Source organism: Enterobacter cloacae complex sp. 2024EL-00711, from assembly GCF_047529885.1.
GTDB classification, from domain to species: Bacteria; Pseudomonadota; Gammaproteobacteria; order Enterobacterales; family Enterobacteriaceae; genus Enterobacter; species Enterobacter ludwigii.
In genome coordinates, this window is record NZ_JBLIZC010000007.1 from 56,369 (window position 1) to 171,711 (window position 115,343).

Sequence of the window (115,343 nt, forward strand, 5' to 3'; positions counted from 1 at the left end):
GTGAGGTACTCGGCGAAGAGATAAGAGAAGCCGGCGCCATAAAGAAAGAAGCTCTCTTTCTGGCGCAGCAACGTCGAAAATTGCGCGCGCTTCTCCTGCGTTACCCACTGAAAGGTTTGCTGATAGTTCGCGATAAATTGACTGAAAAGCGCCGGCAGTTCGGGGCGCTGTTGTGCCTGCGCGGCGATATACGGCGTCTCGGTTAACAGCTGTTTGCAGTGCCAGATAAATTCGCTAAAACCGCTGAAGCCTAATTTCTGACACAGACGCATAATGGTAGCGGTTGAGACGAACGTCGCCTGCGCCAGTTCGCGCACCGTAATATTGCCCACCAGCAGAGGATGCTCTGTGAGGTGGGCCAGCACGCGATATTCCGCGCGGGTCAGTGACGCCCCGCGCGTTAACAGCGTGGCCAGACGGTTATCCATTATTTGGCCGGTTCAACGGGCAAATCGTCTCGTGCACCCCATTCACTCCAGGCGCCATCATAGAGCGTCACGTCGTTTACACCGAGTGTGGCGAGCGCCAGAATCACCACGCAGGCCGTGACGCCGGACCCGCAACTGGCAATAATGGGACGATGCAAATCCACGCCCTGACGATCAAAAATGGCGCGCAGCTCATCGGTCGTTTTTAATTCACCTTCAAACACCAGATCGCCCCACGGCACATTCAACGCGCCGGGAATATGGCCGCGCTTCAGCCCCGGACGCGGTTCATCCGCCTGGGCGTTAAAGCGCGCTGCAGGGCGGGCATCGACAATTTGCGCCGTTTTTTCATGGCTGACCACCAGCACGTCGGTCAGACGTTTTACCTGATGCGCATCAAACGTCGCGTCGAACTCGCCTTCCGGCAGCGTCACGTCGCCCTGCTGCAATGGCAGTTCATCACGCTTCCAGCCCGCGAGACCGCCCGCAAGAATTGAGACTTTCTCCACGCCAAAGTTTTTCAGCATCCACCAGGCGCGCGGTGCGGAGAAGAGGTTACCTTCATCGTAAACCACGAGGTGTTTGTCACGATTAACGCCAAGTTCGCGCATCGCCACGGAGAACGCTTCCGGGCGCGGCAGCATGTGCGGGAGAGGGGAGTTATGGTCGGACAGAGCTTCAATATCAAAAAATACCGCGCCCGGCAAATGCCCTGCGCGGTATTCTGCGACCATATCGCGAAGATGTTCCTGCCCGGCAGGTGCCATACGCGCGTCAATAATCTGTACTTCCGGATCGTCACCGTGCTCAATCAGCCAGTCGGCGGCGACAAAATATGAGGTGGACATGGGTTGCCTCCATTCTTTTCCGTAAAAAAGGATTGTCGGTGTTTTTTCTGACACCGACAAGCAAACCACGTTCAACTCGCGAGCACGACCCTATTTTTTCACCGCTTCACCGTTCTGCCAGGCTTTTTGCAGCACAGGCCAGTAGTCACGGTTGGCGTCAATCATGTCATCAAGAATCGCTTTTGCGTGCTCCATGGTGGGCACGGTGCGGTTCAGGGTGAACGCCTGTAGCGCTTTTTCGTAGCTGCCTTCAATGGTCGCTTCCACCAGCAGCTGTTCAGAGGCGAGCTGCTGCTGTAGCAGCGTCTGATGGAACAGCGGGACCCGACCCACGCGGATCGGCTCTGGCCCTTCAGAGGTGATGTAGGCCGGGACTTCCACCACCGCGTCGTACGGCAGATTGGTTATCGCCCCGCGGTTTTCCACCATTACCAGATGGCGCTGACGCAGGTTAAATGCCAGCGAGCAGGCGACATCGACAATAAACTCGCCGTGGACGCCCACGTGGAAGGCATCCGGTAAAATCCCGGTACGCTTATACTCTTCTGCGGCGGCAAACAGCTTTTTCTCACGCCCGTTCATCACTTCGTTCGCGCGGGTATAGTCCGGGTTCTGATGCTCCACAATCTGGTTTGGCATCAGGTAGTACTGCAGATAGGGGTTTGGCAGATATTCCGGGAAGTTATCCATGATGGGCTTGATGTTGCGCCAGGTTTTCACCCACGACGGATCCGAGTGCTGCGGATCCGTTTTGGCCGCATCTTCCGTCAGCAGGCCGAACCTCGCGATATGCCGACGCAGTTCCGGCAGCTTGTCCTCGCCGTCCACCCGCACGCGGGTAAACCAGCCGAAGTGGTTCAGACCAAAGTAGTCCACCTCCAGCTTGTGGCGGTCCACACCCAAAATGGCCCCCATGTTACGCATCGCGGCCACTGGCATATCGCAGATATTAAGCACGCGGGCGTCCGGTCGCAGGCGGCGCACCCCTTCCGCAACGATCGCGGCCGGGTTGGAATAGTTCACGATCCAGGCTTTTTCATGCGCGTAGCGATCCACCAGATCGATCAGCTCGACCATCGGCAGGATCGTGCGCAGGCCGTATGCCAGCCCGCCAGGACCGCAGGTTTCCTGGCCCACCACGCCGTGGCGCAGCGGGATCTTCTCATCCTGCTCACGCATTCTGTACTGGCCGACACGCATCTGGGCGAAGACAAAGTGCGCCCCGCTGAACGCGACTTCCGGGTCTGTGGTCACGGTGAAGGTAATGCTCTGGCTATGGTCGCGAATGACCTTCTCCACCACCGGTGCAATGGTGTTCTGGCGTGCTTCGTCGATATCGTAGAGGCGAATCTCGGCCAGCGGGAAGTCCTGCAGGCGTACCATCAGGCTTTTCACGATACCTGGCGTATAGGTGCTGCCGCCACCGGCAATTGACAGAATAAAAGGGGGTGTAAACATCTTTAGCTCCTCTCAGAGAAACGTCTCAACGGCTTCTCGCATTTTTTTGACATGCAGCCCGTAGACCACCTGAACGTTGTTACCTTGTTTGATAATCCCTTTCGCGCCGGTCGCTTTCAGGCGCGGCTCGTCGATGATGGAGACATCCTTCACCGTGACGCGTAAGCGGGTGTAGCAGTTATCCACTACCTCAATGTTTTCCCGGCCTCCCAGTCCCACCACGATGGATTCACCCAGCCCGTCATTGTTCCCCTTCGCCTGATACTCCTGTTTGCTGTACAGGCGCGTCTCCTGATCGTCATCCTCGCGTCCCGGCGTCTTCATGTTGAAGCGCAGGATCAGGAAGCGGAACACCACAAAATAGAGCGCGAACATGATGAGCCCGACCACGATGTACATCGGCCAGTTGGACTTCTCCGTGCCGAGCGGCAGGTTATAAAGAATAAAATCGATAATTCCGTTAGCGCCGATGGCATGAACACCGAACAGGGAGAAAAGCATCATGCCGATGCCGGTCAGCACCGCATGTACCACAAACAGCAGTGGAGCGACGAACAGGAACGAAAACTCAATCGGCTCGGTAACGCCCACCAGCAAAGAGGTTAATGCTGCCGGGATCAGGATGGCTTTGGCTGCCGCTTTGCGCTCCGGCCTGGCGGTCATGTACATCGCCAGCGCCGCCGCGGGCAGGCCAAACATTTTGCTGATGCCGCGCGCGTCCCACACTACCGTGCTGCTCAACTGCTTCACTTCCGGACAAGCCATTTCGGCGAAATAGATATTGCGTGCGCCCTGATAAACCGTGCCGCATACCTCTTGCGTCCCCCCAAGTTCGGTATACAGGAAGGGGGTATAGACCAGATGATGCAGGCCGGTCGGCACCAGAATACGTTCCAGGAAGCCGTAAATGGCCACCCCAACAGGCCCGGAACCTTTGATCGCCAGCGCCAGTGCGCTGATGCCATGCTGGGCAAATGGCCACAGTTCGCTCATCACGACGCCGAGCAGCATTGAGACAGGAAGCATGACGATGGCGACGAAACAGTGGCCGGAATAGATGGCCATCGCGCCGTTAAACTGTACGCCGGAGTATTTGTTGTACAGGTATCCGGACAGCGCCCCGGTCAGGATCCCGGCGAAAACGCCCATCTCCAGCACCTGCACGCCCAGCACCATACTTTGCCCGGCGGCTTTCATCTGGTCAGCGGGGGCCAGTTCGCCCTGGAGCTGCAGCGTAACGTTCATCGCGTTAATGAAAACAACAAAGGTCACCAGGCCGATCAGGGCCGCATAGCCTTTATCACGCGTGGCCAGGCCAATCGGTATCCCGACGGCAAACACCAGTGCCAGGTTAACCAGTACTGACACGGCCGATTTCGCGATAAGCTGACCAACATGCTGAATCAGCGGATGGCCGAGAAACGGCACATACTCTGCGAGGTTACCGTTCCCCAGGACGTTACCGAATGCGATAAACAGACCGACGATCGGTAAGATAAGTACCGGTCCGTACAACGATTTTCCGAAATTTTGTAGGGCGTTCACGGCTCGTTTCATGACTGTCTCTCTTAGTGAACCGCGCACTCGGGGTGCGTATTGAGCTTAAAGCTAGCAGGCTAAAGGCGAGGTAATCCAGCTATCTTCTTGTTTTAAAAACAAATGACGTAAAAGGTAACATGTGACGTTTGCGACTGTGATCGGCATAGCAGTGCCTGAGTAAAGGCGTCGTCGCTCTGCGAGGTGCTTTCCAGATTCTAAAATTAGACTTTTTGTATTAATGAAACTTGCGGATAATACTTATCCGGAAGACGACCAACAGGCTCCATGGGCCAGGGACAAAGGATGACACCGTTTCGCTTAGCCGCGATTTCTCTCGCGCTGCTTACCACATTTTCGCTTGTCGGCTGTGATAACAGCGACGATAACTCTCAGGCTGCGGCTCCCGCAGCATCCACAGCAACGACACCGAAAGCACCGGAAAAGCCGGACGCTGAAAAGCTGGCAACGCTGGCGGCACAGAGTCAGGGCAAAGCGCTCACCCTGCTGGATACTTCAGAGGTGCAGCTTGATGGCGCGGCCACGCTGGTGCTGACCTTCTCTGTTCCGCTTAATCCCGATCAGGATTTCGCCAAAACAGTGCATGTGGTGGATAAAAAAAGCGGCAAGGTTGACGGGGCGTGGGAACTCGCACCTAACCTGAAAGAGCTACGCCTGCGCCATCTGGAACCCAACCGCAATCTGGTTGTCACCGTTGAACGTGATCTGCAGGCGCTGAACAAAGCGACATTTGGTATCGATTACGAAAAAGCCCTGACTACCCGGGATGTTGAACCGACGGTCGGTTTTGCCAGCCGTGGCTCGCTGCTGCCGGGCAAGGTGGTGGAAGGTCTGCCGGTAATGGCGCTCAACGTCAACAATGTTGACGTGAATTTCTACCGCGTGAAGCCTGAATCCCTGGCCTCCTTTGTCAGCCAGTGGGAGTACCGTAACTCCCTGACCAACTGGGAGTCCGATAATCTGCTCAAAATGGCGGACCTGGTGTATACCGGCCGGTTTGACCTCAATCCGGCACGCAACACCCGTGAAAAACTGCTGTTGCCGCTGCGGGATATTAAGCCGCTCCAGCAGTCAGGCGTGTACATCGCGGTCATGAATCAGGCCGGGCACTATAACTACAGCAATGCCGCGACGCTCTTTACCTTAAGTGATATTGGGTTGTCCGCTCACCGTTATCATAACCGTCTGGATATTTTCACCCAGAGCCTGGAAGATGGCGCGGCGCAATCCGGCGTTACCGTCACCCTGTTGAATGATAAAGGGCAGACGCTTGCCGAAGCGAACAGCGATGCTGACGGCCACGCAAAACTTGAGACTGACAAAGAAGCCGCGCTGATTCTGGCCAGCAAAGACGGACAGACCACGCTGCTTGACCTCAAGCTTCCGGCCCTCGATCTGGCGGAGTTTGATATCGCAGGTAGCCCAGGCTACAGCAAGCAATTCTTTATGTTTGGCCCGCGCGATCTCTATCGCCCTGGCGAAACGGTGATCCTCAATGGTTTGCTGCGCGACAGCGACGGTAAACCGCTTCCTGCCCAGCCGGTTAAACTCGACGTACTGCGCCCGGACGGACAGGTGGCACGCACGGTTGTCGTCCAGCCTGAGAACGGCCTCTATCGCTTCAATTATTCCCTGGACGGCGGGGCGCAGACCGGTATGTGGCATATCCGCGCCAATACCGGCGATAACCAACAGCGCCTGTGGGATTTCCACGTTGAAGATTTTATGCCGGAGCGTATGGCGCTTAATCTGACGGGACAAAAAGCGCCGGTTTCCACCGAGGATAACGTCGACTTTAACATTGCGGGTTATTACCTGTATGGCGCACCTGCCAACGGAAATTCCCTGCAAGGCCAGCTTTTCCTGCGACCGCTGCGCGAAGCCGTCGCTGCACTACCGGGCTTCCAGTTCGGTGATATCGCCGAAGAGAACCTGAGCCGCAGCCTGGATGAAGTTCAGCTAACCCTTGATGAACAGGGGCGCGGACAGGTCTCGACCGAAAGCCAGTGGAAAGAGGCGCATTCACCGCTGCAGCTGATCCTGCAGGCCAGCCTTCTGGAATCGGGCGGTCGCCCGGTGACGCGCCGTGCTGAGCAGGCCATCTGGCCGTCGGCCGATCTGCCGGGTATCCGTCCTCAGTTTGCCAGTAAGGCCGTTTACGACTACCGCACTGACACTACCGTCAACCAGCCGATCGTGGATGAAAACGGCAATGCCAGCTTTGATATCGTCTATGCCGATGCCAGCGGGGCAAAAAAGGCGGTTTCCGGGTTACAGGTTCGCCTGATCCGTGAGCGCCGTGACTACTACTGGAACTGGTCAGAGAGCGATGGCTGGCAGTCACAGTTTGATCAGAAAGACCTGGTGGAGGGCGAGCAGGAGCTGACCCTCAAGGCCGATGAAACCGGTAAAGTGACCTTCCCGGTGGAGTGGGGCTCGTACCGTCTGGAGGTCAAAGCGCCGGACGACATGGTCAGCAGCGTGCGCTTCTGGGCCGGCTACAGCTGGCAGGATAATAGCGACGGCACCGGTGCCGCTCGCCCTGACCGTGTGACCATGAAACTGGACAAGCCTTCCTATCAGCCGGGAGATACCATCCAGCTGCATATCGCTGCTCCGGCGGCGGGTAAAGGCTATGCGATGATCGAGTCCAGCGAAGGGCCGCTGTGGTGGAAAGAGATCGACGTACCGGCCAACGGGCTCGATCTCTCAATCCCGGTGGATAAGGCCTGGAAACGTCACGATCTCTATCTCAGCACGCTGGTGGTACGCCCTGGCGATAAATCCAAATCAGCGACGCCGAAACGTGCCGTCGGGTTACTGCATCTGCCGATGGGCGATGAGAATCGCCGCCTGAATGTCGCGCTGGAAAATCCGCAGAAAATGCGGCCAAACCAGACGCTGTCCGTGAAGGTGAAGGCCAGCGTCAAAGAAGGCGCCGTTCCGCAGAAAGTGAATGTGCTGATCTCGGCAGTGGACAGCGGCGTGTTGAACATCACCGATTACGTTACTCCGGATCCGTGGGAAGCGTTCTTCGGTCAGAAGCGCTACGGCGCGGATATCTACGATATTTACGGTCAGGTCATTGAAGGGCAGGGCCGCATGGCTGCACTGCGCTTTGGTGGTGACGGCGATGAGCTTAAGCGCGGCGGTAAACCACCGGTGAACCACGTGACTATCATTGCCCAGCAGGCGCAGCCGGTCGAGCTCGATGCTAACGGTGAAGGGACCGTGACGCTGCCCATTGGAGACTTCAATGGCGAGCTGCGTCTGATGGCGCAGGCCTGGACGGAAGATGATTTCGGCAGCAGCGAGGGTAAAGTGATTGTCGCCGCCCCAATCATTACCGAACTGAACACGCCGCGTTTCCTGGCAAGTGGCGATACCTCACGCCTGACGCTGGATGTGACCAACCTGACGGACCAGCCGCAAACGCTGAACGTTGCCTTTACCGCTACCGGCAAGCTGTCGCTTGAAGGCGCACAGCCGCAGCCCGTGAAGTTACCGCCGGGCGCGCGCAGCACCCTGTTTATACCGGTACGTGCGCTGGATGGCTACGGTGATGGTGAAGTGACCGCTCAGGTGACCGGCCTGCAGCTGCCGGGCGAGACTTTCGCTGCACAACAGAAGAGCTGGAAAATCGGCGTTCGTCCGGCATTCCCGGCGCAGACCGTTAACACCGGTGCCATGCTGAATCCTGGTGAGTCGTGGAGTGCACCGGCGCAGCACCTTAATGGCTTCTCTCCGGCCACGCTACAGGGACAATTGCTGCTGAGCGGGAAACCGCCTCTGAATCTGGCGCGCTATATTCGTGAGCTGCAGGCATACCCGTATGGCTGTCTGGAGCAAACCACCAGTGGTCTGTTCCCGTCGCTCTACACCAACGCGGCGCAGTTGAACGCGCTTGGCATCAAAGGGGATACGGATGACAAGCGCCGTGCAGCCATTGATATCGGGATCTCCCGTCTGCTGCAAATGCAGCGTGATGACGGAGGTTTCGCGCTTTGGGATAAAAACGGTCCGGAGGAGTACTGGCTCACCGCCTATGTCACTGACTTCCTGGTTCGTGCAGGCGAGCAGGGCTACAGCGTGCCTGCTGAGGCGGTTAACAACGCCAACAGCCGCTTGCTGCGTTACCTGCAGGTCCCGGGCATGATGTCCATCCGCTACAGCGATGATACCCAGGCCAGTAAATTTGCGGTGCAGGCCTATGCCGCGCTGGTGCTGGCTCGTCAGCAAAAAGCCCCGCTTGGTGCGTTGCGTGAAATCTGGGAACGTCACGGACAGGCCGCTTCCGGGCTGCCGCTGATGCAGCTGGGGATGGCGCTTAAATTGATGGGCGACGCACCGCGCAGCCAGCAGGCGCTGGGTCTGGCCATCAAAACGCCGCGTAACGACAGCAAAAACTGGATGGCCGATTATGGCAGTGCGCTTCGTGATAATGCGCTGATGCTCTCTCTGCTTGAGGAGTACAAGCTTCTGCCGGATGCGCAAAATACGCTGCTGAACGCCTTGTCGGAACAAGCTTTCAGCCAGCGCTGGCTCTCGACCCAGGAGAGTAACGCCCTGTTCCTGGCCGGACGCTCGCTGCAAACTTTATCCGGCGCATGGCAGGCGCAAACGTCTCTGGCGAATACCGCATCAGGCGGTGATAAAGCTCTGGTACAGAACGTGAACGGCGACCAGCTTGGCGCGCTGCAGGTGGCCAATACCGGTAGCACACCGCTGTGGGTACGCCTTGATAGCACCGGTTATCCGGCATCTGCACCTCAGCCATCGTCTAACGTGCTGCAGATTGAGCGCCATATTCTGGCAACCGACGGCAGCACAAAGTCGCTCACGTCACTGAAGAGCGGCGATCTGGTGCTGGTATGGCTTGAAGTGAAGGCCAGCCAGAACGTGCCGGATGCGCTGGTTGTCGATCTCCTCCCGGCGGGACTGGAACTGGAAAACCAGAACCTGGCGAGCAGCAGCGCCAGCCTGCAGGACAGCGGCAGCGAAGTGCAGAACCTGCTCAGTCAGATGCAGCAGGCGGATATTCAGCATATGGAATTCCGCGACGATCGCTTTGTGGCGGCGGTGCCGGTTAACGAAGGGCAGCCGGTCACGCTGGTTTATCTGGCGCGCGCCGTGACGCCGGGAACCTATGAGGTGCCGGTCCCGATGGTGGAGTCCATGTATGTTCCGCAGTGGCGGGCAACAGGTGCGGCCAGTGGCCCGCTGATTGTTGTACCGTAATATGCGGCTTGTACGTCTGATACGCTCCCGCTGGCTGTGGCTGGCGGGAGCGCTTCTCGTTTTATGGGGGCTGATTCTGGCCGCTGATCGCCTGTGGCCGTTGCCTCTGAAAGAGGTCAACCCCGCACGGGTGGTGGTGGACGAAAAGGGCACACCGCTCTGGCGTTTTGCCGACAGCGAAGGGATCTGGCGCTATCCGGTCACTCTCGAAGAGGTTTCTCCCCGCTATCTTGAAGCCTTGATCCAGTATGAAGATCGCTGGTTCTGGGACCATCCAGGCGTGAATCCGTTCTCTGTGCTGCGCGCCGCCTGGCAGGATCTTACCTCCGGGAGGGTTGTCTCAGGCGGCAGCACGCTCACCATGCAGGTGGCGCGCCTGCTGGATCCGCATCCGCGCACTTTTGGTGGCAAAATTCGTCAGCTCTGGCGAGCCATGCAGCTTGAGTGGCACCTCTCTAAGCGCGACATCCTCACGCTTTATCTTAACCGTGCCCCGTTTGGCGGTACGCTGCAGGGGATTGGTGCGGCAAGCTGGACCTATCTCGGCAAACCACCTTCGCAGCTCAGCTATTCCGAAGCGGCGCTGCTCGCCGTATTGCCGCAGGCGCCAAGCCGGTTGCGTCCTGACCGCTGGCCGGAACGTGCAGAAGCGGCACGCAACAAAGTGCTCGACCGGATGGTGACGCAGGGCGTCTGGTCGGCAAGCCAGGTTAAGGAGTCCCGTGAAGAAGCGGTATGGCTGGCGCCCCGGCAAATGCCGCAGCTGGCACCGCTCTTTTCGCGCATGATGCTGAGCAAAAGTCGCGATACTAAAATTGTGACTACCCTGGATGCGTCCCTGCAGCGGCAGCTTGAAGAACTGGCGATGAACTGGAAATCTCGTCTGCCGGCTCGCAGTTCGCTGGCAATGATCGTCGTCGATCACACGGATATGAAAGTGCGTGGCTGGGTGGGATCGGTCGACATTAACGATGACACCCGGTTTAGCCATGTGGATATGGTGAATGCGATCCGATCGCCGGGATCGGTGCTCAAGCCCTTTATCTACGGTATGGCGCTGGACGACGGTTTGATCCACCCGGCATCGCTGCTCCAGGATGTTCCAAGAAAAACGGGGGATTATCGCCCGGGTAATTTCGACAGTGGGTTTCATGGGCCGGTGAGTATGAGTGAAGCGCTGGTACGTTCCCTTAATCTGCCCGCCGTGCAGGTGCTCGAGGCATACGGACCAAAACGTTTTGCTGCGATGTTGAGTAATGCAGGTTTGCCGCTGATTTTACCTGCTGGCGCACAGCCGAATTTATCGCTGATCCTGGGCGGGGCAGGGGCGCGGCTGGCCGATATCACCGCGGCCTACAGCGCGTTCGCCCGACACGGTAAAGCGGGCCGGCTGCGATTACAGCCAGGCGATCCCTTGTCAGAGCGGCCGTTGTTATCCCAGGGCTCGGCGTGGATCATTCGCCGTATTCTGGCCAATGAGGCGCAGCCGCTGCCGGACAATGCGCTGCCGCAGGTGGTACCTCTGGCATGGAAAACGGGAACCAGCTATGGCTACCGTGATGCATGGGCGGTAGGGCTGAATGCCCGTTACGTTATTGGGATCTGGACCGGACGACCGGACGGCACGCCTGTGGCGGGTCAGTTTGGGTTTGCGAGCGCGGTACCTCTGCTTAACCAGGTAAATAATGTTCTGCAGTCTGGTTCAACGCTCGATCAGGCGCGTCTGCCACGCGACCCGCGTCCTGACGGTGTGGGACGCGGCGTCATCTGTTGGCCGGGCGGCCAGTCGCTGCCGGAAGGGAGCGAAAATTGCCGTCGTCGTCTGGCGACCTGGCTGCTGGACGGCAGCGAGCCGCCGACATTGCTCTTACCGGAACAGGAAGGTATTCGCGGGATCCGTTTCCCGGTCTGGCTGGATAAAGAGGGCAAACGCGTGGCGGCAGACTGCCCGGATGCGACCGAGAAAGTTCTGGATGTCTGGCCGCTGCCGCTGGAACCCTGGCTGCCTGCAGCCGAGCGGCGCTCAGCACGGATCCCTTCGCCATCGGCTACCTGTCCGCCCTTGTCGCAGGACTCACCTGCACCGCTGATGTTGACTGGCGTGCGTGAAGGCGCGGTTATCAAGCGTCTGCCGGGGGAATCCCGCGTCTCGTTACCGCTACAGGCCACCGGCAATAGCGGTGAACGCTGGTGGTTTTTGAATGGCGAACCGCTGGCGGTGAAGAGCCGGGTTTACACCTTGCAGCTTGATAAATCAGGCGATTATCAGGTGCTGGTGATGGATGAAGCGGGGCAGGTGGCGACGGTGAATTTCACGCTGCAGTAGCGTTAAACGTCTCTTCTGCTGTGAGCTGTTGCTAATCTTCGTCTCATTTTAAAAAAATGTTACCTGAATCCATAGGCAATGGCGCTATTGCTCATTATAATCCGCGCCACACCATACTCAGGTATGAAAAACAACAGAACATTTACAGAGGTTATCATGGCTATTGAACGTACTTTTTCCATCATCAAACCAAACGCGGTGGCAAAAAACGTTATTGGCAGCATCTTTGCTCGCTTTGAATCAGCAGGGTTCAAAATCGTTGGCACCAAAATGCTGCACCTGACCGTTGAGCAGGCTCGCGGTTTCTACGCTGAGCACGAAGGTCGTCCATTCTTCGACGGTCTGGTTGAGTTCATGACTTCTGGCCCGATCGTTGTATCCGTACTGGAAGGCGAAAACGCAGTACAGCGTCACCGTGACCTGCTGGGTGCGACCAACCCGGATAACGCACTGGCTGGTACCCTGCGCGCTGACTATGCAGACAGCTTCACCGAGAACGGCACCCACGGTTCCGATTCTGTTGAATCTGCCGCTCGTGAAATCGCGTTCTTCTTCGCTGAAGGCGAAGTGTGTCCACGTACCCGTTAATTTAACGGTTTCGTTTACACATTATTTTCGTAAATGCCGAGTGCAGACGTGGCATCCCTGCGCCAGACTTTGTACAATGCAACGCCCCGGACGAGCAGACTGCTTTCCGGGGCGTTTCTTTTCAACCCTCCATGGGCCATAACGTGTAACAACGAGGCCGGAAAAAATTATGTCTGAATTAGTGAATACCTCCGAAGTCGCCATTCCTGCGGTTCCAAATAAAAATGGAAAAATTAACCTGCTGGATCTGAACCGTCAGCAGATGCGCGAGTTCTTTAAAGAGATGGGCGAGAAGCCGTTTCGTGCCGATCAGGTCATGAAATGGATGTACCACTATTGCAGCGACAACTTTGATGACATGACTGACATCAACAAAGTGCTGCGCAATAAGCTCAAAGAAGTGGCTGAAATCCGTGCACCAGAAGTGGTGGAGGAGCAGCGCTCTGCCGATGGCACCATCAAATGGGCGATTGCCGTTGGCGATCAGCGCGTTGAAACCGTCTACATCCCGGAAGAAGACCGCGCCACGCTGTGCGTCTCCTCTCAGGTAGGCTGTGCGCTGGAGTGCAAGTTCTGCTCAACCGCTCAACAGGGATTCAACCGTAACCTGCGCGTGTCTGAAATTATCGGCCAGGTGTGGCGTGCGGCGAAAATCGTCGGTGCGGCGAAAGTGACCGGGACCCGTCCAATCACCAACGTAGTGATGATGGGCATGGGCGAGCCACTGCTGAACCTGACCAACGTCGTTCCGGCGATGGAAATCATGCTGGATGACTTCGGCTTTGGTCTGTCCAAGCGTCGCGTAACGCTGTCGACGTCAGGCGTAGTGCCTGCACTGGACAAGCTGGGCGACATGATTGACGTTGCGCTGGCGATCTCCCTGCATGCACCGAACGACGAAATCCGTGACGAAATTGTACCCATCAACAAAAAGTACAATATCGAAACTTTCCTCGCCGCCGTGCGTCGCTACCTGGAGAAATCCAACGCGAACCAGGGCCGCGTGACGATCGAGTATGTCATGCTCGATCACGTAAACGACGGTACCGAGCATGCGCATCAGCTGGCTGAACTGCTGAAAGATACGCCGTGCAAAATCAACCTGATTCCATGGAACCCGTTCCCGGGTGCGCCTTATGGCCGTAGCTCGAACAGCCGTATCGACCGTTTCTCCAAGGTGCTGATGGAGTATGGTTTCACCACTATCGTGCGTAAAACCCGTGGTGATGATATCGATGCTGCATGCGGACAGCTGGCAGGTGATGTGATTGACCGTACCAAACGTACCCTGCGTAAACGTATGCAGGGCGAGACGATTGCGGTCAAAGCTGTTTGATTCTTATGCACTCACGGCGCATTATTTGCGCCGTGAAGCATAATCTTACTGAATAATCAGTCAGATTCGTGATGACTGATCAATAATTACGGTGCGTTTCATCCGACTTTCGGGCAGTATGTAACGACGTAACAACAGTTTATCCTGACGGGCAGGGCTGTGCTGTCATCTCCGGGCTGACAGACTTATACTGTCTGTTCAAGGTTAACTGATCAGAACTTTCGCGGTGCGGGTGGCATTGTGACTTACCGGCACCTGAACCCTTTTTTTTCACGTACCAGTAGTTGTAGCGAATGAATACTGAAGCCACTCACGACCAACATGAAGCACTCTCCACTGGCGTTCGTCTTCGCAACGCCCGTGAACAACTCGGACTCAGCCAGCAAGCCGTTGCAGAACGCTTATGTCTGAAGGTTTCCACGGTTCGCGATATTGAAGAAGATAAGGCTCCGGCCGATCTGGCTTCAACATTTCTGCGTGGTTACATCCGCTCTTATGCAAAACTGGTGCATATCCCTGAAGAAGAATTACTGCCAATGATGGAGAAGCAGGCACCGGTCCGCGCAGCAAAAGTTGCGCCGATGCAGACCTTCTCCCTGGGAAAACGTCGTAAAAAACGTGATGGCTGGCTGATGAGCTTTACCTGGCTGGTGCTGTTTGTGGTGATCGGCCTGACGGGCGCATGGTGGTGGCAAAACCACAAGGCGCAGCAGGAAGAGATCACCACCATGGCCGATCAATCCTCCGCCGAGCTCAATCAGTCCGGAAATGACAACGCTCAGAGCGTGCCGCTGAATACCGAAGGTGCTGCCACCTCCAGCGAGCCGCAGACTGCCGCGACCGATGCGCCTGCAACCGATGCCGGGCAGGCACCCGCCGCAACGGCTAATACCCCTGCGCCTCAGGCTCAGGATCCAAACGCGGTGGTTGCCCCTTCTCAGGCAAACGTGGATACCGCGACCAACGCGCCAGCGGCCACTCAGCCTGCGGACAACGGTGCTGCGTCACTGCCAACCAATCCGGCCGGAACGGCTGCGCCGGCGGCGGACCCAAATGCGCTGGTGATGAACTTCTCAGCTGACTGCTGGCTGGAAGTGACCGATGCAACAGGTAAAAAACTGTTCAGCGGTCTGCAGCGTAAAGATGGCACGTTAAACCTAACCGGCCAGGCACCGTATAAACTTAAAATCGGCGCTCCGGCAGCAGTACAGATCCAGTATCAAGGAAAACCTGTCGACCTGAGCCGCTTTATCAGAACTAACCAGGTTGCGCGTCTTACCGTTAATGCCGAACAATCAGCAGCACAGTAACAGACGGGCAACGCGGGAGATTTTTCATGCATAACCAGGCTCCGATTCAACGTAGAAAATCGAAACGGATTTACGTTGGTAATGTGCCAATCGGCGATGGGGCTCCTATCGCCGTCCAGTCGATGACCAACACGCGCACCACAGACGTGGAAGCGACGGTCAATCAGATCAAAGCGTTAGAGCGTGTAGGCGCGGACATTGTTCGCGTCTCCGTGCCGACAATGGATGCCGCTGAGGCGTTCAAACTGATCAAACAGCAGGTCAGCGTTCCGCTGGTTGCTGATATCCACTTCGATTACCGCATTGCGCTGAAAGTTGCTGAATATGGCGTCGACTGCCTGCGTATTAACCCGGGCAACATCGGTAACGAAGAGCGTATCCGCATGGTGGTGGATTGCGCCCGCGATAAAAATATTCCTATCCGTATCGGCGTTAACGCCGGTTCCCTGGAAAAAGATCTGCAGGAAAAATACGGTGAGCCAACGCCGCAGGCGCTGCTTGAATCCGCGATGCGTCACGTTGATCATCTTGATCGTCTGAACTTCAATCAGTTCAAAGTCAGCGTAAAAGCCTCAGATGTGTTCCTGGCAGTAGAGTCTTATCGCCTGCTGGCAAAACAGATCGATCAGCCTTTGCACCTCGGGATTACGGAAGCCGGTGGCCTTCGTAGCGGTTCCGTTAAATCGGCGATCGGTCTGGGGCTGCTGCTCTCGGAAGGGATCGGTGACACCCTGCGCGTTTCGCTGGCGGCCGATCCGGTAGAAGAGATCAAAGTCGGTTTCGATATCCTCAAATCACTGCGTATCCGCGCACGTGGGATCAACTTCATTGCCTGTCCAACCTGTTCACGTCAGGAATTTGACGTGATTGGCACGGTGAATGCGCTTGAGCAACGTCTGGAAGATATCATCACCCCGATGGACGTCTCCATCATCGGGTGCGTGGTGAACGGTCCGGGTGAAGCCCTGGTGTCAACGCTCGGCGTCACCGGCGGTAACAAGAAAAGTGGTCTCTATGAAGATGGCGTGCGTAAAGATCGTCTGGATAATAGTGATATGATCGACCAGCTTGAAGCCCGCATCCGTGCCAAAGCAACAATGATGGATGAAGCGCAGCGCATCAGCATTCAGCAGGTTGAAAAATAACGTGATGGGAAGCGTGGCGCTTCCCATGTATGATTGAACCCATTCTTTGGGTTCTTTTTTGTATATAGAAAGAGAATAAACGTGGCAAAAAACATTCAAGCCATCCGCGGCATGAACGATTATCTGCCTGGCGAAACCGCCATCTGGCAGCGCATTGAAGGCACACTCAAACAGGTGCTCGGCAGCTACGGTTACAGCGAAATCCGTTTGCCGATTGTAGAGCAGACCCCGTTATTCAAACGCGCGATCGGCGAAGTGACCGACGTGGTTGAAAAAGAGATGTACACCTTTGAGGACCGCAACGGCGACAGCCTGACACTGCGTCCGGAAGGTACGGCGGGCTGCGTACGCGCCGGCATCGAACATGGTCTCCTGTACAATCAGGAGCAGCGCCTGTGGTATATCGGCCCGATGTTCCGCCACGAACGTCCACAGAAAGGTCGTTATCGCCAGTTCAACCAACTGGGTGTGGAAGTCTTTGGCCTGCAGGGCCCGGACATTGACGCCGAACTGATTATGTTGACTGCCCGCTGGTGGCGTGCGCTCGGCATTGCTGAGCATGTCTCACTGGAACTGAACTCCATCGGTTCTCTGGAAGCACGTGCGAACTACCGTGACGCACTGGTTGCGTTCCTGGAGCAGCACAAAGAGAAGCTGGACGAAGACTGCAAACGTCGTATGTACAGCAACCCACTGCGTGTGCTGGATTCCAAAAATCCTGACGTACAGGCGCTGTTGAACGATGCACCTGCATTGGGCGACTACCTGGACGAAGCGTCACGTGAGCACTTTGCGGGTCTGTGCAAACTGCTGGAAGCCGCGGGCATTGCTTATACCGTGAACCAGCGTCTGGTGCGCGGTCTGGACTACTACAACCGCACCGTGTTCGAGTGGGTGACATCCAGCCTCGGTTCCCAGGGCACCGTGTGTGCCGGCGGTCGTTATGACGGTCTGGTTGAGCAGCTTGGTGGTCGTCCAGCCCCTGGCGTTGGCTTCGCCATGGGCCTTGAGCGACTTGTTTTGCTGGTTCAGGCAGTTAATCCGGAATTTAAAGCAGATTCCGTTGTCGATATATACCTGGTAGCCTCAGGCGCGGAAACGCAGCCTGCGGCAATGCAGCTTGCGGAACGTGTGCGTGATGCACTGCCGGACGTGAAGCTGATGACCAACCATGGCGGCGGCAACTTCAAAAAACAGTTTGCTCGTGCCGATAAATGGGGCGCAAGTATTGCACTGGTGCTGGGCGAGTCCGAAGTGGCTAACGGCGAAGTGGTTGTGAAAGACCTGCGCTCTGGTGAGCAGACAACGGTAACGCAGGACGGCGTTGCGGCGCACTTGCGCACTCTATTGGGCTAAGGAGAAGGACTGCGTGGAAATTTACGAGAACGAACACGATCAGGTCGACGCGATTAAACGCTTCTTTGTCGAAAACGGCAAGGCGCTGGTTGTTGGGGTTATTTTAGGTGTCGGTGCGCTGGTAGGCTGGCGTTACTGGAACAGTCATCAGGCGGACTCCGCGCGTGACGCGTCGCTGTCGTATGAAAATACCGTTAGCGCAATCCGTGCCGATCAGCCGCAAACGCTGACGGCGGCAGAGAAATTTGCCGCTGACAACAAAAACACCTACGGTGCGCTGGCCGCACTGGAAGTGGCGCAGCAGTACGTTGATAAGAACGAGCTGGATAAAGCCGCTAGCCTGCTGTCACAAGGGCTAACCGCCGCCAGTGATGAAAATCTGAAAGCGGTAATCAATCTGCGCCTGGCTCGTATTCAGGTTCAGCAGAAAAAAGCTGACGATGCGCTGAAAACGCTCGATACCATCAAAGGCGAAGGTTTTGCTGCCATTGTTGCCGATCTGCGCGGTGAAGCACTGCTGAGCAAAGGTGACAAAGCGGGCGCGCGTAAAGCGTGGCAAGCTGGCGTAGAGAGCAAAGCTTCACCTGCGCTGAGCGAAATGATGCAGATGAAAATAAATAATTTGTCCGTCTGAGAGGGACCCGATGCAATTGCGTAAATTACTTCTGCCAGGACTGCTTTCTGTTACGTTATTGAGTGGCTGTTCACTGTTCAGTGGCGAAGAAGACGTTGTGAAAATGTCCCCACTGCCGACTGTTGAAAACCAGTTTACCCCGTCCACCGCGTGGAGCACCTCCGTGGGCGATGGTATTGGTGATTTTTATTCCAACCTGCACCCGGCTTTTGCCGACAGCGTTATCTATGCGGCTGACCGCAAAGGTACCGTGAAGGCGGTTAACGCCGATGACGGGAAAGAAGTGTGGTCGGTTAACCTGGCGGAAAAAGATGGCTGGTTCTCTCGTAAACCGGCACTGCTTTCTGGCGGTCTGACCGTTGCCGGTGGGCATGTGTACGTGGGTAGCGAAAAAGCCCAGGTCTATGCTCTCAACACCAGCGATGGTTCTGTTGCATGGCAAACCTCCGTGGCCGGTGAGTCTCTGTCTCGTCCGGTCGTGAGCGACGGCATGGTACTGATCCACACCAGCAACGGCCAGCTGCAGGCGCTGAACGAAGCCGATGGTCTGGTGAAATGGACCGTGAACCTGGATATGCCTTCCTTGTCCCTGCGCGGTGAATCTGCGCCGGCTACCGCCTTTGGTGCTGCCATTGTTGGCGGTGACAACGGTCGTGTAAGCGCGGTATTGATGCAGCAAGGCCAGATGATCTGGCAGCAGCGTATTTCTCAGGCGACAGGCTCAACGGAAATCGATCGTCTGAGCGATGTCGACACGACCCCGGTTATCGTAGACGGTGTGGTTTACGCACTGGCCTATAACGGTAACCTGACCGCGCTGGATCTGCGCAGCGGCCAGGTCATGTGGAAACGTGAACTGGGCTCGGTAAATGATTTCGTGGTTGATGGCAACCGTATCTATATGGTCGATCAGAACGACCGTCTGCTGGCGCTCAGCACCGAAGGTGGTGTTACGCTGTGGACGCAAAGCGATCTGCTGCACCGTCTGCTGACCGCACCAGCACTGTATAACGGTAGCCTGGTGGTGGGTGATAGCGAAGGGTATATGCACTGGATTGACCCGGACAACGGTCGTTTTGTTGCTCAGCAAAAAGTCGACAGCTCAGGTTTCCTGACGGAACCGGTCGTGGCTGACGGCAAACTGTTGATTCAGGCAAAAGACGGCACGCTGTACGCGATCACGCGTTAATTACCCAGCGGTTGTAGTATACTAAACGGCTCCTGTTCACTCAGGAGCCGTTTTGACATTTTTAAAAACGCCGCAAATGCGACGTTTATTTGAATTTTATGAGGCTTCAAACATGGTACCTGTGGTCGCGCTTGTCGGGCGCCCTAACGTTGGAAAATCCACTCTTTTTAACCGTTTAACACGCACCCGTGATGCGCTGGTTGCGGATTTCCCGGGGCTGACGCGTGACCGTAAGTACGGTCGTGCAGAAGTAGAAGGACGCGAGTTCATCTGTATTGATACCGGTGGTATTGACGGGACAGAAGATGGTGTTGAAACCCGCATGGCGGAACAGTCGCTGCTGGCGATTGAAGAAGCTGACGTGGTTCTGTTTATGGTGGACGCTCGCGCAGGCCTGATGCCGGCGGACTCCGCTATTGCGAAACATCTGCGCTCGCGTGAAAAACCCACTTTCCTGGTGGCGAACAAAACTGACGGTATTGATGCAGACCAGGCGGTTGCGGATTTCTGGTCCTTAGGTCTGGGCGAAATCTACCCGATCGCGGCATCTCATGGTCGTGGCGTGACCAGCCTGCTGGAAACCGTTTTGCTGCCGTGGGTTGATGAAGTTAACCCGCCGGAAGAGATCGATGAAGACGCCGAATATTGGGCGCAGTTCGAAGACGGCGAAGCGGGCGAGGAAGAGCCTGAAGACGACTTCAACCCGCAGGATCTGCCGATCAAACTGGCTATCGTGGGCCGTCCAAACGTAGGTAAGTCTACACTTACTAACCGTATCCTCGGCGAAGAGCGTGTGGTCGTTTACGACATGCCGGGCACCACGCGCGACAGTATTTATATCCCGATGCAGCGCGATGAGCGTGAGTATGTACTCATTGATACTGCAGGCGTACGTAAGCGCGGGAAAATCACCGATGTGGTGGAAAAATTCTCCGTTATCAAAACCCTGCAGGCGATTGAAGATGCCAACGTGGTCATGCTGGTCATCGATGCGCGTGAAGGTATCTCCGATCAGGACCTTTCTCTGCTCGGCTTCATTCTGAATAGTGGGCGCTCACTCGTTATCGTGGTCAACAAATGGGACGGCCTGAGTAATGAGGTGAGAGAGCAGGTGAAAGAGACGCTCGACTTCCGTCTGGGCTTTATCGACTTTGCTCGCGTGCACTTTATCTCTGCGTTACACGGCAGCGGTGTAGGTAATCTGTTTGAGTCCGTGCGTGAAGCGTACGACAGCTCCACCCGTCGTCAGAGCACCGCCATGCTGACCCGTATCATGAACATGGCAGCAGAAGACCATCAGCCGCCGCTGGTGCGTGGTCGTCGCGTGAAGCTGAAATATGCTCACGCCGGTGGTTATAACCCACCGATCGTGGTGATTCACGGCAACCAGGTTAAAGACCTGCCGGATTCCTACAAGCGCTATCTGATGAACTACTTCCGTAAATCACTGGACGTCATGGGCACGCCAATCCGCATCCAGTTCAAGGAAGGGGAGAACCCGTTCGCCAACAAGCGCAATACCCTGACGCCAAACCAGATGCGTAAGCGTAAGCGTTTGATTAAGCACATTAAGAAAAGCAAATAAGCTTTCATCGTGAATTGCTAGCTATCATAAGCATCCTAAAGCCCGAATATTTCGGGCTTTTTTGTTTTTAGGGGCTATCATAAGAGTACAGGAAAGTGCATCCTTTAGGTGTACACAGAGGTGTACACAGAGGTGTACCCAGCATGCTGTTATGTCGTTTTGGGTACACCTTTACGCTTTTGGGTACACTTTTAGATGTACCAGTAGATTGCTAGGTATACGTGCATGCCAAAACTTACCGATATGCAGATCCGAGCGTGGATCAAGAGTGGCGAACGATTCGAGGGTAGGTCCGATGGCGAAGGACTTTATCTCCGCTTTCGCAAAGAAGACAAAACTCCATTTTGGCGTTTTCGATACAAACTTGCCGGCAAGCCCCGGACCTTAATGATTGGTTCTTATTCTGTTATCTCGCTTGCTAAAGCAAGGGAGATTGCTAAGGAACTTGCAGCCCGTGTTGCTCTTGGGCATGACGTGGCTGCAGAGAAGCAACAACGCAAGGCTGAAGCGATAGCGAAAATTGAAGCTGAAAAGAACGCTATCCACGTTTCTGAACTTGCAGCGGAGTATTACTCTCGTCAGATCGAGCCTACGTACAAGCATCCAGAGCTTTTCCTCGCTAGCCTGCAAAAGAATATTGTGGCCTTAATTGGAAAAATGAAGGTCGAAGAAGTTCGCCCACGCCACGTTGATAGTGTTCTTCAAGACGTTCTTAAGCGTGGGTCGCCCACAGTCGCTAATGACGTTCTCCGTATGCTCAAACGCCTGTTTGACTTCGCGGTCGTTCGAGGCATGATTGATGTTAATCCTGCTATATCATTCGGCTCAAAAGATGCTGGGGGAAAGGAGAGGGGAAGAAAGCGGGCATTGAGTCGTGATGAGCTAGTAATGTTCTTTAAAGCTCTGCGTAGTGGGCAAGGAATCAGCAGGGAAAATGAGCTAGTTTTTAAACTAATTTTGGCGCTGGGTGTGCGCAAAATGGAGTTATGTGCTGCTGAATGGACTGAGTTCGATCTTGAGAAGGGCGTCTGGCATCTTCCCGGCTCAAGAGCAAAGAATGGCGATGACATTGATATACCATTGGCGCAACCGGTGATCGAGTGGATAAAAGAAATAAGACTTTTTGCTGGAAACAGCCGTTGGTTTATACCCGGCAGGAGAGCCAGTAGCAGAACTCACATTAGCCGAGCAACTCTCAATATGGTCATGCCGTCTGTGTTGAGGGAAATGCATGGAATCGAGCCGTTCAGTATTCATGACTTGCGCCGTACTATGCGCACTCAAATGGCGGCTTTAGGCATTGATCCTTTGATAGCCGAGCGTTGCTTAAACCATAAAATCCCCGGCGTTGAAGGGATCTATAACCGGCACCAGTACTTCGAAGAGAGAAAAGCTGCATTATCGTGTTGGGCCGAATTAATGGTGACGTTGGAAAGAGGGGATAACTGAGGAGTTATGACATCTAAAGTGAAAGGGAGTAAAGCATGAAAGACATCTTGAGGAAATCACCAATTGAGAGGTTATGTGCTTCTGTATCCATCACGCCACAGGAAATGGCATTGGCACTCGCCGGTTTGAATCCACTAATGCGTCTCAGTGATGTACCACCTGAGCACTCTGACTATGTTGATCTTACTCGCAAATCAATTGCGAGGGCGCTAAAAGTTCACAGGGATAAAAAAATAACTACAGATGAAGCTTGTAACGCCTTAGACATTTTTTTAGCTGCTTTCCCGTTCGTTGAAGAAAGTACACCCGAAGTAATCGCTCAAAAAGTTAAAGAAGCTATTGATGATTTGCGCGGCACTAAAGGATGGGAAGAGAAGGCTCGTAATTTAGGTGGGCTGCAACTTATTAATTACATAAAAGAAACAAACAGAAGTGGACGTGGCCAGCACCGTAAACAAGATGAACACGAAGGAACGATGAAGATGATGGGGGTTCTCATTCATCTCTTAGTTAAAAAGTCCGGGGCATCCTCATATCTTAACTCGGGAAAGCCCAATATAAGTGCAATTTATAGTGACGTATTGGAATTGGTAGAATCTGAAGGTTTATCAACGAAAGGCATAAGCCGAGCAGCTTTTGCAGCAAAGGCAAAACAGGCGCTATTAGCGATGTATGCTGCAGAATAGAATTTAGTTTGAGTGCCCGTTGCGTACTTGTATGAAGACAAAATGGGCATCTTATCGGTTTTTATTACTCAATATTTATCCGCTTTACTTAGCTGTTCTGCATCAAAAAACCTAATTCATTTCCTGATCTCCTCCTTGATATCCACTTTCCCCTTTTATGTCATGGTTAGTCCCCTGTATTACTTGGAGCACTTTTACGCAGTTTCGCGCAGTTTTGTGCAGTTTTATGATGTTGTGGGTTATTGAATATTGTTGGATGACGTTGAGTGATGTTGAGTGATACGACGTTATGCATTGGTACGTTAAGTCTTCTCATATAACCTCACTGCAAGTCATAGCAGGGCATTAACGGCCAATAACGGCCAATAACAGTCATTAACAGTCAATGTAAGCCATTGAGTTACATGTGATGAGCATACATACAAAATGATACCTAGAGATACCTAGACCTACAAAAAGATGTAAAACGTTGATAACTCATCATGTTCGTAAGACTTGTAATGTCCTGTTTTATAAGAGTGATCAAATTTCCGGTGGTCACCTTGTTTTTCAAAAGATATTGATTATTTCAAAAGAAACCTAATTTCTTTCAAAAGAATCTATTTATGCTGGAAATGCTGCGTAAGGAATCATTAAACTTCATCTAACCTAACCAGCTATCACAGGAGCATAAAAATGTTGGAAAAACAGGAAGTTTACTCAGCTATTCCTACTGAAGGTTACATCCGTCGTTTCCGCATGCCTGCGTTGCTTGGGGTATCCATGCCCACAATTGATCGTTGGGTCAAAAAAGGAATCTTGCCACGTCCCGTCAAGTTGAGTGACAACGTGACTGCTTTTGATGCACTTGAGATTAATCGCTGGCTGGAAGAGCGGCGCAAAGCTAACTGAGTCAGATCTTCACTTCTGTAAATTAGATTCGAGGAACAGTATGAAATCAAATAATGGCCTTAATGGTCAGGGCTTCCCTCACCCTGAAAACTGTAGTGATGATATTTCCGTTATCAATTTTGAGGGGCTAAAAGTTCGCATTGTTAAGCTCAATGGCGAACCGTGGTTCGTTGCAAAGGATGTTTGCGCGGCGCTGGAATTATCCAATTCGCGTATGGCGTTGCAGGCTCTGGATGATGACGAGAGAAATACCGTAACTTTAACTTACGGTATTCGTGGAAACCCAAATCATAGTGCTGTCTCTGAATCTGGTTTTTACAAACTGATCGCCCGTAGCCGCAAAGCTACTACGGCAGGCACATTCGCCCATCGTTTCAGTAATTGGGTATTTCGCGAGGTGATTCCCTCAATCCGCAAAACTGGCTCTTATGGCGTGCCGTTCGTGTTTCTGAACGATTTTAGCCGGCGTATGGCAGCCTATAAGCATGAGGCCAGTAAACGCGGTTATAAGTTGCAGCAATGTAAGGGTGCTAAAGAGGCTCTTGAACGCGAGGAGATTCAACTATGGCGTAAGTATCAGCCTGAGCTGTTAGATGAAAATGTTCACGAGCCGTTCACTGAAGTTCGCTCAGCTCCGGTTGGAAACAAAAATCGAGTTCATGAATAACTTGCGTGCTCTTGCGATGTAGAGCACTCAAAATAAGTTTGTCGCGACAGCTCACTAAACAATTCGAAAAGGTTAATGCCATGAAGAACAATTATGCCCGTCTGGGGCAGGGCTTCGCTCACCCTAAAAACTCCTTGCCTTGTTATTCAACTGAAGGGTATGCTTTAAAAGCACCAGCAAAATCTGGTGTCGGGCGTGAGAACCCGGATAAGCAAAAGGCGATACCAGACGCCTATAGCGTCTTTTTTTGTGTCGTAAAGCCAGTACATCTTCATTCAGCGGGGAAGATCCGCATCGAATCTATGGTGGCGCTGGCGGGGCAGCCGAAAGGCTGGCCGGTATCCTTTTGCACCGGTATTCTCACCCCCGTCAGTGTCACCACCCTTTATGAGCGTGAGAACTCAGGTGGTGACTCCAGTAAGCAAAAGGAGGCTGCCACATGGCTACTACCCCAACCCAAAAACTGCCCAAATTCACCTGGCTTTTCCTCGGTACGCCGAAAGGCCGGACCTGCACTCCCGTTGTTATCCGCATCGTTGCCGACAGTGAGCAAGAAGCCCGCGAGTTTTATTCCCGCTGGGATCTTATCTTTGCCGCCAAAATTCGCTCTGAATGTTCGCTTTATCAATACAGCAGCGGCGCGTTTGAACTGGATGTTGCGAAATTGGGAGGTAGCCATGTTTAACCTCCAGACCCTGACAGCTAAAGCCCGCGAGCTGCGCGGCAACGTGGTAAAAGCCACTACTACGAAAGGTAGCCGCACCATGACCCCCGTTTACGAACGGGAAGAGCAGCGCAAACTGCGCGAACGCATCCAGCAGACTCAGCCGGACTGGGTTTTACTCTGGTGGGATATTGCGACCGTTACCGGCTGGCGTACCAGCGACGTGTGCAACTTCCGTTACTCATGCATCAACTGGGAAACCGGCATTGCCACAATCATCGTAGCGAAGCAGACCAAAGCAGCGGAAGCCAGAGCGACCCGTAAGGGGATCGAGATTGTTCGCCAGCAGCGTAAGGACGCTGCCCGGCTTGCTGGCGATCACATTGCCTACATGCACTGGGATAGCGTGAACTGCGACGAACTGGCCGCCGGCATGACGGAAGAAGAACAGGCGATCGTGTTTGAGCTGGTGGCAAAGGCTGAAGTTAAGCACGATACCAAACAGCTGCCGCCGGGCATTATCAAGCGGCTGCGTGAACGCATGGAGCGCAATCTTATCGGGGACGACCTGGTATTTTCCCGCAGCCAGATTGAAAGTAACCGTTGCCAGTCTCTGGAAGGTAGCGTGAGCCGCCAGACGATCTGGAAGAAACTGCACAACGTAATGGTGTGGTTTACCCGAGTGGTAAACACGCGTCTGCGCCTGAGTGCCTATTCCAGCCGCAAGATTGCCGCCTTTAATCTCATGTCCGCCGGGGGCGAACAGGGTTTGCTGGTCGCCTCTGAAATGCTCGGGCACAGTAACCCGGCAATCACCCGAACTTACCTCCAGTTAGGCAGTAAAGCCTCCGCCATTCAATCCCGTCTGGCCATGGAGGTATCTGTATGAAAATGGTTATCCAATTTTACCGTCTCGGCGTTTTTGCCGATCACGTATCTGAGCAATTAAATAGTGCGCGATATTGTTTTGCCAGCCAGTCATTAAGGGACGGGGAGGTGAAATTATGACTCCTGTTTACGATCTGGTTCGCCGGGCCGACGGCAAAAACGTTTTCAGTTTCCCGGCCGGCGGCCGCTATCTGGTGGACACGTCAAATGGTCTTCAGTCGATGCGCCCCCTTATGGACGACGAGATCATTTTTACGGTGGAGAGTGCCGCGCGCTTTCTGAGGAAAATTGGTTATCAGGTAATCCCGCCAGCGGCGTGAGGTAAAAAATATGACGATTAAAAATTCCGGCTTAGCTGCTGGTGGCCGCGCTCACCCTGAAATCAGGCCGGGCGATAAATGGAAGGACAGTCGGGGCAACATCGTAATTATCGAAAGTTACCGATTCGACAGAGTGACATATTGCCGCGAGGGGTACAGCTCACCGTGTTTTTGCACGCCAGAAAGACTGGCGCGGGAATTTGAATTTGTATCTTCCGCGCCGGTCGCAGGCGAACAAGATATCGATCGAATTATGCGGGTGCAGGGCATCGAACGAATTCGGGTTATGCGGGAAATCATCAGGGAGCGAGGGAACAGAAAATGAAGAATGCACCAAACCTTAAAAAGCAGCCGGCGGATCTCATGGAGGAGTCAATTATCTTTGCCGGCGCCGATGCCTGGACGTTCGCCAAAGCATGGCAGGAAATGAACCCGATCGGTGACACCGTGCCGCCGGTCGTGCTGGATAAAAAGCAGCTGGCGGAGCTGGAGAATATCCGGATTGTGGATGATGGCCGGCTCTATGCCCGGGTTTGCCGCAGCGGGCATCTGACCGAACGGCAGATAACCATTCTCGCCACAAAGCTGGCGGTAGCCGGCGTGGAGCGTGCGCAATTCTATTCTGAAGGTTATCAGCTTCTGGAGGACTGGACGCCGCAGCTGCCGCGCCTCAAAGCCGATGCGGAAGCCGGCAAAAGCATGGTGATCGGCAAACCCCTGACGGATGTAAACCTCCGCGACCTGGCTGATAACGAAAAGGCGCTCATACTGGCCGCGCGTTACACCGGCATTGCAATCAACGAAAACAGCGAGGGCGTGTACGTCTACCGCGCCGGCATCTGGGAGAAAACGTCTCTGCTCGAGCTGAGCCGCGAAATGGTGGCTATCTACAACGAGAACAAAACCAACTTCAGCAAGCGCGCGATCAACAACGTTATCGACGCCCTGAAAATTGTTATCCCGGTAATGGGGGAGCCGCGGCGCAGCCTGATCCCCTTTGCTAATGGCGTCTACGATATGGAAACCGGCGTTTTCTCCGAACACAGCCAGGATAACTGGCTGACCAACCATAACGGCGTGACCTACACGCCGGCGGTGCCGGGCGAAAACCTCCGCGACCACGCGCCGAACTTCCATAAGTGGCTAAGTTACGCATCAGATAGAGACGCAATTAAGATGCAGCGCATCGCTGCAGCGCTCTTTATGGTGCTGGCGAACCGGTACGACTGGCAGTTGTTCCTTGAGATAACCGGTGAGGGCGGCAGCGGGAAAAGTGTCTTTACCCATATCGCCACGATGCTGGCCGGCGCGCATAACACCGCCAGCGGGAACATGGCGGCGCTCGACAGCGCGCGTGGGCGGGCGCAGTTCGTCGGGAAAAGCATGATAACGCTTCCTGATCAGCCCAAATATTCTGGAGAGGGCACCGGGATAAAGGCAATCACCGGCGGGGATGCGGTGGAGATCGACCCGAAACACGAGCACCAGTACACCGCCGTTCTGCGGGCGGTGGTTGTGGCCACGAACAACACGCCGATGATTTTCACCGAACGTGCCGGCGGCGTTTCCCGGCGCCGCGTAATTTTCCAGTTTAACCGGCGCGTCAGCGAAGAGGATAAGGATCCCGACCTGGCAGAAAAGATATCCGCTGAAATTCCGGTGGTTGTTCGCCGGCTGCTGGCGAACTTTGCGGATCCGGAAAAAGCGCGGGCGCTGCTGCTGGAGCAACGGAACAGCGAAGAAGCACTGGAGGTAAAGCAGAAAACGGATCCGCTATATGCCTTCTGCGCGCATCTGGAGCGTCTGGCTGATTGTGTGGGAATGCTGGTGGGTAACCGTAACCCGCCTCATCGCCCCCGCATGTACCTCTATCACGCTTATCTGAAGTTTCTTGAGGCGAACGGTTTCGAGAAGCCGCTGACGCTGAATAAATTCTCTGAGGGAATGGAAAGCGCCATGCGGGAGTTTAATCACGAGTACCGCAAGGAGAGAAAGACCCGCGGCGTGGTGACGAACGTTGAACTTTCAGAGAGTGCGGAGGACTGGCTGCCGCAAGCGCACCCGTTAGCTGAGGAAAAAAGATGAATGTTTAGCTAAATATGGCGAAAGGTGTTCATAGTGTTCATTGATTGGTTAAAGTTCAATTAAATCAATAAGATTGACTATGAACACCTTTGTGTAAGGTATTCATAGGGTATTCATAGTGTTCATAGGTCACTTTAACTCTGTGCTCATAAAGTAAACAGAAATATGAACACCATGAACACTTATAACCCCTGTATGTAGACCGGTATTCATAGGTTAATTTATTGTTTTGTCTTTAATTTATCGCCTTTATGAACACCATGAACACCTTGAGGGCAAATTCTTTAAAACGCATCCGCTCTTTTCGCGTTGTACACCCCTGCAATTTCATTAACATCGTTTCATAAATCGCAATTGATTATTCGATTGTTGCGATTAATGGAATTTTAACGGTTGCTATTACAGGAGGCATCATGAGCAAGGTTAACGTTAAGCCCGTTCTGCTGAACGGTGAGCAGATTCAGGCCCTGAAAACCATTCAGGAGAGGGAACGCCAGAAGTCGGGCATGGGGATCGCGCCGTCAATCCATGCTGTTGCGCGCAAAGTATTTGATGCAGGGCTGTCAAAAATGGAGGCTGGCCAGTGAGCTACTCAATCAAAATAGGGAAACACAGTATCGAGCTGTCGGGTTATGCCGGTAAGGTTGTTGCGCCAAATACTAAGATGGCCGCTTTGTTCCGGGGCATGGCGGGTGAACTCACCAGCCTGAGGACAACGGCGCAGCAGGCCGAAGCTGAGGCGGATTTGCTGGACGTTATCCGCAACGATCCGGATCTGAACGAACAGGCAAAAAACCGCAGGGCAGGTGAAGCCCGGAACCCGGACACGCTCAAAGACTTTACCCGCGGCGTCGCAGCCGTAAGCGAGCAGGCCGCAAACATTCTCGATTACCTGAAGAACAAGCTCGCTCCGGTTAATCCACTGGCATCTGATGATGTTCAGGGATTCATGCGTGACAGTGAAATGCGCCAGGCATTCGCCCGACTGGATCGCCGCAGCCAGGAAAAAATGCTGCTGTCGATGCACAGTGGAAAGCATCAGGAGCTGGCGGACGCTTTACTAAGGGCGCACGCTGTGTGTTCTGGACTCGATACGGAACAGCTAAAACGTTTAGGCTTCTCCCGTATCGCATCGGAGAACGAGCAGGTGATTAGCGCGGTTGCCGAGCTGGTCGATGCGGTAAGGAAAGACGTCGCACAAATTACAGCTGTCCGAACCTGGTATAACAATCTCGTGTACGGGAAGAACGACGATCCCTCAGAAGTTCTGCCCCGCATGACCGGCCTTGATCAGTTAAGCGAACATGTCAGCGCGATGCTCAAAGGCAGCCAGCGGCAGACACATTCAGAAGAGAAGCAGGCCGCCTGAGGGCGGCTTTTTTCTGCCCGGAGGGAAACATCACGATGCTGTTAAGTAAATCAGCCTACGCCAGGCATATGGGCGTCAGCCGGCAAACTGTTTACGGCTGGATAGCCCGCGGTGAAATTGTAATTTCAGGCGATAAAGTGGATCTCGAAGCATCGCAGGCTAAACAAAATTCTGCTGGTGCTGGTGCTGGTGCTGGTGCTGGTGAGCATCACAATGCACTGACGTGGGCCCAGGCCGCAGCATGGGTATGGAAGCATGACGGTGGGAAAGAGCTACCGGCTGATATTGATGCTGCTCAGCGAATAGATGCCGCAGCCTCTGAGCTGGGTTTTGATGTTCAGCACGAGCCCGATGAACAATTGCTGATTCTCTTCCGGCCGGATGAAGAAACCCACAGCTTCTATAGCAAAGACCGTACAGCAGGCGCTTTACGGTTTCTTCGTTCTGAGCTGGCTTACGTTGCCACAATGCACCCCGATACGCTGGATGACTGGAACAAAAATGGTTTAATGTCACTCTGCCTGCTGGACGGCGAAAAACTGTAAACCCCCCAGCCCCTCAAACTTGACACTTTTTCGCGAGAAACTGGGAAAAGTGTCAACCCAACCTAACGGATCCTGACGCCTACGAACAGCAGCTACAGCAGAAGTGTAAAGGGCTGGCGTTGAGATTTGTTGAGCCTTGGCTGTTAGCTTTTGTTAATCCTGATGCGAAGCAGGGCAGGTGTCAGCCTGTTATGGTTTGTTATGCCTCACCAGGAAAGTGTCAGCCGCTGCCGCTTCAGAAAACTTCAGGTACACGAACTCGTGAAGGGGAGGTGTTAAGCACTCCCCCTTTGGATCCATCCTCGAGCCTCTTTCAGATCGCTGTTCTGGTTTGCCCGGACGCTGGCGTTCAGATTGAGTTGTCAAAAGTTGTCACCCACCGGCAGCGCCAAAGGGGATTTTTTAGCAGAACGCGCTCTAAGTTACAGTTGCTTCCTTCTGTCGCATTTGCTAAATAAGAAATTAATTAATGATTTAATGAGAACTAAAAAATGAGGAACTGTTTTTTAATAGACGGTAAGACAATAAATTCTGCGGATGATGTTTTTGCTGGTTTAACTATACAATCTAATTTAATAATATCTAATTGTAGAATATTGCTAGAGGAGTTGCATTTTCCTAGGCAGATAATGAATGTGTTTATTGTGGGATGTTCATGTAATAATGAGTTGCTTATGCAATCATATAATGAAAATACTGAATTGCGTTTTGAGTATGGTAACTCTTTTCAAAGTGTGAAAATTTCAGGAAGCTATGGTAGAGTCCTTTTTAATTCAGCACCTCTTTTCAGTCGTGTGCCATACCCTGAGACATTTCAACCAAGTAACTTTGGTGTAATTTATTTTCTAGCAGAAGCAAGGGCTAAACGGCTAGATTTTACTTGCATATCCGCAAACTCAATAAAATACAATGGCTTTGCGAGCGATGTTTTTATGGATGAAGTAAATGTTAGTGATGATGTTACTTTTATATCAAAGGAAGAAATTTCAATCTTCTTAATAAGGACGACGTGTAAAGACTTGAATTTTGATGGTAATTTTAAATTCATTAACCTTAACTCTGAATTTAAAATAGGTTCGCTTTACTTTAATGTCAGACAAAGTGTGATGAAAAATGTAAGTATAGACCTACAAAATTCATCTATATACGATAAGCTTATCTTTGCCAATGCATCTGATAATAAAAGCTCTCAATTTATATTGAAAAATGCTGAGTTTGCGTCGATAAAAAGCTTAGTGTTACATCAATCTCTTCTAAGTTGTTTTGTTATTTCTAATTGTGATCTTACCAAAACTGAAGTTAGTTTTATAAATTGTAGGTTAGATGACTTATTAACAGAAGGAGTGAGTTGGCCGTTTGATATAGAAGTTAATCATTCAAGTGCTCGAAAAACACCTTATTTAGAACAGGATCAAAAGCAAGCCATTTATAGACAGTTAAAGAGCATAAGTCAAAAAAACAAAGATACTGATAATTTTTACTTTTTCAGGAGAAAAGAATACGATACTACTCTGTCGATACTGAGTTGCAAGTTGGTGTTATTCTTAAATTATTTTCTAACTGTGTTGTGTGACCTTATAGGTGTCGCAAGGGAGAGGCATTTGCCAATTATAGATAAATTGAACTATAAAAATAAATTCTCCGGTTTTGTTGCTACATTATCGAACTGGCTTGTACTTAAACTATCTTCGCTAATATCCTTGCATGGCACAAGTTTATTTAGGCCGCTATTGATACTTGTAATTGGGATTCCTTTTTCTTTATACTTTTTAGGTTATTATGAGTCCATTGAACAATTAATGGCTCTTAGTGCATATGTTATTGATCCAACGCACAAGCTTGAAGCATCAATCATGGGTAAAACCATCATTTTAAATCCTATGCATAGTTTGTTTTTTAAGGTTTTTTCATCAACTATTTTATTTAAAATTGTCATGGTTTTTCGTAAGTATAGTGTGTCAGTTTGATAACTTGATTGCAGTAATTATCGGGCATTCCATTTATTGAATGCCCATTATATGAACAACATATTATTTTTATTGGTAAATCCCTGAGCAATTATAACCTATCACTTTTAAGAGAGGTTCAAAAGGAAGCGACTCTTCACTTATAACCTTCTCCCAATTATGTCTTATGTTATGAGGGTTAAGCCCACCTAGTGTAAAAGCATTAGCTACAACATTCCCTGTGTTTACATCTTGCAATCCATGAATATCTTCTATTGGTAAATGCCCTAAATATAAAGCTTTACTGACTGCTAAATTAAGGTCGATTGCCACTTCTACTTTTTCGCCGTATCCATTATTAATTCTAATTCGCTCATTCTTGAAAATATCTAGACCTCGATGTTCTCCTGGCTCGCTTGGTAAATATCCATTATTCCAATGCTCTAATGCTATTTCAATTAGCGTTCCTAATGGCTCGTCTTTAGAATTAAATATCTCAATGTTCTGTAGTTGCTCACTTATACGGAACGGTTTTGGTGAAGTGTATTTTAATCTGAAACTCATAAATGTGTCTCTGAAATCACATATTATGGGTGCGGTAACTTCAGCTTTCCATTTATGATCTCCTGTGGAGACTGGGCGATATAAGTCAATTTGAAGTTTTTGAGCACATTTTAGGGCTGCTTTCGTAAATCCTGCAGGGCAAACTAATGCACCTTTATGTGCATTTACATCAAGCATCAACCCATGAAATTCTTCGACTCCTTTTATATCTATTGGATGTGCCCAATCTTTGCAATCAATTATAATACGCATCTTATACTGACCAATGCTTTGTTCAACAAGAACATCTATCTGCCTTTTGACTTCGCTTCTATAGCCATCGAGCATAACGTTGTGTTTCACGACGGCTCCTGGCGAAAGTTGCTTCTGTATCATGACAACAAGTTGTTCAAGGGCTTTCCAGTCGGGGATTTTTTCTTTAGTAGCCATTGCAGACAGCTCCGTTCTGTTTAGATGCTCAACAATATCATTTAGTATTTTTATAAGTATTTTTTTATTGAGGCTTTGTGGGCATGGTTCAGTTCATGTTTTCGGTCAATTAGATCTCAATAAAGCTGCCGGGTGTAATTTTTGTGTACCCAAGGGTGTACACATACGTGAGTCTTGTTATAAAAATACATTTAATAACAGTATATTATGGTTAGAATGACCTTTCACATTAAGAAAAGCAAATAAGCTTTGCCGTTCTTTCTGAAGCCCGCGTTGATCGCGGGCTTTTTTTCGCCCGCTCATACCGCCAGTCCTCTCTGTGTGATGTCAATCACTATTCACTTTTAACCAAGTTTAAATCTAAGAAAGTAGACAATCATCGAATTTTCATCTTAAAGTCCAGGGTCCGGTACTAGACAAAACTAGCGACTGGTTATCAAATGGTTAACTAACTTTTCGCCGCATGTAAAAAATCGGTCAGATACGTAACTGGCCGGCGTACATGCTGGTGTTTACAAGCACGACACATACCTTCCTGGGAGAATTATGCAATCCTCTGTTAATCAAAAAGAAAGCCGAACGTTCTTCGGCCACCCTTATCCGCTCGGTTCGCTGTTCTTTACCGAGATGTGGGAACGTTTCTCGTTTTACGGCATTCGCCCATTACTGATCCTGTTTATGGCCGCCACCGTGTATGACGGCGGGATGGGGCTGGCACGTGAAAACGCGTCGGCAATTGTGGGCATCTTTGCCGGCACCATGTACCTGGCCGCACTGCCGGGTGGCTGGCTGGCGGATAACTGGCTCGGCCAGCAGAAAGCCGTCTGGTACGGATCCATCCTGATTGCGCTCGGCCACCTGTCGATTGCGCTCTCGGCCATCATGGGCGATAACCTGTTCTTTATCGGCCTGATGTTCATCGTGCTCGGTTCTGGTCTGTTTAAGACCTGTATCTCGGTCATGGTGGGGACGCTGTATAAAAAAGGCGATGCGCGTCGTGACGGCGGTTTCTCGCTGTTCTACATGGGCATCAACATGGGCTCGTTTATCGCGCCGCTGATTTCTGGCTGGCTGATTAAATCTCACGGCTGGCACTGGGGCTTCGGCATTGGTGGCATCGGGATGCTGGTTGCCCTGATCATCTTCCGCGTGTTTGCCGTTCCGGCAATGAAACGCTATGACAGCGAAGTGGGGCTGGACTCGACCTGGAACAGCCCGGTGGTGAAAAGAAACGGCGTGGGCGCATGGTTGCTGGCGCTGGCTGTGGGTGTGGCGGTTATCGTTACGCTGATCGCGCAGGGTGTGATTGTGATTAACCCGGTTGCGGTAGCCAGCGTGCTGGTTTACGTGATTGCGGCGTCCGTTGCCTTCTACTTTATCTACCTGTTCCTTTTTGCGGGCCTGAATCGTAAAGAGCGTGCCAGACTTCTGGTCTGTTTTATTCTGCTGGTCTCCGCCGCGTTCTTCTGGTCCGCCTTCGAGCAGAAGCCAACGTCATTCAACCTCTTTGCCAACGACTACACTAACCGCATGATCGGTGATTTCGAAATCCCGGCAGTATGGTTCCAGTCGATTAACGCCCTGTTCATCATCCTGCTGGCACCGGTATTCAGCTGGGCCTGGCCGAAACTTGCCAGCATGAACATTCGTCCGAGCAGTATCACCAAGTTTGTTATTGGTATTTTGTGTGCCGCCGCAGGCTTTGGTCTGATGATGCTGGCTGCGCAGAACGTACTGAATAACGGTGGCGCGGGCGTGTCGCCATTCTGGCTGGTGGGCAGCATTCTGATGCTGACGCTGGGGGAACTGTGCCTGAGCCCGATTGGTCTGGCGACCATGACGCTGCTGGCACCGGAAAGAATGCGTGGGCAGATGATGGGCCTGTGGTTCTGCGCAAGTGCGCTGGGCAACCTGGCGGCAGGTCTGATTGGCGGTCACGTTAAGGCCGACCAGCTGGATATGCTGCCGGATCTCTTCGCACGTTGCTCCATCGCGCTGCTGATTTGTGCCGCGGTGCTGATCGTCCTCATTGTTCCGGTACGTCGCATGCTGGAAAATGCGCAGACTAAACCGGCCGCTAACGCCTGATAACGCCTCGCTCGTCAATACCGGGGCAGGCGTTTGCCCCGGTAATTTACTCGACGAGGTAGAATATGCTGTTAGGGTTTGTTGGTCTTGGCGCGGTGGTGGAAACCGCGTACTTACCCGCACTACACAATCTGTATGGCGATTCACTGCACTGCCTGGGGTTTGATGTTCAGCCTGGCAGACACCCTGAAGGCGTGACGCGCTGCGCCTCTCTCACCGAACTTCTCTCGCATCCTCTTGATACCCTGTTTATTACCACGGCTTCTCTGCAGCATCTTGAGGTGCTGGAGCACGCCCTGGCGTCTCCTGCGGCGCGGATCGTGGTTGAAAAACCCATCGTCGCCACGCTCGCGCAGCTCGAAAAACTGAACAGGCTGCTGGCGTTGCCCGGTGCGGCGTTCCGTGTGCTCGCACTTGACCACTGGATGGCGCGCCTCGCAACGGTTCAGCTTGGGCTGATCGGGACTTTTGCAGATATCGCCAAAATTGACGGTTTTTTGCAGGAACCGAGCGGGTTTAACGCAAAAGGAGAACCTGTCGCGCTTAACTTCGCCACGGGTGAAGTGGACACCCGCACGCTTCGCCATCCTGACGGCGTTATCCTGGACATCGGCACGCATGTGCTGGCGATGCTGCGTGAAACGGTGCGTTATCTGGGGGGCGGGGATGATATGACGCTGCAGGTGGTGGCCGCTACTGACCGGCTTGGGCGTGAGATCAAACAGGGCGATCTCACCACGGCAGAGGGCAGCGTTCATCTTCGCGGGCAGCTTAGTGGCATTCCGGTGGAGATTTGGCTCAACAAATATGCGGGACCGTCAGGCGGGCAAAAAGGGTTACGGCTGTATCTGCATGACGGGCGCGTCATAAGCCACGATCGTCACGGAGCAGAAGATGTGCTCGTGCTGACGGACGGCGATCGGGTTCAGCGCTGGCATATTCCAGGCACGATTTATATGCACTGCCTGGCAGAGCGCATTCTGGGGCAGAAAAGTCTGTTCGAATGTGACCCGGAAGAAGTGAGCCGGACGACACGCCGTCGAATGGCGGAAGTAGAACTGCTGCTGACCTTACAGCAACAGCTGCGTGGCCCGCACTGAGTGCTGCGTGTTAATATCAACGTATTACAGAATGCCCAGCAAAGGAGTCATCATGTCGATTACCTGCCCGGATTGCCACGCAGAGCTTGAAGTGCAAAATGGCGTCGCCCACTGTGAGCACTGCGATAAGGATATCGCGCTCGAAGCCCGCTGCCCGGAGTGTCATCAGCCACTCCAGGTCTTAAAAGCCTGCGGTGCGGTGGATTACTTCTGCCAGAACGGCCACGGCCTGATTTCGAAAAAGCGCGTGGAGTTTGTCCCGGCTGAAGCTTAATCACACACGCAGCCTTCGCCTTTCTGCCACAGCTCGACCAGCGACTCAGGGGCTTCCTGCTCAGGCACCAGCACAATCATATCGGTGTACTGGGCCTGATTGTGCTGAGTCCAGATTATCTGGATACGAAAATAACGCTGATCGCCACTCCCCGGCGAGGAGGGTTCACCCGGCGGCTGGCCGCGTGGAATTGCCTGCTCCAGGATGCTTACCACGCGCTGACGCTGGGCCTCATTGAGTGACGAAAGCGTAATGGTGCGTTGGCCGCTTAGCTTAGGGATAAAAGCGACGCCGCCTTCCCGGGCCAGCTCAACGACGGCGTCGTCTGTGAGTTCCGGAACCTGCATTTACAGCACTCCCACCTGTTCCCAGGCTTGTTTTATCGCAGCCGCCACGTCGCCACCGGACCGTTTCTCGCCGTGGGCAACCGTCAGTTTTGCGAAGGCCTCAAAATCGGCATCTTGCGCCAGGTGACGGTCGCAAACTGTGTCGTACCAGGCATATCCCGCTTTTTCCCAGGCATAACCCCCAATCGCCTTCGCGGCCAGATAAAACGCCCGGTTGGGAATACCTGAATTCAGGTGTACGCCGCCGTTGTCTTCGCGCGTTTTGATAAAGTCTTTCATGTGCCCAGGCTGCGGGTCTTTACCGAGCAGAGGATCGTCATAGGCGGTGCCGGGCGCTGACATGGAGCGCAGCCCTTTGCCGTTAATACCGTCTGCCAGCAGCCCCTCACCAATCAGCCAGTCGGCTTCATCGGCGGTCTGTTTGAGGTGGTACTGTTTGACCAGCGAGCCAAACACATCTGACAATGATTCATTCAGCGCGCCAGACTGCTCAAAATAGATAAGCCCGGCTTCGGTCTCGGTGACACCGTGGCTTAGCTCGTGGGCCACGACGTCAATGGCAATGGTAAAGCGGTTAAATATTTCGCCGTCGCCATCACCAAAGACCATCTGCTGACCATTCCAGAAGGCGTTCTGATATTCCCGGCCATAGTGCACGGTACCGGTCAGGATGAGGCCTTTATTATCAAGCGAATCGCGCTGATACATTTTCCAGAAGAAATCATGGGTGACCCCCAAATAATTGTAGGCTTCATCAACCGCCACATCGCCATTTGACGGCTGGCCCTCATAACGCACCTGAGTACCCGGCAGCTCCTGCGTCTGTCTGGCATCGTAAATATCACGCTCCAGTTGACCGGCTTTATTGACGTGCGGCGCGGCGGGTTTGCCCGGCATATGCGCCATGAGCGTTTGCACATGCGTTAACGTCTGACGGGCGCAGCGCTGCTGCGGCTCAGAACCACTTTCGATAATGCGACGAAGAATATAGGGGGGAATGACGCTGTGAAGATAAGACATGCTGCTCTCCTTAGTTCGGGCAAGGCCAGATAAAAGGGAATAGCAGCAGTATAGTTTGTAACCGACGAAGAATTATCCGGTTTTTCGCTGGCGCGTTTTTTTCACCGGTTTAATCTCTTTCACTTCGCTCTCCACCCAGCCGTCTGACAGACGGGTGGTGAGAACATCTCCGGCTTTCACCTGCTTCGTTTGCTTCAGCACTTTACCGTCGGTGGCGGTCGTTACGCTATAGCCTCGTGCCAGCGTCGAGAGCGGGCTGACCGCCTCGAGGTGGGTGACCGCGTTGCCAAAGCGTTCACGTGTGGTGCTAAGACGTGCGCGGATAGTGTCTGCCAGTCGATACTCAAGCTGTTGGATACGCGTTTGCGCGCGATAAATCTTCGGCTGTGGGTTCTGCTGGTTCAGGCGCTGAGTAATACGCTGCTGGCGCGAGACCGCGCGCTTGAGCTGAATATCCAGCGCGACGTTCATTCGCTGACGCAGACGCTCCAGCACGGTTTGCTGACGGGCCAGCCGCAATTGCGGGTGCTGCTGTTGCAGGCGATGATGAAGCTGGGTAAACCGGCGCGTCCGATTGGCCAGGAAATAGTCCATCGCCATTTCCAGACGCTGCTGACCATTCTGCAGCTGACGCAACAGCTCCAGCTGATTGCGGCTCACCACTTCCGCGGCTGCGGAGGGCGTTGGCGCGCGTAAATCCGCCACAAAATCAGCTATCGTTACGTCCGTTTCGTGGCCGACGGCGCTGACGACTGGGATCTGGCTTGCGAAAATGGCCCGTGCCACACGTTCGTCGTTAAAGCTCCACAGGTCTTCCAGCGAACCGCCGCCACGCCCGACAATCAGCACGTCGCACTCCTGACGTGCGTTTGCAAGTTCAATGGCGCGGACAATCTGACCCGGTGCGTCATCACCCTGAACAGCGGTCGGGTAGATGATAACGGGCAGGGACGGGTCGCGGCGTTTGAGGACATGAAGAATATCGTGCAGTGCCGCCCCGGTTTTTGACGTAATCACCCCAACGCAGTGGGCAGGTGAGGGGAGCGGTTTTTTGAACTGCTGATCGAACAGACCCTCTTGCGAGAGTTTGTCTTTTAGCTGCTCGTACTTCTGCTGCAACACACCTTCGCCCGCAGGCTGCATACTTTCGACGATGATTTGATAATCGCCGCGCGGCTCATACAGGGTGATATTGGCGCGAACCAGAACCTGCTGACCATGCTGAGGGCGAAACGTCACGCGGCGGTTGCTGTTGCGGAACATTGCACAGCGCACCTGAGCGGTGTCGTCTTTTAATGTGAAGTACCAGTGACCAGATGAAGGCTGCGTGAAGTTAGAAATTTCACCGCTGATCCAGACCTGCCCCATTTCCTGCTCAAGCAGCAAACGAACCGTCTGATTAAGGCGGCTGACAGTAAAAATTGAGGGGGATTGAGTGGATAACATGTGAGCGGGATCAAATTCTAAATCAGCAAGTTATTCAGTCGATAGTAACCTGCTGAGAGGGGAGTGCAAGGTTTTTTTATAAAAAAGTGTGGATGCAATCGGTTACGCTCTGTATAATGCCACGGCAATATTTAACCACCCACCAGGTCAGAGATATTGCCCATGCTACGTATCGCTAAAGAAGCACTGACGTTTGACGACGTCCTCCTCGTTCCCGCTCATTCCACCGTTCTGCCGAATACTGCCGATCTCAGCACGCAGTTGACGAAAACGATTCGCCTGAACATTCCTATGCTCTCTGCGGCAATGGACACCGTGACTGAAGCGCGCCTGGCTATCGCCCTGGCACAGGAAGGTGGCATCGGCTTTATTCATAAAAACATGTCTATCGAGCGTCAGGCTGAAGAAGTTCGCCGCGTGAAGAAACATGAATCCGGCATCGTGTCTGACCCACAGACCGTTCTGCCAACCACCACCCTGCACGAAGTGAAAGCCCTGACCGAACGTAACGGTTTCGCCGGTTACCCGGTTGTCACCGAAGATAACGAACTGGTGGGCATCATCACCGGCCGTGACGTGCGTTTCGTGACTGACCTGAACCAGCCTGTCAGCGTATACATGACCCCGAAAGAGCGTCTGGTAACCGTCCGTGAAGGCGAAACCCGTGACGTCGTGCTGGCTAAAATGCACGAGAAGCGCGTTGAGAAAGCACTGGTTGTGGACGCGAACTTCCACCTGCTGGGCATGATCACCGTTAAAGATTTCCAGAAAGCAGAACGTAAACCTAACGCCTGTAAAGACGAGCATGGCCGTCTGCGCGTAGGTGCTGCCGTTGGCGCGGGTGCAGGTAACGAAGAGCGTGTTGACGCGCTGGTAGCTGCGGGTGTTGACGTACTGCTGATTGACTCCTCTCACGGCCACTCCGAAGGCGTTCTGCAACGTATTCGTGAAACCCGTGCGAAATACCCAGACCTGCAGATCATCGGCGGTAACGTTGCAACGGGTGCAGGCGCTCGCGCACTGGCTGAAGCAGGCTGCAGCGCGGTGAAAGTCGGTATCGGTCCTGGCTCTATTTGTACCACCCGTATCGTGACTGGCGTAGGCGTTCCGCAGATCACCGCGGTATCCGACGCGGTTGAAGCGCTGGAAGGCACCGGTATTCCGGTTATCGCTGACGGCGGTATCCGCTTCTCTGGCGACATCGCGAAAGCGATCGCTGCAGGTGCTGCAGCCGTCATGGTTGGCTCCATGCTGGCCGGTACTGAAGAATCTCCGGGCGAAATCGAACTCTACCAGGGCCGTTCTTACAAATCATACCGTGGTATGGGCTCCCTGGGCGCGATGTCCAAAGGCTCTTCCGACCGTTACTTCCAGAGCGATAACGCCGCTGACAAACTGGTACCGGAAGGTATTGAAGGCCGCGTTGCCTATAAAGGCCGCCTGAAAGAGATCATTCACCAGCAGATGGGCGGCCTGCGCTCCTGTATGGGTCTGACCGGCTGTGGTACCATCGACCTGCTGCGTACTAAAGCGGAATTCGTACGCATCAGCGGTGCGGGTATCCAGGAGAGCCACGTTCACGACGTGACGATCACCAAAGAGTCCCCGAACTACCGTCTGGGCTCCTGATAAATTTCCGCGCCCGGCTCATGCCGGGCGCTCTGTATTTGTTTCACTTGCCTCGGAATTAGCGTCAATGACGGAAAACATTCATAAACATCGCATTCTCATCCTGGACTTTGGTTCTCAGTACACTCAACTGGTTGCACGTCGCGTGCGTGAACTGGGCGTTTACTGTGAACTGTGGGCATGGGATGTCACGGAAGCACAGATTCGCGAATTCAATCCAAGCGGCATCATCCTGTCCGGCGGCCCGGAAAGCACCACCGAAGAGAACAGCCCACGCGCACCGCAGTACGTGTTTGAAGCGGGCGTGCCGGTATTCGGCGTTTGCTACGGTATGCAGACCATGGCCATGCAGCTGGGCGGCCACGTAGAAGGGTCTAACGAGCGTGAGTTTGGCTACGCGCAGGTTGAAGTCGTCACCGACAGCGCGCTGGTTCGCGGTATCGAAGACTCCCTGACCGCAGACGGCAAACCGCTGCTGGACGTGTGGATGAGCCACGGCGACAAAGTCACCGCCATCCCGTCTGACTTTGTGACCGTTGCCAGCACCGATAACTGCCCGTTTGCGATTATGGCGAACGAAGAAAAACGCTTCTACGGTGTGCAGTTCCACCCGGAAGTGACCCACACCCGTCAGGGTATGCGCATGCTGGAACGCTTCGTGCGTGATATTTGCCAGTGTGAAGCACTGTGGACGCCAGCAAAAATCATCGACGACGCCGTTGAGCGTATCCGCCAGCAGGTTGGCAATGACAAAGTGATCCTCGGCCTGTCCGGCGGTGTTGACTCCTCTGTCACCGCGATGCTGCTGCACCGCGCAATCGGCAAAAACCTGACCTGTGTATTCGTGGACAACGGTCTGCTGCGTCTGAACGAAGCGCAGCAGGTTATGGATATGTTCGGCGACCACTTCGGTCTGAACATCATTCACGTGGAAGGCGAGAAGCGCTTCCTCGACGCGCTGGCCGGCGAGAACGATCCGGAAGCGAAACGTAAAATCATCGGTCGCGTCTTCGTTGAAGTGTTCGACGAAGAAGCGCTGAAGCTGGAAGACGTTAAATGGCTGGCGCAGGGCACCATCTACCCTGACGTGATTGAATCTGCGGCTTCCGCAACCGGTAAAGCACACGTCATCAAATCTCACCACAACGTGGGCGGCCTGCCGAAAGAGATGAAGATGAGCCTGGTTGAACCGCTGCGTGAGCTGTTCAAAGATGAAGTACGTAAGATCGGCCTGGAACTGGGTCTGCCATACGACATGCTCTACCGTCACCCGTTCCCGGGTCCAGGTCTGGGCGTGCGTGTGCTGGGCGAAGTGAAGAAAGAGTACTGCGACCTGCTGCGTCGCGCGGACGCTATCTTCATTGAAGAGCTGCACAAAGCTGACCTGTACAACAAAGTGAGCCAGGCGTTCACCGTGTTCCTGCCGGTGCGCTCTGTCGGCGTGATGGGCGATGGCCGTAAGTACGACTGGGTTGTTTCCCTGCGTGCGGTGGAAACCATCGACTTCATGACCGCGCACTGGGCGCACCTGCCGTACGACTTCCTGGGCCGCGTCTCTAACCGCATTATCAACGAAGTGAACGGTATCTCCCGCGTGGTGTATGACATCAGCGGTAAGCCACCGGCTACAATTGAGTGGGAATGATTTTCCCCTGATATCACCCCAAACCCTCTGCTTGCGCAGGGGGTTTTTTTATTCTCCGTTACTTCCCACTGCCCAGCCGATATGCCAGCGCTACCACCAGCGACTGCACGAGGCACAGCGTCGCCGACTGCGAGCGAAACGCATCTACCTGCGCCTCTTTCACCACAAAACAGAGATCGCTGAAGGTGGCCAGCGGGCTTATCTGGCTGTCGGTGATCACAATCTGCCGCGCGCCGACGCTGGCGGCGGTTTCGCTGACCATCACCGTCTCTTCCGCATACGGCGAGAAGCTGATCGATACCACAATATCCTGCGCCTTGATGCGGTTGATCTGCTCACGCAGCATCCCCCCCATACCGTCGAGCAGAATAGGGCGGCACTCCAGGTGGCTCAGGGCGTAGGTCAGATAGGCGGCGACGCTAAACGAGCGGCGTAACCCGGCGATATAGATTGTGTCGGCTTCGGCCAGCAACTGCACGGCGCGCTCCAGCATCTCCGGCTCGGCGCGGGCAGCCAGCTGCTGGAGGGCCTGCGCATTTGAACGGGCGAACTCCTGCAAAATATCAAGCGGAGTTTCCGGGACGGCCTGACTTTCCATTTCGCGAAACAGCCGGGCGCGGTCACTGTAGCTGGCGGTCTCTTCCACCAGGTTCATGCGAAACAGCTGTTTCATCTCGTTGAAGCCGGTGAAGTCAAAAGCATTGGCAAAACGGATCAGCGTTGACGGCGGCACATCGGCACGCTCGGCAATGACGGCGACCGTATCAAAGGCCACGCTGTTGGTATTATCCAGCACATAGCGGGAGACCTGCTGCAGCCTCTTGCTCAGGCTATCGTAGCGATCGCGGATTTGCTGCTGCAGCTCATTCAGGCTGGTTGCTGTGGTCATTTTACCCCCTATGCATAGTTTTATGATTCTAAACGCAAAACCGCGTCTTTTAAATGCCGGCCGTCCATCTGGCCTCGAAAATGAAACAGAAGCTTCACGCTTTTCAACGCCTGAAATGCCTTAATAGCGCTGGCTGCACCGGTGATGGTGGCTGTTAACATAAAAATCCATCCTTGATCACAATAATCATCATTTATTTTATTTCAACTTAAAATGGAATATTTGTTTCATATATAGTGTTCAGGTAACAGTCACGTATCAACAGCGAGAGGTTAAGGATGGAGACGGTAGCGAATTTTATTCACGGCGAGTGTGTCACCGGTTCAGGCCAGCGCGTTCAGGCAATCTTCAACCCGGCCACCGGAGAGCAGATCCGCCAGGTGGTGATGAGTACGGCACAGGAAACCGAACAGGCGATTGCCGCAGCACAGCAGGCTTTTCCTGGCTGGGCGCGCCATTCTCCACTTAAACGCGCACGCGTGATGTTCCGCTTCAAAGCGCTGCTGGAAGAGAACATGGAGCGCCTGGCCCGCATCATCAGCGAAGAGCATGGCAAAGTCTTCTCCGACGCGGTGGGCGAGCTGACCCGCGGCCTGGAAGTGGTGGAGTTTGCCTGTGGCATCCCGCATCTGCAAAAAGGTGAGCACTCCGCTAACGTCGGCACCGGTGTCGACAGCCACTCGTTGATGCAGCCGCTCGGCGTATGTGCCGGGATCACGCCGTTTAATTTCCCGGCAATGGTGCCGATGTGGATGTTCCCGATTGCGCTGGCCACCGGCAACACGTTCGTGCTGAAACCGTCGGAAAAAGATCCCTCTCTGGCGCTCGCGCTGGCAAAACTGCTGAAAGACGCCGGCCTGCCAGACGGCGTGTTTAACGTGGTGCAGGGCGATAAAGAGTCGGTTGACGTGCTGCTGACTGACCCGCGCGTGCAGGCTGTGAGCTTTGTCGGTTCAACGCCGATCGCCCAATACATTTACGAGACCGCCTCCGCCCACGGTAAACGCTGTCAGGCACTGGGCGGGGCAAAAAACCACTGCATCTTAATGCCGGATGCCGATATGGATATGGCGACGAACGCGATTATGGGCGCTGCCTTCGGCGCGGCGGGAGAACGTTGCATGGCGCTGTCGGTGGTGCTGGCGGTGGGGGATAACACTGCTGATGAACTCTGTTCCCGGCTGGAAAAACAGATTGCCGCGCTGCGCGTCGGACCGGGTCTGGACCAGACGCCAGAGAACGAAATGGGGCCGCTTATCTCCTCGGCACACCGTAACAAAGTGCTGGGCTATATCGACAGCGGGGAAAGTCAGGGAGCCCGCCTGCGCGTGGATGGCCGTGGGTTCAGCGTGAAAGGCCACGAGCAGGGCTATTTTGTCGGACCAACGCTGTTCGATAACGTCACGCCGGAGATGACCATTTATAAAGAAGAGATTTTCGGGCCGGTACTTTCTGTGGTGCGTGTTGCAGATTACAGCAGCGCGGTGGACCTGATTAACCGGCATGAATATGGTAATGGCTCGGCAATATTTACCCGTGACGGTGGCTGCGCGCGCCGCTTCTGCGAAGAGGTGCAGGCGGGGATGGTTGGGGTGAACGTGCCGATCCCGGTGCCGATGGCGTTCCACAGTTTTGGTGGCTGGAAGCGTTCGATCTTTGGTGCGCTGAATGTCCACGGCAACGACGGCGTGCGTTTCTACACCCGAATGAAAACCATCACCGCACGCTGGCCGGAAATGCAGCAGGAGACTGGCGCTGCGTTCTCCATGCCGACGCTGGGCTGACAGGAGGTTTTATGCAAACCGAACGTATGACCATGGCTCAGGCCCTGGTCAGATTCCTTAATCAACAGTATGTCTCCATTGATGGACACGAAACGCCCTTCGTGGAGGGCGTGGCGACCATTTTTGGTCACGGCAACGTGCTGGGTATCGGCCAGGCACTGGAGCAGGATCCTGGCCACCTGCAGGTGATGCAGGGGTGTAACGAACAGGGCATCGCCCATATGGCGACCGGATTCGCCAAACAGCATCGCCGTCGGCGCATTTTTGCCGTCACCTCATCCGTCGGGCCCGGCGCGGCGAATATGGTGACGGCCGCGGCGACCGCCACCGCGAACCGCATTCCGCTCCTGCTGTTACCGGGGGATATCTATGCCAGCCGCCAGCCCGATCCGGTTTTGCAGCAAATCGAGCAGTACCACGATCTCAGTATCAGCACCAACGACTGCTTCCGTCCCGTTTCACGCTACTGGGACCGCATTAACCGTCCGGAACAGTTAATGAGCGCGATGTTAAATGCGATGCGAACGCTTACTGACCCCGCAGCGACGGGGGCAGTGACCATTTGCCTGCCGCAGGACGTACAGGGCGAAGCCTGGGATTATCCCCTGAGCTTCTTTGCGCGTCGCGTGCATCACATTGAACGCCGTCCGCCTGACCCCCAGCGTCTGGCCCAGGCACAGGCGTTGATTGCCCGTAAATGCCGTCCGCTGGTGGTGTGTGGCGGGGGCGTGCGTTATTCCGGCGCGCATGAGGCATTTCGGGAATTTGTTGAGACGCTGCAACTGCCGTTTGCCGAAACCCAGGCCGGAAAGGGGGCGCTGGTAAGCGATCACCCCCTTAATCTGGGAGGGATCGGTGTGACGGGCGGAATGGCCGCTAACCAGCTTGCACCCAGGGCGGATTTGGTGATTGGCATCGGCACGCGCCTGACGGACTTTACCACCGGCTCCAAAGCGCTCTTTTCCCATCCGGACGTCGAGTTCCTGCTTTTAAACGTCGCCGAGTTTGATGCCGTGAAACTGGATGCCACGGCGCTGATTGCCGATGCGCAAACCGGGCTGCACGCGTTAACGCAGGCGCTCCCGGCGTACCGAAGCCACTGGGGAGAGGAGATTGCTCAGGCGAAATCTGCCTGGCATGCGGAGTGCCAGCGCTTATGGGGCCGTCAGTGGCATCCCGACGATGCGCCTGAAGTGGCAGGGCACCTTGATGCGCAGCTGGCGGAATACGGTGAGGCGCTCAACACCCGTCTGACCCAGACGCGGGTGCTGGGGCTTATCAATCAACATATCGAAGATAACGCCATCGTTGTGGGCGCAGCCGGATCGCTGCCCGGAGATTTACAGCGCCTCTGGCAGGTGAAGACGCCGGACGGTTATCACCTGGAGTACGGCTACTCCTGCATGGGGTATGAGATTGCGGCGGCGATAGGCGCGAAGCTTGCCAGCCCGCATCAGCCGGTTTACGCCATGGTGGGGGATGGCTCCTACATGATGCTGCACTCCGAGCTACAAACCGCGGTGCAGGAGGGGATCAACGTCACCGTTTTGCTGTTTGATAATGCCAGCTTCGGCTGCATTAATAACCTGCAGATGGGGCACGGGATGGGGAGCTTCGGTACGGAAAACCGTCATCGAAATCCAGATTCAGGCCGGCTTGACGGGCCGCTGGTAAAAGTCGATTTCGCCCAGAACGCGGAAAGCTATGGCTGCCGCGCGTGGCGGGTCCACGACGAGCAGAGTCTGCTGGCGGCGCTGGCGGCGTCGCGGGCGCATCCTGGCCCAACGCTGCTGGATATCAAAGTGCTGCCAAAAACCATGACCCATGATTACGCGTCATGGTGGCGAACCGGTGATGCGCAGGTCGCGGGATCGTCTGCGGTGCGCAAAGCCGCCGAGCAAACCCAGGCGCAGCTGAAAAAAGCACGCCAGTATTAAGTATTTCCCGCCATAACGAAATTTTCATTTCATTTTTCACTGCCTTCATTCTCACCCTCTCCCGCCACGGGAGAGGGCACACCTGTCGCCATTTTGTCTCCTGTGTTCCTGTGGCAAGTGCATCACGGAGCGGCTGCAATGTTGTGATATTGATAACAAAATTTATCTCAATCATCTCAAAAGTGTTAACCCGCACTCAAAAATATAATTTTCACTATTTATAAAAATGAAATAAATGTTTTATTTAAGGGGTCGTTAGTTCACAGCATTCACCAACACCGGGAGCCGTTATGTTTAACATTGCTTTACTGGGCGCTGGCCGAATTGGCCAGGTACATGCAGCTAACATCGCCAGCCACAGTGAGACCACGCTCTGGTCTGTGGTCGACCCGAATCAGGAATTTGCCACCCGCCTCGCCACGCAATATCAGGCTCGTCTGCAGAGTCTGGAGGACGCGATGAGCGACCCAAACGTTCATGCCGTGCTGATCGCGTCTGCGACGGATACCCACGCGGATCTGATTGAGATGGCCGCCCGCCACGGCAAAGCGATTTTCTGTGAAAAGCCGGTACACCTGGATCTTGCCCGCGTGCGCGACTGCCTGAAAGTGGTTAACGAGTACAACGTACCGCTGTTTATCGGTTTTAACCGCCGCTTTGACCCGCAGTTTCGCCGGGTCAAAACCGAGGTGCAGGCCGGGCGGATCGGTAAGCCCGAATCGCTGCTGATTATCTCCCGCGACCCGTCCCCGCCACCGGCGCAATATGTGCGCGTTTCCGGCGGTATGTTCCGCGACATGACCATTCACGATTTTGATATGGCGCGCTTCATCATGGGCGAAGAGCCGGTGTCGGTGTATGCCCAGGGCAGCAATCTGGTGGATCCGGCAATTGGCGAGGCGGGGGATATCGATACCGCGTTTATCGTACTGAAGTATGCCTCCGGCGCGATGGCGACCATCGTCAACAGCCGCCGCTCTTCTTATGGCTACGACCAGCGCCTGGAACTGCACGGCTCAGAAGGCCTGCTGTGCGCGGGCAATATTCTTGAAAATCAGGTGCAGCACTACGGCAAACAGGGCTGCACCGGCGCGCTGCCGGAACATTTCTTCCTGCAGCGCTACAAATCCGCTTACGCCGCGGAGTGGGAACACTTTGTTGCGGTGCTGCGCGGCGAAGCGACGCCTGACTGTAGCGGCGACGATGGTGAACGTGCGCTGTACCTGGCGGATAAAGCGCTGGAATCCCTGCGTAGCCAGCGTGAGATCGTCCTCTAAACACAACCACCCTACACAGAGAGACATAATAATGAAAAAACTGATCTTAGCCGCCCTCATCGCCATGACCGCCGGGGCAGCAATGGCCGAAAACGAGCAAATTGTTTTCAGTACACCAAACCTGGCGATGCCGTTTGAAGTTCACATGCAGCGTACCGCGGTAAAAGCCGCAAAAGAGATGGGCGTAAAGCTTCAGGTACTGGACGGGCAGGGCAGCTCGCCGAAACAGGTCGCTGACCTGGAAAACGCCATCACCCGTGGTGCGCAGGGGTTCATCGTCTCCCCGAATGACGTCAATGCCGTCTCCAGCGCGGTGGATGAAATTCAGGATGCGAATCTGCCCGTTGTGACGCTTGACCGCTCCGTCGACAGCCAGAAGAAGGTGCCGCATTTTGGTGCCAACAACTACAAAGGCGGGCAGGCGATTGGCGACTTCGTTAAAAGCAAATTCCCCAACGGGGCAGACATTATTCTGCTCACCGGCCAGCCAGGTTCCTCCTCCAACATTGAACGTACCAAAGGGATCCGCGACAGCCTGAAGGCGGGCGGGGACAAGTACAAGATCGTTGCCGATCAGACCGGCAACTGGATGCGTTCTGAAGGGATGCGCATTGTGGAAAGCGTTCTGCCGTCACTGCCGAAACGCCCACAGGTGATCCTCTCCGCCAATGACGACATGGCACTGGGCGCAATTGAAGCGCTGCAGGGCCAGGGCGTGAAACCAGGCGAAATTCTGGTGACCGGATTTGACGCGGTCCCTGAGGCGCTGGCGCGCGTGCGCGACGGCTGGCTGGCGGTCACGGCGGATCAGCGCCCGGGCTTCGCGGTACAAACGGCGATGAGCCAGCTGGTGGCCAACGTGCGTGAGAAGAAAGCCATCACCGGCGCGGACTACCCGCCAACGCTTATCACCAAAGAAAATCTGCAGCAGGCTGAGCGCATCAGTGAGGCCGGTAACTGATTTATCCTGAGCCGCCGCGCAGGTGGCGGCTCACTATTAAGGAGGAGCAGACCGATGTCGCAACCCTTACTGAAAGTGACCGACCTGGCAAAAAGCTTTTCTGGCGTCTGGGCGCTGAGCAGCGCACAGCTCACCGTCGGTGCCGGGGAGATCCACGCGCTGCTGGGTGAGAACGGAGCGGGGAAATCCACGCTGCTGAAAGCCCTGGCGGGCGCACAGCCGCAAACGCGCGGGGATATCTGGTTCAACGGCGACACGCTGCCGGTGGACGATTCACCGGTTGAGCGGCAGAACAAGGGCATTATCACTATCTATCAGGAATTTAACCTGCTGCCCAATATGACCGTCGCGGAAAACATGTTTCTCGGGCGTGAGCCGCGTAAACGTAACCTGATTGTCGACGAAAAAGCGGTGAACCAGGAGGCGCAGGTGATCCTCGATTATCTGCAGCTGAACGTTGCGCCAACCACGCCTGTTGCCCGTCTGAGCGTAGCCCAGCAGCAGATGGTCGAGATTGCCCGGGCGCTGACGCTGAACGCCAGGCTGATCATCATGGATGAACCCTCCGCGGCGCTGAGCGACAGCGAGGTGGAAAGCCTGCACCGCGTGGTGCGCGAGCTGAAAAACCGGGGGGTGAGCATTATTTACGTTACCCACCGACTGCACGAAGTTTTCCAGCTTTGCGATCGCTTTACCGTTTTCCAGGACGGCCGTTTCACCGGCAGTGGCGCCGTGGCGCAAACCAATGTCGAGCAGCTGATCCGTCTGATGGTGGGGCGTGACGTGGCGTTTAATCGTCGTCCCGCCAGCGAAACCCATCATGAAAACAAGCCGGTCCGCCTGGCAGTAAAAGGGCTGAGCCGCGAAAAACCGCCGCTGGATCCGCACGGCATTGCCCTGCATGACATTAGCTTCCATGTCCACGCCGGAGAAGTACTGGGCATTGCCGGCCTGGTGGGGGCAGGGCGCACCGAAGTGGCGCGCTGCCTGTTCGGGGCGGATGCCTTTACCTCGGGCAGCTTTGAGCTGGACGGCGTCCCGTATCAACCGCGCGACCCGATGTACGCTCTCGATCAGGGCATCGCGCTGGTCCCGGAAGATCGCAAGAAAGAGGGGGCGGTGCTGGGGTTATCGATTCGCGACAACCTGTCGCTCTCCAGTCTCTCTTCTCTGATGCAGTGGCGCTGGTTTGTGAATACCCGCAAAGAGGACGATCTGATTGAGTCCTACCGCAAGGCGCTGCAGATCAAAATGGTCAACAGCGCGCAGGAGGTGCGCAAGCTCTCCGGCGGTAACCAGCAGAAAGTTATCCTGGCGCGCTGCATGGCGCTGAACCCTCGGGTGCTGATTGTCGATGAGCCGACGCGCGGTATCGACGTGGGCACCAAGTCGGAAGTGCACCAGGTGCTGTTTGATATGGCCAAACAGGGCGTGGCGGTGATCGTGATCTCCTCCGATCTGCCTGAAGTGATGGCGGTATCCGATCGGATCATCACGCTCAGTGAAGGCCGGGTGACCGGTGAGATCCACGGCGACGACGCTAACGAAGAGCGGCTGATGACGATGATGGCCATCAACCACAACGCCCTCAACGCGGCATAACGGAGTTTTCCATGACGCAGATGATTTCTAAAACGCAGGTTCCGGTGAAACGCAGCGGACGCCTCGATCCTATCGCCTTCTTCGAGCGCTTCGGGGTACTGATTTTCATGATCCTGCTGCTGATTTTCTTTCAGTCGCAGAACAGCAATTTTTTCTCTGAACGCAATATTTTCAACATCCTGACCGAGGTGTCCATCTACGGGATCATGGCCGTGGGGATGACCTTCGTCATTTTGACTGCCGGTATCGATCTTTCTGTCGGCTCCATCCTGGCGGTCTGCGCCATGACCGCCGCATACGTGATTAAGGGCGACAACTTCACCACCGTTGATCCGAACGCCTGGGGCGGCATGAGCTGGCTGATTGGGCTGGGGATTTGTCTGGCGATGGGCACGGCGATTGGCTTCCTGCACGGCCTGGGCGTAACCCGCCTGCGCCTGCCGCCGTTTATCGTCACCCTCGGCGGGATGACCATCTGGCGTGGCCTGACGCTGGTGATTAACGACGGCGCGCCCATTGCAGGTTTCGACCCGGGTTACCGCTGGTGGGGACGCGGGGAGCTGCTTGGCATCTCCATTCCAATCTGGATTTTCGCTATCGTGGCGCTTGGCGGGTACCTGGCGCTGCATAAAACCCGCTGGGGACGCTTCGTCTATGCCATCGGCGGTAACCCGGAGGCAGCGCGCCTGGCGGGGGTCAACGTGAAGCGCGTGCTGGTGAGTGTCTATGTGCTGATTGGCTGTCTGGCGGGACTGGCGGGCTTCATTCTCAGCGCTCGTCTTGGCAGCGCGGAAGCTGTCGCCGGGATCTCCTTTGAACTGCGCGTTATCGCCTCGGTGGTCATCGGCGGCACCTCGCTGATGGGCGGCTATGGACGCATCGGCGGCACCATCATCGGCTCCATCATTATGGGGATCCTGATTAACGGTCTGGTGCTGATGAACGTCTCAGCCTATTACCAGCAAATAATCACCGGATTAATTATCGTTCTGGCGGTGGCATTCGACACCTATGCCAAGAGCCGTCGCGGCGCATTGTGAGGATCAGGATGAAAGAGGTTCGTATTGGATTGATTGGCACCGGGTATATCGGCAAGGCGCATGCCATCGCCTATGCCCAGGCGCCGACGGTATTTACCCTGCGCGGCAAACTGGTGCGCGAGATGGTGGCGGAAGTGACGCCCGCGCTGGCGGCAGAGCGGGCGCAGGCCTTTGGCTTCAACCGCTCAACCGGCGACTGGCGGGCACTGGTGGCTGACCCGGCGATTGATGTCGTGGATATATGCTCGCCCAACCATCTGCATAAAGAGATGGCGCTGGAGGCCATTCGTCACGGTAAGCATGTCTACTCGGAAAAGCCGCTGGCGCTGAATGCCCATGACGCACGTGAAATGGTGGACGCCGCGAAGCGGGCAGGGGTGAAAACGCTGGTGGGTTTTAACTACATGAAAAACCCGACGGCACAGCTGGCGAAAGAGATCATCGCCCGCGGCGAGATTGGTGAGGTGATCCACTTCTACGGTACCCACAACGAAGATTATATGGCCGACCCGCTTTCTCCCATTCACTGGCACTGTTTTAAAGAGACCGCCGGACTGGGTGCACTGGGGGACCTGGCGGCGCATATCGTCAACATGGCGCAGTATCTGGTCGGGGACATTCAGCAGGTCTGCGGTGATTTAAAAATTGTTGTGCCTGAACGCCCGGCGCAGGCCGGTTCGTCGCAAAACGTTGCGGTTGAAAACGAAGATCAGGCGCACGCGATGGTCCGTTTCGCCGGCGGAGCACAAGGGGTGATTGAAACGTCCCGCGTCGCCTGCGGGCGCAAGATGGGACTGTCGTATGTGATAACCGGCACCAAAGGGGCCATCAGTTTTACCCAGGAGCGGATGGCGGAACTGAAGCTCTATCTGCATGACGACCCGGTAAACCGCCAGGGATTCCGCACGCTGCTTGTGGGTCCGTCACATCCGGACTATGGCGCGTTTTGCATGGGAGCGGGCCATGGTATCGGCTTTAACGATCAAAAAACGGTGGAAGTACGCGACCTGGTCGACGGTATTGCCGCTGATGTGCCGATGTGGCCGGACTTTGAAGAGGGCTGGAAGGTTTCGCGGGTGCTGGACGCCATCGCACTCTCACACCAGGAAGGCCGCTGGCTGAACGTGAACGACATTGTCTGATGAGGTATCAACGTGGAAAAGCAGTTTGATGTGATATGCATGGGCCGCGTGGCGGTAGACCTCTACAGTCAGCAAATTGGTGCCCGTCTTGAGGATGTGTCGAGCTTCGCGAAATATCTCGGCGGCTCGTCCGGCAACGTGGCCTACGGGACGGCGCGTCAGGGGCTGCGCTCATCGATGCTGGCACGCGTCGGTGATGAACATATGGGACGCTTCCTGCGAGAAGAATTACACCAGGTGGGCTGCGATACCAGCCATCTGATCACCGACAAAGAACGCCTGACGGCGCTGGTGCTCCTCGGCATTAAAGACCGGGACACCTTTCCACTGATTTTTTATCGCGATAACTGCGCGGATATGGCCATCACGGCCAGCGATGTGGACGAACGCTACATAGCCTCCGCACGGTGCCTTGCCATCACCGGGACCCATCTCTCGCACCCTCAGACCCGTGACGCGGTGCTGACGGCGCTTAACTATGCCCGCCGTCACGGTGTTCGCACGGTGCTGGATATCGACTACCGTCCGGTACTGTGGGGGCTGACCTCATTAGGGGACGGGGAGACGCGCTTTATTGCCGCGGAAAACGTGACCCGTGAACTGCAGGAGGTGCTGCACCTTTTCGACGTCATTGTCGGCACCGAAGAAGAGTTCCACATTGCAGGTGGCAGTACCGATACCCTGCAGGCGCTGGGTCGCGTGCGCGCCGTGAGTAACGCTACGCTGGTTTGCAAGCGTGGAGCGCTTGGCTGTTCGGTGTATACCGACGCTATACCGCCCCGGCTGGATGAGGGTCTGACGGTGACCGGCGTGCGCGTTGAGGTGCTGAACGTGCTCGGTGCGGGCGACGCGTTTATGTCCGGCCTGCTGCGCGGCTACCTTAACGACGAAGGCTGGGAGCAGGCCTGCCGCTATGCCAACGCGTGTGGTGCGCTGGTGGTGTCCCGCCACGGCTGTGCCCCGGCGATGCCGAGCAAGGCTGAGCTGGACGACTACCTGTCGCGTGCGGCGTCGGTGCCGCGTCCCGATCTTGACGCGCGCCTGAACCATCTGCACCGCGTCACCACCCGCCGCCGTGAGTGGCCGGAGCTGTGCGTGATGGCCTTCGATCATCGCAGCCAGCTGGAAGATATGGCGTTGCAGTGCGGGGCATCCCTGAAGCGCATCCCAGCGCTGAAGCAGCTTATTCTGCAGGCCAGCCGTGAGGCGGCCAGCAGCGCAGGGCTTGAGGGCAAAGCCGGCCTGCTGTGTGACGGCACTTTTGGTCAGGACGCCCTGAACGCGATTACCGGCGAAGGGTGGTGGATAGGCCGCCCTATTGAGCTGCCGGGCTCCCGGCCGCTGGAGATGGAGCACGGTAACATCGGCACGCAACTCATCAGCTGGCCGCAGGAACATGTGGTGAAATGCCTGGTCTTTTTCCATCCGGAAGATGCGCACGGCCTGCGTCTGGAGCAGGAGCAGAAAATCGCAGAGGTCTACCACGCCTGCTGCCAGTCCGGTCATGAACTGCTGCTGGAGGTGATCCTGCCTGCCAGCATGCCGCGCAGCGATGAGCTTTACCTGCGCGCCATCTCGCGTTTTTACAACCTGGGGATTTGTCCCGACTGGTGGAAACTGCCGCCGCTCTCTGCCGATGGCTGGACGGCGCTGAGCGAGATTATTGAACGTCGGGATCCACACTGTCGTGGCGTGGTGATCCTCGGGCTGGACGCCCCGGCTGAGCAGCTTCGTGCTGATTTTAAAGCCGCCTCGGGACACGCGCTGGTGAAGGGCTTTGCCGTAGGACGCACGCTGTTTGGCGATGCGTCCCGTGCATGGCTGAAACACGATATTGACGATGCGCAGCTGGTGGCACGCATCCGGGACAATTACCTGCAGCTTATCGCCTGGTGGCGCGAGCGCGGACACGCATAATTCAGGAGACGACAATGAGTGTGCAATTAGGCATTAACCCGCTGACATGGACGAACGACGATCTGCCTTCACTCGGCGCGGAGACGCCGCTGGATACCTGTCTGAGCGAAGGGAAAGAGGCCGGTTTTGCCGGTTTCGAACTGGGCAATAAATTCCCGCGTGAGGCGCGTCTGCTTGGCCTCATTTTGCAGCGCCACGATCTGCAGCTGGTCTCCGGCTGGTATTCAGGGCGTCTGCTGGAGCGTAGCGTGGAGGAGGAGATTGCCGCCGTGCAGTCCCACCTGACGCTGCTGCGCGAACTGGGGGCAAAGGTGCTGGTATTCGCCGAAGTGAGCGGCTGTATTCACGGCGAGCAACAGACGCCGGTTCATCTTCGCCCGCGCTTCCCGCACGCGCGCTGGCAAGAGTACGGTGAGAAGCTGACCGCTTTCGCCCGCTACACGCAGCAGCAGGGGGTGCAGATTGCCTACCATCACCATATGGGAACGGTCATTGAGTCCGCTGAAGATGTCGATAACCTGATGACCCATACCGGTGAAGAGGTGGGCCTGCTGCTGGACACGGGCCATCTGACCTTTGCCGGGGCTGATCCGCTGGCGGTGGCCCAGCGCTGGGCATCGCGCATTAACCATGTTCACTGCAAAGACGTGCGCGCCGACGTGCTGGCGGACGTCAAAAACCGCAAAACCAGCTTCCTTGATGCGGTGCTGAGTGGGGTCTTCACCGTACCGGGTGACGGCTGCGTGGACTATCCGCCCATCATGCGGCTGCTGAAGGCGCAGGATTATCACGGCTGGCTGGTGGTGGAGGCGGAGCAGGATCCTGCTATCGCTCACCCGCTGACCTACGCCCGTCTGGGGTATAACAACCTGAGCCGCATGGCGCGCGACGCCGGGCTTATCTGAGGAGGTGACATGTCACGTCTGTTATCACGCTGGCAACCGCCGAGTGCGGAGGGCCGCACCCAGTCCGTCACGCCGGAACGCGCGGGCTGGGGATACGTTGGCTTTGAAGCGTATGAACTGCAGGAGGGGCAGACGCTGACGCTGCCCGCCGTCAGCGAAGAGCGCTGTCTGGTGCTGGTGGCCGGACGGGCCTCTATCAGCACACCTACCGCGCAGTTTACTGACATCGGCGAGCGGATGAGTCCGTTTGAGCGCATAAAACCCTGGGCGGTCTACGTCACGCCGCAGGAGACGGTGCAGATTAAGGCGCTGACGACGCTGGAGCTGGCGGTCTGTGCCGCACCCGGCAAAGGGTCCTTCCCGACACGGCTTATCGCTCCGCAGGATATCGACGCACAGGCGCGTGGCAAAGGCCATAACCAGCGCTACGTGCACAATATTCTGCCGGAAGATCAACCCGCCGACAGCCTGCTGGTGGTTGAGGTCTGGACCCACGAAGGCTGTACCAGTTCATACCCGAGCCATAAGCATGATACGGATAATCCACCGCAGGAAACCTACCTGGAGGAGACCTACTATCATCGCCTCAATCCCGGGCAGGGGTTCTGCATGCAGCGGGTCTATACCGACGACAGGTCGCTGGATGAGTGTATGGCCGTTTATAACCGCGATGTGGTGATGGTGCCGAAGGGGTACCATCCGGTGGCGACGCTGGCTGGTTATGACAGCTACTATCTCAACGTGATGGCCGGTCCGGTGCGAAAATGGATGTTCACCTGGGAAGACGATCACGCTTGGATCAACCGCGACTATCCACGTTGACGTTGCAGAAGCCCGCACCCCGCGGGCTTTTTTATCACCCTTATCCTGTTTTGCGCGTTACCCACCAGAACACCAGCGCCACCAGGCTCACCGCTGCGCCAGTCAGGCAGACGCCCTGCCAGCCCGCAATGGCATACGTCATCGTGGTGCTCAGCGCGCCCAGACCGCTGCCGACAGCATAAAACAGCATGTAAAGCCCGACCAGCCGGCTATGCGCCTCGGGGCGGGCGCGAAAGATCAGGCTCTGGTTGGTGACATGCAGCGCCTGCCCGCCCAAATCGAGCAGCACGATGCCAATGAGCAAAATACCGAGCGAACGATCCATCAGTGAAATCGGCCACCACGCCAGGAGTAACACGACCAGTGCAGCCGCGCTGGTGCGCCGGGCATATCCTCGATCGGCCCACTCTCCGGCCCGGGTTGCCGCTAACGCGCCTGCCATTCCGGCCAGGCCAAAAGCACCAATGGCGGTATGCGATAAGTTATAGGGTGGGGCACTTAACGGCAGCACCAGAGCGCTCCAGAAAATATTGAACGCAGCGAACATCAGTAAAGCCAGTACGCCGCGCACCTGCAGAACTTTTTCTTCCCGCAGCAGGATCAGCATTGAGTGAATCAGGCGCGGATAACTCATCGTTTCAGGCACCGCAGGCAAGCGGGGCAGCCTCCACCACAGCGGAAACGCAATAATGACCATCAGCCCGGCGGCAGAGAGATACACGCCGCGCCAGCCCGCGATATCACTGATGCCTCCGGAGACGACGCGGGCCACTAACAGGCCCATAAATACCCCGCCTTGTGCCGCACCAATAACGCGGCCTTGCTCATGCGGCGACGCGGCGTTGGCGGCATAGGCGATAAGCCCTTGCGTCATGGCCGTTCCTGCCAAGCCAGTGGCGAGCATACCCGCCAGCAGCATCGTTGACGTCTGCGCCATGCCGACCGCGACCAGAGCGGCCACCAGTACGACAAGCTGTAGAGCCATCAGACGTCGGCGATCCACTTTATCCCCCAGAGGAACCACGAACAGCAGAGCCAGAGCACAGCCAATCTGCGTGGCGGTGACCACGCCGCCAATGGCACCATGGCTGATGCCAAAGTCTCTGGACAACGCGTCAAGCAACGGCTGTGCGTAATAGACGTTGGCCACGCTTAAGCCGCTGGCGAGGGCGAACAGCCACACCAGGCTACGCGGCATGTCGCCTGAGCGGACGTGCCCGGTTTTTCGATCTGACGGTAGTGGTGACGCGTGTGACATGTTCAAATCCTCGCCCTGGGTAATGTGGTTTTAAAAAGAAACCAGTTGAAGGCTAGGCTATGCAGTTTTAAAATGCAACCAGTTATTATTGACTGACCTGCCGAGGTAACGCTGTGCCGTCTCGTAAACCGATTGAACTGGAATTTTGTCCCGTTGCCCGCAGCGTCGATCTGATTGGCGATCGCTGGTCGCTTCTGATTGTGCGTAATGCTTTTGACGGCATGCGCCGTTTCGGGGATTTTCAGCGGGATCTCGGGGTTGCGCGTAACATTCTGGCTGACCGGCTGCGCAAGCTGGTCGACGCGGGCATTCTCGCGATGCAGGGGGCGTCGGACGGTACGTCGTATCAGGAATATGTCCTGACGGACAAAGGCGAAAGCCTGTTTCCCATCGTCGTTGCGCTTCGCCAGTGGGGAGAGCAGCATCTGTTTGAACGCGGGGAGCGCCACTCGCTGTTGATCGACAGGCGTACCGGCAAGCCGGTTCCCCTGATGGCGCCAGCAGCGCAGGATGGAACGGCGCTGAAGGCGCAAGATACTGACGTGCAGAAAGTGAAGTAACCCGACGCTCTGCTAGCCCGCGCTACGCGGGCTGTTGTGTCATTCTTAATGGTTTGTGATTGCCTGCTCAATCGTGCGGGCAATATCATCCGGCTGACTCACCATCGACACGTGGCTTGCTGCCACTTCCGTGGTTTTCGCGTGGATCGTTTTCGCCATCGCACGTTCAAGCTCCGGGTTAATCATCCGGTCATTTTTGCTGACCACAAACCAGCTTGGCTTTTCATGCCAGGCCGCATGGCTCACTTTTTCCGCAAACGCATCGGCCTTGATTGGCCCCTGAGTAGCTTCAATGGTCTGCTGTTCAACGGCGCCTGCATCCGGTGCGAAGTCTTTCATCACGGCTTCTGGCGGGAGATACAAATACCCGTCTGCCGTTTTTGCGATATCCGCACTCCCCGCTGGCGGTGGGTAACTTCCCGCCAGGTCCGCCGTCGACTGGCCGGAATCAGGCGCAAAGGCCGCTACGTACACCAGGGATTTTACCCGTGCATCGTTGCCCGCTTCGCTGATCACCGTTCCGCCCCAGGAATGACCTACCAGCACCACATCGCCATGCGCCCGTGCAATGGCGCGCCGGGTGGCGGCAACGTCATCTTTAAGCGACGTGAGCGGCAGCTGGACGGCGATCACCTCGGTATGCTGTTTTTGCAGCCGGGTAATGACCTTGTTCCAGCTGCTGCCATCGGCAAACGCGCCATGGACCAGCACCACGCTGGTTTTGCTCTCAGCAAAGGCGCTGGCTGAAAGCGCCAGCAGACCCGCCGTCAGTACAGTGCGTGCTTTCATTGTCTGGCTCCTTAAAAATGATGGACCGTTGCGTGAGGCGGTACGGTGAATTCAATGGTTTTATGGTCGATGGGTTTATGCGTGGGGTCGGCCAGAATTATGGTCACTTTATGCTTCCCGGCGGGTAACCCAACCAGAATGATTGGCTCTCCGCTGGTATCGGCCCAGTGCCAGGGGGCGTCATCCACCACGACATGGATATGGCCGATACGTGGTGTGACCTTCAGCGCATCGGGCCCGAATACCGGCTCGATGCGCAGGTTTTCAGCCCGGTATTGAATAAAGACCGCCCCCTTGCTCAGCGGGCCGGCAAGCGGTGGATCGACAATCAGCTTAGCGGCCGGCTGTGGACGTTCCAGCGGGGCAACCGCGGCAGGGCCGTTGACGTCGGCAGCGCTGAGGTTATCCAGCGGTGCGGCCCAGGAGCAGGTTGCTGACGCCAGAACAAGTGCAGGGAGCAGTAAATAACGACGGATCATCTGAGTCTTTCCTCAATCGGTTTCAAATTCGGTTTCAAACAATGACAGACACAGAAAACCATTTTTATGTATCCGGGATGTTTGCGGGGAACGGCGTTTTGTACCGGCTTGTCAGCGTGGCGCTCCGGATACAGTGGGATACATTTCATCATTCCGCGCGGGGTTGGCACTGCGCACAATCGCTATCGCCAGCCCGGCAATCACCAGCGTCAGCGCGGTGGAAACCCACATTGCGCCGGCGATCCCCAGCGTTTTGTTTAGCCACGCATAGGCAAACGGCGATGCCGCGGCCATAAGCTGTGCGGGAATGAGCAGCATGCCGGTGCGGCGGGCATAGCTTTCGGCGCTGAAAAGCGTCAGCGGCAGGGTGGCTTTTACTATCGTCATCAGCCCGTTGATGGCGCCGTAGCCCAGCACAAAACCGGCGGCACACCCGACAAACAGCGAGCTGCTTAACCCGATAACAAAGCAGAGCGGCATGGCGAGGGCGGTCAGGAGCGTGAGGTTGAGCGGGGTTAAGCGTGCACCCGCCAGCACCTCCGTGGCGCGTGCGCCCGTCTGGCCAACTCCCCACAGCATGCCGATGGCGACCGGCAGGCCAAAACTGGCAATAAACTCTGGCAGATGGGTGGACGTGCCGTTAGAGACAAAGGTCATGAGGGCAATAAACGTGGCATACCGCCAGCCGTTACGCCGTTCCTCGCGCACGGGCGGCGCGGTAACGTGCGGGGGGGCCGCCAGCTGCTGGTGGGGAAGCGTGCGAATCAGCACCGCACTCAGCAGGCCAAAGAGGGCGTAGATCTGCAATGCGTGTTGCCAGCTCATCACTTTCAGCAGCCCATCACCCAGCGGCCAAAAAACCGCTGATGCCAGACCGCCAGCGAGCGTGATGCGCGAGATCGTTCTGCGTGCCTGCTGGCCGTACAGGTTCACCAGCGCGGCGAACAGCGCATCATACAGCGACAGCCGCATCCCGATACCGGCAACCAGCCAGGCACCGTACCAGCCGAACAGCGTCTGCGTATATGCCATGCCCGCGCAGCTTGCGGCAATCAGTAACGTTCCGCTCATCACCACGTTCTGCCCGCCAGCGTACGCCAACAGTCGGGCGACAAAAGGGGAGACCATCGCCATTACCAGCATCGCCAGCGTCAGGCCGAGGTAGAGCTGCGGTGATGACCACCCCCGGTCGACCACAATCGCCTGGGCAAAGGTCCCGGGCATATAAAACGAGATCCCCCAGTTGATAAGCTGATGACAACCTGCCCGGAGGGCGAGGTGACGGGGAAGGACACGTGTTTTCATTGTTTTTCATTCCGTTATGCAGTTGTCCTGAGCATAGCGAGCGCGCTATTGTGCTGGCAGGTCAGCCACCTTATGCGCTGTATAAGAGAAACTTTGAATGACAACGCTCAACCTGGGCTATCTCGCGACGTTCCGTCTGGTTATCCAGCGCGGCAGTTTTTCCGCGGCGGCGGACCTGCTGGGCATTTCCCAGCCGGCCGTCAGCCTGCAAATCCGCCAGCTGGAGCAGTTTCTGCAAACCCGGCTGGTAGAGCGTACCGGGCGGGGTATCAAACCCACGGCTGCCGGGCAGGCGTTGCTGGTGCACGGGGAGCGTATTCAGCAGGCGGTGGATGAAGCCATTCGGTCCGTGAGTGAGTTCAGCCACGACGTGAGTGGCACCATTACGCTTGGCACGGGCGCAACGGCCTGCATTCATCTTCTGCCGCCGCTGTTGCAGCAGCTCGGGCGTGACTATCCGCTTCTCAGAGTGGGCGTGACGACCGGCAATACGCTCGACATCGTCCGGGCAATTGAAGAAAACCGACTTGATATGGGGCTGGTGACGTTACCGGTGAGCGGAAGAGCGCTCGACGTTACGCCGGTGATGGACGAAGAGTTTGTTTTTATCGCGTCGCTGGACCAGCAGGACGGTTTTCAGTCGTTGACGCCGGCTGCGTTGCACGCGCAGCCATTCATTGCTTTTGAATCAGGCAGCGGCACCCGGGCGCTGATCGACGGCTGGTTTGCTGCCGAGGGGCGAATCCTCACGCCGGTGATGCAACTGGGCAGCATCGAGGCGATCAAGCGGATGGTACGTGCGGGGCTTGGCTACAGTATCGTGCCGCGTATGGCCGTAGACCTGGCGGCTGACCGCGAAGGGCTATGCATGATGTCGCTCACGCCCGTGCTGCAGCGACAGCTGGCTGTGGTGATGCGCCAGGATAAAATCCTGAGCAAAGGAATAGCAGGGATAATTCGGATATTACAAAATCCTTCGACGCGTTAGCGATCGGCTGAATCAACGGTCAGGCTGGATTGCTGTGACTGGGCCTTGTCCTGATGGTGATACCAGGCGCCAATAGAGGAGTAAACGAAGCGGCCGAAGAAAAACAGGAAGCTGATAAGCAGTATGATGCGGGTCATCCGGGTGTTGAACTGATGTCGTTTTCGCATACGCGTGGCCTGACTCACTGTGTTTTTCCTGGGCATGCCCTTTTGGGCGACAGGGATATTAAGGCACAGCGGGAAGAGAGGGTCAATTCGCAAATGTGTAAATAACCGTCAATAGTTACATTAATTAATGTTATTGAAATTAATAATTGCATTTACCATATTGATAATATGAAGAAAACTATTTCAAAAAAAATGTAAGAAAGGATCGTTTGAGTAAATTAGTTTGATTTAAGTCAACGGTTTCCCTGGCCTGGTATTTAAAATCCCACCTCCATACTGTTCGCCCCGCACGTTGTCGGGCGGCAGGTACGTCAGGTTGGATGCCTGTCTTCATTTCCCTCTGGAGCGAAAGGGGTTTAAACGGGCATCTATGAACATTATTTCTTTCCTGAAAAACAATAAAGACCGCTGGTGGGCTTTACCGCTTATTTTACCGGTGGGTTTACTGCCTGTATTAAGCGTTGCCAATACCTTTACCCGATTGGGCGATGGTCTGGTGGCACTCTATTATTTACCTCTCTCCTTTCTGCTTTCGGTGATGATGTTTTTTGGTCTGGAAGCGCTGCCCGGCATCGTATTGTCACTGTTCATCCGCTACTACCCGTCGGTTGGGTTGTTCGAAACCATCGCCGGCATTTTTCATTTTATTGTCCCCGTTGTGCTCAGCTGGGGGGGTTATCGGGTGTTTGCGCCCAGACGCAGCATGACGGCTTACGGGGATGTCAGACTGATGGCGCAGCGTATCTTCTGGCAGGCCTTTTGCCCCGCGACGCTGTTTCTGGTGCTGTTCCAGTTTGCCCTCTATCTGGGTGTGTATGAGAGCCGTCAGAGCCTCGAGGGGTTGACCCCGCTTAATATTCGTACGCTGATTAACTATCAGGCGCTGCTGGTCAGTGGGCTGACGGGCGTGCCGTTAAGCTATTTACTGATCCGTCTGATTCGCCATCCGCGGTATATCAGAAGTCTTGTCTCGCAGGTGCGAATGCAGATAGACAAAAAGGTGACGGTCATTGAATTTCTGCTGTGGGCCATTGCGCTTGGCGGGCTGCTTACCCTGCTGCTGCTCCCGATGAACGAAAACAGCTCGATTTTCACCACCAACTACACCCTGTCGTTGCTGATGCCGGTGATGTTGTGGGGAGCGATGCGGTTTGGCTATAAACTGATGTCGCTTATCTGGACCCCGGTGCTGCTGGTGTCTATCCACTATTTTTACCGTTATATCCCTCAACAGTCCGGATATGACATTCAGCTGGCAATTACCTCTTCCAGCTATCTGGTCTTTTCGTTTGTGGTGATTTACATGTCGATGCTGGCCACCTGCCAGCGCGCCGCGAATAAACGTTCCCGCAGGCTGGCGCTACTCGACCCGGTTGTCCATATGCCGAACCTGCGGGCCTTGTCGCGCGATCTTGCTAAAAACCCGTGGTCGGCGCTCTGTTTGCTGCGCATTCCGGAGCTGGAGGTGCTGGGCCGAAATTACGGGGTGTTGTTGCGGATCCTGTATAAACAGCAGCTGGCGCAATGGGTCAATGGCACCTTGCAGCCCAGTGAGCGGGTCTATCACCTCACCGGCTGTGACCTGGCGGTTCGCCTTAACGCGGAATCGCACCAGCAACGCATTGAGGCGCTGGACGAGCATATTAAACAGTTCCGCTTTGTCTGGGATGGGATGCCGCTGCAGCCTCAGGTGGGCGTGAGCTACTGCTATGTGCGCTCACCGGTGACCCATCTCTATCTGGTCCTCGGTGAACTGGGGGTAATTGCCGATCTGTCGATTTCGACCAACCATCCGGAAAATCTGCAGCAGCGCGGTGCTGTCCATCTCCAGCGTAGCCTGAAGGACAAGGTTGCGATGATGAGCCGTCTGCAAAGTGCGCTCGACAGTAACGCGTTTACTCTGCTGGTCCAGCCGGTTTGCGGCGTGCGGGGCGATTGCTACCACGAGGTGTTGCTGCGGATGTCGGATGCAAACGGGGCGTTGCTCTCTCCCTTGCAATTCCTGCCCGTCGCCCAGGAATTTGGTCTGTCGTCGCGGGTTGATTTGTGGGTACTGGAGAACACGCTACGCTTCCTGGCAGAGCATCGGGTAAATCTGCCTGGCCAGCGTTTTGCCATTAATCTGGGCCCTTCCACAGTGTGCCGTGCGCAGTTCCCGGCTGAGGTGAGTCGTCTGCTGGCGAAATACGCCGTCGAACCCTGGCAGCTGATATTTGAAGTGACCGAGTGCAGCACCTTCGGCAGTGGTGAGCAGGCGTTACATACCCTCAGGCAGTTGCAAAAAATGGGGGTACGCATTGCGATTGATGATTTCGGTACCGGCTATGCGAGCTACGCGCGGCTGAAAAGTGTGGACGCCGATATCCTTAAGATAGACGGAAGCTTTATCCGCAATATCGTCAACAACAGTCTGGACTATCAGATAGTGGCCTCGATTTGCCATCTGGCGCGAATGAAGAAAATGCTGGTGGTCGCGGAGTATGTCGAAACAGAAGAGATACGTAGCGCGGTTCACGCGCTAGGTATCGATTATGTGCAGGGTTATCTGATTGGCAGACCGGTGGCGCTTGAGTCACTGCTGGAAGCAGAGGCGTCGCCGGTCGAGGCCTGAGGGGTTACGCCGCGACGTCTGAGCTCTCTTCTTCGATTTTGAGTAGCCAGCCGGTGACCGCTTCCCAGTACTGCTGCTCTTTTTCCAGATCCAGCAGCACCAGCGCATTCTGGCTAAACCAGTCTGGCGGGAAGCTCAGGGTCCAGTGGTTGTCATCCGTTTTGAGCTTCAGCGTGGGCGGGGTGGTGGTGGCCTGACGCTGGTTATTGAGCAGCACGCCGAGACGCAGCAGCTGGATAAGCGGCAGGAATTGCTTCTTCTTAAACAGCGTGAAGCGCGGCAGATCGTCAAGCTTGATGGCTTTACGATGGTAGCGCACCAGGGTCGCCATCATGGTTTGCTGCTCCTGGTTGAAGCCAGGCAGATCGCTGTTTTGCAGGATATAGGCTGAGTGGCGGTGCATTCCGCTGTGGTTAATATTCAGTCCCACTTCGTGCAGCATCGCTGCCCATTTCAGCAGGGCGGCAAGCTGCGGATGCGCCAGCTTAGGGTTCTGCTCCTGCCACTGGTCGTATATCTGAACGGTTGTTTCCAGCACGCGCTTCGCCTGTTCGCGGTCGATATTGTACTGGTTTGCCAGGCTTTGCGCGGTGCGGCTACGAATATCCTGATGGCGGAAACGGCCTTCCATTTCATACAGCACACCTTCACGCAGCGCGCCGTCGGAAAGACGCAGCTCTTTAATTGCCAGCGCATCAAATACGCCGCACAGGATAGCCAGCCCCGGTACGAATACCGCTTTGCGCTCGTCGGAAAGACCCGGCAGGCTTAAGGCGTCAAAGCTTTTATGTTTCAGCACCTCTTCGGTCAGCAAGGTGAGGCGCTCAGGGGTGATAAACCCATCTTTTTCACCCATCGCCAGCAGCACTTCATGTGCCGCTTTGATGGTGCCCGATGCGCCCAGCGCTACGTTCCAGCCCTGAATACGGTACTGCCAGGCCAGGTTCTCCAGTTTCTGGATAGCGGCCATGCGCGCGCGCTGGAAGTTTTCGCGGCTGATTGTGCCACCCGGGAAATACATCTGCGCAAAGCTGACGCAGCCCATACGACGGCTTTCGACCAGACGCGGCTCAAAATCTTCGCCGATCACCAGTTCTGTAGAGCCGCCGCCGATGTCGATGACCAGCTTGCGTCCTTTTTCCGGCTGAGTGTGTTCAACACCCATGAAAATCAGACGGGCTTCCTCGTTACCGGAGATAATCTCAATGGGGTAGGGGATCACTTTTTCGGCCCGCTTGAGGAATTCAGGCGCGTTCAGCGCCTGGCGCAACGTGTGGGTGCCTACAATGCATACGCTGGAGGGCGAGAAGCCCTGCAGGCGTTCAGCAAACAGCGACAGGCAGTTTAAGCCTCGCTCCATTGCCTCTTCGCTGAGCATGCTGCGCTCATCAAGACCATCCGCCAGGTGTACACGCTGCTTCAGACGACCGATGATCTGCAACGCGCCATCCACCTCACGGGCGATGACCATGTGGAAACTGTTAGAACCAAGATCGACCGCGGCGAATTCCTGCGGGCGTGGGGTCTTATCATTTATCGGCATAGGTTAATCGGGTTGCTCGAGTGATTTGATATAGTCGTAAATCGCCAGTTGCGACCGCACTTTACGGCGATTGCCGCGCGGTACATAGCGGTTACTGAGTTCTTTGTCGATATAGCGTGCTTTCACCGTATCGCTGAACAGAATCTCGATGATATCGAGGATCTGCTGCTTCAGCCGCGGATCCAGGAGCGGTGTCGCGACTTCAATTCGGTAGTCAATATTGCGCGTCATCCAGTCTGCAGAGGAGAGATAGACCTGTTTATCACCCGCATTATCGAAAATATAGACCCGATCGTGTTCCAGGTAGCGGTCAACAATGCTGATCACGCGAATATTGTCGCTAATGCCTTCGAGTTCAGGGATCAGTGAGCACATACCGCGTATCAGCAGATTGACCGGAACGCCGGAGCTGGACGCCGCATACAGACGATCCACCAGCCCTTTGTCGACCAGGTTGTTGAGTTTCAGCGTAATGCCCGACGACAGCCCTTTCTGGGCATTGGCGATCTCTTTATCGATCATGTCGTACAGCAAGCGGCGTGAGTTCTGCGGCGAGACCAGCAGATAATCGAAGCTGACCGGGCGGTACGGGTTCTCAATAAAGTTGAACACCCGGCGAACCTCGTTAGTGATGCGTGCATCGGCAGTCAGCAGCGAGTAGTCGGTATAAATTCGCGCGGTTTTTTCGTTAAAGTTCCCGGTACCGATGTGGGCATAACGCACCACGTCCTCCCCCTCTTTACGGGAGATGAGGAACAGCTTGGCGTGAATTTTCAGCCCGGGCGCTGAGAAGATAACGTGGACACCGGCTTCCGTCAGACGGCGCGCCCAGTGAATGTTTGCCTCTTCGTCGAAGCGTGCCTGCAGCTCAACCACCACGGTCACTTTTTTGCCGTTATGCGCCGCATGGATCATCGCATCAATGATGCGGGAATCTTTTGCCACACGGTAGATGTTGATTTTGATCGCCAGTACGTTCGGGTCGAACGAAGCCTGACGCAGCAGTTCCAGCACGTGTTCAAACGTATGATACGGATAGTAGAGCAGGACATCGCGCTCGCGAATGGCGTCGAAACCGTTGCGGAATTTATCGAACCAGAGATGACGCAGTCGCGGCAGCGGTTTGTTCACCAGATTGGCCTTGCCGACGTTCGGGAAGCCAATAAAGTCTTTAAAGTTATGGTAACGACCGCCCGGCACGATGGAGTCATAGCGAGAAATGGTCAGCTTGTCGCGCAGCATTTCCACCATGGCATCTGGCATATCGCGCTGATAAACAAAGCGCACCGGCTCCGCCGTCAGGCGCTGTTTCAGGCTGGATGACATCAGCTCCATCAGGCTGGCTTCCATCTCGTGCACCAGATCGTATTCGGCATCACGGGTCATCTTCATGGAGTAGGCGTTTAACGCGTCGTAATCGAAGAAGCCCTTGAAGATGTCGTCCAGGCAGTAACGCAGGATGTTATCGAGCAGGATCATTGGCTTGCGTCTGCGCGGGGTTTCCGGCGGCAGGTTCACAAAGCGCGGCACCTTATCGGACGGGATCTCAAGCAATGCGTAACGAATCGTGTCGCCACGAATAATTTCCACCGCGAGGTAGGTGTAGTCATCTTTCAGGAACTGCACCAGATCGGTTTCGCGGTTGATCAGAATAGGGGTAATGTGCTGGCGCAGGTAATGTTTGAAATAGTGACGCAGCCAGGTTTGTTGGTTAACAGAAAGCTGACGCTCGTTAATCAGGAAGATTTGATTGCGTGCCATTTCCAGCAGCAGTTCGTTATACAGGCCGTCAAACTCCTGATCGGCTTTCAATACGCGCGACTGAATTTTGCCCAGCAGATGGCGCGAGTGAGAGTTTAAGCCCTGTTCTTCGCTGATGATGATTCGCCGTTTCAGTTCGGCAAAGCGAACCTTGTAGAACTCATCCAGGTTGTTGGAATAAATCCCCAGAAAACGCATACGCTCGATAAGCGGGTTACTTTTGTCTGCCGCTTCCTGGAGTACACGTTCGTTGAATGCTAACCAGCTTAGCTCTTTCTCGATATATAACTTTTCCTGACCCATTACAGCTCACACTCCAGTTCAATCACAGGACGTGGTAAATCCGTCTCGTCCTTATTATGGCGAGCATTTCCACGATATGTCCAACAGTGCCAGAAAAGTATGACAGTTATTTTTTTTCTGGGGGATTTTAGAGGGTTGGGGGAAGGGCATGTCGGGAAGCGCGGTGCTCACCCGACAGTGAAGACCACAGGCCCGTGCAGGCGTCGCGCCGCCGGGCACATCAAACAAACTACTCGTCAGCGGCATAACCCTGTGCAGGGAGCCTGACGCCGTCCAGCCAGGCGGCACCGTCGCGCATCTGAAGACGCCCGTCAACAAACCAGCTTACCACCAGAGGATAAATGGCGTGTTCCTGCGTCTGCACGCGTTCGGTAACGTCGTCTTCGCTGTCACCTTCAAAGACCGGCACCTTTGCCTGCAGGATCACCGGCCCGCCGTCCAGCTCGTCGGTAACGAAATGCACGGAGGTACCGTGCTCCTCATCGCCGTTTTCCAGAACCTGACGATGGGTGTGCAGGCCGGGATACTTCGGCAGGAGGGAAGGGTGGATATTCAGCAGACGACCAGCGTAGTGCCCGACAAATGCCGGGCTCAGGATACGCATATACCCCGCCAGCACGACAACGTCAGGCGCGTAGGCATCAATCTCCTGAACCAGTTCCCGGTCAAACGCTTCACGTCCGGAAAACTGGCTGGCTTCCAGCGCGTGCGCGGGAATGTTCTCTTCCCGGGCACGTTCAAGGCCGAACGCGTCGGCCTTATTGCTGAATACTGCCCGAATGGTGCCGTTGATTTTCTTCTGTTTGCAGGCGTCAATTATCGCCTGCAAATTGCTTCCGTTACCGGAAATGAGCACCACAATGTTTTTCATTCAATGACCACACGCTGTTCGGAATCGGATGCTTTGATAATACCGATTTTCCACGCGTTTTCACCTTTGTCGGTCAGCAGTTTAATCGCCTTATCCGCTTCGCTTGCTGGCAGCGCGATAACCATGCCCACGCCACAGTTAAAGGTGCGGTACATCTCGTGTGAGCTCACGTTGCCCGCAGTCTGCAGCCAGTTAAAGACGGACGGCCACTGCCAGGACGATTCGTCAATCACCGCCTGGGTGTTGTCCGGCAGTACGCGCGGAATGTTTTCCCAGAAGCCGCCACCGGTCAGGTGGGCAATGGCGTGCACGTCAACCTTCTCGATCAGCTCCAGCACGTTTTTCACGTAGATGCGGGTCGGCGCCAGCAGATGGTCAGCCAGTGGCTTGCCATCAAGCTCGGTGGTCAGTGGATCGCTGCCGCTCACGTCGAGGATTTTACGCACCAGAGAGTAGCCGTTCGAGTGCGGGCCGCTGGAGGCCAACGCGATCAGCACATCACCATCAGCCACTTTACTGCCGTCGATAATTTCTGATTTTTCTACTACGCCAACGCAGAAGCCTGCGACGTCATAATCTTCGCCGTGATACATACCGGGCATTTCGGCGGTTTCACCACCGACCAGCGCACAGCCAGACTGCAGACACCCTTCGGCAATGCCGTTAATGACGCTTGCTGCGGTATCCACGTCCAGTTTTCCGGTCGCGTAGTAATCCAGGAAGAACAGCGGCTCTGCGCCCTGAACCACCAGGTCGTTAACACACATCGCGACCAGATCGATACCGATCGTGTCGTGACGTTTTAAATCCATCGCCAGGCGCAGTTTCGTCCCTACACCATCAGTACCCGAGACCAGAACAGGTTCACGATATTTTTGCGGCAGCGCGCACAGTGCGCCGAATCCACCCAGACCACCCATCACTTCCGGGCGGCGGGTTTTTTTCACCACACATTTGATTCGGTCAACCAGCGCATTACCTGCGTCAATATCAACACCGGCATCTTTGTAGCTGAGAGAAGTTTTGTTGGTCACGGCTCAAGTCCCCACGCGATTGCATAGCTAGTAAGAAAAATCGGCGCAATTCTAACAGTCCAGGCAAACGTTTGCGAGCCTATTCTCGGCGAGAGGATTTTTTTTTCAGCAGGCCCTGCGAATGCGCCCAAAGTTGAGTCTGTTCACGAAAATGAAACCGGTTTCGGTTTTCTCCTTGCAACATAAAGCCCCTTTGCACATCATCATAATGAAACCGGTTTCTGTAATTGTTTTTGCAGAAAATAACGCAGAATGAGGGAAAGTGTATGTCTGGATTCAAAGCAGATTTTCTGTGGGGTGGTGCGGTCGCAGCGCATCAGCTGGAAGGGGGCTGGAACGAGGGCGGTAAGGGGATCAGCGTTGCCGATGTGATGACCGCTGGCGCGCACGGCGTGCCGCGTGAAATCACCAACGGCGTGCTGCCAGGGAAAAATTACCCTAACCATGAAGCCATCGATTTCTACCATCGCTATAAAGAGGACATCAAACTCTTTGCCGAGATGGGCTTCAAATGCTTCCGTACCTCCATCGCCTGGACGCGTATCTTCCCGAAAGGGGACGAGCTGGAGCCTAACGAAGCTGGCCTGAAATTCTATGACGACCTGTTTGACGAGTGCCTGAAGTATGGCATCGAGCCGGTTATTACCCTTTCCCATTTCGAGATGCCGTTCCACCTTGTCACCGAATACGGTGGCTGGCGTAACCGTAAGCTGATCGACTTCTTTGTTCGCTTTGCGGAGGTTGTGTTCAGACGTTACCAGCATAAAGTGAAGTACTGGATGACCTTTAACGAGATCAATAACCAGGCCAACTTCCACGAAGACTTTGCACCGTTTACCAACTCCGGTCTGAAGTACGAGCCGGGTGAAGACCGCGAGCCGGTGATGTTCCAGGCGGCACACTATGAGCTGGTGGCCAGCGCCCTGGCGGTGAAGGCCGGGCGCGACATTAACCCGTCGCTGCGGATCGGCTGCATGATTGCCATGTGTCCAATCTATCCGCTGACCTGTGCCCCGGACGATATGATGATGGCGATGAACGCCATGCACCGTCGCTACTGGTTCACCGATGTCCACGTGCGCGGCAAGTACCCACAGCATCTGCTTAACTACTTTGCTCGTCGCGGTTTCACGCTGGATATCACAGAAGAAGATAACGCGGCGCTGACGCAGGGGTGTGTCGATTACATCGGCTTTAGCTATTACATGTCTTTCGCCACCAAAGCGACGGCGGATAACCCGGAGCTGGATTACGACGAAAGTAAGAGCCTGGTCTCCAACCCGTACGTGCAGAAATCTGACTGGGGCTGGCAGATTGATCCGGTGGGCCTGCGTTACTCCCTGAACTGGTTCTGGGATCACTATCAGTTGCCCCTGTTCATCGTGGAGAACGGCTTTGGCGCCATCGACGTGCAGGAGAGCGACGGTTCGGTGAATGACCAGTACCGTATTGATTACCTTGCCGCGCACATCCGCGAAATGAAAAAAGCGGTGGTCGAAGATGGCGTTGATCTGATGGGGTATACCCCGTGGGGCTGTATCGACCTGGTGTCTGCCGGAACGGGTGAAATGAAAAAACGCTACGGCTTTATCTTTGTCGACAAAGACAATGAAGGTAACGGCACCCTGAACCGCAGTAAGAAGAAGTCGTTTGACTGGTATAAGCAGGTGATAGCCAGCAACGGCGACACTCTTTAATTCCAGCAGAGTAAAAACGCAAAAAGCCGGAGCTTGCCCTCCGGCTTTTTTGCCTCTAAAACACTTTGCTTGATGTACGTCAAGCAAGTTGGGTATGGTGCAATCCGAAAAAAGCGGTATAATCCCGCGATTTTTTTGCGGTTGCCCCCTCAGAGGAGAAAGAGAATGAAGATTGTGGAAGTGAAGCACCCACTCGTTAAACACAAGCTGGGCCTGATGCGTGAGCATGACATCAGCACGAAGCGTTTTCGCGAACTGGCTTCTGAAGTCGGCAGCCTGCTGACCTATGAAGCGACCTCTGACCTGGAAACGGAAAAAGTGACCATCGAGGGCTGGAACGGCCCGGTTCAGGTTGAGCAGATCAAAGGTAAGAAAATTACCGTTGTGCCCATCCTGCGTGCCGGCCTCGGCATGATGGAAGGCGTGCTGGAGCACGTGCCAAGCGCGCGCATCAGCGTGGTCGGGGTTTACCGCGACGAAGAGACCCTGGAGCCGGTACCGTACTTCCAGAAGCTGGTGTCTAATATCGACGAGCGTATGGCCCTGGTGGTTGACCCGATGCTGGCGACCGGCGGTTCAATGATTGCCACCATCGACCTGCTGAAAAAAGCCGGTTGCAGCAGCATCAAAGTGCTGGTGCTGGTTGCCGCACCAGAAGGTATCGCGGCGCTGGAAAAAGCGCACCCGGACATCGAACTCTATACCGCGTCTATCGACCAGGGGCTGAATGAGCACGGGTACATCATCCCGGGGCTTGGCGATGCCGGCGATAAGATTTTTGGTACTAAATAATCGAATAACGATAATGAAGCCGACTTTGATAGTCGGCTTTTTTTTGAATAAAACGCCAACAACAATACTACTCAGAGGAAAACACTATGACGCGCCGTGCTATCGGGGTGAGTGAAAGACCGCCGCTTTTACAGACAATCCCGCTTAGTCTGCAGCACCTGTTCGCCATGTTTGGCGCAACCGTGCTGGTGCCAATCCTGTTTCACATTAACCCGGCTACCGTGCTGTTGTTCAACGGTGTGGGTACGCTGCTTTACCTCTTTATCTGTAAAGGCAAAATCCCTGCCTATCTCGGCTCAAGCTTCGCCTTTATTTCACCGGTTCTGCTGTTGCTGCCGCTGGGGTATGAAGTGGCGCTGGGCGGCTTCATTATGTGTGGCGTCCTCTTCTGCCTGGTCTCTTTCATTGTGAAGAAGGCCGGTACCGGCTGGCTGGACGTTATGTTCCCGCCTGCCGCAATGGGGGCCATTGTCGCCGTCATCGGTCTGGAGCTGGCGGGCGTAGCGGCCAATATGGCTGGCCTGCTGCCTGCTGACGGGCAGTCACCGGATTCCAAAACCATCATTATCTCGATGGTGACACTGGGCGTAACGGTGTTTGGTTCCGTGCTGTTCCGCGGTTTTATGGCAATTATCCCGATCCTGATCGGTGTACTGGCGGGGTACGCGCTCTCCTTCGTGATGGGTGTTGTTGATACCACGCCCATTGCTGAAGCGCACTGGTTCGCACTGCCAACCTTCTATACGCCACGCTTTGAATGGTTTGCCATTTTCACGATCCTGCCCGCGGCGCTGGTGGTTATTGCTGAGCACGTAGGTCACCTGGTGGTGACGGCAAACATCGTTAAACGTGACCTGATCCGCGACCCGGGTCTGCACCGCTCGATGTTTGCCAACGGCCTCTCTACCATTATCTCCGGTTTCTTTGGTTCTACGCCTAACACCACCTACGGTGAGAACATCGGCGTGATGGCGATTACCCGTGTCTACAGTACCTGGGTCATTGGCGGCGCGGCAATCATCGCCATCCTGCTCTCCTGCGTGGGCAAACTGGCGGCGGCTATTCAGATCATTCCGGTACCGGTAATGGGAGGCGTCTCTTTGCTGCTGTACGGTGTGATCGGCGCATCCGGTATTCGCGTGCTGATTGAATCTAAAGTGGACTACAGCAAAGCGCAAAACCTGATCCTCACCTCCGTGATCCTGATCATCGGCGTGAGCGGCGCGAAGGTGCACATCGGTGCGGCTGAACTGAAAGGCATGGCGCTCGCGACCATCGTGGGTGTGGGCCTGAGCCTGATCTTCAAACTGATCTCCGTCCTGCGCCCGGAAGAAGTGGTGCTGGATGCCGAAGACAGCGAAAAAGCGTCACATTGATCGTAAAACCGGGCGGACGATCCGCCCGGTTCTCTCCTTGCACGTTCCGTGCTAAACTCACCGCCGATTTTATGTAAGATCTGGTTGAGGTACTTCTGAACGGACCGGCACAGCTCTCTCTGCCACTCTATCTCCCTGACGACGAAACTTTTGCGAGTTTCTGGCCGGGTGATAACCCCTCTTTACTGGCTGCACTGCAAAACGTGCTGCGTCAGGAACACAGCGGATACATCTATATCTGGTCACGCGAAGGCGCGGGGCGCAGCCACCTGTTGCATGCCGCCTGTGCGGAGCTTTCCGCGCGGGGTGATGCGGTAGGCTATGTGCCGCTGGATAAACGTACCTGGTTTGTGCCTGAAGTCATGGAGGGAATGGAACATCTCTCACTGGTCTGCATCGATAATATCGAATGTGTGGCGGGGGATGAGCCATGGGAAATGGCGATCTTTAACCTCTATAACCGCATTCTGGAGTCGGGGAAAACCCGGCTGCTGATCACCGGCGATCGTCCGCCGCGCCAGTTGAATCTGGGGCTGCCGGATCTGGCTTCCCGTCTGGACTGGGGGCAAATCTACAAGCTGCAGCCGCTGTCGGATGAAGACAAACTTCAGGCGTTACAGCTGCGCGCAAGATTGCGCGGCTTTGAACTCCCGGAAGACGTGGGGCGTTTCCTGCTCAAGCGCCTGGACCGGGAAATGCGCACGCTCTTTGATACGCTCGATCAGCTCGATCGCGCTTCGATTACCGCGCAGCGCAAGCTGACCATTCCTTTTGTGAAAGATATTCTGAAGCTGTGATGCGCTTTTCTCCCTCTGCCTGGCGCAGAGGGAGAACCAGTGCCACTGGCTAAAACTCACCTGTCTTCCAGCAAATGCTCAACCAGAAGTGGAATGGGTCTGCCTGAGGCCACGCTTTTTCCGTTCTCACGCCACAGCGCCGTGCCGCTAATATCCAGATGGGCCCATGGAATGGTCGGCGGGCAAAAATGGTGTAACAGCCAGGCCGCCGATGCGCTGATCGCCGCATTATTGGGTGGGGTATTGCACAGGTCGGCGATGGCGCTGTCGGTCTGTTTTTTTAACCGTGCATCCAGCGGCAGGGACCACACCTCATCACCGCTCCGTTTCCCCGCGCGGGTGAGCGCCTGACGCAGCGCTTCGTCCTGCGTCATTAACCCACTCAGCTCGTACCCCAGCGCTTTTACGACGGCACCGGTTAAGGTCGCCATATCAATAATATAGCGAGCCTGCGGATGACGCTGGCTGGCCCAGGCGATAGCATCCGCCAGTACCAGCCGGCCTTCGGCATCGGTATTGTTGATTTCAACCGTGATACCGTTGCAGGCGCTGGCCACCGTGCCCGGCTGCATCGCATCCGGTCCTATGGCGTTTTCCGCCAGCGCCAGTACGCCCATAATACGAACCGGCAGGCCGAGTTCTGCCACGCTCAGCATTAACCCGAGCACGTTCGCTGCCCCGCACATGTCATATTTCATGGTGTACATGCCCGCGCCTTCCTTCAGCCACAGGCCACCGGTATCAAACGTTATGCCTTTGCCCACGTAACAGCGTACCGGGCCATCAGCGATGCCGTTATAGTGAATGGCCAGCAGCCGCGGTGGACAGCTCGCGCCTTTACCGACGGCATGCAGAAGCCCCAGTCCCTGTTCAATAATTTGCTTCTCATCAAGCACTTCACACCGCAGGGCGGGGAAGGCGGCGCACAGCTTTTGCGCTTCGTCGACGACATACTGCGGCGTACAGCGATCGGACGGCATATCCGCCAGACGTCGCGCGGCGACCATTCCTCGGGCAATGGCCTGCTGTTGCTGGAAGAGAGCGTCCAGCCTTTCACGCTGTTGCGGATGACACAGGGCGGTGACATGGCGAAGGCGAACGCTTTTGCCATCGGTTTTCTTAAGCTGCAAATCGCGAAGGTCATACGCCTGGTTAAAGAGAAAACGCAGAACCTGCGTCAGCACTACCTCGTCAATATCCGTGACATCCAGTACCACATCGGCGCTGACCGGGGCTGCCAGCAGTGGACGGAGGGCGGCGAGTAACCCTTCTGTCAGACTGTCCTGCCAGAGCGCATCCGGCAGCAGCGTGATTCTGGCAAACGGAGCACAGCCAAAGCGGGTATCCGCGACGGCGTTTTGTTCACGCATTTCAGCGATGAGTGCGGTGTCCGGCAGTAACGCGCAGGCGGCCCGGGCAATAAGATGACTCTGGGGCTTTGCGTCTGCAAGGGCGGTGATAAGCTTAAAGGTAATCATTGTGACTCCTCAACTGGCGCGCGGATCCGCGCGGCATAGGCCTGCATCCATTCCTCATCCACGGGCTGATAGTGCGTTTTTTCCCGCAGGCGCTCGGCGCGAAATACGGTGAGAGGCTGGCGGGCCGTTGCCACCACAAATGAGAAGGTTTTGATGTTGGTTGCGGCGCCGAATTCGCCTTTATTATTCATGCACACCACCGAGAGATCGCCCGCGCGGCCAAAGCGCGACATCAGTTTGTCTTCCAGTTCGAAGACCACCGAGTCCGCCGCCTGCTGCGGTGACATGCCCTGTGCCATGCGGCGAACAATTTCGTAGCTGGTGCAGCCTTTCATCAGGTCTTCCCCCACGCCGGTGGCGGTGGCGGCACCGGTTTCACTGTCGCAGTAAAAGCCGGAGCCGATAATCGGCGAGTCGCCAATACGGCCGCGCTTTTTCATAAACAGACCGCTGGTGGAGGTCGCCACGCTCATCGACCCCATTTTGTCGAGGCCAATAATCCCGACGGTGTCATGCCCATCGTACGGGCTTAAGCCTTTGTCCAGCGTCTCCCGGCAGCGCTTACGGTAATGCTGCATCGCGCGGTCGGTAAGCATGGTTTTGTTGGCAAACCCCTGACTCAGCGCCCATTCGCGCGCGCCCTGGCCGACCAGCAGGCTGTTATAGCGCTGGCGGCTTAGCGCATGGGCGACACGCACCGGGTTCGCAATATCAACCAGATCTCCCACGGCCCCAAACGCAAGCGTATCGCCATCCATATACGCCGCGTCCAGTTCGACTTCGCCATTTTCGGTTGGCAGCCCGCCGTAGCCGACGGATTTATACAACGGGAAGTCCTCGACGGCAGCAATGGCATCGACCACCGCTTCTGCTACCGGTTTCCCCGCAGCCAGCGCAGACGCAGACTCCGTGACCCCTTCAAGCGCCATTCGCCAGGTTGCGATAATTCCCCACATGCTTTACTCCTGTTTTGCAAGGGTTGGGTCGGTTTGCGTCACGGTGGCAATCTCCGCGGCGCGGTATTGTTTATCCACGATACGCATGAAAGGCAGATACAGCATGGCGCCAATCAGCAGGTTGATAAGCTGCATCACGCTGCCGCTGAGATGCCCCGTGACGATAAACCCGCTGATCACCGGCGGTAACGTCCAGGGGATAAACACCCCGGTGGTCACAGCGACGGCACCCATTTTCATCGCAGCATATTGCACGGTAACCAGGACCAGCGGCACCAGATTGAACGGGATCAGCATGATGGGGTTCATGATAACCGGCAGACCAAACAGAATCGGCTCGTTGATGTTAAACACCGAGGCCCCCGCGCCGAGACGCGCCACCTCGCGCATGTTTTTGCTGCGGGCAAAAATCAGCATCGCAATCACCAGCGAGAGCGTTGCCCCTGCGCCACCCATCCAGATCATGTCAAAAAACTGTTCGGTGATAATGTGCGGCGGCGTCGTACCCGCCTGGATGGCGGCGATGTTATCGGTCTGGTTCTCCATCCACAGCGGGCGAATGATGCCGTTGATCATTGAGCCTGAGTTAATGCCCACAGACCACAGAATGGTGATGCTGAACACCGTCATCAGCGCGCCGAAATAGGAGGTCCCGTAGTGGCGAACCGGCGTGGCGACCACCTCGTAAATAAACTGGTGAATGGTGTTGTAGTGGGTGTTTTCGAAAATGATGCGGATAATAAGCACCAGAATCATTACCAGCAGGGCCGGGATCAGCGCGGCGAACGACTCCTGCACCGCTGGCGGCACGCCATCAGGCATTCTGATGACCAGCTTTTTGCGCTTCAGCCAGCAGAACAGCTCCGTCCACAGCAGAGAGCCAATCATCGCCACGAACAGCCCTTTGCTGCCAATCCACTCCACCGGCATGACCGTGATACCGCCGTTTTCGGCCACTTTGATAAAAGGTGTCAGGATTAAAAAGGCGACCAGAGCCAGAATGCCGCAGGAAATGCGATCTTCGCCGTAGTGTTCAGCCAGGCGAAACGCCACCAGGAAGCTGATAAACAGCGACATGGTTGAGAACACCGCGTTGAACGGAATTTCAATGATGGCACTCCAGCTTTCACCAAATGCCTGAGACATAAACTGCTGATAGGTTTGGTTCGGAAAAGAGGAGATGACCAGCAGAATCGAGCCGACGATGATAAACGGCATGAAGGAAACATAGGCCCCGCGTATGGCGCCCAGATGCCGCTGTTGCGCGGTTTTGGCCGCCAGCGGCATCAGTTTTGCTTCAAGAAATCCCAGAACATTGTTCATTGTGAACTCCGTACAAGATTGAGTGGTGTTGTTATGTTATGTCTGTGGATTATCAGTGAAGCGCGGTGGCTGAAAGGTGAAACAGGTCACAAAGCACTCGCTAAGATATTATAAATCTCATGAGATTGGTTATGGAGTTACAGCGATGGAAATCAAATTGCACGCCAATGCCACCACCACGCCGCGGATCCGTCGCTATCTGCAACAATCCAATAAAAGCGACAGAGAACTGGCTACGGAGCTGGGTATTTCCGTGACGACCGTGCGGCGATGGCGCAATCGCGATCGGGTTTCTGACAATCATACGACCCCAAAAGTGATACACAAAGCGCTGAGACAAGAGCAGGTTGACCTCGTTAATGCGCTGCGTGATATCACGGGCGCACCGCTGGATGAACTGCTGCTGCTGGTTAACGGGGTGCTGGGGATTTCCGTTTCGCGGGCGACGCTGAACCGTTATCTCCGTCCCGCTTCTGCGAAACACAAAGGCGTTGAACTTCAGGGGAAAAAAGCGCTAAAGGCAGGCGTTTTACCCACAAAACTGCTGGTGCATCACCAGCCTTTATCGCTGCATATGGATGATGGCGGGGAGCAGCATCTGCTGTGGGGGCGCGAACCGGTGAGCGGCTGGTGTTATGCCCGGCTCTATGCGGGAATTTCATCACAGCTGCTGAACAACTGGATGCGTGAGTTGCTGAACGCCTGTCCGGCTGATATCCAATCTGTTGAGACTTTCGGTTTTGAACCCGACTTACCCGCGGGTGAACCTGTCGTAAAAGTACAGCCGACCAGGCACAAGGCCGTGCAGGTTGCGGTACCGCTCGGCGACATCATTCCACGAGTGAATGCTGTTCCGTTAGGGCAGGTGTTGATCGAGATGTGCGAGTTTTACAATCGGGGTAAAGCGCAGAAAAAGCTGGGAGAGAGCACGCCGCAGGCCTTTCTGGAAGCGCTGCGGCGTAAGGATTAGAGAATCTCGAGCACCTCTTCCGGCGGGCGTCCAATACGCGCCTGACCGTTTGCGACCACAATGGGGCGCTCAATCAGTTTCGGATTTTCAACCATCGCCTGAATCAGCTCAGCCTCGGTTAGACGACTGTCATTCAGATTGAGCGACGTATACAGGTCCTCTTTCTGGCGCATTAGCTCTCTGGCACTGCCCATTCCCAGCATGTGCAGCAGCTGACGAAGCGTCTGTGCATCGGGCGGTGTCTCCAGATACAGCACCACTTCCGGGTCAATGCCGTTCGACTTCAGCAGGCTAAGGGTGTCACGGCTCTTCGAGCAGCGTGGGTTGTGGTAGATTTTTACCGCGTCTGTCATGACCTGAATTCTCCTTTATTACATCTTCTCGTACGGCTTAAAGCGCTGCTGCAGACCGCGAAGCTGATCGATACGTGCATCGTAACGGGCCTGTTGCAGACTGCCGAGCTTAACCTGGGAACTGGCACTGCTCAGGAGGGAAATCGCCTGATCAAGACGTCCCACCAGGGCAAAGCCTTCGGCGCGTGCCGCAAGCTCTTGATCGCGGTTGCCCAGCTGCGCTTCTGCCTGGGCAAGCAGATCCCAGCCGTTCTGATCGTCTTTATTGTTAAAGGTGTAGCGGTTCAGAATGTTCGCCGCTTCAGCAGGCTGACCACCCTGTAAGTAAGCATTCGCCAGGTTAAGCTGCAGCACCGGGTTAGTCCGCACCTCTTTTGCCCCTTTCAGGCGATTAATCGCATCGGTGGCTTTTTTCTGCCCCAGATCGATATCCGTGGCCAGATCGAGATACCACGGGTTATTCGGATCGGCGGCGAGAAGTGGCTGCAGCGTTTTACGCGCTTCGTCATATTTGCTCGCTTCCATCGCCTGTAACGCCTGGCCATACTGAGCCGCGTTTTTCTCACGCACGTTGCCTTTCGCCAGCGCATCCAGCAGGTCGCTGGTCAGTTGGTTACGCCCGGAATTGTACATGCCAAGCGTTCGCACTTTTGCCATGTAGAAATCCTGCGACGACTGAACCACGACCGGGCGCATCTGGTTGGCACGGTTACGCGCATCCGACAGACGGCTTTCCGGTAAGGGGTGCGTCAGCAAAATTTCCGGCGGACGGGAGGAGTAGCGCGCCTGGTCGAGCAGTTTTTCGAGGAAGCTCGGCATGGCCTGCGGGTCAAAGCCCGAACGTTGCAGCACCTGAATGCCAATACGATCCGCTTCCTGTTCGTTTTGCTGGGTGAAACTGATCATCCCCTGACGTGTTCCCGCCAGCGTACCGGTTAACGCCGCCATCCCTGCCTGCGGGCTGGCCATTGCCAGCAGAATGGAACCCAATGCGCCAACCCAGGTCAGCGGAGCGTTACGCTTCTGGTCTTCCATTGCGCGGGCAAGGTGGCGCTGGGTGACGTGAGAGATTTCGTGCGCCATGACCGAGGCCAGCTGACTTTCGTTATCAGAGTAGCGGAATAACGCCGAATGCAGCACCACGTTGCCGCCAAAGAAGGCGAAGGCGTTGATTTCGTCATTATTGATTAAATAGAAGTGGAAGGGGGTTTTTACCGAGTTCGCGTGCGCGACCAGGCGCATGCCCAGCCCGTTAATGTACTGAACCAGCAACGGGTCGTTAATCAGCGGCGCACTGCCACGCAGCTGACGAACGTAATAATCCCCCATCTGCATTTCCTGCCCAATGGAGAGCGTGCTTCCTGCTGTAGTGCCCATGTCCGGCAATGAATCGGACGAGTCAGCGAAAGCTGGCAACACCTGACCGACCGTCAGTGCGGCAATCAGTGTCGCAACCAGTGTTTTTCTCAACTGCCTGAACATAACCACTGTCCTGTATTTGGGATGTGCTAATTTGACCGATGAACCGGCATATCGTTCATCTCCACTGCCCTGCGAGTGTAGCCGTGTTGAGGCATGAAGAAAATCCCATTCATCAGGGTTTTGCGGATCGTGGCAGGGAGACAAAAAGCGAAAGTCTTTTTTGTGACAGTTAGATACAATTCACGTTCTCACTCCCGCCATCCGATTCAGGGAAGGGTTGTATGCTCGAAATGTTAATGCAGTGGTACCGCCGTCGGTTTAGCGACCCGGAAGCCATTGCTTTGTTGGTTATTCTGGTCGCCGGGTTCGGCATTCTGTTCTTCTTCAGCGGTCTTCTCGCCCCCCTGCTGGTCGCGATTGTGCTGGCGTACCTGCTGGAGTGGCCAACGGCGCGTCTGGAAAATATAGGCTGTTCCCGACGCTGGGCGACCAGTATCGTCCTGGTGCTGTTTGTCGGCATTCTGCTGTTAATGTCGTTTGTCGTTATGCCTGTGGCCTGGCAACAGGGGATTTACCTTATCCGCGATATGCCTGGCATGCTGAATAAGCTTTCTGATTTTGCCGCCACGTTGCCGCGCCGATATCCCGCCCTGATGGATGCCGGGATCATTGATGCGATGGCCGAAAACATGCGCGCCCGCATCATGACAATGGGCGATTCCGTGGTGAAATATTCCCTGGCGTCGCTGGTAGGGTTGCTCACGCTGGCCGTCTACCTTGTTCTCGTTCCGTTAATGGTTTTCTTCCTCGTCAAAGATAAAGAGCAGATGCTGAACGCGGTGCGGCGCATTCTGCCGCGTAATCGCGGGCTGGCCGGGCAGGTGTGGGAAGAGATGAACCAGCAGATCACCAACTACATTCGCGGCAAAGTGCTGGAGATGATTGTGGTGGGTGTGGCTACCTGGATTGGTTTTTTAATTTTCGGGCTTAACTACTCGCTGCTGCTGGCGGTGCTGGTGGGGCTGTCGGTGCTCATTCCCTACATCGGTGCCTTTGTGGTGACCATTCCGGTTGTCGGCGTTGCGCTGTTCCAGTTTGGTCTGGGGACCGAGTTCTGGAGCTGCTTCGCGGTGTACCTGATCATTCAGGGGCTGGATGGCAACCTGCTGGTGCCGGTGCTGTTCTCAGAAGCGGTGAACCTGCATCCGCTGGTGATTATCTTATCCGTGGTGATTTTCGGCGGGCTGTGGGGATTCTGGGGCGTGTTCTTTGCCATTCCGCTGGCAACGCTGATCAAAGCAGTGGTTCACGCGTGGCCGGATGTGCCTGCGGTTGAGGATAAGTAGATAGTTGTGCGGCCTGATACCCTCTCCCGTGGGGAGAGGGGCAAATATCAAAAACGGTAACCTGCGTTACCGTATTGCATTTACCGCGTAGGTCGGGTCAGGCGAAGCCGCGGCCCAACGATCAGGCGCTTTGTTTGAGCCAGTTCAGCACCACGTCGTGGTGGTTGCTGGTTTTGAAGTCATCAAACACATGTTCAACTTTACCGTCAGCGTCAATCAGGAAGCTGATACGGTGAATGCCGTCGTAGGTTTTGCCCATAAAGGTCTTCTCGCCCCAGACGCCAAACTGCTCGCATACCTGGTGGTCTTCATCAGAAAGCAGCGTGAAGTTAAGCAGCTCCTTTTCAGCAAATCGTGACAGCTTTTCTGGCTTATCGGTGCTGATACCCAGCACTTCCACGCCGACTTTTTTCAACTCGTCCATGTTGTCGCGTAAGCCGCAGGCCTGTACGGTGCAGCCCGGGGTCATGGCTTTCGGGTAAAAATAGACCAGAACACGCTGTCCCTGGAAGTCGGTCAAATTTACTTGCTCACCATCCTGGTCAGGTAAGCTAAATTTCGGTGCGATGTCACCGGCTTTCAGTGGGTTCATTACTCAACTCCATCCTGTTCATGCTGCGAATAATTGACGACGCTTATACTGCCTTGCGCGTTTAATTCTGTACAGAGGGCTTTGAACGCTTGCTCGATATTTGACGCATCCTGCGAGGCAGGGCTGTGCGCGGTAATCTGAATAAAAAGGGTGGGAATGGCGCTGCCGTCACCCGGCTGCGTTCGGGAAACGAGTTCGGCAATATTCATCTCATGGCTGTCAAATAACGCGGTGAAGCGCTCAATCAGATGGGGGGAATCGGGGACTTCAACCTGCACCCAGACGGTCGCGGGCAGGGCCGGACGTGGGCGAGCAGTGGTGCGTTTCATCACGATCAGCAAATCCAGCTCCGCACCTTTGAGCGGCAGGGTCGATTCGATAAGGGTAATGGCATTCCATGTCCCGGACAGCAGCATAATAAACGTGAACTCTTCGCCCAGCATAGCCAGACGGCTGTCCTCGATATTACAGCCGCAGCTGCTCACATGGCGGGTGATGGTGTTCACGATACCCGGCCTGTCAGCACCCAGCGCAGTGATAACCAGGTAATGTTGTGATGAGGTTGTCAAACCTGTTCTTCCTTTGCATGGTTAAGTCTTCCTAAGGAAAGCATAAAAAAAACATGCATACAACCGCCTGAGGGCCTCAGGTCGCTTGCTTTTATTACAGTTCCAAACGTACCATTGAGGCTCTTGTTCGCACAGAGGATGGCTCATGTTCACGGGAAGTATTGTCGCGCTTGTTACACCGATGGATGAAAAAGGTAATGTCTGCCGGTCAAGCATGAAGAAGCTGATTGATTACCATGTCGCCAATGGAACCTCGGCGATCGTTTCGGTAGGGACTACCGGTGAATCTGCAACGCTAAGCCACGAAGAGCACGGCGATGTGGTGATGCTGACCCTGGAACTGGCTGACGGGCGTATCCCGGTCATCGCAGGGACAGGCGCTAACGCCACGGCAGAAGCTATCAGTTTGACCAAACGTTTTAACGACAGCGGCATCGTGGGCTGTCTGACGGTGACCCCTTATTACAACCGTCCTACTCAGGAAGGTCTGTTCCAGCATTTCAAAGCCATCGCAGAACATACTGACTTGCCACAAATTCTGTATAATGTGCCGTCCCGTACTGGCTGCGATATGCTGCCGGAAACCGTTGGTCGTCTCTCGAAAGTAAAAAATATTATCGGGATTAAAGAGGCGACAGGGAACTTAAGCCGCGTTCATCAGATCAAAGAGCTGGTTTCAGACGACTTTATCCTGTTGAGCGGCGATGATGCGACCGCACTGGACTTTATGCAGCTTGGTGGCCATGGCGTGATCTCCGTAACGGCGAACGTTGCGGCCCGCGATATGGCTGAAATGTGCAAACTGGCGGCTGCCGGTCACTTTGATGAAGCTCGCGTGATTAATCAGCGTCTGATGCCTTTGCATAATAAATTATTTGTCGAACCCAATCCGATCCCCGTGAAATGGGCGTGTAAGGAGTTGGGACTTGTAGCAACCGATACGCTGCGTCTGCCAATGACACCGATTACCGACCACGGTCGTGAAATTGTCACAGCAGCGCTGAAGCATGCCGGTTTGCTGTAGAGTTTAGGGAGATTTGATGGCTTATTCAGTACAGAAGTCGCGCCTGGCGAAGGTTGCGAGTGTTTCGCTTGTTATGCTGCTCGCTGCCTGTAGTTCAGACTCGCGCTACAAGCGCCAGGTGAGCGGTGATGAATCCTATCTGGATGCGACCCCGCTTGCTGAACTTCACGCACCGGCTGGTATGATCCTGCCGATTCAGAACGGCGATTACAATATTCCCGTGACCAACGGCAGCGGCCTGGTCGGTAAAGCGCTCGATATTCGTCCGCCAGCACAGCCTCTGGCGCTGGTGAGCGGGGCGCGTACCCAGTTCACCGGTGATACGGCGTCGCTGCTGGTTGAAAGCGCCCGCGGTACCACCCTGTGGCCGCAGGTTGTGAGCGTCATTCAGGCGAAGAACTACACCATCGATAAACGCGATGATGCCAGCCAGACCTTGACCACCGACTGGATCGAGTGGAACCGTCTGGACGAAGATCAGCAGTACCGTGGGCGTTATCAAGTCTCCGTTAAACCTCAGGGTTATCAGCAGGCGGTTACCGTTAAGCTGTTGAACCTGGAGCAGGCGGGTAAACCGGTTGCGGATGCCGCATCAATGCAGCGTTACAGCACTGAAATGCTGAACGTGATTGCCGCGGGTCTGGATAAGAACGCCAGCGACGCCGCTAACGCAGCGCAGAGCCGCAACGGCGCGACGTTTGACGTTCAGAGCGGTGCGGATGACACCGGTCTGCCAATGCTGGTTGTGCGTGCACCGTTTAACCAGACCTGGCAGCGCCTGCCAGCGACGCTGGAAAAAGTGGGCATGAAAGTGACCGACAGCACCCGTTCAACCGGTAGCATGACGGCAACCTATAAGCCGCTGTCTGACAGTGCATGGCAGGAACTGGGCGCCACCGATCCACAGCTGGCTTCCGGCGACTACAAGATTCAGGTAGGTGACCTCGATAACCGCAGCAGTCTGCAGTTTATCGATCCGAAAGGCCACACGCTGACCCAGTCGCAGAACGATGCGCTGGTGGCCGTCTTCCAGGCTGCATTCAGCAAATAAATACGAGGGCTGGTTAATCCAGCCCTTTTTATTTTCGTGCTACGCAAACGTGTGCGTGGCATAATATCCCCAGTTTTGAACACCAATCATCACACCAGGAGTAATGAAGATGCAGAAGCAAGCTGAGTTGTATCGTGGCAAAGCGAAGACCGTATACAGCACGGAAAACCCGGATCTGTTGGTGCTCGAGTTCCGCAATGATACGTCAGCAGGGGATGGCGCACGCATTGAGCAGTTCGATCGTAAAGGCATGGTGAACAACAAGTTCAACCACTTCATTATGACCAAACTGGCCGAAGCGGGTATCCCGACCCAAATGGAAGCGCTGTTGTCCGATACGGAATGTCTGGTGAAAAAACTGGATATGGTTCCGGTTGAGTGCGTCATTCGTAACCGCGCAGCAGGCTCCCTGGTGAAGCGTCTTGGTATTGAAGAAGGTATTGAGCTGAATCCACCGCTTTTTGACCTGTTCCTGAAAAACGATGCCATGCACGATCCGATGGTCAATGACTCTTACTGCGAAACCTTCGGCTGGGTGAATAAAGAGAACCTGGCGCGCATGAAAGAACTGACCTACAAAGCCAACGACGTGCTGAAAAAACTGTTTGATGACGCGGGTCTGATCCTCGTCGACTTCAAACTGGAGTTCGGCCTGTTCAAAGGCGAAGTGGTTCTGGGTGATGAGTTCTCTCCGGACGGCAGCCGTCTGTGGGATAAAGAAACGCTGGATAAAATGGACAAAGACCGTTTCCGTCAGAGCCTGGGTGGCCTGATTGAAGCGTACGAAGCGGTTGCTCACCGTTTAGGCGTTAAGCTCGACTAACTCCCTCATCGCCAAAGGATATGTATATCCTTTGGCGTCTTACCCTTGTTTCCTATGGTAATCTTGCCGTTAACCGCCTACGATCATAGCTATTATTAATGGAATAGTTCGAGGTGGTTATGCGCTGGCAAGGGCGTCGTGAAAGTGACAATGTAGAAGACAGGCGCAGCGATAGCGGCGGCGGTCCTTCAATGGGTGGGCCTGGTTTCCGGTTACCCAGCGGAAAGGGCGGTATTATTCTGCTGATTGTGGTGCTGGTCGCGGGGTACTACGGTGTCGATCTGACCGGTTTAATGACCGGCCAGCCTCTGCAGCAACAGCAGCATTCTGAGCGCTCAATCAGCCCGAACGAGGATGAAGCGGCCAAATTTACCTCCGTTATTCTCGCCACCACAGAAGAAACCTGGGGTCAGCTGTTCGAGAAAATGGGGCGTACCTATCAGCAACCCAAACTGGTGATGTACCGTGGCGCAACCCGTACCGGATGCGGCACCGGACAGTCGGTGATGGGGCCGTTCTACTGTCCGGCAGACAGCACCGTCTATATCGATCTCTCTTTCTATGATGACATGAAACGCAAGCTTGGCGCTGACGGCGATTTTGCCCAGGGCTACGTCATTGCGCATGAAGTCGGGCACCATGTGCAAAAACTGCTGGGGATAGAACCCAAAGTACGCCAGCTTCAGCAAAACGCCTCTCAGGCTGAGGTAAACCGTCTTTCCGTACGCATGGAACTGCAGGCGGACTGCTTTGCGGGCGTCTGGGGGCACAACATGCAGCAGCAGGGCGTGCTGGAATCCGGTGACCTGGAAGAGGCGCTCAATGCCGCGCAGGCTATCGGTGACGATCGTCTTCAGCAGCAGAGCCAGGGCCGCGTCGTGCCGGACAGCTTTACTCACGGCACGTCACAACAACGATACAGCTGGTTCAAACGCGGTTTCGACAGTGGTGACCCGGCGCAGTGTAATACCTTTGGCAAAGCCATGTAATGGTGGCGTTTGAACATCTGATTCGCGAGCTTGAGCACAAAGGTCATCGTCAGCTGGTGGTGCTCAGCGGCGATGAGCAATGGACATTCACGCAGGCATCAGCCCTGCGTGATGCCTTGCCCGGAGACTGGCTGTGGCTGGCGGATAACGCGTCCAGAGCCATCAGCGGGCTGCTGGGACGCGAGTTCCGGCACGCAATTTTTGATGCCCGCGCCGGGTTTGACGTCTCAGCCTTTGCGGCCCTGAGCGGGACGCTGCGTGCCGGTAGCCTTCTGGTGCTGCTGGTACCGTCCCCTGACGTGTGGGCGGAACAACCTGACAGCGATTCCCTGCGCTGGAGTGACAGCGCCGAACCCATCGCCACACCAAATTTTATTCACCACTTTTGCCGGACGATTGCCGGGGATCCTGAGGCGATAGTCTGGCTTCAGCATCAGCCTTTATCGCTTCCCGCACGATCCGACGCCCCTGACTGGCAGCCCGCCAGCGGTGCGCCGCAGCGCGAGCAGGCTGAGATCCTGGCAGCACTCCTGGCCATGAAACGCGGCGTTGTGGCCGTTACGGCCCCGCGCGGACGCGGAAAGTCTGCGCTGGCGGGCATGCTGTTGAGCCGCACGCAGGGCAGTGCCATTGTCACCGCGCCATCAAAGGGGGCGACGGAGGTTATCGCCCGTTTTGCCGGCGAACGTTTTCACTTTATGGCCCCGGACGCGCTGCTGGCCTCTGAGGAGCAGGCCGACTGGCTGATTGTCGACGAAGCCGCCGCCATCCCCGGACCGCTGCTTGAAAAGCTGGTTGACCGTTTCCCGCGCGTCCTGCTGACCACAACGGTGCAGGGTTACGAAGGAACTGGAAGAGGCTTTCTGCTTAAGTTCTGTAGCCGGTTCAGCGGGTTGCAGCGGTATACCTTATCAACCCCGGTACGCTGGGCTGCAGGATGTCCTCTTGAGCGGGTCGTCGCCAGCGCACTGCTGTTTGACGATACGCTTATCGATCTCAGCCCAACAGGCGCCATACAGTTGACCTCTCTGGCCCCGGAAGCCTGGACGAGCAACCCGGCGCTGGCGGCGAGTGTGTATGAGCTGCTTTGTGCGGCACATTACCGCACCTCACCGCTTGATTTACGCCGCATGATGGACGCGCCCGGCCAGCACTTCGCCGTCGCCCAAACGGACTCTGTCATTGCCGGGGCGCTCTGGCTGGTGGAAGAGGGGGGATTAACAGCGCAGCTCAGCCGTGCCGTCTGGGCGGGGTTCCGCCGCCCTCGCGGGAACCTGGTGGCGCAGTCCCTTGCCGCGCATGGCGGCTCCCCGCTGGCGGCAACGCTCAAAGGCCGACGGGTGACCCGAATAGCGGTACATCCTCGTCGTCAACGGGAAGGCATCGGACAGGCACTGATCCGCAACGCAAGCGGCGAGGATTACCTGTCGGTGAGCTTTGGCTATACCGATGAACTGTGGCGTTTCTGGCAGCGATGCGGCTTTGTGCTGGTGCGCATGGGCAGCCATCGCGAAGCCAGCAGCGGCTGTTATACCGCAATGGCCTTGCTGCCGCTCAGCGACGCGGGGCGACAGCTGTGTGAGCAGGCGCATCAGCGACTGCGCCGCGATGCGCGCGTGTTATCGGCCCTGAACGGTGAAAAGATCCCGGTGGACGATGGCTGGGAGGCTACCCTTAATAGTGACGACTGGCTGGAGCTGGCGGGGTTTGCCTTTGCCCATCGCGCATTTTCTACCTCCGTCGCGGCGTTAACGCGGTTGCTGCTAAGCGTGGACATGCCGCTGCCCGCCCTGCGCGGGAAAGTGGAGGCGAGAAGTGATGACGCCCGGCTCAGCGCTGAACTGCTTCTTTCGGGGCGAAAAGCGTTACTGGCCAGGCTTCGCAGTGAAACGGCGCAAGCGCTTGAAAGCCTTGAACCTGCACGCTGTCAGCAGCTGAAAGACGACATTTTGCAATGGCAATTTTTTCAATGACTTCTTCAGTAAAGTGGCATGGTCATTCCTCCTGAGAGGCGTAGAATCCAGGCCATCAAATAAGGAGACCGCCATGAAACACGATCATTTTGTTGTTCAAAGCCCTGATAAACCGGCTAAACAGTTACTGCTTCTGTTTCATGGTGTTGGCGATAATGCCGTCAATATGGGCCAGATTGGCAGCTGGTTTGCCCCGGTATTTCCGCAGGCGCTGATTGTCAGTATTGGCGGGGTGGAGCCGTGTGGTCCGAACGGACGGCAGTGGTTCTCCGTTCAGGGCGTTACGGAAGAGAACCGTCAGGCACGTATTGACGCCGTCATGCCTGTCTTTATCGACACCGTGCGTTACTGGCAGCAGCAGAGCGGCGTTGGTGCCGATGCGACCGCGCTGATTGGCTTTTCGCAGGGGTCTATCATGTCCCTGGAGAGCGTAAAAGCGCAGCCAGGCCTGGTGTCGCGTGTGATTGCTTTTAACGGTCGCTTTGCGACGTTACCGCAACGCGCGACGACGCAGACCACGATCCATCTGATCCACGGCGGTGAAGACCGTGTGATTGAACTTTCGCATGCGGTTGCCGCGCAGGAAGCACTGATCCGCGAAGGCGGGGATGTGACGCTGGATATTGTAGACGATCTGGGGCACGCGATTGATGACCGCAGCATGCAGTTTGCGCTCGATCATCTGCGTTATACCGTACCGAAGCACTACTTTGATGAAGCGCTCAGCGGTGGCAAGCCAAATGACGATGATATCGTCGAGTTTATGTGATGTAGCCCCCTCTCCCGCAGGAGAGGGGACAGAGAATCACTTCTTCTGGTCTTTCTTCGGCCAGTCGTCATCATCGTCCCACTTATCGTTAAAATCACGATGCGGTGGAAGATCCGGTTTGTTGGCGAGAAACTTTTTGTGATCAACGCGCTTAAGATCTTTAATGACGTTAAGTAACACGCCGACCAGAAACACTAACACCAGAATCCACCAGTACTTTGAAAGCCAGTCCATTCGCTATTCCTCTCAGAGCGTTCGTCAGGCGACGAGTTGCTCCATAATTCGTTGATACATACGGGCCAGCAGCTGTAAATCAGCAGCATTCACACATTCATTGATTTTATGAATGGTTGCGTTCACCGGCCCCAGTTCGACAACCTGGGCCCCCATCCGGGCAATAAAGCGTCCGTCTGAGGTGCCACCTGTCGTCAGCAGTTGTGGCTTAATTTCATTATAGTGCTCGATGGCGTTCACTACCGCATCCACCAGTTTGCCGCGCTGGGTCAGGAACGGCTGGCCGGAAAGCCACCAGTCCACGGTGTAACGCAGATTATATTTTTCCAGCAGCGCGATAACGCGCGCTTTGATCATCTCATCGGTCAGTTCAGTGCTGAAGCGGAAGTTAAACTGGACAAAGAAATCACCCGGGATCACGTTGTTGCTGCCGGTACCGGCCTTCAGGTTTGCAATCTGCATGCTGGTCGGCGGGAAGAACTCATTGCCTTTATCCCACTCGATGGTCACCAGTTCGTTCAGCATCGGTGCCGCGCGATGGACCGGGTTATCGGCCAGGTGTGGATAGGCAACGTGCCCCTGAACGCCATGAAGGGTCAAATTGCAGGTCAGCGAACCACGGCGACCATTTTTGACGACGTCTCCCACCACCTCCGTACTGGACGGCTCGCCGACCAGGCAGTAGTCGAGACGCTCATTACGGGCCATCAGCGCCTCAACGACCTTCACGGTGCCGTTATGGGCGCTGGCTTCTTCATCAGAGGTGATCAGAAACGCGAGGCGGTTTCTGTGGTTCGGATGTTGGGCAACGAAGCGCTCTGCCGCCACGACCATCGCCGCCAGCGAGCCTTTCATGTCTGCCGCACCGCGCCCGAACAACATGCCATCGCGGATGGTCGGTTCAAACGGCGGGTTGATCCAGCGATCCGCATCACCTGCAGGAACGACGTCGGTATGTCCGGCAAAGGCCAGCGTTTCGCCCTGACCGCGCCATGCCCAGAAGTTCTGGGTGTCGCCAACGTCCATGCGTTCAACGGTGAAACCGATGGCACGCAGGCGCTCAATCATTAATGCCTGACAACCTGCGTCGTCCGGGCTAAGGGAGGGACGGCGAATAAGCTGCTGAGTCAGCTCAATGACCGGGCATGACATAAACTACACCTCAACGAAAAAAGTCGGAATAAAGGGTTTCACTGAAACCCAGCAGCATAGGCTGCCCGGGCGCGCAGAGCAATGGGCGTTTGATGATTGCCGGCATTTTGAGCATCAGTTTGGCGGCACTGTCGGCGTCGGTGATGCCAGCCCGGACGGCTTCATCCAGTTTACGCCAGGTGGTACCACGGGTATTCAGCAGCGCCTCCCAACCCAGTTCCTTGATAGCGGTATGCAGAAATTCTGCATCAAGCCCGTCAACGCGATAGTCATGGAAACGGTACTCCACGTTGTTTGCTTCCAGCCAGCGGCGTGCTTTTTTGATGGTGTCGCAATTTTTAATGCCGTACATCACAACCATGGTGAATCCTTTTGTTCTTATGATGATTAAATGTTCAGTAATTTCGAAGATATATCCTTAAGTGGAATATAACACATTCAGGAATTGTCTTGATTTACACTTCTTTTTAATTCAACTCACAACTGTACGCTGAATATTCTTTCATCATTTAAGCATAGATGTCCATAAGACCGAAAATGCTAATGAACTCAGGCGGTAATTTAAGTCTCACCTGCCTGTATGGTTATTTCAAAATATTGCTGAGCGTCACACAAAATTTAAGGCCCTGCGTTCATATTTATCATAAATCCCTGACAGTAGCGGGGTACAATCACAGCGATAGGTTAGACGGTCTTCACAATGATGATACGTTTTCGTAGAATGCGCATAATAATAAGAGAGGTAGTTATGATTGAACGTGAACTGGGGAACTGGAAAGATTTTATCGAAGGCATGCTTCGTAAATGACATTCAGTAAGAATTGCAAGAGCACTTAAATAAGTAAAATAACCATAGTGTGAATTAATCACACACCCTAAAAGGCGGCCCTGAGAGCCGCCTTTTTTATTACGTACTGTTATTCAGGACGTTCCTTCAGCGGGAAGCGGCGACGCACAAGCACAAAGAACAGCGGCACAAAATAAATGGCCAGGACGGTTGCCGAAATCATGCCTCCCATCACCCCTGTACCTACCGCATGCTGGCTGCTGGAGCCCGCACCGGTGCTGGTTGCCATCGGTAATACCCCAAAGACAAATGCCAGCGACGTCATCAGGATCGGACGCAAGCGCTGACGGCAGGCGTGCAGTGTGGCCGCCATCAGCTCGTGGCCTTTGGCATTCATCTCGTTGGCAAACTCAACAATCAGGATCGCGTTTTTCGCCGACAGGCCGATCACGGTGAGCAGCCCTACCTGGAAGTACACATCATTCTCCAGACCGCGCATCCAGGTCGCCAGCAGCGCACCGATGACGCCAAGCGGCACCACCAGCATGACCGAGAACGGAACGGACCAGCTTTCATACAGCGCGGCAAGACAGAGGAAGACCACCAGCAGGGAAAGCGCGTAAAGCGCAGGCGCCTGTGCCCCGGAAAGCCGCTCCTGATAAGACATCGCCGTCCACTCCAACCCAAATCCGGCAGGCAGCTGTTGCACCAGTTTCTCCATGGTGTCCATGGCGGTACCGGTACTGACGCCCGGCGCGGCTTCACCGACGATTTCTACCGCCGAATAGCCGTTATAGCGTTCCAGACGCGGCGAACCACTCTCCCAGTGCGACGAGGCGAATGCCGAGAACGGCACCATCCCGCCTGCGTTATTACGAACAAACCAGCGGTTAATATCATTCGGCAACATACGGAACGGCGCGGCGGACTGGACATACACTTTTTTCACACGCCCACGATCCATAAAGTCATTCACATAGCTTGAGCCCCAGGCCGTCTGCAGGGTGTCGTTAATGTCGTCGATGGAAACACCCAGAGCCTGCGCCTTACGCTGATCAATATCCACCTGCAGCTGCGGGCTGTCATCCAGGCCGTTGTGACGAACGCGGGTCAGGTCAGCGTCTTTGCCCGCCAGCGCTAACAGCTTATCGCGCGCCGCCATCAGCGCCGTGTGGCCTGCACCGGCGTGATCCTGCAGTTCCATGTCAAACCCGGCAGAACTGCCCAGCCCGCTAATGGCCGGTGGGCTGCTGGCAAAGACGCGCGCTTCGTTGATCTTCGTAAACGCGTGGGTGGCGCGTTCAATGATGGCCGACGCGGTCCCCGTTTTTGTGTCGCGCTCGTCCCAGTCCTTCAGGCGTACAAACATACGGGCGACGTTCTGCCCGTTACCGCCCGGGCCAGAGCCCACGGTGGAGAAGACCGACACCACATTATCTTTCTCCTGGGTAAAGAAGTACTGTTCGACTTTTTCGACCACTTTCAGCGTCTGCTGCTGAGTCGCGCCGCTCGGAAGTTGCACGGAGGTGGTGAACATTCCCCGGTCCTCCATCGGCAGGAATGAGGTAGGCAGATGCAGGAACAGCCAGACCATTCCGCCCAGCAGCACTACGTAAATCAGCATCCAGCGCAGGCTGCGGTGCAGCACTTTACCGACGGCGGATTCATAACGCGCGGCATTGCGGTTAAACATGCGGTTAAACCAGCCGAGGAACCCTTTCTGACCATGCTGCTCGCCTTTGTGCAAAGGCTTAAGAAGGGTAGAGCAGAGCGCAGGGGTCAGGATCAGCGCCACCAGTACCGAAAGCACCATTGCCGAGACGATGGTTATCGAGAACTGGCGGTAAATGGCGCCGGTTGTGCCGCCAAAGAAGGCCATCGGGATAAAGACCGCCGAAAGCACCATGGCGATGCCGACTAACGCGCCCTGTATTTGCCCCATCGATTTACGCGTGGCCTGGCGCGGGGAAAGGCCTTCCTCGCTCATGATGCGCTCGACGTTTTCAACCACCACGATGGCGTCATCCACCAGAAGGCCAATTGCCAGCACCATTGCAAACATCGTCAGCGTGTTGATGCTGTAGCCAAACGCGTAAAGCACCGCGAAGGTGCCCAGCAGGACCACGGGGACGGCTATGGTCGGGATCAGCGTCGCCCGGAAGTTTTGCAGGAACAGGTACATGACCAGGAAGACCAGCGCGATGGCTTCCAGCAGGGTCTTCACCACATCCTCAATCGACGCTTTAACGAAGGAGGTGGTTTCGTAGGCGACTTTGTATTCAAGGCCGTGAGGGAAATAGTTCGACAGCTCGTCCAGGCGGTCTAACACCAGTTTCGCCGTCGCCATTTCATTTGCGCCGGAGGCCAGTTTAATCCCCAGGCCGGAGGCGGGATTACCGTTAAAGCGGCTCAGGTAGTCGTACTTTTCCGCGCCCATTTCCACCGTGGCGACATCGCCCAGCCGCACTTCTGAACCGTCCTGATTCACGCGCAGGGTGATGTTGCGGAACTGCTCCGGAGTCTGAAGCAGCGATTGCGAGTTAATGGTGGCATTCAGGGCTTGTTTTTCGACGGAAGGCGTTCCTCCCAGCTGCCCTACGGCAATCTGGGCGTTCTGCGATTTGATGGCGTCCGTCACGTCAGTCGCCGTCATCTGGAAGCTGTTCAGCTTGTCAGGATCGAGCCAGATGCGCATTGAATATTGTGACCCGTAGGCGTCGATATCCCCTACGCCGTTAATACGGCTGAGCGGGTCCTGAATGTTACTGGCAACGTAGTCCGCAATATCCTGCTTATCCATGGAACCATCGGTGGAGACAAACGCGATGGTCAAAATATTGGTATCCCCCGTTTTACGTACGGTAACGCCCTGATTTTGCACTGCCTGCGGCAGTTTTCGCATGGCTGACTGCAGCTGGTTTTGTACCTGTTGCACCGCTTCATCCGGGTCAGTCCCGGCCGTAAAGCTCAGGGTCACCGTCGCCTGGCCCGTGGCACTGCTTTGTGAGGACATGTACATCAGGTTATCCAGACCCGTCATGTTCTGCTCGATAACCTGCGTCACGGTATTTTCCAGCGTCTGTGCCGAGGCGCCGGGGTAGTTTGCTGTGACACGCACGTTAGGAGGTGCCAGATCGGGGTATTGCTCAACGGGAAGTGAAGTAATGGCCAGGACACCTGTCAGACACAACAGAATGGCAAGTACCCAGGCAAAAATGGGGCGATCGATGAAAAAATTCGCCATGAAAAATTGACCTCGTTTTGCTGCACGTCATTATTGTTTATTGCCCGCACCACTTTAGCGGCAAGACGAAGACCAAACGTGGAGAAATAAAGGAGATAATGTAAATTATCATGCGCGTTTCTCTGCGCTGCCCCCTTTACGGTTATTTACCTGTTAACGCCAGCGACGAAGGGAATGTCACGCTCACCTGCGTTCCCCCATTTTGTGGCTGCGAAAAGTGCAGGGTACCGCCGAGCCGTTCCGCGCGTTCACGCATAATATTCAGCCCGTAATGTCCCGGCGGCTCGCTGGCTTCGCCAATCCCGATGCCATTGTCGCGAATGCTCACGCTGTGCGTGCCGTCCACGGCGGTGATACAGCTTACGGTGATCTCGCTGGCCTGCGCGTGCTTGATTGCGTTCAACACCGCTTCACGCACGATCTGCAGCAGATGCACCTGCTTTTGTGCGTCAAGGGCCAGCGAGGAGAGGCGACAGTCAAGATGTAGCTTTGCCTGCGTCTGGCTCTGCAGACCGTCGAGTGACTCCTGAAGGGCTGCCGGCAGGTTAGCGTGGTTGAGCGTCAGGCGGAAGGTGGTGAGCAACTCGCGAAGCTGATGCCAGGCATTGTTAAGCTCGCGGGAGAAGTCGGTGATGATGGTCTGCGCCGGGGCATTCTCTTGCGGTACGGCACGCTTAAGCAGCGCAAGCTGGATCCGCAGATACGACAACACCTGCGCGAGGGAATCATGCAGTTCGCGGGCAATCGTCGCGCGCTCTTCCATCAGCAGCAACTGCTGGTAATGCTTTTGTGCCTGGTTGAAGTAAAGCCCGCGCCCGAGCATTGTCGCCACGCTTCTCATCAGCGGAAGCGGGACGCTGTCCGTCTCGCTCTGCCAGCGCAGCTCGCCGTAGAGCGTATCCTGCATCAGCACCGGCAGGTTTTGCAGCGGCATGTCGGCTGCCTCACTCCCTTCACACAGACGCCAGTCGTCGCTGGTCCGTAACTCCAGATAATTCATCCGGGTGTATTCATGGACGATTTGCAATATATGGCGGAAACAGTGGCTGTCTATCTGTCCGGTGTTGAGCGCCTGCGAACATTTGAACAGCATTTCGAGCTGCTGGTGCGCCTCGTTCAGGTGCCGGGTCTTTTCCGCAACCGAATCTTCAAGCGAGCGATAGAGGGTGTGTAACTCCGCCGACATATGGTTAAAGGCGCGGGACAGCTGACCGAGTTCATTCGGCAAAGCGGTATCCGGTGCCGGGGTATCAAATTGTCCCCGTTCAACGCGTTCGCTTGCGGCGACCAGATTGTTGAGCGGCAAGACCACCTGACGACGGATGCCTCGCAGGGTAAACACCGTCAGCAGCAGGATCCCCAGCGCACCGGCCAGAGAGAGCAGGGTCACCGTCTGAATTTTATGTTCGGTATAGTGCTGAAGGGCGAGCACAAAGGCATCAATGCGGCCAACAAAATCTTCGATATGGGTTTGATACCACGCGAGATCGCCGCGGGCGATGTGCGTATCCATCTCCTGCCAGGCCAGATGCAGCTGCTGGTAGCGCTGTTTGACATCGTCCGGCACGTACCAGCGGTTCAGCTTTTGTAGTGCAGGTGCGCTCAGGGTGTGTTGCCAGTGTTGGCGATGCTGTGTCAGGGAAGGGCTGTTGCGCTGCATCTCATAGCCCAGCCGGTAACTCTGCATACGCAGTGAACCCGCAATATTGATGGCTTCGGCGTCACGCTGGCTGCTGGCAAGCGTCAGCAGCGCGACGGTGCTGGTCAGAACGGATAACACAATCATCGAAAAGAAAGCCCAGGCCAGGCTTGCGGAAACAGGGCGTTTAACGGTCACAGAACGGCTTCCTGAATAAAATTGATCTGCCACAGGTTCACTGGAAATAGTTTGGCATTCCGGGCAATTGAACATTGCCTGACGACGCTGTGATGAGTAAATACCATATTCATACAAAGAATAAGGTTATTGAACCAAAAACAGGTGTCGTTATGAATCGTTTTATTATGGCTAACAGCCAGCAATGTATTGGGTGCCATGCCTGCGAAGTTGCCTGCGTAATGGCGCATAATGATGAGCAACATGTCCTGAGCGAGCGCCATTTCCATCCCCGTATTACGGTCCTTAACTCTGGCGCGCAGAACAGCCCCGTCACCTGTCACCACTGTGAAAATGCCCCGTGTGCACTCAGTTGCCCGAACGGCGCCATCAGCAAATGCGATGACAGCGTACAGGTGAATCAACAAAAATGCATCGGTTGTAAAGCCTGCATGGTTGCCTGTCCCTTCGGCACAATGGAGATTATCGTTACGCCGCTCGACAACGGCAGTGCAAAAGCTTCGGCGTATAAATGCGATCTCTGCCTGACCCGCCCGCAGGGCCCGGCCTGTATTGAAAATTGCCCGGCAGATGTGCTGATGCTGGCGACGCCTGACGTGCTGGATAACCTGGCAAAATCGCGCCGTCAGCGCACCGCCAGGCTGGAGGCGCAGCCCTGGCACAGTGAGGCAGTCAGCGAGGAGACGGCACCCACCAAACTGCAGCAGATGCACAACACACCACCACGCGGCGAGCCCGACAAACTGGCTGCCGAAGAGCGGGTTGGCCATTTCAATGAAATATACCTGCCGTTTCGGACCGAACAGGCCAGACGCGAGGCATCGCGCTGCCTGAAATGCGGGGAGCACAGCATATGTGAATGGACCTGCCCGCTGCACAACCACATTCCGCAGTGGATTGAACGGATTAACGCCGGTGACATCCTCGGCGCGGTTGAACTTTCTCATCAGACCAACTGTTTACCTGAAATTACTGGCCGGGTCTGCCCGCAGGACAGGTTATGTGAAGGTGCCTGCACCGTGCGCGATGCATCAGGGTCAGTGACCATTGGCAACCTCGAGCGCTACATCTCTGACCAGGCGCTGGCGCTGGGCTGGCGACCGGATATGTCTGGCGTTTCTTCGGTGGGAAAACGCGTCGCGATTATCGGCGCGGGGCCTGCCGGACTGGCATGCGCGGATGTGCTGGTGCGCAGCGGGGTGAGCGTAACGGTCTATGACAGGCATCCCGAAATCGGCGGCTTGCTGACCTTCGGCATTCCGGCCTTTAAGCTGGATAAATCCCTGCTCGCACGACGCAGAGAGATTTTTACTGCGATGGGGGTTCACTTCGAGCTGAACTGCGACGTGGGCAGCGATGTATCGTTGTCTCAGTTGCAAACAGATTACGACGCCCTGTTCATTGGCGTGGGAACCTATCGTTCGATGAAAGCGGGCATCCCCCATGAAGATGCGCCGGGCGTCTACGATGCACTGCCGTTCCTGGTGGGGAACACGCGCCACGTCATGGGGCTGGACGCGACGGCCAACGAACCGTTTATCGACACCCGTGGGCTCAACGTGGTGGTGCTGGGCGGGGGCGATACCGCAATGGACTGCGTGCGCACCGCGTTACGTCACGGCGCGGCAAAAGTCACCTGCGCCTATCGCCGGGATGAAGCCAATATGCCGGGCTCGAAAAAAGAGGTGAAGAATGCGAAAGAAGAGGGAGCCGCATTTGAATTTAACGTCCAGCCCGTTGAATTGACCCTTGCTGCTGACGGCAAGGTTAACGGCATCCGGATGCTGCGCACCCGGATGGGAGAGCCGGATGCGCAGGGGCGTCGTCGACCCGTCCCGGTGGAGGGCAGCGAGTTTGTCATGCCGGCCGATGCGGTGATTATGGCTTTTGGCTTTAACCCACATGCCATGCCCTGGCTGGAGAGTCAGGGCGTCAACACCGATGACTGGGGGCGAATCATTGCCTCGGTGGAAAGTCGCTATCGTTACCAGACGTCTAACCCGCAAATTTTCGCCGGCGGTGATGCGGTGCGCGGCGCTGATCTGGTGGTGACGGCGATGGCGGAAGGGCGTCATGCGGCGCGGGGGATCCTCGACTGGCTTGAGGTCAGTGTGCCGAAAACGCACTAAACCAGGCGGGCGACAAAGCGGGTTTCACGGCGTACTATAGGAAGACTCATTGTGTCGTGGAGCCCGTATGACCCTGAAAATTGACGTTATCAAAGACAAAATCCTTTCTGAAAACTACTTTGTCCTGCGTAACATCACTTACGATTTAACCCGTAATAACGGTGAAGTGATCCGCCATAAACGCGAGGTCTATGACCGCGGCAATGGCGCCACCATTTTGCTCTATAACCGTGAAAAGCAGAGTGTGGTGCTGATCCGTCAGTTCAGGGTAGCAACATGGGTCAATGGCAACCCTGACGGAAGGTTGATTGAAACCTGTGCGGGCCTGCTTGATGACGACGAGCCGGAAGTGTGCATCCGCAAAGAGGCCGTCGAAGAGACTGGCTTTGAAGTGGGAGAGGTCAAAAAGGTCTTCGAGCTGTTTATGTCTCCTGGCGGCGTGACGGAAATCGTCCACTTCTTCATCGCGGAATACAGCGATGCGCAGCGTACTCACCGCGGCGGTGGCGTGGAAGATGAAGATATTGAAGTGCTGGAGTTGCCGTTTTCCCGGGCGCTGGAGATGATGCATGCCGGGGAAATCAGGGATGGTAAAGCTGTGATATTACTACAGTATCTTCAAACGACCGGGCTGATGAACGCCTCTTTCGAACGGTGATAGATTGTATTTCGGATAAATCTATCCGATAAATCCGATTGAGCAACCCGGGCGGGAACACGAAGATACAGCCCAGTTAAGCGTTTTCGTTCCGGGATTGTGCCATTCATGCGCTATTGCGTCTCTCTTCTCTGCCTGTTTTGCGTGCTCACCTCCTCGCAGGTGTGGGCTGCGCCTGCCCAGCAATTGTTTTCTGACTGGCAGGTGACCTGCAATAACCAGAATTTTTGCCTCGCACGCAATACCGGTGAACACCGGGGGCTGGTCATGACGCTCAGCCGCAGTGCCGGCGCGAAAACCGACGCTACGCTGCGTATCGATCTCGGCGGCCTTGCTGACCCTGCCGTGAAAGAAGCGGATATTGCGCCGCGGTTGTTGCTGGATAAGGTTCCTCTCAAGCTGGATCGGCAGCACTGGCAGTTAACCCCGTGGCATCTGAAAAGTGATGATGCCGCCACCATCACGGCGTTTCTGAAAAATATCCAGGAAGGAAAAGCCCTGACCTTGCGCGGCGGTGACCAGGTTATCTCTCTGAACGGCCTGAAAGCCGCGCTGTTGTTTATTGACGCGCAGCAGAAACGTGTCGGGAGTGAAACGGCCTGGATTAAAAAAGGTGACGATCCGCCGTTAAGCGTGCCGCCTGCACCCGCCTTAAAAAAGGTGGCGGTAGTCAATCCGACGCCGACGCCGCTCTCCCATGCCGAACTGAATGACCTGCTGGATTATGGCACCTGGCGGATGAACAACAGCCAGTGCTCGCTCGATCCTAACCGCCGGGAAGTGCGCGTCACCGCGTTAACCGATGAAAAAGCATTGCTGATTATTAGCTGTGAGGCAGGGGCGTATAACACGGTCGATCTGGCCTGGCTGGTATCGCGCAAAAAACCGTTTTCTTCACGCAGCGTAAGGCTGCGTCTGCCTTTCACCCCTGCAGACGATAGCAGTGAAATCGAATTGATGAATGCCCGCTTTGATGAGAAAACGCGCGAGCTGACTACGCTCGCGCTGGGGCGCGGTATTGGCGATTGTGGGGTCCAGACGCGCTGGCGTTTTGACGGCCAGCGTTTCCGCCTGGTGCGTTATGCAGAAGAGCCCAGCTGCGATAACTGGAATGGGCCAGATGCCTGGCCCACGTTGTGGATCACGCGCTAAATTACGCTCAGCGCCTTCTCAACCACATTCTCAACGGTAAAGCCAAAATACGGGAACAGCTTGTCGGCAGGCGCCGACTCGCCGTACCCACGCATCCCGACGATAGCGCCTTTCAGCCCGACATATTTGTACCAGTAGTCGGCGATACCCGCCTCGACGGCCACACGGGCTGCGACGTTAGAGGGCAGGACCGATTCACGGTAGGCCTCATCCTGTGCATCAAAAATGTCGGTGGACGGCAGGGATACCACGCGTACCGCATGACCTTCGGCGGTCAGTTTTTCCGCGGCCTTCACGGTAATTTCCACCTCAGAACCGGTAGCAATCAGGATGACATCCGGTTTGCCGCCGCTGTCTTTCAGGATGTACCCGCCGCGGGCGATATTTTTTACCTGCTCCGGCGTGCGTTCAATCTGGGCCAGGTTTTGCCGCGACAGAATTAATGCCGTTGGCCCCGTGTGGCGCTCAACCGCCAGCTTCCAGCCAACCGCCGCTTCGACCTGATCGCACGGACGCCAGGTGCTGAAGTTTGGCGTTAAACGCAGGCTCGCCAGCTGCTCAACGGCCTGGTGCGTGGGACCGTCTTCACCCAGACCAATCGAATCGTGGGTGTAGACCATGATCTGCCGCGCTTTCATTAATGCCGCCATACGCGCCGCGTTACGGGCGTACTCAACGAACATCAGGAAGGTAGCAGTGTAGGGCACAAACCCGCCGTGATGGGCAATGCCGTTGGCAATGGCGGTCATCCCGAACTCACGCACCCCGTAGTGGATATAGTTCCCGGCAATATCCTCTTTCAGCGATTTTGAGCCAGACCAGATGGTCAGGTTACTTGGAGCCAGATCCGCGGAGCCGCCCAGCAGTTCAGGCAGGAGGGGGCCGATGGCGTTGAGGGTGTTTTGCGAGGCCTTACGGGTGGCAATTTTTGCCGGGTTAGACTGCAGATTTTCAATCAGCGCCTGGGTTTTCGCTTCCCAGTCCTCCGGCAGGCCACCGCTCATGCGGCGCGAGAATTCAGCGGCCAGTTCCGGGTGGGCTTTTTGATAGGCGGCAAATTTTTCATTCCACGCGTGCTGGGCTTTTTCACCCTCTTCGCGGGCGTCCCACTCGCGGTAGATCTCTTTCGGGATCTCAAACGGCGGGTATTTCCAGCCCAGTTTCTGCCGGGTCAGCGCCACTTCTTCTTCACCCAGCGCCGCGCCGTGGGCTTCCTCTTTACCCGCTTTGTTCGGTGAGCCGAAACCGATGGTGGTGCGACAGATGATCAGGGACGGTTTGTCCTTCACGCTTTGCGCTTCCTGAATCGCTTTTTTCACCGCTTCTGGGTCGTGGCCGTCAATTTCATGCACTACGTGCCAGTGGTAGGCCTCAAACCGTTTTGCCGTGTCGTCGGTAAACCAGCCTTTGGTCTCCCCGTCGATGGAGATACCGTTGTGATCGTAAAATCCGATCAGCTTGCCCAGCCCCAGCGTGCCCGCCAGCGAACAGACTTCGTGAGAAATCCCTTCCATCAGACAGCCGTCACCCATAAACACATAAGTGTAGTGATCGACAATCTCGTGGTCTGGCTGGTTAAACTGCGCTGCCAGCGTGCGTTCGGCAATCGCCAGCCCGACCGCGTTGGCTAACCCCTGGCCGAGCGGCCCGGTGGTGGTCTCCACACCCGGCGTATAGCCTATCTCCGGGTGGCCCGGCGTTTTTGAGTGCAGCTGGCGGAAGTTTTTTAACTCGGATAGCGGCAGGTCGTAGCCGGAAAGGTGCAGCAGGCTGTAGAGCAGCATGGAGGCGTGGCCGTTAGAGAGAATAAAACGGTCACGATCGTACCAGCTGGGGTCGTTCGGGTTGTGCTTCAGGAAATCATTCCACAGCACTTCGGCAATGTCAGCCATGCCCATGGGGGCGCCAGGGTGGCCGGAATTGGCTTTCTGCACGGCATCCATGCTGAGGGCGCGAATGGCATTGGCTAGCTCTTTACGGGACATAATTCACTCCGTGGCAAGGTTAAAGTTTGGCGGCAAGAAGATCTTCAAGTTTGCGCTGGTCGACGGCGAACAGGCGGATGCCTTCCGCCAGTTTTTCGACGGCCATTGCGTCCTGATTGTGCTCCCAGCGGAATTCCGCTTCGGTCATGGCTTTAGGTTTGGGGAGGACGGTTGATGTGGGCACCAGTTTGCGGATAACCGTCTCCTCTTTGTCCTGCAGCTCTTTAAGCAGGTTAGGGGAGATGGTCAGGCGGTCACAGCCTGCCAGGGCGAGGATCTGCTCGGTACGGCGGAAGCTGGCGCCCATCACGATGGTTTCGTAGCGGTGCTGTTTGTAATAGTCGTAGATATTACGCACCGATTTCACGCCCGGGTCCTCATCCACCACGTACGGATCCATCGGCTGTTTAGCCTGATACCAGTCATAGATTCGCCCGACGAACGGAGACACCAGGAAGACGCCGGCTTCGGCACAGGCGCGCGCCTGTGCAAAGGAGAACAGCAGCGTCAGGTTGCAATGGATCCCCTCTTTTTCCAGAACTTCCGCCGCGCGGATCCCTTCCCAGGTTGAGGCCAGCTTAATCAGAATGCGCGATTTATCGATGCCCTGCTCCTGGTAGAGCTCAACCAGGCGGCGGGCTTTCGTGATGCTCTTCTCCTGGTCGAAGGAGAGACGGGCGTCAACTTCGGTAGAGACGCGTCCCGGGATACTTTTCAGAATTTCCGCACCGAAATTAACGGCCAGCTTGTCGCTCGCTTCGGCGACCTGCTGCTCCTGTGTTTTACCGCGCTGTTTACCGTAGTCGATAGCGTCATCAATCAGATGACTAAAATGAGCAAGACCGGCCGCTTTGAGCAGCAGCGAAGGGTTAGTGGTCGCATCTTCGGGCTGATAGTGGCGAATCGACTCGATATCACCGCTGTCGGCGACCACGGTAGTGAATTGTTTGATGCCGTCTAGTTGGTTCATAAATAATTACTCCTTGGAAATAAAAGAGTTACTCGAGTGCGTTAGTTCACACTTCTGCAAAAATCATGATGGACTTAACAAAAAAGCATAGCAGACGGGGGAGGCATTGCTTTCTGAGACGGGTAACATGGCTGTTATAAATTGATAACAATTTTTATTCTGCAATGGTGAGAGTTTGGCAGCCTTCAAAGTTTATGTGGCTGCCTGCGGCGATACTAGGCGGCACACCAGGGTGTGCTTCAGGATCGCAAACGTCACCCTTTTGACCGATACGTGAAAGGAAAAATAAGATGGATGATCAGTTAAAACAGAGTGCTCTCGATTTCCATGAGTTCCCTGTCCCAGGTAAAATTCAGGTCTCCCCGACAAAACCGCTGGCGACTCAGCGCGATCTGGCGCTGGCCTACTCGCCCGGCGTCGCGGCGCCGTGCCTCGAAATCGAAAAAGATCCGCTGGCAGCCTATAAATACACCGCGCGTGGCAACCTGGTCGCCGTGATCTCTAACGGGACGGCGGTGCTGGGATTAGGCAATATTGGTGCGCTGGCCGGTAAGCCCGTGATGGAAGGCAAGGGCGTTCTGTTCAAGAAATTTGCCGGTATTGACGTGTTCGATATCGAAGTGGATGAGCTCGATCCTGATAAATTCATCAATGTGGTTGCCGCGCTGGAACCGACCTTCGGTGGGATCAACCTCGAAGACATCAAAGCGCCGGAATGTTTCTATATCGAGCAGAAACTGCGCGAGCGTATGAACATTCCCGTGTTCCATGATGACCAGCACGGTACCGCGATTATCAGCACCGCGGCCATTCTGAACGGTCTGCGTGTGGTTGAGAAAAATCTCTCTGACGTGCGTATGGTGGTCTCCGGCGCAGGCGCGGCGGCAATCGCCTGTATGAACCTGCTGGTGGCGCTGGGCATGCAGAAGCACAACATTGTGGTCTGCGACTCCAAAGGCGTTATCTACAAGGACCGTGAGCCGAACATGGCGGAAACCAAAGCGGCCTACGCGGTAGAAGACGACGGTAAACGCACGCTGGAGGACGTGATTGACGGCGCGGATATCTTCCTTGGCTGTTCAGGCCCGAAAGTGCTGACCCAGGAGATGGTGAAGAAAATGGCGCGTGCGCCAATGATTCTGGCGCTGGCAAACCCGGAGCCGGAAATTCTGCCGCCGCTGGCAAAAGCCGTGCGTGAAGATGCCATTATCTGTACCGGTCGTTCCGATTACCCGAACCAGGTGAACAACGTTCTCTGCTTCCCGTTCATCTTCCGCGGGGCGCTGGACGTGGGCGCGACGGCGATCAACGAAGAGATGAAGCTCGCGGCCGTTCATGCCATTGCGGAACTGGCGCACGCCGAGCAGAGCGAAGTGGTCGCCTCGGCGTATGGTGACCAGGATCTGAGCTTTGGCCCGGACTACATCATTCCAAAACCATTCGACCCGCGTCTGATTGTCAAAATCGCCCCGGCGGTTGCTAAGGCGGCTATGGACTCCGGCGTGGCGACGCGCCCCATCAAAGATTTCGATGCTTACGTCGATAAGCTCACCGAGTTTGTCTACAAAACCAACCTGTTTATGAAGCCCATTTTCTCCCAGGCGCGTGCCGACGCGAAACGCGTGGTGCTGGCGGAAGGGGAAGAGGCGCGCGTTCTGCATGCCACGCAGGAGCTGATCACCTTAGGTCTGGCGAAGCCAATCCTGATCGGTCGTCCGAGCGTTATCGAGATGCGTATTCAGAAGCTGGGACTGCAGATCAAAGCGGGTGTGGATTTTGAGATCGTTAATAATGAATCCGATCCGCGCTTTAAAGAGTACTGGAATGAATACTACGCGATCATGAAACGTCGCGGGATCACCCAGGAGCAGGCGCAAAAGGCCGTGATCAGCAACACCACGGTGATCGGGGCGATCATGGTCCACCGCGGTGAAGCGGATGCGTTGATCTGCGGCACGATCGGTGATTATCACGAGCACTTCAGCGTGGTGCAGGAGATCTTCGGCTATCGCGAAGGGGTCCACACCGCCGGGGCGATGAACGCGCTGCTGCTGCCAAGCGGCAACACTTTTATTGCCGACACCTACGTCAACGACGATCCGAGCCCGGAAGAGCTGGCGGAGATCACCGTGATGGCGGCAGAAACCGTGCGTCGCTTTGGGATTGAACCGAAGGTAGCGCTGCTGTCGCACTCCAACTTCGGTTCGTCGAAATCAGCGGCGGCGTGCAAAATGCGCCAGACGCTGGAGCTGGTTCGCCAGCGTGCGCCGGAACTGATGATTGACGGCGAGATGCACGGTGATGCTGCGCTGGTGGAGAGCATTCGTAACGAACGCATGCCGGACAGTCCGCTGAAAGGTTCTGCAAACGTGCTGATTATGCCGAACGTGGAAGCGGCCCGCATCAGCTACAACCTGCTGCGTGTCTCCAGCTCTGAAGGGGTCACCGTAGGACCGGTGCTGATGGGCGTGGCGAAGCCAGTGCACGTGTTGACGCCGATTGCTTCGGTGCGTCGTATCGTGAATATGGTGGCACTGGCGGTGGTTGAAGCGCAGACGCAGCCGCTGTAAGCGCTGCGCCTGCCGGTATTACACCCAGTCCCGAATCGTAATAAAGTCTTTCAGGGCAGCCTCCGGGCTGCCTTCTTTTGGCTCGTAGCTGTACTCCCAGCGAACCAGCGGCGGCATCGACATCAAAATGGACTCCGTGCGCCCGCCGGTCTGCAGGCCAAACAGCGTGCCGCGATCCCATACCAGGTTGAACTCTACGTAGCGCCCGCGGCGGTAAAGCTGGAACTCGCGCTCGCGCACGCCGTAGTCGGTATCTTTACGCCGCGCCACGATCGGCAGATAGGCCCCGGTATACCCTTCACCTACCGCCCGCATAAAGCTGAACGCGGTATCAAAATCTGGCGTGTTGAGATCGTCAAAGAACAGCCCGCCAATGCCGCGCTGCTCATCGCGGTGCTTCAGATAAAAATAGTCATCGCACCATTTTTTAAATTTCGGGTAGATGTCATCCCCAAACGGCTGACAGAGATCGCGTGCGGTGGTGTGCCAGTGCACGGCATCTTCTTCAAACCCGTAGTAGGGCGTTAAGTCAAAACCGCCGCCAAACCACCAGACCGGATCGGCCCCGGGTTTTTCAGCAATGAAAAAGCGCACGTTGGCATGGCTGGTCGGCACATACGGGTTGTGCGGATGAACCACCAGCGATACGCCCATTGCTTCGAAGCTGCGGCCTGCCAGTTCTGGTCGATGGGCCGTGGCGGAAGCGGGCATCGCGTCTCCGTGGACGTGGGAAAAATTGACGCCAGCCTGCTCAAAGATGCCGCCGTTACGCAGTACGCGGCTGCGTCCGCCGCCACCGGCTTCGCGCTGCCAGCTATCTTCCTGAAATTCACCGCCATCTGCGGCGGCCAGTTTCTGGCAAATCTCATCCTGCAGCTGCAGCAGGAATGTTTTTACCAGCTGTGCATTGGGTTTCATCAACGTTTCCTGGAGTGCGCTTTCTGGTTATCGAACCAGTTGAAGTAGCTGATTATGCCTGAGGCGATGGCGTTGGCGATCTTCTGGCGAAACGCGGTGGTGCCGAGCAGGCGCTCCTCCTCCGGGTTGGTGATGAACGACGTCTCCACCAGCACGGACGGAATTGACGGCGACTTAAGCACCACGAACGCCGCCTGTTCGGTGCTCCTGCTGTGCAGGCGATGCACCGGTTTAATCTTCTTCAGAATATGCGAGCCGAGCGTCAGGCTGTTTTTAATGGTGTCCGTCTGAACGAGGTCAAACAGCACCTGCTGTAAGAGATGATCTTTGTCGGTGGCTTTTTTCCCCGCAACTTCATCCGCCCGGTTTTCACGATCGGAGAGATATTTCGCCATGGCGCTACTCGCCCCACGGTTGGAGAGGGCGAACACCGAAGCCCCCGCCGCCGACGGGTTGGTAAAACCGTCCGCGTGAATCGACATAAACAGATCGGCACCGTGCTGGTGGGCGATCTCTACGCGGTCGTACAGCGGAATAAACGTGTCGCCAGAACGCGTCAGGCGGGCGTCAATGCCATTGCTGCGTAAAATTGCGCGCACATTTTTTGCAATCGCTAACACGACATGCTTTTCTTTCGCACCGTTTCTACCAATAGCGCCGGTATCAATTCCGCCGTGACCGGGGTCCAGCATGACCAGACGCTTCGCGCCCGGCTTTTTCGATTTCGGTTTACTGTGACCGTTACTGGTTTTGAGCGTGCTCTCTTCTTTAGCCTGAGCCTGCTGTGCGATGCCCGTTAACGTTAAGGCCGCCAGCCCCGCTTTGAGAACCTGACGACGCGATGTGAGTGCTTTTAATGGTTTGAATGTGCTCATGCGGCCTGAATTGTAAAAATTGGGGTCCTGGTGTTATATCGTATCGTGATTAGCGTTACGACAGTCCTTATTGAGAATTGTTTTACTTTTCATTTCAATACGTGACAAAGTGACATTATGCCAAATTTTGGCGAGTTTTTCCCCGGTTATTGGCTAAACGCGATGTTCACGCCATAATCACTGTTTTTAAACCCGAAAAGGCGGTTAATACCATGGAGATACGCGTTTTTCGCCAGGAAGATTTCGAAGAGGTGATCACCCTTTGGGAGCGCTGCGATCTGCTGCGTCCGTGGAACGATCCGGAAATGGATATTGAACGTAAGCTGAATCACGACGTCAGTCTGTTTCTGGTGGCAGAAGTCAACGGCGAGGTGGTGGGAACAGTGATGGGCGGGTACGACGGCCATCGCGGCTCGGCCTATTATCTGGGCGTGCACCCGGAATTTCGTGCGCGCGGCATCGCCAATGCGCTGCTCAATCGGCTGGAAAAGAAACTCATTGCCCGCGGCTGCCCGAAGATTCAGATCATGGTGCGGGAAGATAACGACGTGGTGCTGGGCATGTATGAACGTCTGGGTTATGAACACGCGGACGTACTGAGCTTAGGTAAGCGCCTGATAGAAGATGAAGAGTACTGAGATCCATCCGGCAGATTATGATGCGCAAGGGCGTGTCAGGCTGCCCTTTTTGTTCTGGTGCGTTCTGCTGTTGCAGGCCCGTACCTGGGTGCTGTTTGTGATGGCCGCCGCCTCGCGCGGGCAGGGCGATACGCTTCTGACGCTCTTTTATCCCGATCACGATGCCTTCTGGCTCGGCTTGCTGCCGGGCGTGCCGGCAGTGATGGCGTTTTTATGCAGCGGGCGACGGCATACGATCCCGCGCCTGTGGGGTGCGCTTCGCTGGCTGCTGATCCTCGCTCAGCTTGCGCTGCTCGTCTGGCAACCGGTGCTCTGGTGGAACGGTGAACCGCTTACGGGGATCGGTATTGCGCTGGTCGTGGCGGATATCGTGGCGCTGCTGTGGCTGCTGACGAATCCCCGCCTTCGCGCCTGTTTTACGCATCAGGAAGATTAACCTGGCACTTTTTGCCGATACCGCACTCCAACAAGCGTTGATTTAACTCGTAAGGACGTTTCAATGAAATCGCTGCGTTTACTTTTATGCGCTCTCCCGCTGGCGTTAACCGGCTGTTCAACGCTCTCATCAATTAACTGGTCTGCGGCCTATCCGTGGAACTGGTTTGGCTCTTCAACGGAAGTGACCGAGCAGGGCGTGGGTAAAATTACCGCCGCGACGGCGCTGGATCAGGACGCCCTTCAGGATGCACTGGGTGGCGGTTATCGCCTGCGCAGCGGCATGAAAACAGAAAACGGCAATATCGTGCGTTATTTCGAAGCGCTGAAGGGTGACACGCTGGCGCTGGTGATTAACGGTGATAAAGGCACGGTAAACCGTATTGCTGTGATGGACGACGACATCCCAACCGAAAGCGGTGTGAAAGTGGGAACCCCGTTTAGCGAACTCTATAAACAGGCCTTCGGCAACTGCACCAGCGCCCCGTCTGACGACGGCGTGGCGGTGGAATGTAAAGCGCAGGGCAGCCAGCACATCAGCTATCTCTTCACCGGTACCTGGAGTGGTCCGGAAGGTTTAATGCCGTCTGACGACACGCTGAAAAGCTGGAAAGTGAGCAAAATTATCTGGAAGCAGTAATTTGCGCCTGGACAAACCGTCTCGCTGAAATACGGGTATAATAGCCGCCATCAATGCCACGCTGACGTGGCATCTTTATTTCAGGAGGAGCGATGTCTCAGGTTCAGAGTGGCATTTTGCCAGAACATTGCCGCGCGGCGATTTGGATTGAAGCCAATGTTAAAGGGGATGTGGATGCCCTGCGTGCGGCCAGTAAAGCGTTCGTTGATAAGCTGGCCACCTTCCAGGCCAAATTCCCGGATGCCCATCTGGGCGCGGTCGTTGCCTTTGGTCATAACGTCTGGCGTCAACTGAGCGGTGGCGAAGGCGCCGAAGAGCTGAAGGATTTTATCCCTTACGGTAAAGGCCTGGCGCCCGCAACGCAGTTCGACGTGCTGATCCACATTCTCTCGCTGCGTCATGATGTGAACTTCTCCGTTGCCCAGGCGGCGGTTGCGGCTTTTGGTGACAGCATTGACGTTCAGGAAGAGATCCACGGTTTCCGTTGGGTGGAAGAACGCGACCTGAGCGGCTTCGTTGACGGAACTGAAAACCCGGCGGGTGAAGAGACGCGTCGTGAAGTGGCGGTGATCAAAGACGGTGTCGACGCGGGCGGCAGCTATGTGTTCGTCCAGCGCTGGGAGCATAACCTCAAGCAGCTGAACCGCATGAGCGTGCATGACCAGGAGATGATGATTGGCCGTACGAAAGAGGCCAACGAAGAGATCGACGGCGATGCCCGTCCTGTCACCTCTCACCTGAGCCGCGTTGACCTCAAGGAAGACGGGAAAGGTCTGAAGATTGTTCGCCAGAGCCTGCCATACGGCACAGCAAGCGGTACCCACGGTCTTTACTTCTGTGCGTACTGCGCGCGCCTGCATAACATCGAACAGCAGCTGCTGAGCATGTTTGGCGATACCGACGGCAAGCGTGACGCCATGCTGCGCTTCACCAAACCGGTGACCGGCGGCTACTACTTCGCCCCGTCCGTCGAGCGTCTGCTGGCGCTGTAAGTGCTTTCCACCCTCTCCTGCACGGAGAGGGCTGGGGTGCGGACCACGACGGGCTGCACCCTTATTCTCTTTTCTGCTTGTAAATCACCAAACGGTATATAAAACCGTTACTCCTTTCGTCCTCGTTATAAATATTATGACTATAAGATAGTCATCACATTTATAAGGGTGCGCAATGGCCGTTACTGTACTGAAAAAAGGATCGCTGGCACTGGCAGGTTTGCTGCTGGTGGCACAGGCGCAGGCTACTGAGCTGCTGAACAGTTCGTATGATGTTTCCCGCGAGCTGTTTGCCGCCCTTAACCCACCGTTTGAACAGCAGTGGGCGAAAGACAACAACGGCGACAAGCTGACCATTAAACAGTCACACGCAGGGTCGTCCAAGCAGGCGCTGGCCATTCTCCAGGGGCTGAAAGCGGATGTGGTGACCTATAACCAGGTCACTGACGTGCAGATCCTGCACGACAAAGGCAAGCTGATCGCCGCTGACTGGCAGAGTCGTTTGCCGAACAACAGCTCACCGTTCTACTCCACCATGGGTTTCCTGGTGCGTAAGGGCAACCCGAAAAATATCCACGACTGGAATGACCTGGTGCGTTCCGACGTGAAGCTGATTTTCCCGAATCCAAAAACCTCCGGTAACGCGCGTTATACCTATCTGGCAGCGTGGGGCGCGGCGGACAAAGCTGACGGTAACGATAAAGCGAAAACCGAGCAGTTCATGACCCAGTTTCTGAAAAACGTCGAGGTGTTTGATACCGGCGGTCGCGGTGCGACCACGACCTTTGCAGAGCGCGGCCTGGGCGATGTGCTGATCAGCTTTGAGTCGGAAGTGAATAATATCCGCAAACAGTACGAGGCGCAGGGTTTCGAGGTCGTTATCCCGAAAACCAATATCCTCGCCGAGTTCCCGGTAGCGTGGGTAGATAAAAACGTGCAATCCAACGGCACAGAGAAAGCGGCAAAAGCTTACCTCAACTACCTGTACAGCCCACAGGCGCAGACGATCATTACCGATTACTACTACCGCGTGAATAACCCGGATGTGATGAACAAACTGAAGGATAAATTCCCGCAGACCGAGCTGTTCCGCGTGGAAGACCATTTCGGCTCCTGGCCTGATGTCATGAAAACGCATTTTGCCAGCGGCGGTGAGTTAGACAAATTGCTGGCGGCGGGGCGTAAGTAATGTTTGCAGTCTCTACCAGACGTGTGCTGCCGGGCTTTACCTTAAGCCTCGGGACCAGCCTGCTGTTCGTCTGCCTGATCTTATTGTTGCCGCTTAGCGCGCTGGTGATGCAGCTTGCGCAAATGAGCTGGGCGCAGTACTGGGAAGTGATAACCAACCCGCAGGTCGTCGCAGCCTATAAGGTGACGCTGCTGTCGGCGTTTGTGGCGTCCATTTTTAACGGGGCCTTTGGCCTGCTGATGGCGTGGATCTTAACCCGCTACCGTTTCCCGGGCCGTACGCTGCTCGACGCGTTAATGGACCTGCCGTTTGCGCTGCCGACGGCGGTGGCGGGCTTAACCCTTGCCTCGCTCTTTTCCGTGAACGGGTTTTACGGTGAGTGGCTGGCGAAGCTTGATATCAAAGTGACCTATACCTGGCTCGGTATCGCGGTCGCGATGGCGTTTACCAGCATTCCTTTTGTTGTACGCACCGTGCAGCCAGTACTCGAAGAGTTAGGCCCTGAATACGAAGAAGCAGCGGAAACGCTGGGTGCCACGCGCTGGCAGAGCTTCCGCAAGGTCGTCTTGCCTGAGCTTTCTCCGGCGCTGCTGGCCGGTGTCGCGCTGTCGTTTACCCGTAGCCTCGGTGAGTTCGGCGCGGTTATTTTCATTGCCGGGAACATTGCGTGGAAAACCGAAGTCACCTCGCTGATGATTTTTATCCGCTTGCAGGAGTTTGATTATCCGGCGGCGAGCGCGATTGCCTCGGTCATTCTTGCCGCATCGCTGCTGCTGCTCTACTCAATTAACACTCTGCAAAGTCGCTTTGGTCGACGCGTGGTAGGTCACTGATGGCGGAAGTTACTCAATTGAAGCGATACGACGCTCCCCGTATCAACTGGGGAAAATGGTTTCTGATTGGTACGGGCGTGCTGGTGTCCGCCTTCATTCTCGTCGTGCCGACGATTTATATTTTTGTTCAGGCGTTCAGCAAGGGGTTGATGCCCGCGCTGGAAAACCTGGCGAACCCGGATATGCTGCACGCCATCTGGCTAACCGTACTGATTGCGCTTATCACGGTGCCGGTCAACCTGGTGTTCGGTACGCTGCTGGCCTGGCTGGTAACGCGCTTTAACTTCCCGGGACGTCAGCTGCTGCTGACCCTGCTGGATATCCCGTTTGCCGTGTCGCCGGTAGTGGCCGGTCTGGTTTATCTGCTCTTCTACGGCTCTAACGGCCCGCTGGGCGGCTGGCTGGATGAGCATAACCTGCAGGTCATGTTTGCCTGGCCGGGCATGGTGCTGGTCACGGTGTTTGTAACCTGTCCATTTGTGGTGCGCGAACTGGTCCCGGTGATGTTAAGCCAGGGCAGCAACGAAGACGAAGCGGCAATTCTGCTGGGCGCATCCGGCTGGCAGATGTTCCGCCGCGTGACGCTGCCGAATATTCGCTGGGCGCTGCTCTACGGCGTCGTGCTGACCAATGCCCGCGCCATTGGCGAGTTCGGTGCAGTTTCGGTCGTCTCGGGCTCTATTCGCGGCGAAACGCTGTCGTTACCGTTACAGATTGAATTACTGGAACAGGACTACAACACCGTCGGTTCCTTTACTGCCGCAGCGTTACTGACGCTGATGGCGATTTTGACCCTGTTTTTGAAGAGTG

100 protein-coding genes and 1 pseudogene (2 of these 101 running past the window's edge) are annotated in these 115,343 nt (G+C 55.5%); 66 read left to right on the top strand and 35 right to left on the bottom strand.

Annotated features, from left to right (window positions below):
- From ACMVME_RS18470 to ACMVME_RS18485, 4 genes are all read right to left on the bottom strand, one after another.
- A protein-coding gene (locus ACMVME_RS18470) for a MurR/RpiR family transcriptional regulator (RefSeq protein WP_014171175.1) crosses the window boundary here: on the bottom strand, positions 1-428 show its 5' portion. Its footprint begins 343 nt before the window's first position; only the first 428 of its 771 coding nucleotides appear in the window; the start codon lies at positions 426-428; the stop codon falls past the left edge of the window.
- Positions 428-1,276 (bottom strand): 3-mercaptopyruvate sulfurtransferase, encoded by an 849-nt coding sequence (gene sseA / locus ACMVME_RS18475; RefSeq protein ID WP_025203463.1) that lies wholly within the window; start codon positions 1,274-1,276, stop codon positions 428-430. The genes ACMVME_RS18470 and sseA overlap by 1 nt, the downstream gene beginning before the upstream one ends.
- A 90-nt stretch (positions 1,277-1,366) precedes the next feature.
- The gene (locus tag ACMVME_RS18480) at positions 1,367-2,734 is read right to left on the bottom strand and encodes a 6-phospho-alpha-glucosidase (RefSeq protein WP_059305569.1); all 1,368 of its coding nucleotides are present in this window, start codon (positions 2,732-2,734) and stop codon (positions 1,367-1,369) included.
- 12 nt (positions 2,735-2,746) lie between these two features.
- Positions 2,747-4,291: a PTS transporter subunit EIIC gene (locus ACMVME_RS18485; RefSeq protein WP_063214641.1), complete on the bottom strand. Its 1,545-nt coding sequence runs from the start codon at positions 4,289-4,291 to the stop codon at positions 2,747-2,749.
- Between the two features lie 285 nt (positions 4,292-4,576).
- On the opposite strand from ACMVME_RS18485, the gene ACMVME_RS18490 reads away from it, so the two are divergent.
- The 24 genes and pseudogenes from ACMVME_RS18490 to ACMVME_RS18605 all read left to right on the top strand — a co-directional run bounded on the left by ACMVME_RS18490 (position 4,577) and on the right by ACMVME_RS18605 (position 32,529).
- Positions 4,577-9,529 (top strand): alpha-2-macroglobulin family protein, encoded by a 4,953-nt coding sequence (locus ACMVME_RS18490; RefSeq protein ID WP_068794870.1) that lies wholly within the window; start codon positions 4,577-4,579, stop codon positions 9,527-9,529.
- 1 nt (position 9,530) lies between these two features.
- A complete protein-coding gene (gene pbpC / locus ACMVME_RS18495; protein ID WP_063156702.1) occupies positions 9,531-11,855 on the top strand; it encodes a peptidoglycan glycosyltransferase PbpC in 2,325 nt (774 codons plus the stop codon).
- A 156-nt stretch (positions 11,856-12,011) separates the two neighbouring features.
- On the top strand, positions 12,012-12,443 hold the full coding sequence (gene ndk / locus ACMVME_RS18500; protein ID WP_003860625.1) for a nucleoside-diphosphate kinase: 432 nt from the start codon (positions 12,012-12,014) through the stop codon (positions 12,441-12,443).
- A gap of 169 nt (positions 12,444-12,612) precedes the next feature.
- Positions 12,613-13,779: a bifunctional tRNA (adenosine(37)-C2)-methyltransferase TrmG/ribosomal RNA large subunit methyltransferase RlmN gene (locus ACMVME_RS18505; RefSeq protein WP_014171168.1), complete on the top strand. Its 1,167-nt coding sequence runs from the start codon at positions 12,613-12,615 to the stop codon at positions 13,777-13,779.
- Between the two features lie 293 nt (positions 13,780-14,072).
- The gene (gene rodZ, locus ACMVME_RS18510; protein ID WP_014171167.1) at positions 14,073-15,089 is read left to right on the top strand and encodes a cytoskeleton protein RodZ; all 1,017 of its coding nucleotides are present in this window, start codon (positions 14,073-14,075) and stop codon (positions 15,087-15,089) included.
- A gap of 26 nt (positions 15,090-15,115) precedes the next feature.
- Positions 15,116-16,234, top strand: coding sequence for a flavodoxin-dependent (E)-4-hydroxy-3-methylbut-2-enyl-diphosphate synthase (gene ispG / locus ACMVME_RS18515; RefSeq protein WP_414743465.1), 1,119 nt, complete (start codon positions 15,116-15,118; stop codon positions 16,232-16,234).
- A gap of 81 nt (positions 16,235-16,315) precedes the next feature.
- Positions 16,316-17,590, top strand: coding sequence for a histidine--tRNA ligase (hisS, locus tag ACMVME_RS18520; protein ID WP_020883031.1), 1,275 nt, complete (start codon positions 16,316-16,318; stop codon positions 17,588-17,590).
- Between the two features lie 13 nt (positions 17,591-17,603).
- Positions 17,604-18,224: a YfgM family protein gene (locus ACMVME_RS18525; protein ID WP_020883032.1), complete on the top strand. Its 621-nt coding sequence runs from the start codon at positions 17,604-17,606 to the stop codon at positions 18,222-18,224.
- A 10-nt stretch (positions 18,225-18,234) separates the two neighbouring features.
- Positions 18,235-19,413: an outer membrane protein assembly factor BamB gene (gene bamB / locus ACMVME_RS18530; RefSeq protein WP_014171163.1), complete on the top strand. Its 1,179-nt coding sequence runs from the start codon at positions 18,235-18,237 to the stop codon at positions 19,411-19,413.
- 112 nt (positions 19,414-19,525) lie between these two features.
- Complete coding sequence (gene der, locus ACMVME_RS18535; RefSeq protein ID WP_020883033.1) at positions 19,526-20,998, top strand: ribosome biogenesis GTPase Der; 1,473 nt, start codon at positions 19,526-19,528, stop codon at positions 20,996-20,998.
- A 225-nt stretch (positions 20,999-21,223) separates the two neighbouring features.
- The gene (locus ACMVME_RS18540) at positions 21,224-22,447 is read left to right on the top strand and encodes a tyrosine-type recombinase/integrase (RefSeq protein WP_214598059.1); all 1,224 of its coding nucleotides are present in this window, start codon (positions 21,224-21,226) and stop codon (positions 22,445-22,447) included.
- 35 nt (positions 22,448-22,482) lie between these two features.
- Positions 22,483-23,133 carry a hypothetical protein gene (locus ACMVME_RS18545; RefSeq protein ID WP_414743466.1) on the top strand — a complete coding sequence of 217 codons (651 nt, stop codon included), beginning with the start codon at positions 22,483-22,485 and terminating at the stop codon, positions 23,131-23,133.
- A gap of 675 nt (positions 23,134-23,808) precedes the next feature.
- A complete protein-coding gene (locus tag ACMVME_RS18550; RefSeq protein WP_214598057.1) occupies positions 23,809-24,024 on the top strand; it encodes a helix-turn-helix transcriptional regulator in 216 nt (71 codons plus the stop codon).
- Positions 24,025-24,064: 40 nt separating this feature from the next.
- Entirely contained in the window at positions 24,065-24,691 is a 627-nt protein-coding gene (locus ACMVME_RS18555) for a Bro-N domain-containing protein (RefSeq protein ID WP_414743467.1), read from the top strand.
- Positions 24,692-24,771: 80 nt separating this feature from the next.
- Positions 24,772-25,083: pseudogene (locus ACMVME_RS18560) on the top strand (ash family protein); the annotation flags it as partial.
- A 47-nt stretch (positions 25,084-25,130) separates the two neighbouring features.
- Positions 25,131-25,376, top strand: a complete 246-nt coding sequence (locus tag ACMVME_RS18565; RefSeq protein ID WP_020802552.1) for a host cell division inhibitor Icd-like protein — start codon at positions 25,131-25,133, stop codon at positions 25,374-25,376.
- Positions 25,369-26,244: an integrase gene (locus ACMVME_RS18570; protein WP_414743478.1), complete on the top strand. Its 876-nt coding sequence runs from the start codon at positions 25,369-25,371 to the stop codon at positions 26,242-26,244. Before ACMVME_RS18565 ends, ACMVME_RS18570 begins: the two co-directional genes overlap by 8 nt.
- A 115-nt stretch (positions 26,245-26,359) precedes the next feature.
- Positions 26,360-26,563: a hypothetical protein gene (locus ACMVME_RS18575; protein WP_020686326.1), complete on the top strand. Its 204-nt coding sequence runs from the start codon at positions 26,360-26,362 to the stop codon at positions 26,561-26,563.
- 10 nt (positions 26,564-26,573) lie between these two features.
- Positions 26,574-26,888, top strand: a complete 315-nt coding sequence (locus ACMVME_RS18580) for a DUF4222 domain-containing protein (protein ID WP_414743468.1) — start codon at positions 26,574-26,576, stop codon at positions 26,886-26,888.
- Positions 26,885-28,648, top strand: coding sequence for a primase-like DNA-binding domain-containing protein (locus tag ACMVME_RS18585; protein ID WP_414743469.1), 1,764 nt, complete (start codon positions 26,885-26,887; stop codon positions 28,646-28,648). The genes ACMVME_RS18580 and ACMVME_RS18585 overlap by 4 nt, the downstream gene beginning before the upstream one ends.
- A 413-nt stretch (positions 28,649-29,061) precedes the next feature.
- On the top strand, positions 29,062-29,235 hold the full coding sequence (locus ACMVME_RS18590) for a hypothetical protein (RefSeq protein WP_014830800.1): 174 nt from the start codon (positions 29,062-29,064) through the stop codon (positions 29,233-29,235).
- Positions 29,232-30,017: a hypothetical protein gene (locus ACMVME_RS18595; RefSeq protein WP_414743470.1), complete on the top strand. Its 786-nt coding sequence runs from the start codon at positions 29,232-29,234 to the stop codon at positions 30,015-30,017. The genes ACMVME_RS18590 and ACMVME_RS18595 overlap by 4 nt, the downstream gene beginning before the upstream one ends.
- Positions 30,018-30,052: 35 nt before the next feature.
- A complete protein-coding gene (locus ACMVME_RS18600; protein WP_414743471.1) occupies positions 30,053-30,562 on the top strand; it encodes a DNA-binding protein in 510 nt (169 codons plus the stop codon).
- A 674-nt stretch (positions 30,563-31,236) separates the two neighbouring features.
- The gene (locus ACMVME_RS18605; RefSeq protein ID WP_395522611.1) at positions 31,237-32,529 is read left to right on the top strand and encodes a hypothetical protein; all 1,293 of its coding nucleotides are present in this window, start codon (positions 31,237-31,239) and stop codon (positions 32,527-32,529) included.
- 69 nt (positions 32,530-32,598) lie between these two features.
- Here the strand turns inward: ACMVME_RS18605 and ACMVME_RS18610 are convergent, their stop codons facing one another.
- Positions 32,599-33,501: a restriction endonuclease gene (locus tag ACMVME_RS18610; RefSeq protein WP_214598051.1), complete on the bottom strand. Its 903-nt coding sequence runs from the start codon at positions 33,499-33,501 to the stop codon at positions 32,599-32,601.
- 546 nt (positions 33,502-34,047) lie between these two features.
- Between ACMVME_RS18610 and ACMVME_RS18615 the strand changes: the two genes are divergently transcribed.
- The 3 genes from ACMVME_RS18615 to ACMVME_RS18625 all read left to right on the top strand — a co-directional run bounded on the left by ACMVME_RS18615 (position 34,048) and on the right by ACMVME_RS18625 (position 36,963).
- Complete coding sequence (locus ACMVME_RS18615; protein ID WP_068794869.1) at positions 34,048-35,589, top strand: peptide MFS transporter; 1,542 nt, start codon at positions 34,048-34,050, stop codon at positions 35,587-35,589.
- A gap of 65 nt (positions 35,590-35,654) precedes the next feature.
- Positions 35,655-36,689, top strand: a complete 1,035-nt coding sequence (locus ACMVME_RS18620; protein ID WP_414743472.1) for a Gfo/Idh/MocA family oxidoreductase — start codon at positions 35,655-35,657, stop codon at positions 36,687-36,689.
- 52 nt (positions 36,690-36,741) lie between these two features.
- Complete coding sequence (locus ACMVME_RS18625) at positions 36,742-36,963, top strand: zinc ribbon domain-containing protein (protein WP_025203470.1); 222 nt, start codon at positions 36,742-36,744, stop codon at positions 36,961-36,963.
- On the opposite strand, the gene ACMVME_RS18630 is transcribed toward ACMVME_RS18625, so the two are convergent.
- The 3 genes from ACMVME_RS18630 to xseA form a co-directional block, all read right to left on the bottom strand.
- Positions 36,960-37,310: a protealysin inhibitor emfourin gene (locus ACMVME_RS18630; protein ID WP_068794867.1), complete on the bottom strand. Its 351-nt coding sequence runs from the start codon at positions 37,308-37,310 to the stop codon at positions 36,960-36,962. The two genes, ACMVME_RS18625 and ACMVME_RS18630, sit on opposite strands and share 4 nt — an antisense overlap.
- Positions 37,311-38,330: a M4 family metallopeptidase gene (locus tag ACMVME_RS18635; RefSeq protein ID WP_414743473.1), complete on the bottom strand. Its 1,020-nt coding sequence runs from the start codon at positions 38,328-38,330 to the stop codon at positions 37,311-37,313. It lies immediately after the preceding gene.
- 72 nt (positions 38,331-38,402) lie between these two features.
- Positions 38,403-39,776: an exodeoxyribonuclease VII large subunit gene (xseA, locus tag ACMVME_RS18640; protein ID WP_014171156.1), complete on the bottom strand. Its 1,374-nt coding sequence runs from the start codon at positions 39,774-39,776 to the stop codon at positions 38,403-38,405.
- Positions 39,777-39,938: 162 nt separating this feature from the next.
- Between xseA and guaB the strand changes: the two genes are divergently transcribed.
- The gene (guaB, locus tag ACMVME_RS18645) at positions 39,939-41,405 is read left to right on the top strand and encodes an IMP dehydrogenase (RefSeq protein WP_020883040.1); all 1,467 of its coding nucleotides are present in this window, start codon (positions 39,939-39,941) and stop codon (positions 41,403-41,405) included.
- Positions 41,406-41,472: 67 nt separating this feature from the next.
- Positions 41,473-43,050: a glutamine-hydrolyzing GMP synthase gene (gene guaA, locus ACMVME_RS18650; RefSeq protein ID WP_068794866.1), complete on the top strand. Its 1,578-nt coding sequence runs from the start codon at positions 41,473-41,475 to the stop codon at positions 43,048-43,050.
- A gap of 58 nt (positions 43,051-43,108) precedes the next feature.
- Here the strand turns inward: guaA and ACMVME_RS18655 are convergent, their stop codons facing one another.
- Positions 43,109-43,939 (bottom strand): MurR/RpiR family transcriptional regulator, encoded by an 831-nt coding sequence (locus ACMVME_RS18655; protein ID WP_032680493.1) that lies wholly within the window; start codon positions 43,937-43,939, stop codon positions 43,109-43,111.
- A gap of 20 nt (positions 43,940-43,959) precedes the next feature.
- Positions 43,960-44,100, bottom strand: a complete 141-nt coding sequence (locus ACMVME_RS18660) for a hypothetical protein (RefSeq protein ID WP_175392644.1) — start codon at positions 44,098-44,100, stop codon at positions 43,960-43,962.
- A 117-nt stretch (positions 44,101-44,217) separates the two neighbouring features.
- Here ACMVME_RS18660 and ACMVME_RS18665 point away from each other — a divergent pair, with 117 nt between their 5' ends.
- The 10 genes from ACMVME_RS18665 (at position 44,218) to iolB (ending at position 57,326) form a co-directional block, all read left to right on the top strand.
- Positions 44,218-45,723 (top strand): CoA-acylating methylmalonate-semialdehyde dehydrogenase, encoded by a 1,506-nt coding sequence (locus tag ACMVME_RS18665; protein ID WP_068794865.1) that lies wholly within the window; start codon positions 44,218-44,220, stop codon positions 45,721-45,723.
- A gap of 11 nt (positions 45,724-45,734) precedes the next feature.
- Positions 45,735-47,660, top strand: coding sequence for a 3D-(3,5/4)-trihydroxycyclohexane-1,2-dione acylhydrolase (decyclizing) (iolD, locus tag ACMVME_RS18670; protein ID WP_068794864.1), 1,926 nt, complete (start codon positions 45,735-45,737; stop codon positions 47,658-47,660).
- A 290-nt stretch (positions 47,661-47,950) separates the two neighbouring features.
- Entirely contained in the window at positions 47,951-48,937 is a 987-nt protein-coding gene (iolG, locus tag ACMVME_RS18675) for an inositol 2-dehydrogenase (protein ID WP_025203474.1), read from the top strand.
- A gap of 31 nt (positions 48,938-48,968) precedes the next feature.
- Positions 48,969-49,898, top strand: a complete 930-nt coding sequence (locus tag ACMVME_RS18680) for a sugar ABC transporter substrate-binding protein (RefSeq protein ID WP_020883045.1) — start codon at positions 48,969-48,971, stop codon at positions 49,896-49,898.
- A gap of 54 nt (positions 49,899-49,952) precedes the next feature.
- A complete protein-coding gene (locus ACMVME_RS18685) occupies positions 49,953-51,500 on the top strand; it encodes a sugar ABC transporter ATP-binding protein (RefSeq protein WP_032678678.1) in 1,548 nt (515 codons plus the stop codon).
- A gap of 11 nt (positions 51,501-51,511) precedes the next feature.
- Complete coding sequence (locus tag ACMVME_RS18690) at positions 51,512-52,540, top strand: ABC transporter permease (protein WP_014171147.1); 1,029 nt, start codon at positions 51,512-51,514, stop codon at positions 52,538-52,540.
- An 8-nt stretch (positions 52,541-52,548) separates the two neighbouring features.
- Positions 52,549-53,682, top strand: a complete 1,134-nt coding sequence (locus ACMVME_RS18695) for a Gfo/Idh/MocA family protein (RefSeq protein ID WP_020883047.1) — start codon at positions 52,549-52,551, stop codon at positions 53,680-53,682.
- 12 nt (positions 53,683-53,694) lie between these two features.
- Positions 53,695-55,599, top strand: a complete 1,905-nt coding sequence (locus ACMVME_RS18700; RefSeq protein ID WP_068794863.1) for a bifunctional 5-dehydro-2-deoxygluconokinase/5-dehydro-2-deoxyphosphogluconate aldolase — start codon at positions 53,695-53,697, stop codon at positions 55,597-55,599.
- 14 nt (positions 55,600-55,613) lie between these two features.
- Positions 55,614-56,504, top strand: coding sequence for a myo-inosose-2 dehydratase (gene iolE / locus ACMVME_RS18705; RefSeq protein ID WP_068794862.1), 891 nt, complete (start codon positions 55,614-55,616; stop codon positions 56,502-56,504).
- A 9-nt stretch (positions 56,505-56,513) separates the two neighbouring features.
- Positions 56,514-57,326, top strand: a complete 813-nt coding sequence (gene iolB, locus ACMVME_RS18710; RefSeq protein ID WP_025203476.1) for a 5-deoxy-glucuronate isomerase — start codon at positions 56,514-56,516, stop codon at positions 57,324-57,326.
- 40 nt (positions 57,327-57,366) lie between these two features.
- On the opposite strand, the gene ACMVME_RS18715 is transcribed toward iolB, so the two are convergent.
- Complete coding sequence (locus ACMVME_RS18715) at positions 57,367-58,584, bottom strand: MFS transporter (RefSeq protein WP_068794861.1); 1,218 nt, start codon at positions 58,582-58,584, stop codon at positions 57,367-57,369.
- A gap of 113 nt (positions 58,585-58,697) precedes the next feature.
- On the opposite strand from ACMVME_RS18715, the gene ACMVME_RS18720 reads away from it, so the two are divergent.
- Positions 58,698-59,144, top strand: a complete 447-nt coding sequence (locus ACMVME_RS18720; protein WP_414743474.1) for a winged helix-turn-helix transcriptional regulator — start codon at positions 58,698-58,700, stop codon at positions 59,142-59,144.
- A 45-nt stretch (positions 59,145-59,189) separates the two neighbouring features.
- On the opposite strand, the gene ACMVME_RS18725 is transcribed toward ACMVME_RS18720, so the two are convergent.
- The 3 genes from ACMVME_RS18725 to ACMVME_RS18735 all read right to left on the bottom strand — a co-directional run bounded on the left by ACMVME_RS18725 (position 59,190) and on the right by ACMVME_RS18735 (position 61,717).
- Positions 59,190-59,933, bottom strand: a complete 744-nt coding sequence (locus tag ACMVME_RS18725; protein WP_068794860.1) for an alpha/beta fold hydrolase — start codon at positions 59,931-59,933, stop codon at positions 59,190-59,192.
- A gap of 11 nt (positions 59,934-59,944) precedes the next feature.
- Positions 59,945-60,412 carry a DUF6130 family protein gene (locus ACMVME_RS18730; protein WP_020883054.1) on the bottom strand — a complete coding sequence of 156 codons (468 nt, stop codon included), beginning with the start codon at positions 60,410-60,412 and terminating at the stop codon, positions 59,945-59,947.
- Positions 60,413-60,523: 111 nt separating this feature from the next.
- Positions 60,524-61,717 carry an MFS transporter gene (locus tag ACMVME_RS18735; protein WP_414743475.1) on the bottom strand — a complete coding sequence of 398 codons (1,194 nt, stop codon included), beginning with the start codon at positions 61,715-61,717 and terminating at the stop codon, positions 60,524-60,526.
- Between the two features lie 97 nt (positions 61,718-61,814).
- Here ACMVME_RS18735 and ACMVME_RS18740 point away from each other — a divergent pair, with 97 nt between their 5' ends.
- Positions 61,815-62,705 (top strand): LysR family transcriptional regulator, encoded by an 891-nt coding sequence (locus ACMVME_RS18740; protein ID WP_032678668.1) that lies wholly within the window; start codon positions 61,815-61,817, stop codon positions 62,703-62,705.
- Here ACMVME_RS18740 and ACMVME_RS18745 read toward each other — a convergent pair.
- A complete protein-coding gene (locus ACMVME_RS18745) occupies positions 62,702-62,872 on the bottom strand; it encodes a YfgG family protein (RefSeq protein WP_020883056.1) in 171 nt (56 codons plus the stop codon). The two genes, ACMVME_RS18740 and ACMVME_RS18745, sit on opposite strands and share 4 nt — an antisense overlap.
- Positions 62,873-63,242: 370 nt before the next feature.
- On the opposite strand from ACMVME_RS18745, the gene ACMVME_RS18750 reads away from it, so the two are divergent.
- Positions 63,243-65,483, top strand: coding sequence for an EAL domain-containing protein (locus ACMVME_RS18750; RefSeq protein WP_251858781.1), 2,241 nt, complete (start codon positions 63,243-63,245; stop codon positions 65,481-65,483).
- A 4-nt stretch (positions 65,484-65,487) separates the two neighbouring features.
- Here the strand turns inward: ACMVME_RS18750 and ppx are convergent, their stop codons facing one another.
- The 4 genes from ppx to purM form a co-directional block, all read right to left on the bottom strand.
- Positions 65,488-67,026 (bottom strand): exopolyphosphatase, encoded by a 1,539-nt coding sequence (gene ppx, locus ACMVME_RS18755; RefSeq protein ID WP_014171134.1) that lies wholly within the window; start codon positions 67,024-67,026, stop codon positions 65,488-65,490.
- Positions 67,027-67,029: 3 nt separating this feature from the next.
- Positions 67,030-69,090, bottom strand: a complete 2,061-nt coding sequence (gene ppk1 / locus ACMVME_RS18760; RefSeq protein ID WP_014171133.1) for a polyphosphate kinase 1 — start codon at positions 69,088-69,090, stop codon at positions 67,030-67,032.
- A gap of 229 nt (positions 69,091-69,319) precedes the next feature.
- Entirely contained in the window at positions 69,320-69,961 is a 642-nt protein-coding gene (gene purN / locus ACMVME_RS18765) for a phosphoribosylglycinamide formyltransferase (RefSeq protein WP_014171132.1), read from the bottom strand.
- Positions 69,958-70,995: a phosphoribosylformylglycinamidine cyclo-ligase gene (purM, locus tag ACMVME_RS18770; protein WP_068794857.1), complete on the bottom strand. Its 1,038-nt coding sequence runs from the start codon at positions 70,993-70,995 to the stop codon at positions 69,958-69,960. Before purM ends, purN begins: the two co-directional genes overlap by 4 nt.
- Before the next feature lie 266 nt (positions 70,996-71,261).
- Here purM and ACMVME_RS18775 point away from each other — a divergent pair, with 266 nt between their 5' ends.
- The 4 genes from ACMVME_RS18775 (at position 71,262) to ACMVME_RS18790 (ending at position 75,657) form a co-directional block, all read left to right on the top strand.
- Complete coding sequence (locus ACMVME_RS18775; protein WP_020883060.1) at positions 71,262-72,692, top strand: 6-phospho-beta-glucosidase; 1,431 nt, start codon at positions 71,262-71,264, stop codon at positions 72,690-72,692.
- A gap of 165 nt (positions 72,693-72,857) precedes the next feature.
- The gene (gene upp, locus ACMVME_RS18780) at positions 72,858-73,484 is read left to right on the top strand and encodes a uracil phosphoribosyltransferase (protein ID WP_020883061.1); all 627 of its coding nucleotides are present in this window, start codon (positions 72,858-72,860) and stop codon (positions 73,482-73,484) included.
- Between the two features lie 86 nt (positions 73,485-73,570).
- Complete coding sequence (uraA, locus tag ACMVME_RS18785) at positions 73,571-74,860, top strand: uracil permease (RefSeq protein WP_014171128.1); 1,290 nt, start codon at positions 73,571-73,573, stop codon at positions 74,858-74,860.
- Between the two features lie 95 nt (positions 74,861-74,955).
- Positions 74,956-75,657: a DnaA inactivator Hda gene (locus ACMVME_RS18790; protein WP_212479862.1), complete on the top strand. Its 702-nt coding sequence runs from the start codon at positions 74,956-74,958 to the stop codon at positions 75,655-75,657.
- A 56-nt stretch (positions 75,658-75,713) separates the two neighbouring features.
- On the opposite strand, the gene ACMVME_RS18795 is transcribed toward ACMVME_RS18790, so the two are convergent.
- Genes ACMVME_RS18795 through celB form a run of 3 tightly spaced genes read right to left on the bottom strand, consistent with a single transcriptional unit; the run spans position 75,714 to position 79,414 of the window.
- Positions 75,714-77,135: a leucyl aminopeptidase family protein gene (locus ACMVME_RS18795; protein ID WP_068794856.1), complete on the bottom strand. Its 1,422-nt coding sequence runs from the start codon at positions 77,133-77,135 to the stop codon at positions 75,714-75,716.
- Positions 77,132-78,091 (bottom strand): N(4)-(beta-N-acetylglucosaminyl)-L-asparaginase, encoded by a 960-nt coding sequence (locus ACMVME_RS18800; RefSeq protein WP_068794855.1) that lies wholly within the window; start codon positions 78,089-78,091, stop codon positions 77,132-77,134. The genes ACMVME_RS18795 and ACMVME_RS18800 overlap by 4 nt, the downstream gene beginning before the upstream one ends.
- A 3-nt stretch (positions 78,092-78,094) precedes the next feature.
- Positions 78,095-79,414, bottom strand: coding sequence for a PTS cellobiose transporter subunit IIC (celB, locus tag ACMVME_RS18805; protein WP_014171124.1), 1,320 nt, complete (start codon positions 79,412-79,414; stop codon positions 78,095-78,097).
- A 145-nt stretch (positions 79,415-79,559) separates the two neighbouring features.
- Between celB and ACMVME_RS18810 the strand changes: the two genes are divergently transcribed.
- Positions 79,560-80,384 (top strand): helix-turn-helix domain-containing protein, encoded by an 825-nt coding sequence (locus ACMVME_RS18810; protein WP_068794854.1) that lies wholly within the window; start codon positions 79,560-79,562, stop codon positions 80,382-80,384.
- Here the strand turns inward: ACMVME_RS18810 and arsC are convergent.
- Positions 80,381-80,737: an arsenate reductase (glutaredoxin) gene (gene arsC, locus ACMVME_RS18815; RefSeq protein ID WP_014171122.1), complete on the bottom strand. Its 357-nt coding sequence runs from the start codon at positions 80,735-80,737 to the stop codon at positions 80,381-80,383. The two genes, ACMVME_RS18810 and arsC, sit on opposite strands and share 4 nt — an antisense overlap.
- An 18-nt stretch (positions 80,738-80,755) precedes the next feature.
- Positions 80,756-82,219 (bottom strand): beta-barrel assembly-enhancing protease, encoded by a 1,464-nt coding sequence (bepA, locus tag ACMVME_RS18820; RefSeq protein ID WP_020883065.1) that lies wholly within the window; start codon positions 82,217-82,219, stop codon positions 80,756-80,758.
- Positions 82,220-82,440: 221 nt separating this feature from the next.
- On the opposite strand from bepA, the gene ACMVME_RS18825 reads away from it, so the two are divergent.
- Positions 82,441-83,505, top strand: coding sequence for an AI-2E family transporter (locus tag ACMVME_RS18825; RefSeq protein ID WP_014171120.1), 1,065 nt, complete (start codon positions 82,441-82,443; stop codon positions 83,503-83,505).
- 121 nt (positions 83,506-83,626) lie between these two features.
- On the opposite strand, the gene bcp is transcribed toward ACMVME_RS18825, so the two are convergent.
- Together bcp and ACMVME_RS18835 are read right to left on the bottom strand one after the other, a co-directional pair.
- The gene (gene bcp / locus ACMVME_RS18830; RefSeq protein ID WP_014171119.1) at positions 83,627-84,097 is read right to left on the bottom strand and encodes a thioredoxin-dependent thiol peroxidase; all 471 of its coding nucleotides are present in this window, start codon (positions 84,095-84,097) and stop codon (positions 83,627-83,629) included.
- Positions 84,097-84,666 (bottom strand): glycine cleavage system transcriptional repressor, encoded by a 570-nt coding sequence (locus ACMVME_RS18835; protein WP_047356595.1) that lies wholly within the window; start codon positions 84,664-84,666, stop codon positions 84,097-84,099. The genes bcp and ACMVME_RS18835 overlap by 1 nt, the downstream gene beginning before the upstream one ends.
- A gap of 145 nt (positions 84,667-84,811) precedes the next feature.
- On the opposite strand from ACMVME_RS18835, the gene dapA reads away from it, so the two are divergent.
- From dapA to ypfH, 6 genes are all read left to right on the top strand, one after another.
- Positions 84,812-85,690 carry a 4-hydroxy-tetrahydrodipicolinate synthase gene (dapA, locus tag ACMVME_RS18840; protein WP_014171117.1) on the top strand — a complete coding sequence of 293 codons (879 nt, stop codon included), beginning with the start codon at positions 84,812-84,814 and terminating at the stop codon, positions 85,688-85,690.
- A gap of 16 nt (positions 85,691-85,706) precedes the next feature.
- Positions 85,707-86,741 carry an outer membrane protein assembly factor BamC gene (gene bamC, locus ACMVME_RS18845; RefSeq protein ID WP_020883067.1) on the top strand — a complete coding sequence of 345 codons (1,035 nt, stop codon included), beginning with the start codon at positions 85,707-85,709 and terminating at the stop codon, positions 86,739-86,741.
- A 109-nt stretch (positions 86,742-86,850) separates the two neighbouring features.
- Positions 86,851-87,564, top strand: coding sequence for a phosphoribosylaminoimidazolesuccinocarboxamide synthase (gene purC / locus ACMVME_RS18850; RefSeq protein ID WP_008501631.1), 714 nt, complete (start codon positions 86,851-86,853; stop codon positions 87,562-87,564).
- 119 nt (positions 87,565-87,683) lie between these two features.
- On the top strand, positions 87,684-88,553 hold the full coding sequence (locus ACMVME_RS18855) for a neutral zinc metallopeptidase (protein ID WP_020883068.1): 870 nt from the start codon (positions 87,684-87,686) through the stop codon (positions 88,551-88,553).
- The gene (locus ACMVME_RS18860; protein ID WP_032680516.1) at positions 88,553-90,526 is read left to right on the top strand and encodes a tRNA(Met) cytidine acetyltransferase TmcA; all 1,974 of its coding nucleotides are present in this window, start codon (positions 88,553-88,555) and stop codon (positions 90,524-90,526) included. Before ACMVME_RS18855 ends, ACMVME_RS18860 begins: the two co-directional genes overlap by 1 nt.
- 73 nt (positions 90,527-90,599) lie before the next feature.
- Complete coding sequence (ypfH, locus tag ACMVME_RS18865) at positions 90,600-91,295, top strand: esterase (protein ID WP_032680517.1); 696 nt, start codon at positions 90,600-90,602, stop codon at positions 91,293-91,295.
- Positions 91,296-91,331: 36 nt separating this feature from the next.
- On the opposite strand, the gene ACMVME_RS18870 is transcribed toward ypfH, so the two are convergent.
- From ACMVME_RS18870 to ACMVME_RS18880, 3 genes are read right to left on the bottom strand one after another with little or no spacing between them, the layout of a single operon-like run.
- Positions 91,332-91,529: a YpfN family protein gene (locus ACMVME_RS18870; protein WP_014171111.1), complete on the bottom strand. Its 198-nt coding sequence runs from the start codon at positions 91,527-91,529 to the stop codon at positions 91,332-91,334.
- A gap of 24 nt (positions 91,530-91,553) precedes the next feature.
- A complete protein-coding gene (dapE, locus tag ACMVME_RS18875; RefSeq protein WP_014171110.1) occupies positions 91,554-92,681 on the bottom strand; it encodes a succinyl-diaminopimelate desuccinylase in 1,128 nt (375 codons plus the stop codon).
- Positions 92,682-92,691: 10 nt separating this feature from the next.
- Positions 92,692-93,042, bottom strand: coding sequence for an ArsC family reductase (locus ACMVME_RS18880; protein ID WP_032680519.1), 351 nt, complete (start codon positions 93,040-93,042; stop codon positions 92,692-92,694).
- 387 nt (positions 93,043-93,429) lie between these two features.
- Between ACMVME_RS18880 and ypfM the strand changes: the two genes are divergently transcribed.
- Entirely contained in the window at positions 93,430-93,489 is a 60-nt protein-coding gene (gene ypfM, locus ACMVME_RS18885) for a protein YpfM (RefSeq protein ID WP_015572204.1), read from the top strand.
- Positions 93,490-93,598: 109 nt separating this feature from the next.
- Here the strand turns inward: ypfM and acrD are convergent, their stop codons facing one another.
- Together acrD and narQ are read right to left on the bottom strand one after the other, a co-directional pair.
- On the bottom strand, positions 93,599-96,712 hold the full coding sequence (gene acrD, locus ACMVME_RS18890) for a multidrug efflux RND transporter permease AcrD (protein WP_068794853.1): 3,114 nt from the start codon (positions 96,710-96,712) through the stop codon (positions 93,599-93,601).
- Between the two features lie 142 nt (positions 96,713-96,854).
- Positions 96,855-98,549 carry a nitrate/nitrite two-component system sensor histidine kinase NarQ gene (gene narQ / locus ACMVME_RS18895; protein WP_014171107.1) on the bottom strand — a complete coding sequence of 565 codons (1,695 nt, stop codon included), beginning with the start codon at positions 98,547-98,549 and terminating at the stop codon, positions 96,855-96,857.
- 152 nt (positions 98,550-98,701) lie between these two features.
- Here narQ and aegA point away from each other — a divergent pair, with 152 nt between their 5' ends.
- The 3 genes from aegA to ACMVME_RS18910 all read left to right on the top strand — a co-directional run bounded on the left by aegA (position 98,702) and on the right by ACMVME_RS18910 (position 102,488).
- Positions 98,702-100,678 carry a formate-dependent uric acid utilization protein AegA gene (gene aegA, locus ACMVME_RS18900; protein WP_068794852.1) on the top strand — a complete coding sequence of 659 codons (1,977 nt, stop codon included), beginning with the start codon at positions 98,702-98,704 and terminating at the stop codon, positions 100,676-100,678.
- A gap of 67 nt (positions 100,679-100,745) precedes the next feature.
- A complete protein-coding gene (nudK, locus tag ACMVME_RS18905) occupies positions 100,746-101,336 on the top strand; it encodes a GDP-mannose pyrophosphatase NudK (RefSeq protein ID WP_020883075.1) in 591 nt (196 codons plus the stop codon).
- Positions 101,337-101,444: 108 nt separating this feature from the next.
- Positions 101,445-102,488 (top strand): DUF1176 domain-containing protein, encoded by a 1,044-nt coding sequence (locus ACMVME_RS18910; protein WP_020883076.1) that lies wholly within the window; start codon positions 101,445-101,447, stop codon positions 102,486-102,488.
- Here ACMVME_RS18910 and tkt read toward each other — a convergent pair.
- Both tkt and tal read right to left on the bottom strand, forming a co-directional pair.
- Positions 102,485-104,473, bottom strand: coding sequence for a transketolase (tkt, locus tag ACMVME_RS18915; protein WP_020883077.1), 1,989 nt, complete (start codon positions 104,471-104,473; stop codon positions 102,485-102,487). The two genes, ACMVME_RS18910 and tkt, sit on opposite strands and share 4 nt — an antisense overlap.
- Positions 104,474-104,492: 19 nt before the next feature.
- Positions 104,493-105,443 (bottom strand): transaldolase, encoded by a 951-nt coding sequence (gene tal, locus ACMVME_RS18920; RefSeq protein WP_014171101.1) that lies wholly within the window; start codon positions 105,441-105,443, stop codon positions 104,493-104,495.
- Between the two features lie 290 nt (positions 105,444-105,733).
- Here tal and maeB point away from each other — a divergent pair, with 290 nt between their 5' ends.
- On the top strand, positions 105,734-108,013 hold the full coding sequence (maeB, locus tag ACMVME_RS18925) for an NADP-dependent oxaloacetate-decarboxylating malate dehydrogenase (RefSeq protein WP_014171100.1): 2,280 nt from the start codon (positions 105,734-105,736) through the stop codon (positions 108,011-108,013).
- An 18-nt stretch (positions 108,014-108,031) separates the two neighbouring features.
- On the opposite strand, the gene hemF is transcribed toward maeB, so the two are convergent.
- Entirely contained in the window at positions 108,032-108,931 is a 900-nt protein-coding gene (gene hemF, locus ACMVME_RS18930; RefSeq protein WP_025203494.1) for an oxygen-dependent coproporphyrinogen oxidase, read from the bottom strand.
- Positions 108,931-109,806, bottom strand: coding sequence for an N-acetylmuramoyl-L-alanine amidase AmiA (gene amiA / locus ACMVME_RS18935; RefSeq protein ID WP_068794851.1), 876 nt, complete (start codon positions 109,804-109,806; stop codon positions 108,931-108,933). Before amiA ends, hemF begins: the two co-directional genes overlap by 1 nt.
- A gap of 212 nt (positions 109,807-110,018) precedes the next feature.
- Here amiA and ACMVME_RS18940 point away from each other — a divergent pair, with 212 nt between their 5' ends.
- The 7 genes from ACMVME_RS18940 to cysW form a co-directional block, all read left to right on the top strand.
- Complete coding sequence (locus ACMVME_RS18940; RefSeq protein ID WP_020883079.1) at positions 110,019-110,444, top strand: GNAT family acetyltransferase; 426 nt, start codon at positions 110,019-110,021, stop codon at positions 110,442-110,444.
- Positions 110,431-110,880, top strand: coding sequence for a DUF2919 domain-containing protein (locus ACMVME_RS18945; RefSeq protein ID WP_020883080.1), 450 nt, complete (start codon positions 110,431-110,433; stop codon positions 110,878-110,880). Before ACMVME_RS18940 ends, ACMVME_RS18945 begins: the two co-directional genes overlap by 14 nt.
- Before the next feature lie 63 nt (positions 110,881-110,943).
- A complete protein-coding gene (locus ACMVME_RS18950; RefSeq protein WP_020883081.1) occupies positions 110,944-111,519 on the top strand; it encodes an RpoE-regulated lipoprotein in 576 nt (191 codons plus the stop codon).
- A 92-nt stretch (positions 111,520-111,611) separates the two neighbouring features.
- Positions 111,612-112,511 carry a Dyp-type peroxidase gene (locus tag ACMVME_RS18955; protein ID WP_014171094.1) on the top strand — a complete coding sequence of 300 codons (900 nt, stop codon included), beginning with the start codon at positions 111,612-111,614 and terminating at the stop codon, positions 112,509-112,511.
- A 175-nt stretch (positions 112,512-112,686) separates the two neighbouring features.
- A complete protein-coding gene (cysP, locus tag ACMVME_RS18960) occupies positions 112,687-113,700 on the top strand; it encodes a thiosulfate/sulfate ABC transporter substrate-binding protein CysP (RefSeq protein ID WP_014171093.1) in 1,014 nt (337 codons plus the stop codon).
- Complete coding sequence (gene cysT / locus ACMVME_RS18965; RefSeq protein WP_068794850.1) at positions 113,700-114,533, top strand: sulfate/thiosulfate ABC transporter permease CysT; 834 nt, start codon at positions 113,700-113,702, stop codon at positions 114,531-114,533. The genes cysP and cysT overlap by 1 nt, the downstream gene beginning before the upstream one ends.
- Positions 114,533-115,343 carry the 5' portion of a sulfate/thiosulfate ABC transporter permease CysW gene (cysW, locus tag ACMVME_RS18970; protein WP_020883085.1) on the top strand. Its footprint extends 65 nt past the window's final position, so the window shows 811 of its 876 coding nt (coding positions 1-811); its start codon is at positions 114,533-114,535; its stop codon lies off the right edge, out of view. The genes cysT and cysW overlap by 1 nt, the downstream gene beginning before the upstream one ends.

Excerpts from the sequence above, each read along its gene's own strand:
- sseA (WP_025203463.1), bottom strand. The coding sequence starts at position 1,276 with ATGTCCACCTCATATTTTGTCGCCGCCGACTGGCTGATTGAGCACGGT.
- ACMVME_RS18480 (WP_059305569.1), bottom strand. The coding sequence starts at position 2,734 with ATGTTTACACCCCCTTTTATTCTGTCAATTGCCGGTGGCGGCAGCACC.
- ACMVME_RS18485 (WP_063214641.1), bottom strand. The coding sequence starts at position 4,291 with ATGAAACGAGCCGTGAACGCCCTACAAAATTTCGGAAAATCGTTGTAC.
- ACMVME_RS18490 (WP_068794870.1), top strand. The coding sequence starts at position 4,577 with ATGACACCGTTTCGCTTAGCCGCGATTTCTCTCGCGCTGCTTACCACA.
- pbpC (WP_063156702.1), top strand. The coding sequence starts at position 9,531 with ATGCGGCTTGTACGTCTGATACGCTCCCGCTGGCTGTGGCTGGCGGGA.
- ndk (WP_003860625.1), top strand. The coding sequence starts at position 12,012 with ATGGCTATTGAACGTACTTTTTCCATCATCAAACCAAACGCGGTGGCA.
- ACMVME_RS18505 (WP_014171168.1), top strand. The coding sequence starts at position 12,613 with ATGTCTGAATTAGTGAATACCTCCGAAGTCGCCATTCCTGCGGTTCCA.
- rodZ (WP_014171167.1), top strand. The coding sequence starts at position 14,073 with ATGAATACTGAAGCCACTCACGACCAACATGAAGCACTCTCCACTGGC.
- ispG (WP_414743465.1), top strand. The coding sequence starts at position 15,116 with ATGCATAACCAGGCTCCGATTCAACGTAGAAAATCGAAACGGATTTAC.
- bamB (WP_014171163.1), top strand. The coding sequence starts at position 18,235 with ATGCAATTGCGTAAATTACTTCTGCCAGGACTGCTTTCTGTTACGTTA.
- der (WP_020883033.1), top strand. The coding sequence starts at position 19,526 with ATGGTACCTGTGGTCGCGCTTGTCGGGCGCCCTAACGTTGGAAAATCC.
- ACMVME_RS18540 (WP_214598059.1), top strand. The coding sequence starts at position 21,224 with ATGCCAAAACTTACCGATATGCAGATCCGAGCGTGGATCAAGAGTGGC.
- ACMVME_RS18545 (WP_414743466.1), top strand. The coding sequence starts at position 22,483 with ATGAAAGACATCTTGAGGAAATCACCAATTGAGAGGTTATGTGCTTCT.
- ACMVME_RS18550 (WP_214598057.1), top strand. The coding sequence starts at position 23,809 with ATGTTGGAAAAACAGGAAGTTTACTCAGCTATTCCTACTGAAGGTTAC.
- ACMVME_RS18555 (WP_414743467.1), top strand. The coding sequence starts at position 24,065 with ATGAAATCAAATAATGGCCTTAATGGTCAGGGCTTCCCTCACCCTGAA.
- ACMVME_RS18565 (WP_020802552.1), top strand. The coding sequence starts at position 25,131 with ATGGCTACTACCCCAACCCAAAAACTGCCCAAATTCACCTGGCTTTTC.
- ACMVME_RS18570 (WP_414743478.1), top strand. The coding sequence starts at position 25,369 with ATGTTTAACCTCCAGACCCTGACAGCTAAAGCCCGCGAGCTGCGCGGC.
- ACMVME_RS18575 (WP_020686326.1), top strand. The coding sequence starts at position 26,360 with ATGACTCCTGTTTACGATCTGGTTCGCCGGGCCGACGGCAAAAACGTT.
- ACMVME_RS18580 (WP_414743468.1), top strand. The coding sequence starts at position 26,574 with ATGACGATTAAAAATTCCGGCTTAGCTGCTGGTGGCCGCGCTCACCCT.
- ACMVME_RS18585 (WP_414743469.1), top strand. The coding sequence starts at position 26,885 with ATGAAGAATGCACCAAACCTTAAAAAGCAGCCGGCGGATCTCATGGAG.
- ACMVME_RS18590 (WP_014830800.1), top strand. The coding sequence starts at position 29,062 with ATGAGCAAGGTTAACGTTAAGCCCGTTCTGCTGAACGGTGAGCAGATT.
- ACMVME_RS18600 (WP_414743471.1), top strand. The coding sequence starts at position 30,053 with ATGCTGTTAAGTAAATCAGCCTACGCCAGGCATATGGGCGTCAGCCGG.
- ACMVME_RS18605 (WP_395522611.1), top strand. The coding sequence starts at position 31,237 with ATGCAATCATATAATGAAAATACTGAATTGCGTTTTGAGTATGGTAAC.
- ACMVME_RS18610 (WP_214598051.1), bottom strand. The coding sequence starts at position 33,501 with ATGGCTACTAAAGAAAAAATCCCCGACTGGAAAGCCCTTGAACAACTT.
- ACMVME_RS18615 (WP_068794869.1), top strand. The coding sequence starts at position 34,048 with ATGCAATCCTCTGTTAATCAAAAAGAAAGCCGAACGTTCTTCGGCCAC.
- ACMVME_RS18620 (WP_414743472.1), top strand. The coding sequence starts at position 35,655 with ATGCTGTTAGGGTTTGTTGGTCTTGGCGCGGTGGTGGAAACCGCGTAC.
- ACMVME_RS18625 (WP_025203470.1), top strand. The coding sequence starts at position 36,742 with ATGTCGATTACCTGCCCGGATTGCCACGCAGAGCTTGAAGTGCAAAAT.
- ACMVME_RS18630 (WP_068794867.1), bottom strand. The coding sequence starts at position 37,310 with ATGCAGGTTCCGGAACTCACAGACGACGCCGTCGTTGAGCTGGCCCGG.
- ACMVME_RS18635 (WP_414743473.1), bottom strand. The coding sequence starts at position 38,330 with ATGTCTTATCTTCACAGCGTCATTCCCCCCTATATTCTTCGTCGCATT.
- xseA (WP_014171156.1), bottom strand. The coding sequence starts at position 39,776 with ATGTTATCCACTCAATCCCCCTCAATTTTTACTGTCAGCCGCCTTAAT.
- guaB (WP_020883040.1), top strand. The coding sequence starts at position 39,939 with ATGCTACGTATCGCTAAAGAAGCACTGACGTTTGACGACGTCCTCCTC.
- guaA (WP_068794866.1), top strand. The coding sequence starts at position 41,473 with ATGACGGAAAACATTCATAAACATCGCATTCTCATCCTGGACTTTGGT.
- ACMVME_RS18655 (WP_032680493.1), bottom strand. The coding sequence starts at position 43,939 with ATGACCACAGCAACCAGCCTGAATGAGCTGCAGCAGCAAATCCGCGAT.
- ACMVME_RS18660 (WP_175392644.1), bottom strand. The coding sequence starts at position 44,100 with ATGTTAACAGCCACCATCACCGGTGCAGCCAGCGCTATTAAGGCATTT.
- ACMVME_RS18665 (WP_068794865.1), top strand. The coding sequence starts at position 44,218 with ATGGAGACGGTAGCGAATTTTATTCACGGCGAGTGTGTCACCGGTTCA.
- iolD (WP_068794864.1), top strand. The coding sequence starts at position 45,735 with ATGCAAACCGAACGTATGACCATGGCTCAGGCCCTGGTCAGATTCCTT.
- iolG (WP_025203474.1), top strand. The coding sequence starts at position 47,951 with ATGTTTAACATTGCTTTACTGGGCGCTGGCCGAATTGGCCAGGTACAT.
- ACMVME_RS18680 (WP_020883045.1), top strand. The coding sequence starts at position 48,969 with ATGAAAAAACTGATCTTAGCCGCCCTCATCGCCATGACCGCCGGGGCA.
- ACMVME_RS18685 (WP_032678678.1), top strand. The coding sequence starts at position 49,953 with ATGTCGCAACCCTTACTGAAAGTGACCGACCTGGCAAAAAGCTTTTCT.
- ACMVME_RS18690 (WP_014171147.1), top strand. The coding sequence starts at position 51,512 with ATGACGCAGATGATTTCTAAAACGCAGGTTCCGGTGAAACGCAGCGGA.
- ACMVME_RS18695 (WP_020883047.1), top strand. The coding sequence starts at position 52,549 with ATGAAAGAGGTTCGTATTGGATTGATTGGCACCGGGTATATCGGCAAG.
- iolE (WP_068794862.1), top strand. The coding sequence starts at position 55,614 with ATGAGTGTGCAATTAGGCATTAACCCGCTGACATGGACGAACGACGAT.
- iolB (WP_025203476.1), top strand. The coding sequence starts at position 56,514 with ATGTCACGTCTGTTATCACGCTGGCAACCGCCGAGTGCGGAGGGCCGC.
- ACMVME_RS18715 (WP_068794861.1), bottom strand. The coding sequence starts at position 58,584 with ATGTCACACGCGTCACCACTACCGTCAGATCGAAAAACCGGGCACGTC.
- ACMVME_RS18725 (WP_068794860.1), bottom strand. The coding sequence starts at position 59,933 with ATGAAAGCACGCACTGTACTGACGGCGGGTCTGCTGGCGCTTTCAGCC.
- ACMVME_RS18730 (WP_020883054.1), bottom strand. The coding sequence starts at position 60,412 with ATGATCCGTCGTTATTTACTGCTCCCTGCACTTGTTCTGGCGTCAGCA.
- ACMVME_RS18735 (WP_414743475.1), bottom strand. The coding sequence starts at position 61,717 with ATGAAAACACGTGTCCTTCCCCGTCACCTCGCCCTCCGGGCAGGTTGT.
- ACMVME_RS18740 (WP_032678668.1), top strand. The coding sequence starts at position 61,815 with ATGACAACGCTCAACCTGGGCTATCTCGCGACGTTCCGTCTGGTTATC.
- ACMVME_RS18745 (WP_020883056.1), bottom strand. The coding sequence starts at position 62,872 with ATGCGAAAACGACATCAGTTCAACACCCGGATGACCCGCATCATACTG.
- ACMVME_RS18750 (WP_251858781.1), top strand. The coding sequence starts at position 63,243 with ATGAACATTATTTCTTTCCTGAAAAACAATAAAGACCGCTGGTGGGCT.
- ppx (WP_014171134.1), bottom strand. The coding sequence starts at position 67,026 with ATGCCGATAAATGATAAGACCCCACGCCCGCAGGAATTCGCCGCGGTC.
- ppk1 (WP_014171133.1), bottom strand. The coding sequence starts at position 69,090 with ATGGGTCAGGAAAAGTTATATATCGAGAAAGAGCTAAGCTGGTTAGCA.
- purN (WP_014171132.1), bottom strand. The coding sequence starts at position 69,961 with ATGAAAAACATTGTGGTGCTCATTTCCGGTAACGGAAGCAATTTGCAG.
- ACMVME_RS18775 (WP_020883060.1), top strand. The coding sequence starts at position 71,262 with ATGTCTGGATTCAAAGCAGATTTTCTGTGGGGTGGTGCGGTCGCAGCG.
- upp (WP_020883061.1), top strand. The coding sequence starts at position 72,858 with ATGAAGATTGTGGAAGTGAAGCACCCACTCGTTAAACACAAGCTGGGC.
- uraA (WP_014171128.1), top strand. The coding sequence starts at position 73,571 with ATGACGCGCCGTGCTATCGGGGTGAGTGAAAGACCGCCGCTTTTACAG.
- ACMVME_RS18795 (WP_068794856.1), bottom strand. The coding sequence starts at position 77,135 with ATGATTACCTTTAAGCTTATCACCGCCCTTGCAGACGCAAAGCCCCAG.
- ACMVME_RS18800 (WP_068794855.1), bottom strand. The coding sequence starts at position 78,091 with ATGTGGGGAATTATCGCAACCTGGCGAATGGCGCTTGAAGGGGTCACG.
- celB (WP_014171124.1), bottom strand. The coding sequence starts at position 79,414 with ATGAACAATGTTCTGGGATTTCTTGAAGCAAAACTGATGCCGCTGGCG.
- ACMVME_RS18810 (WP_068794854.1), top strand. The coding sequence starts at position 79,560 with ATGGAAATCAAATTGCACGCCAATGCCACCACCACGCCGCGGATCCGT.
- arsC (WP_014171122.1), bottom strand. The coding sequence starts at position 80,737 with ATGACAGACGCGGTAAAAATCTACCACAACCCACGCTGCTCGAAGAGC.
- bepA (WP_020883065.1), bottom strand. The coding sequence starts at position 82,219 with ATGTTCAGGCAGTTGAGAAAAACACTGGTTGCGACACTGATTGCCGCA.
- ACMVME_RS18825 (WP_014171120.1), top strand. The coding sequence starts at position 82,441 with ATGCTCGAAATGTTAATGCAGTGGTACCGCCGTCGGTTTAGCGACCCG.
- bcp (WP_014171119.1), bottom strand. The coding sequence starts at position 84,097 with ATGAACCCACTGAAAGCCGGTGACATCGCACCGAAATTTAGCTTACCT.
- dapA (WP_014171117.1), top strand. The coding sequence starts at position 84,812 with ATGTTCACGGGAAGTATTGTCGCGCTTGTTACACCGATGGATGAAAAA.
- bamC (WP_020883067.1), top strand. The coding sequence starts at position 85,707 with ATGGCTTATTCAGTACAGAAGTCGCGCCTGGCGAAGGTTGCGAGTGTT.
- purC (WP_008501631.1), top strand. The coding sequence starts at position 86,851 with ATGCAGAAGCAAGCTGAGTTGTATCGTGGCAAAGCGAAGACCGTATAC.
- ACMVME_RS18855 (WP_020883068.1), top strand. The coding sequence starts at position 87,684 with ATGCGCTGGCAAGGGCGTCGTGAAAGTGACAATGTAGAAGACAGGCGC.
- ACMVME_RS18860 (WP_032680516.1), top strand. The coding sequence starts at position 88,553 with ATGGTGGCGTTTGAACATCTGATTCGCGAGCTTGAGCACAAAGGTCAT.
- ypfH (WP_032680517.1), top strand. The coding sequence starts at position 90,600 with ATGAAACACGATCATTTTGTTGTTCAAAGCCCTGATAAACCGGCTAAA.
- ACMVME_RS18870 (WP_014171111.1), bottom strand. The coding sequence starts at position 91,529 with ATGGACTGGCTTTCAAAGTACTGGTGGATTCTGGTGTTAGTGTTTCTG.
- dapE (WP_014171110.1), bottom strand. The coding sequence starts at position 92,681 with ATGTCATGCCCGGTCATTGAGCTGACTCAGCAGCTTATTCGCCGTCCC.
- ACMVME_RS18880 (WP_032680519.1), bottom strand. The coding sequence starts at position 93,042 with ATGGTTGTGATGTACGGCATTAAAAATTGCGACACCATCAAAAAAGCA.
- acrD (WP_068794853.1), bottom strand. The coding sequence starts at position 96,712 with ATGGCGAATTTTTTCATCGATCGCCCCATTTTTGCCTGGGTACTTGCC.
- aegA (WP_068794852.1), top strand. The coding sequence starts at position 98,702 with ATGAATCGTTTTATTATGGCTAACAGCCAGCAATGTATTGGGTGCCAT.
- nudK (WP_020883075.1), top strand. The coding sequence starts at position 100,746 with ATGACCCTGAAAATTGACGTTATCAAAGACAAAATCCTTTCTGAAAAC.
- ACMVME_RS18910 (WP_020883076.1), top strand. The coding sequence starts at position 101,445 with ATGCGCTATTGCGTCTCTCTTCTCTGCCTGTTTTGCGTGCTCACCTCC.
- tkt (WP_020883077.1), bottom strand. The coding sequence starts at position 104,473 with ATGTCCCGTAAAGAGCTAGCCAATGCCATTCGCGCCCTCAGCATGGAT.
- tal (WP_014171101.1), bottom strand. The coding sequence starts at position 105,443 with ATGAACCAACTAGACGGCATCAAACAATTCACTACCGTGGTCGCCGAC.
- maeB (WP_014171100.1), top strand. The coding sequence starts at position 105,734 with ATGGATGATCAGTTAAAACAGAGTGCTCTCGATTTCCATGAGTTCCCT.
- hemF (WP_025203494.1), bottom strand. The coding sequence starts at position 108,931 with ATGAAACCCAATGCACAGCTGGTAAAAACATTCCTGCTGCAGCTGCAG.
- amiA (WP_068794851.1), bottom strand. The coding sequence starts at position 109,806 with ATGAGCACATTCAAACCATTAAAAGCACTCACATCGCGTCGTCAGGTT.
- ACMVME_RS18940 (WP_020883079.1), top strand. The coding sequence starts at position 110,019 with ATGGAGATACGCGTTTTTCGCCAGGAAGATTTCGAAGAGGTGATCACC.
- ACMVME_RS18945 (WP_020883080.1), top strand. The coding sequence starts at position 110,431 with ATGAAGAGTACTGAGATCCATCCGGCAGATTATGATGCGCAAGGGCGT.
- ACMVME_RS18950 (WP_020883081.1), top strand. The coding sequence starts at position 110,944 with ATGAAATCGCTGCGTTTACTTTTATGCGCTCTCCCGCTGGCGTTAACC.
- ACMVME_RS18955 (WP_014171094.1), top strand. The coding sequence starts at position 111,612 with ATGTCTCAGGTTCAGAGTGGCATTTTGCCAGAACATTGCCGCGCGGCG.
- cysP (WP_014171093.1), top strand. The coding sequence starts at position 112,687 with ATGGCCGTTACTGTACTGAAAAAAGGATCGCTGGCACTGGCAGGTTTG.
- cysT (WP_068794850.1), top strand. The coding sequence starts at position 113,700 with ATGTTTGCAGTCTCTACCAGACGTGTGCTGCCGGGCTTTACCTTAAGC.